Origin of the sequence: Streptomyces radiopugnans (assembly GCF_900110735.1) — a bacterium.
Classification (GTDB): Bacteria; Actinomycetota; Actinomycetes; order Streptomycetales; family Streptomycetaceae; genus Streptomyces; species Streptomyces radiopugnans.
Map to the genome: position 1 here is coordinate 114,379 of NZ_FOET01000006.1, position 112,012 is coordinate 226,390.

Genomic DNA, 112,012 nt, shown 5'->3' on the forward strand with positions numbered 1-112,012 from the left:
CCGGCAGGCGGCGCAGCAGCAGGACTCCCAGGACCAGCAGGACGCAGCGCCACCAGCCCAGTTCGCCCCACTCGCGCCACGGGATCATGGCACCGAGCACGACGAACAGCGGCAGGACGAGGAAGCGGTTGACCGCCTCGTCGTTCTTGTCCTCGTCCGCGCGCTCGCTGACCGAGCTCGTCGCGTTGAAGGCCAGTCCGCTGACGAAGACGGCGAGGACGCCGTCCAGGCGCATCAGCCCGGCCGCCCCGAGGACGAGGAGGGCCAGCAGCAGGGTGTAGACGAGCAGGGGGCCGGACTGGACGGTCCGGTGCTCCTCCGCGCTGCGCAGCGCCCTGCCCCCCAGCACGCCCGCCACCGTTCCGAAGGCGACCGCGCCCAGCACCTGCCACAGGGATTCCAGCAGCGCGTCGGTGCCGCTCAGGGTTCCGGCGATCGCCACCGCGGCCAGCACCAGGGGCAGGGCGAGACCGTCGTTGGCGCCCGACTCCAGGGAGAGCACCTGCCGGGTGCGGGCGGTGATCGCCTTCTCGGCCGGTTCGCCGGTGACCACGCTGGAGGCGAGCACCGGGTCGGTGGGGCACAGGGCAGCGCCCAGCAGCGCCGCCGCGCCGAGGCCGACCCCGAGGACGGCGGCCGACAGCGCCGTGGTGATCAGCGCCATCCCCAGCATGGCGGCCACCAGCAGCACGGTCACCGGTTTCACCCTGGAGCGCACGTCGCGGAACGGGTAGCGCAGGGCGATCGCCATCACCGACACCGCCAGGAGCAGCCGGGAGAACTCGTGCAGTTCCCTGTGCCCCTCCACCACGGTGGGCAGGTCGAGGACGCCCAGCACCTCGGGCCCGAAGGCGATCCCGGCCAGCAGCGCCAGCATCGGCCCGCTCAGCGGGGCGCGCTGGATGCGCACGGAGAACACCGCGAACATCAGGGCGAGGGCGGCGGTGACGGTCAGGAGTCTGTCCAGCATGTCCCTGCGGCTGCCCTGCTCCGTTCTTGTCATGCACCGGTAGCCACACCGGCCCTCCGGTGGGCGAGGGCGTCCGGGTGAGCGGGCGGCCGGAGCGCCCGGGCGGGCCGCGGAAGCACCGGACGGGGCACCGGGCCGGACGTTCAGGGCGGAAACGGTCGCCTCGCCGTCCCGGGGGCGCCCTGCGGGTGCCGTGGACGTCCTACAAGTGTTCGCCTCCGGTACGGAGGAGCAGCGCCGTCTCACCCGAAGGGGTGGTGTCGGGCGTTCTCCGTCGAAGCCCGGCTTTCTGACGGTCCGTCAGCGGAAACCCGGTCCGTCAGGAAGCCGCGACGGCGGGTCGCACTGAGGAGAGGAGAAACCCTTGAGGGCAGCCGACTCGAGTGATCGCGCCGCTCATCGGGGCCGCCGCATCCCACGGCAGCGGCGGGGCCCCGGCGGACCCCGCACGGCCGTCTGCCCGCTCCGGCGGGAGCGGGCACGCCACCGGGAAGGCCGGCTCCTGCCCCGGCGGGCCGAGATGTAGGAGGTTCCCGGCACACCAGAACACCACTGCGAGCGACACGCCTCCCCCCGAGGACGCGGGCGGGGCCCGGTGACCGGGCCCCGCCCGCACATGCGCCCGCGCACGCCCGCCCACGCGCCCGGCGGGCCGTCACTTCCAGGGGATGGTGCGCCAGGGGCCGGCCGGATCGGTGGTCAGGACCCGGTGGGCGGCCAGCATCTCCTGGTACCAGTCGCCGAACTCCTCCTCGTCGAAGTGCAGGCAGCGGCCGAGGACGTAGCCGGCCGAGAAGGACTCCCAGGAGTCGTAGGCGACCTGGCTGACCCGGCCCGCCCGCACCACGGCCTGCTCGGCCTCGGCCACGTCGCAGAAGCGGGCGCCCAGGCCCCAGCGGGCCATCTTCGAGGCCCGGCCGTAGTCCCAGGCGAGGACGGAGGTGACGTACCCGTTCCCGGCCAGCAGTCCGTCCGCGCGGAAGCGGGCCTCGTAGCGCACGATGCGGCCGATGAGCCGCTGGAGCCTGCGGGTCTCCGCCTCCGGGTCGGGGCGGTCGGCGCCGGGGGCGGCCGCCGCCTGTCCGGCGCGTGCGCGCACGAAGCGGTCGACGATCCGGCGCCAGTGGTCGATCCCGACCGGTCCGCCGTACTCGCGGGCGATCGCCCGGCGGACCTCCAGCACGAACTCCCAGGCCGGGTCGCTCGCCTCGCCCCGCAGAAGCCGCTGCTGGGCCGACGCCCACTCCTCGCGGGTGGTGATGCCCCACCAGTCGGCCAGCCGCTCCCGTTCGCCGGCGTAGCCCGTACCGTGCCACCCCATGGCGTTCCACAGGGAGCCGTTGGACACGCACAGCAGGGCGCCGCAGGCCAGGCCGCGTGCCACGGGCCCCTGGCGCACCCCGCCGACCCGCAGGGTGCGCAGCGTGCCCCTCCCCGCGTTCCGGGGGACCCTCGCCGCGTGCTCCGCCCATGTCCGCCGGTGCTCGGGAGTGGCGGCGAAGTACGCCTCGCAGGGGCTTCCCGGGTTGACCGCCAGCCACCGGCCGGAGTCCGGCCACCACTCGGCGTACCCCTTCAGCGGACGCTCCAGGAACACCGGGTCCGGTGCCGGGCAGGGCAGCATCCCCTCCGTCAGGACCGCCACGCAGTGCCTGCGAGCCCTGGGGTCCCAGTAGGGGAAGAAGGTGAAGAACCCCGGATTGGCGTCCGCCCACGACCGGGGTACGGCGTGGAAGAGCCTGGCCCCGGCCAGGACCTCGAGGTAGGCGCTCCAGTCGCCGCGCGTCCTCGCCTCGTACAGCCGCTGCTCGACGTCGGTGGGCGGCTGCCACGGTATGTGCGCCGGTCCGCCCCGTATCTCCCCCGCCGCCGTCTTCCCGGCGGCCGTTCCGCTCCACGTGTCCATCGCGGAATCACTCTACAGAGTGATCCGGTTACCTTCGGGTACAGGGCGGCGCGGCCGGTCGCACCGCCCTGAGCGGTACGCCTAGTCCGCCGCGCACAGCGGTCCCTGGTCCTGGCTCTTCACGCCTCCCTCGTAGGCCCCGCACACCCCCACGACCACCGGCCCGCCGTCCGTCTGCCTCAGCAGCACCAGCGTCTTGTCCGCCGGCGGCCTGTTCGGGGACAGGGGCCGGTGGACGTAGCCGGTGGCGCCCTCGAAGGAGACGCCGCCGCGCAGCACGGCGAGGACCGCGCTGCGGTGGACGTCCCGGCCCGAACGGGCGCCGTCCACCGCCTGGGAGAGCATGTGGAAGGCGTCGTAGGACACCGCGGAGTGCCCGTCGTGGCGCCAGGGGTCCGCCTTCGACGGCCCGCCGACGAGCGCGTCGTACTCCCGGGCGAACCGCTGCGTCCTCCAGCTCGCCCGCTTGTCGGTGGTGGGCAGTCGGTGGGCGGAGTGGTACAGGCGCAGCCACGCCTTGTCGGCGTACTCGCCGGTCAGCGCGACGTTCGTCAGCTCGTTGCCGCCCAGCACCGTCAGGCCGTCCTTCACGCAGGTGCCCTGCTTGTCGAAGGCGTTGACGAAGGCGGTGAAGTCCCTGGCCCGCGCCGACCAGTAGACGATCGGGTCCCCGCCCGCCGAGCCGAGCATCTCGCAGACGGTGCCGGCCAGTTGTGCCGCAGTGGTCACGTTGGGACTGCCGGGCGGGGCGGTCCCGAACGCGCCCTCCTGGGAGAAGTTGACCAGTTGCTCGTCGCCCGGGAACCACTTCGTGAACTTGCCCGCCAGACTGGCGCTGTACAGGTCGTCGGAGTTCTGGACCACGACGGCGTGCCGGGCCGGGACGCAGCCGTCCGCCCCCTCCGGCCTCGCCACGATGTTCGACGTCGTGGCGAACTCCGCCGCCATCCGCGCTTCGTCGCTGTTGAGCGGGGTGAAGGGCCAGTAGGTCTGGCTGACCAGCATCTCGTCCGCGGTGGCGGTGGTGCCCACCACGGGGATGTCCGCCGACTCCAGGATGTCCAGCGCGTCCCTGGTGGCCTCCTTGCTCTGCGCGAACCCCAGGACCCCGACGACCGTCTCGTGGTTCCGGACGCCCCGCCGGTCGGCCTCCCTCACCTCCTCGACCAGTTCGCGGGCCTCGGCGGCCGCGTCCTTGAAACCCTTCCCGGTGGTGCGGACGTCCACGACCAGGGGCACGAGCGACTCGTCGGCGCCCGCCTCGCGCAGTATCTGGCCCTGCCACATGGCGATGCCGCGCAGCTCGGGGATGGTTCCGTCGAACAGGGTGTCTGTGCGGTCCGTCGGCTCGTCCGAACCGAAGTGGACCACCGTGCGGACGGTGCGGTCCTCCTCCTCGGCGAACCGCACGGCCCTGGCGTTCTGCCGGTCGATCACCTCGCGCATCTCGTCGTACCACTTCTTGGGCTCGACGGGGACCGGCTCGGCCAGTTCGGCCACCGCGGCGGTGCCGCCGCCGGCGCACCCGGTGTCCCGCTCCGGGCCGGAGAGCAGTTCGACGCCGCCGACGCCCAGCAGGGAGACGGCCAGCGCCGTGCTCCCGGCCAGCACCGACGTCTGGGTGCGCCAGCTGAGCCGGAAGCGCCTCGGGGAGACCCTGCGCACGGGCAGCCCGGCGCGGGAGAAGGGCTCCTCCCGCAGGCCGACCCACACCGGGCGGTGGGCGTCCTCGTGCAGGAGCAGACCGGCCTGGGAGAGGTTGCACTCCTCCGGGTCCAGCTCCGCCCGGAGCGTCCCGGAGATCCGGCCGACCGCGACGACCAGCGGTCCGGGGCCGCCGACCGTGGCGCCCGCCTGCCGGAAGGAGCGCAGGAAGCGTTCGGCCGCCTGGGCCCCGTCCGCCGCGTCCCTGGGCATCTCCAGCAGGATCACCGGGCGCGCCCTGCGCCGTCGGCGCTTGGGCAGGACGCGGCCGACCGAGGGTCTGCCCAGGTCCTCCAGGAGTGCGCGCAGCAGGAGCCGGTCGACGGCCTGGAGCGCCTCCGCGTGGCGCGGGTGGTCCGCGGGGAGCGCCAGCCGCGGCGCCTGGCGGGCCGCCACCGCGTCCATCACCCCGAAGAGGTCCTCGCCGCTGCGGCGGACGTTCAGCTCCGTGCCGAGCCAGCGGGAGCGGCGGTTGAGGGAGAGGCGCCCGGGTCTGACCAGCCGTGCCGTCTTGCGCCGGGCCCACAGCCACCGGGGCAGCGTCCTGGTCAGACTCAGCCACCACGTCCTCAGCAGCCAGCCCCGCAGACCCGTGGCAGGCGGGGCCTCCTTCCCGCCGAGCGACCACAGCAGGCCGGGCAGCCCGCCGCGTTCGGCCCGCCTGCGGTACGCGTGGTCCCGGAGTTCCTTCGCGGCGGGGGCCGTCCAGTCCCCGGGGTGCTCGCGGACGTAGGCGACGGTGTCCCGCAGCAGCTCGAAGTCGGGGAAGCGGTCGGGGGTCATGTTCCCGGGGATGCCGAACGTGAGCTGCTTGCCCGCCTCCCCGGCCAGCAGGTCGCCGTCGGAACCCGCCTGCAGGATGGCGTAGGGAACCAGTTTGCCGCCGTCGCTCAGCGGGTCCACCAGTGCGTTGATGACCCTGCGGACGCGGATCTCGTACTCCTCCCCGTGCCCCGGCACGTGGAGGACGAGCAGCGGCGGCCTGGTGGTCAGGTAGCCCGGTGCGTCGGGCACCACGGCGGTGGGGTACTCGCGGACGAATATGTCCGCTCCGGTGTCGTCCGGAAAGCGGTTGGGTGCAGGCGTCGCCATCAAGGGCCCCCGGTTTTCGCGTGTCTCCCCCCGGTCCGGGGTGTGAGAAGTTACCGACTGTGCTCCGCCCGTCACAAGCGCTTTGCCGCAAGCGGTCCGGCCGGTTCCCCCGTCGGCCCGGGCCCGGGGCCGGGGGACGAGGCAGGGTGCGGGGCGGTGTGCTGGACGGAGGGCGTTCGACCGGCGGAAGCGGCGCGAGTGCGCGGCCGCGCAGGGGGAAGGGCTGCGGTGTGCCTGCTCTGCCTTCCCGTCCGTCCTCCCGTCCCCGTTCCGAACGCGAGCGGCTCGCCCAGGAGCTGCTGGACCGCGCGACTCCGGTGATGAGCGCGCTGGGCGTGCTGTTCCTGCTGCTCGTGCTGGGCGAGCGGCTGGCCCGGCCCGGAAGTGCGCTGAGCACTGTCATGGCCGTGGCCGGCTGGCTGCTGTGGGCGGTGTTCGCCGCGGAGTTCCTCGCCCGGCTGCTCATCGCTCCCGACACCAGGGCCTTCTGGCGCCGCAACTGGTGGCAGCTGCTCTTCCTGGTGCTGCCCTTCCTGAGGGTGCTGCGGCTGGCGCACTCGGTTCGGATGCTGCGCACCGGCCGGGTGCTCTCCTCGGTGGTGCGCTCCTCCCGCTCGGCGCGCCGGGTGCTCGGCGACCGGATCGGCTGGCTGGCGGCCGTCTCGGCGATCACCGTCCTGGGCAGCGGCGAGTTGCTGTACGAGTTCGGCTCCTACCGGTCCCTGGGCGAGGCGCTGCACGCCACCGCGCTGGCCACCGTCACCGGAGAGCCGCTGGACCGGCCCGGCACCTTCCCCAAGGTTCTGGAGATCGTGCTGGCGGTCTACTCCGTCGCCGTCTTCGCCACCCTCGCGGGCAGCCTGGGGGCCTACTTCCTGGAGTCGCGCACCACCGGTGGTCACCCGGTGAGGGTGGGCAGCGGAGGGGGCGAGGACTCCTGATCGTAGGTGGGCGTCTGCGCGGGGACCTGCATGGACAGCGAGCCGGCGTCCTCGAAGTGGAGGGTCACCCACACGAAGTCGCCGCCCCGGATCCGCTGCCGCACATCGCGCAGCACCAGATAGGTCCCGCCCTCCTCCAGACCGACCGACTTGTCCGGGCTCAGCTCCACCCCGCCCTCGACCACCTCGCCGCCCTGGGCGACGATCTCGACGGACTCCGCCGCCGGCGACTCGGCCGCGACCAGCCGGTCGGCCGGCGGCTCCCGGTCGTACAGCTGCGCGTACAGGGGCACGTCGCTGCCGACCTGCCACGGCCCGTCCGTCGGCTCGGCCAGATGGGCGTAGCGCACCAGGACCGAGCCGATCGCCGCGTTGGCCCCCGGCGAGTCCACCTCGCCCGGACCCGCGATCCCGCCCGGCTCATCGCCCTCTCCTCCCCCGCACCCCGCGGCCGTGAACGCGAGGACGGCCGCCAACAGCGGGGCCAGCACACGGCGCAGAGCGCGCGGGGTCCGGGACGGCACTCCGTTCACCTGGCCTCCTCCGGGCTCATGCGGCGTGCCCGGAACAGCAGCAGCATGCTCACCAGGGCCAGCACCACGAGCACGATGCCCATGACGACCTCGTTGGCCTGGGCCGCCCGGGGGGTGTTCTCCGGGCCGCCGTAGTCGACCAGGGCGGGTGCGACCAGCAGCCACAGGCCCAGGAGCAGGACGATCAGATCCGACAGCCACCCGCGCGGGCGTACGATCCGGGCGGATGCGGTGAGCAGCAGCACGATGCCGACGCCGGTCTCGTTGCGCTGGGCGTCGACGGCGGCGTCGCTGAAGGGGTACCTGAGGAACCACGAGGCCAGGACCAGCCAGATGCCGGCCAGCATCATCAGGCCGGTCACGAGCTGGTCCCGCACGCCGGTGGGGCCGGGCGCGGGTGCGGCGCCCCGGGCGGCTGCCGGTCCGCGTGGGGAGGAATGACGAGCCATGGGAACTCCTTACGGGATCTTCCAGACCATCTTGGTGCCGTTCGCGGCGATTCGCCCGGTGCGCGCACCCGCCCCGGCTCCGTTCGGCGGCTTCCTTTCCGGGATCACCCTGCCGTCCGTGTCCCGGCCGCTTCCCCGACGTCCGACAGGGAGCTGCCCGAGCCGGCCTGGGAGCGGGTGATCACACTGAACTTGCCGTCGGTCTCCAGCACCACCGCGGCGACCTCCTCGACCGAGCCGATCCCCTGGGAGCGGATCGCCTGGAGCACCTCGCTCTCGGTGACGCGCTGCCGGGCCATCGCCTCGTCGAGCATGCGTCCGTCACTCAGCAGCAGGGTCGGTTCGGCCTTGACCAGCCGCCGGAAGCGGCGGGAGCGCACCGCCGTCCAGGCGCTGACGAACTGGAGGGCCACCAGCAGGGCCAGGGCAAGCGCCCCCTCGGCGAGGGAGACGGTCGCGTTGAGCAGGATGGTGGCCAGCGTCGAGCCCAGGGCCACGGTGACCACCAGGTCGAACGCGTTCATCTTCGCCAGCGTGCGTTTGCCCGAGAGCCGCACCGCCGCGATCAGGGCCGCGTAGGAGCACGCGGCCATGACGGCCACACGCAGCAGGTCGTATTCGGTGTCGAAGAACATCGGGCACGACTACCCCGCGGTTCCGTTCCGCAACGTGTCTGCGCCGCCCTGTGACCGAGCCGGTATCCGCGAGGTCAGCCTGGCTGCGAGGCGCGCAGACCGGCGGTGACCAGCTTGCGGACGGCGATCACGGCGGCGGCCGCCGCGATGGTGCTCCAGTCCGGGTCGCCGGCCAGCCGCAGCAGTCCCGCCGCGGTCAGGAAGTCGAGGAGGACGGCCAGCGCCGGCACGAGCCGCCTCGCCGACGCGAGCACCACCGCGGCGGCCACCAGCCCGAAGGCGGTGGTGGCCAGCGCCGCCAGGTCCAGGACGGTGGTCATACCGGTTCCGCGGGGGCGCGGGAGCCGTCCGTCTCCTTGCGGCGCTCGCGTTCGATCTCGGCGCGCTCGGCCGCGATCTCCCGGCTGAGGAAGAAGTTCAGGGCGGTGCGGATCGCCGCGATCGCGGCGAGCTGCCCGATCTCGGTGAAGCTCGGGGCGACGGCCGTGCGCAGGACGTCTCCGGCGAGCTGGAACTCCAGGCCGAGCGCCAGGAAACGCCCCAGGGTGAGCCGGATCCTGTTGAACCTGCGGTCCGGGCCGGCTCCGCGCACCATGGTGAGAAGGAAGCGTCCGAACGCCCAGACGGCGCCCACGAAGATGATCAGGGCGCCCGCCGCCTCCACCAGCCTCACCAGGAGGTCGACCGCTTCTCTCAGCGCGGACTCGGGCAGCAGCTCGGCGGTTGTGTCCATGATCCGCGAGTACCCGCACCGGTCCGCTCATTCCACGGGCGGCCGATGTGACGCACATCATCGGATTTGATCCGGATTCGCTCACTCCGGCGCGGAATGTCCGCGGTGTTCGGCCGGTTGTACTCGTCGCGGGTGCCGGAGGGCGGGACAGTGTCCCCGGGCCTCACCCACCGCCTGCGAGGACGATCGTCCGGCTGAAGCCTCGCAGTGCCATTCGCCGCGAAGGCGACCGCCGTCCCCGGCGCCCGCACCTCAGACCGGCGCCGGCCAGGTTCCCCCCCGTCCTGGCCGGCGCCTTCCCATACCCGCCCGCCCCCGTACAGGCGCGGGCGGGCGGCACCGTCGGGCGGATGTTTACCGGGTGCGCGGCGGCGGGTTACCGTCACCCCCATGACCGCCGATCCCGTCCGCGCCCGGGTGCGCCTGAGCGCCGAGGACCGGCGCGGGCAGCTGATCGGCATCGGGCTGAGACTGCTGGCCGACCGCCCCGTCCACGAACTGTCGGTCCACGAGGTGGCCGCCGAGGCGGGCATCTCGCGCGGCCTGCTCTTCCACTACTTCCCGACCAAGCGCGACTACTACGCCGCGGTGGTCCGGGCCGCCGGGCAGCGGCTGCTGCGGCACGCGCGCCTGCCGGAGGAGGGCGGGCCCGAGGAGCGGGTGCGCGCCGTGGTCGGGGGTTTCACCGGCTTCGTGCGGCGCCGCCGCGCCAACTACGTGGCCCTGGTGCGCGCCGGAGCCGGTGGGGACGATCTGGTGGTGGAGGTGTTCGAGGACATCCGCGCCACACTGGCCGAGCGGATCCTGACGGCGCTGGGCGATCCCTCCCCCGACCCGCTGGTGCGGCTCGCGGTGCGCGGCTGGCTGGCGATGGCGGAGGAGATGGCGATCGGGGCCGGGGAGGAGGTGGCGGCCGAGGAACTGGTGGGCTTCCTCGTGGACGGCCTCGGCCGGCTGCTCGCACCACTGGGTGCGCCGCTCGTCCAGCCCCGCTGACCGTCCCCACCCGCCGGGCGCGGGACGGAAGGTGATCCGGGCCACCCCGCGCCACCGCTATTGAGTACTGCTCAGTATGTTGGCTACGCTCGCCGTCGCAACGACACCGCCCCGGACGCCCCGGGCACCCTTCAGCAAGGAGCCGGCCGTGGACTTCGCCCACTCGCCGCGGGCTCGGGAGTACGTCGAGCGCGTCGCCGGGTTCGTCGACACCGAGATCATCCCCCGCGAACGCGAGTACCTCGGCGCCCTGCGCGGCCGGGCCGACCGGTGGGCGGTCCCGCCGCTGGTCGGGGAGCTCAAGGCCAGGGCCCGCGAGCAGGGCCTGTGGAACCTCTTCCTGCCCGACACGCGCCACGGCGCCGGGCTGGGCGTGGTGGAGTACGCGCCGGTGGCCGAGGTGATGGGCCGCTCCCTCATCGCGCCCGAGGTGTTCAACTGCAACGCCCCCGACACCGGCAACGCCGAGGTCCTGCTGCACCACGGCAGCGACGAGCAGCGCGAGCGGTGGCTGGAGCCCCTGCTGGACGGGCGCATCCGCTCGGCGTTCTGCATGACCGAGCCGGAGGTAGCCTCCTCGGACGCCTCCAACATGGAGGCGACCGCCGTCCTGGACGGGGACGAGGTGGTGCTCGACGGGCGCAAGTGGTGGAGCACCGGAATCGGGCACCCCGACTGCCGCTTCGTGATCTTCATGGGGCTGACGGACCCCGGCGCCCACCGCCACCGTCGGCACTCGATGGTGCTGGTGCCCCTGGACACCCCCGGGGTGCGGATCGAGCGGATGCTGCCGGTGCTCGGCTATCTGGACGAGCCCTACGGCCACGGCGAGGTGTCCTTCACCGGTGTGCGCCTGCCGAGCAGCGCGATCATCGGCGGGCCGGGCCGCGGCTTCGAGATCGCCCAGGGCAGGCTGGGCCCCGGCCGCATCCACCACTGCATGCGTCTGATCGGAATGGCCGAGCGCGCCCTGGAGCTGGCCTGCCGCCGTGCCGTCTCCCGCACCGCGTTCGGCAAGCCGCTGGCCAACCTCGGCGGCAACCGGGAGCGCATCGCCCGGGCCCGCATCGCGATCGACCGGGCACGCCTGCAGGTGCTCCACGCCGCGTGGCTGCTGGACACCGCCGGGCCACTCGGGGCCCTCGGGCAGCTCTCCCAGGTCAAGGCGGCCGTGCCCGCCATGGCGCAGGAGGTCGTCGACATGGCCGTCCAGCTGCACGGCGGGGCGGGACTGTCCGACGACACCCCGCTGGCCGGCTTCCTGGCCGCCGCCCGCGCGCTGCGCCTGGCCGACGGGCCCGACGAGGTGCACCTGGGCGTCGTCGCGAAGCTGGAGCTCTCCCGCCACCGGGAGCGGCCGTGAGCGGGGAGGCGACACCGGCCCGGCCCGCCGCCGCCGCGAAGGGCGCCGGGGGCAGGGCGGGGAACACGACGGAAGACACACAGGAGCACACGGCATGAGCACCCGCAAGAACATCCTCATCACCGGGGCCAGCGCCGGGCTGGGCGAGCAGATGGCCCGCGAGTTCGCCGCCAGGGGGCGCGACCTCGCCCTGTGCGCCCGCCGCACCGACCGCCTGGAGCGGCTGCGCGAGGAGCTGCTGGCCGCCCACCCCGGCATCACCGTCTCGGTACGCGCGCTGGACGTCAACGACCACGGCGCCGTCTTCGAGGTCTTCCGCGCCTTCCGCGCCGACCTGGGCTCCCTGGACCGGGTCGTGGTCAACGCCGGTCTGGGCAAGGGCCAACCGATCGGCACCGGGCGCTTCGACGCCAACCTCCAGACCGCGCAGACCAACTTCACCGCCGCGCTCGCCCAGTGCGAAGCCGCCGTGGAGGTCTTCCGCGACCAGGGGGCCGGCCATCTGGTCGTCGTCTCCTCGATGAGCGCCATGCGCGGCCTGCCCCGCAACCTCACCACGTACGCGGCCAGCAAGGCCGGCGTCGCGGCCCTCGCCGAGGGCATCCGCGCCGAGCTGCTGCGCACCCCGATCAAGGTCACCACCCTCTTCCCCGGCTACATCGCCTCCGAGATGAGCGGGTCGGCGGGCCGGACGCCGCTGATGGTCTCCACCGAGAAGGGGGTGCGCGCCATGGTGAAGGCCATCGAGGCCGAACGCGCCCAGGCGAAGGTGCCCGCCTGGCCCTGGGTGCCCATGGGCTTCGCCATGCGCCGGCTGCCCCTGGGCGTCGTGGCGAGGATGAGCTGAGATGAGCCGCTCCCCCGCCTCCCCCGAACCCCCCGGCCCGCCCGCCTCCCGGTCCGGCCGGCGTGCCGTACGCGCCGAGGACGCCTTCGACGTCGCCCGGGTGGACGCCTGGCTCAAGGAGCGGCTGGACGGCCTCACCGGCACCCCGGAGGTCACCCAGTTCTCCGGCGGCGCCTCCAACCTCACCTACCTGCTGCGCTATCCGGGCGCCGAGCTGGTGCTGCGCCGCCCGCCGGCCGGGCGCAAGGCCTCCTCGGCGCACGACATGGCCCGCGAGTACCGCGTGCAGGAGCGGTTGCGGCCGGTCTTCCCGTACGTGCCGGCCGTGCGCGCCCTGTGCCGGGATCCGGAGGTCATCGGCGGCGACTTCTACGTCATGGACCGCGTGCCCGGTCTGATCCTGCGCGGCCGCCTCCCCGAGGGCCTGACGCTGGACCGTGCGCGGGCGCGCCGGCTCTCGGAGACCTTCGTCGACACCCTCGCCGACCTCCACCGCGTGGACGCCCGGGCCGCCGGCCTGGGCGACCTGGGCAGGGGGACGGGGTACGTCCGGCGCCAGGTGGAGGGCTGGACCCGCCGCTACGCCCAGGCCCGCACCTGGAACACCCCGCGCTTCGGCAGGGTGACGTCCTGGCTCGCCGACAACCGGCCCGACGACGTGGCCACCTGTGTGATCCACAACGACTGGCGGCTGGACAACATCGTCCTGGACCCCGGGGACCTGCGTGTGACCGGTGTCCTGGACTGGGAGATGGCCACCCTCGGCGACCCGCTGATGGACCTGGGCAGCGCGCTCGCCTACTGGGTACAGGCCGACGACGACCGGATCGCGCGGGCCACCCGGCGCCAGCCCAGCCACCTGCCCGGCATGCTCACCCGCGCCGAGATCGTCGAGCGCTACCGCGAGCGCACCGGGCTGCCGGTCGGCGACTGGACCTTCTACGAGGTCTTCGGCCTGTTCCGGCTGGCCGCGATCGCCCAGCAGATCTACTACCGCTACCACCACGGGCAGACCCGCAACCCGGCGTTCCGGAACCTGTGGCTGGCGGTGCACTACCTCGACCGGCGCTGCCGCCGCGCCATCGCCCGGGCGGGCCGCTGAGCGGCGGCCGCGGGTCCCGGCAGCACGGCGAGCAGTTCGACGGCACTTCGACGGCAGGAGGGCAGCGATGCCGGTCATCCATCTGGTCCGCCACGGCCAGGCCACGTTCGGCGCCGACACGGCCGAGGGGTACGACGTGCTGTCGGACCTCGGGCGCAGGCAGGCGGAGGTCGCCGGGGCCGAGCTGGCCCGGCGCGCGCCGCGCGATCCGGTCGTGGTCTGCGGCACCCTGGCCCGGCAGCGCGACACGGCGGAGATCATCGTGAGGACCGCCGGGCTGCGCGGGGCGCCGCGCACCGATCCGCGGTGGAACGAGTACGACCACATCGACCTCGTCGGACGCTACGGCGGCTCCGTCCCGCAGGGCCTGTCCGCCGACACCTCCACCGAAGCATCCACCGACGTCCCCGCCGGCTCGCGCGCCGCCTCGCGCGGTGGTTCGCGAGGCGTGCAGGCGGTCCTCGACCGGGCCCTCGAAGCGTGGATGGCGGACACGGGCGAGGGCGGCTGGCAGCGGTTCGCCTCCGGCGCCGCCGGCGCGCTGCGGGAGCTGGCCGCCGGACTCGGGCCCGGGCGCGACGCGGTGGTGGTCACCTCCGGCGGGGTGCTGGCGGCCCTGTGCGGGGGGCTGCTGTCCGCGCCGCCCGCCGGGGTCGTGGCGCTGAACCGGGTCGCCGTCAACGCGGCGATCACCACCCTCGCGGCAGGCTCCTCCGGCATCAGCCTGCTGGCCTTCAACGACCATGCGCACTTCACCGGGGACCGGCGCGCGCTGCTCACCTACCGCTGACCCGCCGCTCCCCGATCGTCCGCTCTCCCGGAAGGAATCCCCGTCCCCATGCGCGCAGTACAGGTGGTGTCCCTGGACGGCCCCGGCGCCGTACGGGTCGCCGACACCGGCGACCCGCGGCCGGCTCCGGGCCAGGTGCTCGTCGACGTCCACGCCGCGGGCGTCACCTACCCGGACGTCCTGCTGACCCGCGGGCAGTACCAGCTCAGGCCCGAGCCGCCGTTCGTGCCCGGCTCGGAGGTGGCCGGCACCGTCCGCAGCGCCCCCGAGGGCAGCGGCCTGGCGCCGGGCGACCGGGTGGCCGCCTTCCCCGGTTTCGGGGGTTTCGCGGAACGGGTGGCGGCCGACCCGTCGGTCGTCTTCCCGCTGCCGGAGCGGCTGTCGTTCACGGCCGGCGCCGGGGTGCCGATGAACTACCTGACGGTCCACTTCGCGCTGGCCCGCCGGGGGCGGCTGCGCGCGGGCGAGACGGTGCTGGTGCACGGGGCCGCGGGCGGCGTGGGCACGGCGGCGGTGCAGCTGGCGCGCGCCCTGGGGGCGCGGGTGATCGCGGTGGTCTCCACCGAGGCCAAGGCGGAGGTCGCCCGCCGGGCCGGGGCCCACGAGACGGTGCTCGCCGAGGGATTCCGGCAGTCGGTGGCGGAGCTGACCGGAGGGCGGGGCGCCGACGTCGTCCTCGACCCGGTCGGCGGGGACCGCTTCACCGACTCGCTGCGCAGCCTCGCCCCGGAGGGACGCCTGCTGGTGGTCGGCTTCACGGGCGGGGAGATCCCCACCGTGAAGGTCAACCGGCTGCTGCTGAACAACATCGAGGTCGTCGGGGTGGGCTGGGGCGCCTTCTGGCTGCCCCGGCCGGAGTACCTGCGCGAGCAGTGGGAGGAGATCCTGCCCCATCTGGAGAGCGGTGCGCTCGACCCGCTGGTCGGCTCCGTCCACCCCCTGGAGGGGGCCGCGGACGCGCTGCGCGAGCTCGACGGGCGCGGCGCGGCGGGCAAGGTCGTCCTGCGGGTGCGGGAGGACTGAGCGCACGGACGGAGTGAGCGCACGGGCGGGCCGGGCGTACCGGCGGCGCCCGCCGGGCTCACGCCCCCGGGGGATACGGAAGGCCGCCCCGGCCGGACGAGGAGTCCGGCCGGGGCGGCGTCACGGGAAGGGCGCGGGTGCGGAGGAACAGCCCCCGCGCCCGCCGTGTCAGGCCAGGCTCGCCAGGGCCCGGTTGAAGGTCTCCGACGGGCGCATCACGGCCGAGGCCTTGTCGTCGTCGGGCCGGTAGTAGCCGCCGATGTCGGCCGGGGAGCCCTGGACGGCCACCAGCTCGCCGACGATCGTCTGCTCCTGCTCGGTCAGCTCCTGCGCCAGCGGGCCGAAGGCCTGCGCGAGCTCGGCGTCGTCGGTCTGCTTCGCCAGCTCCTGCGCCCAGTACAGCGCCAGGTAGAAGTGGCTGCCGCGGTTGTCGATGCCGCCGATGCGGCGGGTGGGCGACTTGTCCTCGTTGAGGAAGGTGGCCGTGGCCCGGTCGAGGGTGTCGGCCAGCACCTGTGCCTTGGCGTTGCCCGTGGTCTGCGCGAGGTGCTCGAAGCTGACCGCCAGGGCCAGGAACTCGCCCAGGCTGTCCCAGCGCAGGTAGTTCTCCTTGACCAGCTGCTGGACGTGCTTGGGCGCGGAGCCGCCGGCGCCGGTCTCGAACAGGCCGCCGCCGTTCATCAGCGGGACGACGGAGAGCATCTTGGCGCTCGTACCCAGCTCGAGGATCGGGAACAGGTCGGTGAGGTAGTCGCGCAGCACGTTGCCGGTGACCGAGATGGTGTCCTCGCCGCGGCGGATGCGCTCCAGGGAGAACTTCGTGGCCTCCACCGGCGCCATGATCTCGATCTGCAGACCCTCGGTGTCGTGCTCGGCCAGGTAGGTGCGGACCTTCTCGATCAGCATGGCGTCGTGGGCGCGGGTCTCGTCCAGCCAGAACACCGCCGGGGCGCCGGTGGCGCGGGCGCGGGTGACGGCCAGCTTGACCCAGTCCCTGATCGGGGCGTCCTTGGTCTGGCACATGCGGAAGATGTCGCCGGCACCGACCGTCTGCTCCAGCACGACGTTGCCGTCGCCGTCGGTCACCCGGACGGTGCCGGTGGCGGGGATCTCGAAGGTCTTGTCGTGGCTGCCGTACTCCTCGGCCTTCTGCGCCATCAGGCCGACGTTGGGCACCGAGCCCATGGTGGCCGGGTCGAAGGCGCCGTTGGCGCGGCAGTCGTCGATGACGGCCTGGTAGACGCCGGAGTAGGAGCTGTCGGGCAGGACCGCGAGGGTGTCGTGCTCCTGGCCGTCGGGGCCCCACATGTGGCCGGAGGTGCGGATCATGGCCGGCATGGAGGCGTCGACGATGACGTCGCTGGGGACGTGCAGGTTGGTGATGCCGCGGTCGGAGTCGACCATGGCCAGCTCGGGGCCCTCGGCCAGCTCGGCCTCGAAGGACTCCTTGATCTTCGCGCCCTCGGGCAGCGACTCCAGGCCCTTGAGGATGCCGCCGAGGCCGTCGTTCGGGGTGAGGCCGGCGGCGGCGAGGGTCTGGCCGTACTCGGCGAAGGTCTTCGGGAAGAAGGCCCGCACCACGTGGCCGAAGATGATCGGGTCGGAGACCTTCATCATGGTGGCCTTCAGGTGCACCGAGAACAGCACGCCCTCGGCCTTGGCGCGGGCGACCTGCTCCTTGAGGAACTCGCGCAGCGCGGCCACCCGCATGACGGCCGCGTCCACGACCTCGCCGGCGAGCACGGGTACGGACTCGCGCAGCACGGTGGTGGAGCCGTCGTCGCCCACCAGCTCGATGCGGAGGGCGTCGTCCTTGGCGAGGACCGCGGACTTCTCGGTGGAGCGGAAGTCGTCCACGCCCATGGTCGCGACGTTCGTCTTGGACTCGGGGGTCCAGGCGCCCATGCGGTGCGGGTGGGTCTTGGCGTAGTTCTTCACCGAGGCGGGGGCGCGGCGGTCGGAGTTGCCCTCGCGCAGCACCGGGTTGACGGCGCTGCCCTTGACCTTGTCGTAGCGGGCGCGGATCTCCCGCTCCTCGTCGGTCTTGGGGTCGTCGGGGTAGTCCGGCAGCGCGTAGCCCTTCTCCTGGAGCTCGGCGATGGCGGCCTTGAGCTGCGGGATGGAGGCCGAGATGTTCGGCAGCTTGATGATGTTGGCCTGGGGGGTCTTGGCCAGCTCGCCGAGCTCGGTGAGCGCGTCGCCGATGCGCTGCTCCTCCTTGAGGTACTCGGGGAAGACCGCGATGATCCGCCCCGCCAGGGAGATGTCGCGGCTCTCCACGGCGACACCCGCCTTGGCGGCGTAGGCCCTGACCACCGGCAGGAAAGAGTACGTCGCCAGGGCCGGGGCCTCGTCGGTCTGTGTGTAGATGATGGTCGAGTCAGTCACCGGGTGCTCCGCTCCACGTCTGCAACATTGCTCGACATCAAGATATCCCGTGGAGGCCCTCCCCTTGAAAGGGCCCTGCCCCTTGTGGCGGCGCGTTCGCGCCGCCACAAGGGGCAGGGATGCGGGGGGCGGGGGCGCCGGGCCCGCGGGCCCGGCCGTCTCAGTAGGGTCCGTTGACGTTGTCGATCGAGCCGTAGCGGTCGGCCGCGTAGTTGCAGGCGGCGACGATGTTGGCGACCGGGTCGTACTGGCTGTTCGCCGTGCCCGGGACGTGGTAGGCGTCGAAGGTCGGCTTGATGACCTGGAGCAGGCCGATCGAGGGGGTGCCGCGCTGGGCGTTGATGTCCCAGTTGTTGATCGCGTTCGGGTTGCCGCCGGACTCGCGCATGATGTTGCGGTGGATGCCCTCGTAGGTGCCGGGGATGCCGTTGGCCCGCATGATGTCCAGGGCCTCGCGGATCCAGCCGTCGAGGTTGTCCGCGTAGGCCTTCGGCGAGGCCTGGGGCGCGGTCTTCTGGGCGGCCGGGCGGGCCTGTGTCCGGTTCGCGCGCTCGGGGGCGCGCTCCTGTCCCCCGCCGGAGGACCGGGCGGACAGGGCCAGTTCCTGGCCGGGGAAGATCAGGTGCGGATTGCCGCCGACGGTCTCGCGGTTGGCGTCGTAGACGGCCTGCCAGCCGCCCTCGACACCGTGGCTGGTGGCGATCGAGTGGAGGGTGTCGCCGGAGGCGACGGTGTGGGAGCCGGCGGTGGATCTGCGCTCCCCCTGGGACTTCGCCCCGGACTTCGCCGCGGACTCCGTCCCGGCTCCCACCTTGGACTCGCCGCGCGTCTGGGTGGCGGTGCCGCCGGCCGGGGTGCCGGAGTCCCGGCCCAGCCCGGCAGCGGGCCCGCAGGTGGGCCAGGCTCCCGGCCCCTGGAGGGCGAGCAGCTTCTCGCCGGCGGCGATCTGCTCCTCCTTGGTGGCCAGGTCGGCGCGCGGCGCGTACTCGGTGCCGCCGGCGGCCTCCCAGCTGGACTGGGAGAACTGCAGTCCGCCGAAGTAGCCGTTGCCGGTGTTGATGGACCAGTTGCCGCTGGACTCGCACTCGGCGACCTTCTCCCACACCTCGGTGGAGGCCGCGTTCGCGCTGCCGGCGGCGACCATCGGCGCGGCGATGCCCGCGCCGCCGGCGGTGAGCGCGAGGGAGACACGCGAGAACTGACGGGACATCAGGGGTGTGCGGGGGCGGCGGTGACGACCACGGGACATGGGTGTGCTTCCTCTCCCACGCCTGCGAGGTTAGCTGTCGGATTCGGGCTGGAGTTGCCCGGCCGTTCCCTTCGCGCCAGAGGGCGTCGGGAATCGGCTTCACCCCAAGCCGGGCCGCCGAAGGCGCGGCACGGCGCGTATGTGGTTTCCCCGCTCCTGCCATGGTCAGCTGCTGCCTCTCCCCGGCCGGGCGGCAGGACTCGGCGTCCCGGCGGTGGAGCCCCCACCATGGGCGGCGAAGGCCAGGCCACATAAACACAGGGAATTCGCGGAAGACAAGGTGCCGGAAATCCGACGACCCCTCACTTTGTCACCGATCCGACAAACACGGCCGCCGTGCGTGTCCGGCAACCGGCCGGACACCGGAGCGCGGAGGGCGGCACACGCGTCAAAACGCTTTCCGGCCAGGAATTTCGGCCGTCGGCAATTAAGGATCTCGGCGGCGGGCACACGGGGAGCACGGAGGTGTGATTCCCGGCACACTCCCCCAACAGCCCGGCCGTTATGGGGCGTTGTTCACGACAACAGCCCTTGGCGAACATAGCGGCCATAAATGCTCGTCCGGGGTTTTTGGCATGAATGGCCGGTTGGGTATTCCGTAGGCGTTTTGCCGTCTTTCCGGCGCGGTCGCGGGGCGGAGGCGGACAGCGGAAGCGGCTCCTCGCACGAGGACGCGCGAGGAGCCGCTTTCGTTGCGCGGCCCGTTCAGGCCGCCGCCTCAGGACTTGTTGCCCGGTTCGTGGCGCCGGGTCTCGAACTCGGTGTGTCCGTTGGGACAGCGGGGAATCTCCTCCCCCTGCTCGGCATGGACCTTCTCCGAGCACTGGGCGCAGTAGAAGTCGCCGGTCTTCTGTGCCTTCTCTCCCGCGTGCGCCGCCATCGCGCTCACCTCCTCTCCGTCTCTCCGGTTCCCGCGGTGGTGGCCGCGCCGGTACCGGCCGCCTCACCGAGGCCGGGGGCGACCGAGCCGCGGCCGTCCACGCCGAGGGCCACCTTCGTCCAGCCCGACTCCCGGCGGTCGAACGTCCGGTACGCCTCGACCGCGTCCGCGACCTCGGCCCAGCGGGTCAGCAGCGGGGTGGGGTCCAGTTCGCCGGAGGCGACCATGGACACCAGGCGGGGCAGGTAGCGGCGGTGGTTGCAGTTGCCCATCCGCAGGGTGAGGTTCTTCATGAACGCCTCGCCGAACGGATAGTGCTCCACCTGCGGCGGATAGACCCCGATGGTGCCGACGGTGCCGGCCTTGGCCGCCATCCGCACCGCCCAGCGGGCCGCCAGCGACGGCGCGTCGCCGGGGACCCAGGTGTCGCCGTCGGGCCGCTGCTCGGGGGCGACCTCGTCGCGCTCGCGGTCGAACTCCTCCGCCTGCCCGGCCAGGGCCTCGGCGGCCGGGCCGCGGGCGGGGCGCTGCGCGTCGACGCCGACCGCGTCGACCACCCGGTCCACGCCGATGCCGCCGGTCAGGTCCAGGACCGCCTCGACGGGTTCCTCGGCGTTGAAGTCGACCGTCTCGGCGTGCTGGTCGCGGGCCAGGTCCAGGCGGTCGGCAACGCCGTCCACCACGATGATCCGCCCGGCGCCCTGCAGCCGGGCGCAGGCGATCGCGGACTGGCCCACGGGACCGGCACCGAGGATCGCGACCGTGTCGCCGGAGCCGATCTCGGCCAGCCGCGCGCCGAACCACGCCGTGGGGTAGATGTCGGACAGCAGGATCGCCTGGGCGTCGTCGACGGTGTCCGGCAGCGGCACCAGCCCGACGTGGGCGTACGGGATCCGGGCGTACTCCGCCTGCAGTCCGTCCAGGCCGCCGGCGGCCTCGGGGCCGCCGAAGAACACCGTGCCCGCCCGCTTCCCGCCGGGGTTGGCGTTGTCGCACTGGGCGTAGTAGCCGGCCCGGCAGTAGCTGCACGTCCCGCAGGCGACCGTGGAGGGCACCACCACCCGGTCGCCCGGGCGGAAGTTCCGCACGCCCGCGCCGACCTCCTCCACGATCCCGACGGCCTCGTGGCCCAGGATTCGCCCCTCCTTCATGCCCGGCATCGTGCCGCGCACGAAGTGCAGGTCGGTCCCGCAGATCGCCGACGAGGTGATCCGCACGATCGCGTCGTACGGTTCGTGGATCTTCGGTTCCGGTACGTCGTCCACGCGGATGTCGCCCACACCGTGCCACACGACGGCCTTCATCAGCACGCACCCCTTCGCAGGTCGGTCGCGTTCGTCCGAACGGGTCGCGGGTGCCCGGGGCCCGCCACCGGAAACAGCGGACACCCCTTCCGCAAACCGCACGCCGCGCGCCGCGGGAGGGGTGTTACGCCGCCCGCCCCGGGGTACCGCGGACCGGGCACCGGCAGCCGGGCGGGCCGGGGCCCGCCCGCAGGCACCCGCGCGACCAGGGAGAGCACGGCGATGGCAGTCACCGGGGGTTCGGCCGACGGCACGGCGGCGCGAGAGGGCCGGCAGGCGCAGGAGGTGCGGGAGGTGCGGGAGATACGCGGTGAAGCCCTGCCGCTGACCGGCCCGCGCTCCCTCGACCCCCTGCTGGAGCGGATCGGCGACGCCCGCTACGTGGCCGTCGGCGAGGCCTCCCACGGCACCGCGGAGTTCTACCGGTGGCGGGCGGAGCTGACCCGCCGGCTGATCGCGGAGAAGGGCTTCTCGCTGGTGGCCGTGGAGGGCGACTGGCCCGACTGCCAGTCCCTGCACCACTGCGTCACCGGCGCCCCCGGCACCCCGGAGGATCCCGGGGAGGTGCTGGACGGCTTCGGTCGCTGGCCGCGGTGGATGTGGGCCAACACCGAGGTGCTGGAGTTCGCCCGGTGGCTGCGCGGGCACAACCTCGCCCTGCCCGCCGGGGAGCGCGTCGGCTTCTTCGGACTCGACGTCTACAGCCTGTGGGAGTCGCTGCACGCCGTGCTGGACCACGTGCGCGAGCACGACCCCGACCGGATGGAGCAGGCCCTCGCCGCCTGCCGCTGCTTCGAGCCGTACGCCCGGGATCCGCAGTCGTACGCGCTGGCCACCCAGGTGGTGCCCGCCGGGTGCCAGGCGGAGGTGGTCTCCCTGCTGGCCGGACTGCGGGAGCGGGCCGGCCGGAGGCAGGCCGCCGGCGCCGACGGCGGCCTGGCGGCGGAGTTCACCATCCGGCAGAACGCCGAGGTCCTGGCGGGCGCGGAGCGCTACTACCGGGCGATGGTGCGCGGCGGCCCGGAGTCGTGGAACATCCGCGGCCACCACATGGCCGACACCCTCGACCGGCTCGTGGCCCACCACGGCCCGGGGACCAAGGCGGTGGTCTGGGAGCACAACACCCACGTCGGGGACGCCCGGGCCACCGACATGGCCGACGCGGGCATGGTCAACGTCGGGCAGTTGCTGCGCGAACGGCACGCGGCCGAGGGCGTGGTGCTGGTCGGCTTCGGCTCCTACGAGGGAACGGTGGTCGCCGCACAGCAGTGGGGGATGCCACCGGAGACGATGGAGGTGCCGCCCGCCCGGGACGGCAGCGTGGAGGGCCTGCTGCACCGGGCGCTGCCCGGGGGCTCGGCCCTGTTCGTCTGGGGCGACGGGGACGGTGCCGGGGGCGGGGACGGTGCCGGAGGCGGGCGGGAGGGCGCCGGCGCCCCCGCGCCGGCCTGGCGCCGCGAGGAGCGCGACCACCGCGCCATCGGGGTCGTCTACCGGCCGCAGGCCGAACGCTGGGGCAACTACGTCCCCACCGTGCTCACCGACCGCTACGACGCCTTCCTCCACCTGGACCGCACCCGGGCGCTGGACCCCCTCCACCGCTACGAACACGGCACGGGCGAGGAGGAGACGTACCCCACCGGGCTGTGAGCGCCCCGGGCCCGCTCCCGTCCGTAGCCCTCGCCGCCGGCCCGGGCTACGGACGGGAGCGGGCGGCGAGGCGGGACAGGACGCGGGCGGCGTCGCGGCCGGCCCCGCGCAGCGTCTTGGAGGAGAAGCAGCGCTGGAACTCCAGGCCGACGAAGCCGAGTCCGGGCACGGTGGTGGCCACGCCGCCGCGGTGGAGGGGGCGGCCGCCGGTGTCCAGGGCGCCGGTGCCGGTCAGATAGGGGAAGGCGGGCCGGTAACCGGTGGCCGCCAGGACGGTGTCGACCGCCTCCTCGGTGCCGTCGGCCCACACCACGCCCTCGGGCGTGAGGCGGGTGAACATCTCCCGCCGGTCCACACCGCGCTCCTGCAGCAGGGCGCGGTGGCGGCCGTCGTCGAGCACCGGGACCGGGACCCGGTGCAGCAGCCTGCCGACCGGGGCGGCGTCCAGCCCGGTGTGCTTCAGCCACCAGTGCAGGTCCTTCCCGAGCCGGCGCTGCGGCGTCCAGCCGATGGGGCGGCGGGTGGCCAGGGTGACGTCGGCGACGGCGCCGAGTTCGGCGGCGATCTGGACGGCGGAGTTGCCGCCGCCGACCACCACGATCCGCCGGCCGGCGAAACCGCCGGGGTTGCGGTAGTCGGCGGCGTGCAGCACGCGGCCGCCGTACTCCGCCCGCCCCGGCAGGTCCGGCATACGGGGGTTGCCGTAGTCGCCGGTCGCGGCGACGACCGCCCGCGCGGTGAAGCGGCGGCCGTCCCCGGCCCGCACCGCCCAGGCGCCCTGCTCGCGGGCGGCGGAGACGACGGTGGTGGAGGTGTGTATCCGGGCGGGCAGGCGGCGGGCGTAGGCACGCAGATAGGCCACCACCTCGTCCCGGCTCGGGTACCGGTCCGGATCGCCGGGGAAGTCCGCGCCGGGGAGCGCGCTGTAGCGGGCCGGGGAGAAGAGGGTGAGGCTGTCGTAGTAGCGCGGCCAGGCCCCGCCCGCCCGGTCCGCGGCCTCCAGTACCAGGGTGCGGGTGAAGCCGCGGCGCGGGGCGAGTGCGGCGGTTGCCAGGCCGGACTGCCCGGCGCCGATGACGATCAGGTCGGCGTCTTCCATCGGGATGCGAGCCCTTCGGGTCGTCGTGCCGTTCCGGGGAGCGCCGAGGAGCCGGGCGGCGGGCGGGCACGGCCGCACGGCCACTGATTCGACGTATGTCTATCTTGACGTTTGTCGATGCAGCGTGGCAAGCTCCAGGACATCGACAGCGATCGAAGCGGTGTTCCGGGCGGAGCGCCCTTCCCCGCGGAGACCGCGGCCACCACCTCCGCCGATCCGCCTCGCACCTCCGGCCCCAGCCACCCGCACCAGGGAGAGAAAGCCATGAGCGTCCAGCAGTACCCGGTCGTCGTCATCGGAGCCGGCCCCGTCGGCCTGGCCGCGGCCGCCCATCTGACCGAGCGCGGCCTGGACCCCCTGGTCCTGGAGGCCGGGCCCTCGGCAGGCAGCGCGGTGCGGCAGTGGTCGCACGTGCGGCTGTTCTCCACCTGGGGCGAGGTCGTCGACCCGGCCGCCGAGAAGCTGCTCGCCCCCACCGGCTGGACCAGGCCCGACGCCTCGGCCTACCCCTCCGGCGGCGACTGGGCCGAGCACTACCTCCAGCCGCTGGCCGACGCCCTCGGCGAGCGCGTGCGCTACGGCGCCACCGTCACCGGCGTCTCCCGCGCCGGGCGCGACCGCGTCGTGGACGCCGACCGCGAGAGCCGGCCCTTCACCGTGCACGTCCGGTACGCCGACGGCCGCGAGGAACGCCTCCTGGCCCGCGCCGTCATCGACGCGTCCGGCACCTGGACCACCCCCGGCCCGGCCGGCGGCGACGGCCTGCCCGCGCTCGGCGAGCGCGCCGCGGCCGACCGCATCGCCTACCGCGTCCCCGACCTCGCCGACCCGGCCGTCCGCGCCCGCTACGCCGGCCGCCGCACCGCCGTCGTCGGCTCCGGCGCCTCCGCCTTCACCGCGCTCGCCTACCTGGCCGACCTCGCCCGCTCCGAGGACGGCGAGGGCACCCACGCCACCTGGATCCTGCGCCGGGGCATCTCCGGCTCCACCTTCGGCGGCGGCGAGGCCGACCAGCTCCCCGCCCGCGGCGCGCTGGGCCTGGCCGCCAAGGCCGCCGTGGACGACGGCTACGCCGACGCGGTCACCGGCTTCCGCACCCAGGCCGTCGAGCACGACGGCGACGGACGCCTGGTGCTGGTCGGCGAGGACGGTCGGCGCACCGAGCCGGTGGACCAGATCATCGTCCTCACCGGCTTCCGCCCCGACCTGTCCTTCCTGTCCGAGCTGCGCCTGGGCCTGGACGAGCGCCTCCAGGCGCCGGTGGAGCTGGCGCCGCTGATCGACCCCAACGTCCACTCCTGCGGCACCGTCTACCCCCACGGCCACCGCGAGCTGTCCCACCCCGAGCAGGGCGTCTACCTGGTGGGCACGAAGTCCTACGGCCGCGCCCCGACCTTCCTGGCCATGACCGGCTACGAGCAGGTCCGCTCGGTCGTCGCCGCCCTCGCCGGGGACATCGAGTCGGCCGACCGGGTGGAGCTGACCCTGCCGGAGACCGGAGTGTGCGGCGGCGCCGGACTCTTCGACGCCCCCGAGGCGGCCGAGGCCGACGGCGGGGGCTGCTGCGGAGCCCCCGCACCGGGACTCGTCCAGCTCACCGCCACCGCAACCGCAACCGCCACGGCTCCGGCCGGCCAGACCGAGCAGAGCCCGGCGGGCGGCTGCTGCGGCGCGTGACCGCCCCTCACAGCAGCGGGGCCGCGACCGGATCGGGGGACCGGTCGCGGCCCCGCGCCGCCTTCACGCTCCGGCGGCCTTGCCGGCCACATAGACGGTGTTGGCCGCCGCCCCCGGCTGGTAGGGGTTGTCGAAGCGGACGACATGGGCTTCGGCGGTGGCGAAGACCCGCGCCAGTACGGCGGTGAAGTCCTCGTCCGGCGGGTCGTTGGACCACAGGGCGAAGACGCCGCCGGGGTGGAGGTGCCCGGACAGGGCGCGCAGCCCGGCCTCCCCGTAGAACGGGGCGTGGCTCGGGTGCAGCACATGGCGCGGCGAATGGTCGACGTCCAGCAGGATCGCGTGGAGCCGGCGGCCCGGCCGCTGCGGGTCCAGCCCTTCGGTTCCCGCGGCAAGCGCGAAGAAGTCCCCCCGGACGAGCCGGCAGCGCCGGTCCGACACCAGTGCCTCGCCCAGTGGCACCAGCTTCTCCTCGTGCCAGCGGATGACGTCGGGGAGGGCGTCGACGACGACCAGCGAACGCACCCTCGGGTCCTCCAGCACGGCCCGCGCGGTGTAGCCGAGGCCGAGCCCGCCCACGGCGACGTCCAGCCCGGCGCCAGTGCCTGTGCCGTTGCCTGTGCCGCTGTCGGCGCCCCCGTCCGGGAGCGCGCCCAGGCCGAGCCGGGCCAGCTCGATCTCCCCGGCCGTGAAGAGGCTGGACATGAGGAACTCGTCGCCGAGCTTGACCTCGTACACCTCCTGACCGGTCAACGGATCCCGGCGGCGGCGCAGGCTGATGTCGCCCATCGGGGTGGGGCGCCAGTCGATCTCCTCGAAGCGCGGGCTCATGCGGTCGCCTTCCGGTACGGGCTGGACGGACGGGTGGAAAGCGGCAGGGCGGGCCGGCCCGGTCAGGCGTCGATGACGACGGGAATGATCATCGGCTTGCGGCGGTAGGTGCGGAAGGCCCAGGAGGCCACGGAGCGGGCGATGAGCTGCTCGAGCTGCTGCGCGTCCCCCACCCCCTCCTCGGCCGCCGAGGCGAGGGTCTTCTCGATCACGGGGACGGCCGACTCGAACGTCTCCTCGTCGTGGACGAAGCCGCGGGCCAGGAAGTCCGGGGGCTCGGCCAGTGCCCCGGTGTCGGCGTCGACGATGGCGACGACCGTCACCACGCCCTCGGCGGCGAGGGTGAGCCGGTCCTTCAGGGATGCCTCGGTGGCGCCGCCGACCTCCATGCCGTCGACGTAGACGTTGCCCGCGGGCACCTTGCCGGTGATGGAGGCGCGCCCGTCGACGAGGTCGACGACGACGCCGTCCTCGGCGATGACGACCCGGTCGGGGTCGACGCCGGTGCGCACGGCCAGGTCGGCGTTGGCCTTGAGGTGCTTGAACTCGCCGTGCACCGGCATCACGTTGCGGGGCCTGACGATGTTGTAGCAGTAGACGAGCTCGCCGGCGCTGGCGTGGCCGGAGACGTGGACCTTGGCGTTGCCCTTGTGGACGACGTTGGCGCCCCACCGGGTCAGCCCGTTGATCACCCGGTAGATGGCGCTCTCGTTGCCGGGGATGAGGGAGCTGGCCATCAGCACGGTGTCGCCCTTGCCGATGCGGATCATGTGGTCGCGGTTGGCCATGCGGGACAGCGCCGCCATCGGCTCGCCCTGCGACCCGGTGCACACCAGCGTGACCTTGTGGTCGGGCAGCTTCTCCAGTTCCTTCATGCCGACCACCAGGCCGGCCGGGACCTTCAGATAGCCCAGCTCACGGGCGATGCCCATGTTGCGGACCATCGAGCGGCCCACGAAGGCGACCTTGCGGCCGTGGCTGTGGGCGGCGTCCAGCACCTGCTGGATGCGGTGCACATGGCTGGCGAAGCTGGAGACGATGACCCGCCGGGGCGCGGTGCGCATCACCTGCTCGATCGCGGGGTTCAGATCGGCCTCGGCGGTGGTGAAGCCGGGGACCTCGGCGTTGGTGGAGTCGGTGAGGAAGAGGTCGACGCCCTCCTCGCCGAGCCGGGCGAAGGCGCGCAGGTCGGTGATGCGGCCGTCCAGCGGGAACTGGTCCATCTTGAAGTCGCCGGTGTGCAGCACCAGACCCGCGCCGGTGCGGATGGCGACGGCCAGGCTGTCGGGGATGGAGTGGTTGACCGCGACGAACTCGCAGTCGAAGGGGCCGAAGCCCCGCCGGTCGCCCTCGCGCACCCGCACCGTGCGCGGCTTGATGCCGTGCTCCTTGAGCTTGGCCTCCAGGAAGGCCAGCGTCAGCCTGGAGCCGACGACGGGGATGTCCGCCCGCTCGCGCAACAGGTAGGGCACGCCGCCGATGTGGTCCTCGTGGCCGTGGGTGAGCACCACGGCCACCACGTCCTCCAGGCGGTCGCGGATGGAGGTGAAGTCCGGCAGGATCACGTCCACGCCGGGCTGGTGCTCCTCGGGGAACAGCACTCCGCAGTCGACGATCAGCAGCTTGCCGCCGTACTCGAAGACGGTCATGTTGCGGCCGATCTCCCCCAGGCCGCCCAGGGCGACGACCCTCAGCCCTCCCTCGGGCAGTTCGGGGGCGGGCTTCAGCTCAGGGTGTGGATGACTCATACCCTGACGCTACCGGAGGGTCGCGGAGCCGCTCCACCGCCCCTCCCTGCAGGTCACCTCCCCCACCTGCCGGTTCGCGCCGCGGGCGGGGCGGCAGGCGGGGCGTACGGGCGGCGCTGCCGGCTCAGTTCCGCGGGTCGAGTCTGCGGCGGAGGGTGGCGGCGAAGTCCTCGGCGGCCATGAGCTGGGCGCGCAGGGTCTCGCAGCGGGCATCGGCGATCTTGCGGTAGGCGTCCAGGCGTTCGCGCAGCCGCTCGCGTTCGGCGTCCGGCAGCGGCCGGTCGGAGGCGAGCCGGTCGGTGATGGACAGCAGGTCCCGCATCTCCTCCAGGGAGAAGTCCAGCGGCTTCATCCGGCGGATGACCATCAGGCGGTCGACGTCGGCGGCGGTGTAGAGCCGGAAGCCGCCCTTGGTGCGGGCGGAGGGGACGACGAGGCCGACCTCCTCGTAGTGCCGGATGGTGCGCAGCGACAGGCCCGTCCGGTCGGCCACCTCACCGATCTGCATCCGCTGCTCGTCCGCCACTGCCCATTCCCCTCTGATGCCCGAACACTTTTCGGATTCGTAAATCCCAACCCTACCGCGTGAGGAGGATCACAAGATCCCACACGGGAATCACCTGCGATTTAAAGGATCAAGGGTCGCGGTCATCCCTCACGTCAGGGTAGAGTTTGTTTCCGGGCGGAACACCGCCCTCCCCCGATCCCGTCGGGCAATGATGCCCGACCGGCGGCCCCTCGCGGCCCGCCGATCCCCGGTTGCGCCCCCGTCACCGACGACGGCCGCGGCCGACCGGCCCCTCCCGCTCCCACCCGGAGCCGCGCACGCTGCGCGCGCACGCCCTCACGCCTGCGCGCCCGATACGGAAACGGATGCATGTCCGCTGACACCTCCGCAGCCCGGCGGCTGCGCCCCTCCCGCCCCGACTGGCTCGCCTCGCCCAAGGTCTTCCGCACCGAGGTGCTCGCCGGCCTGGTCGTCGCCCTGGCCCTGATCCCCGAGGCGATCTCCTTCTCCATCATCGCCGGAGTGGACCCGGCCGTCGGCCTGTTCGCCTCCTTCACCATGGCCGTGGTCATCTCCATCGTGGGCGGCCGCAAGGCGATGATCTCCGCCGCCACCGGCGCCATCGCCCTGGTCATCGCCCCCCTCAACCACGAGTACGGCCTGGGCTACCTGGTCGCCGCCGTCATCCTGGGCGGCCTGATGCAGATCGCCCTCGGCGCGCTCGGAGTGGCCAAGCTGATGCGCTTCGTCCCCCGCAGCGTGATGGTCGGCTTCGTCAACGCCCTCGCCATCCTGATCTTCATGGCCCAGGTGCCGGAGATCACCGACGTGCCCTGGGCGGTCTACCCGCTGGTGGCCGGCGGCCTGGCCCTGATGGTGCTCTTCCCCAAGGTCACCACGGTGGTGCCCGCCCCGCTGGTGTCCATCGTCATCCTGACCGCCATCACCATCGCCGCCGGCATCGCGGTGCCCACCGTCGGCGACAAGGGCGAGCTGCCCTCGGCCCTGCCCGCCCCCGGCCTGCCCGACATCCCCTTCACCACCGACACCCTGATCACCATCGCCCCCTACGCCCTCGCCCTCGCCCTGGTGGGGCTGATGGAGTCGCTGATGACGGCCAAGCTGGTCGACGACATCACCGACACCCACTCGGGCAAGACCCGCGAGTCCATCGGCCAGGGCATCGCCAACGTCGTCACCGGCCTCTTCGGCGGCATGGGCGGCTGCGCGATGATCGGCCAGACCATGATCAACGTCAAGACCTCCGGCGCCCGCACCCGCCTGTCGACCTTCCTCGCCGGCGTCTTCCTCCTCATCCTGGTGGTCACCTTCGGCCCCGTGGTCTCCACCATCCCGATGGCCGCCCTGGTCGCGGTGATGATCCTGGTCTCCTTCGCCACCTTCGACTGGCACTCCATCCAGCCGAAGACCCTCAAGCGGATGCCCGTCGGCGAGACCGCAGTGATGGTTGTCACCGTCGCCGTGGTCGTGGCCACCCACAACCTCGCCATCGGCGTCGTCGTCGGCGTCATCACCGCCATGGTGATCTTCGCCCGCCGCGTCGCCCACCTGGCCGAGGTCTCCGGCGTCGTCGACCCCGACGGCACCAGCGTCGTCTACGCGGTCACCGGCGAGCTGTTCTTCGCCTCCTCCAACGACCTGGTCTACCAGTTCGACTACGCCGGCGACCCCGACACCGTCGTCATCGACCTGTCCGACGCCCACATCTGGGACGCCTCCTCCGTCGCCGCCCTGGACGCGATCGAGACCAAGTACGCCGCCCGCGGCAAGAAGGTCACCATCATCGGCCTGAACAAGGCCAGCGCCGCCATCCACGGCAAACTCGCCGGACAACTCGTCGACAGCCACTGACCCGCAGGGAACACGCCCCCCTCGCCCCGAGATCCACCGGCCGCCCGGGCCCCGCGCCGACCCGTGCGGCCGGCGGATCGCCGCCTACAGCACCCCGGCGATGGCGACGACCACGCCGGACCGGACCACCGGCGTCCCGGTCAGACCCGCTCCAGCTCCGCCGCTCCGAACGAGACGTCGAAGCGGTCGCACCAGATGCTCACGCTGGTGAACGCGTCCGGATCGACCCCGGCGGGCAGCGCGTAGTTCTGGTCGCCCCTGTTGCCCTTCAGCTTGCCGAGGCTGACGTACTCCCCGTCGTCGAAGACTCCCCAGCCGGCCCGGCCTTCCTTGACCGGCGCGTCGGTCAGCCAGACGTGCAGGTCGGGGCCGTTGCTGGTGTCGAGGTCCTCCAGGCGTACGACGTGGGAGCCGTCGGCCAGTTGGACCAGCCGCACCTTCCCCGACGTCGCGTGCTCGTGGGAGATCAGGTCGCCGCCGGCCAGCGTCCGCGGTCCCGCCTGCGCGGACGGCTCGGAGGCGGTGTCCGGGCCGGCCGCCGACGGGGAGGGCGCGCTCGATGCCGCGGGCAGAGCCTCCCGCACGGTCTCGTCCTGCCACAGCTTCCACGGCTGGAACCAGTACAGCCCCACACCGGCGGCCACCACGGCCACCACCGCGGCCACCGCCACCAACGGCCTGCCCACCACAGCGCGCAACACGCCCACCCCCGTTCACTCGAAGGGCCCGCCCCCATTCAACTCCGGCAGCGGCTCCGGCGCACCGTCCGGGACATGACGGAACACTCACCGTCCGCCCGGCGGCGGGTGCCGGTGAAACCGGGGTGCTCCGGCGGGCGCCGGCCGGGTAGCGTGCGGGCCATGTCGAGTCCTGAGTCGGACAGGGTGGGGGCTTTCGGTCACGCCGTCAGCCCCCTGCACCACTGAGTCCGCAGCTCCCCGCCGTCCCGCCGCGCTCCGCGGCCGGGCGCGCGTGCCCTCCAGGGGGCCGACCGCGGTGACGAGATGACCTCCCCTCGCTCTTCTCCTCACCTCGGAGCCACTCGATGCCTCTCGCGCTGTATCTGCTCGCCCTGGCCGTCTTCGCCATGGGCACCTCCGAATTCATGCTCGCCGGCCTCCTGCCGGACATCGCCGGCGATCTCGGCGTCACGGTCGGGGCGGCGGGCACGCTCACCTCGGCCTTCGCGGTCGGCATGGTCGTCGGCGCACCCCTGATGGCCGCACTGGCCCGCTCCTGGCCCCGGCGCGCCGCCCTGCTCGGGTTCACCCTCACCTTCGCGGCGGCCCACGCCGTGGGCGCCGTCACCTCCAGCTTCCCGGTGCTGTTCGCCACCCGGGTCGTCTCCGCGCTTGCGAACGCCGGGTTCCTGGCCGTCGCCCTGACGGCCGCCGCCGCACTGGTCCCGCCCGGCCGGAAGGGACGCGCGCTGGCCGTGCTGCTGTCCGGCACCACGCTGGCCACGATCGCCGGCGTCCCCGGCGGGTCTGTGCTGGGCACGCTGCTGGGCTGGCGGGCCGCCTTCTGGGCCGTCGCCGCGCTCTGCCTGCCCGCGGCCCTCGGCATCCTGACGGGCGTCCCGGCCGGACGCGTGCGGCAGGAGACGGCCGGCGGACCGGCCCTGCGGGCGGAGTTCGCCCAGCTCACCAGGGCGCCGCTGCTGCGGGCGATGCTGCTGGGCGCGCTGGTCAACGCCGCCACGTTCGCCGGTTTCACCTTCCTCGCCCCGGTGGTGACCGGCCCCGCCGGACTGGGCGCCTGGTGGGTCCCGGTCGCCCTGGTGCTCTTCGGCGCCGGATCCTTCGCCGGGGTCACCGTCGCCGGCCGGCTGGCCGACCGGCGCCCCGGCCTGGTCGTCGCGGTCGGCGGCCCGTTGCTGCTGACCGGCTGGCCGGCCCTGGCGCTGCTGGCCGAGAAGCCGGCCGCCCTGCTCGCCCTGGTGTTCGTGCAGGGTGCGCTGTCGTTCGCGCTGGGCGCCACCTTGATCACCCGGGTCCTGTACGAGGCCGCCGCAGCGCCCACCCTGGCCGGGGCGTACGCCACCGCCGCCCTCAACACCGGCGCCGTCGTCGGCCCCCTGATCGCCGCGGCCACCCTCACCACCGCCACCGGGGTCCTCGGGCCGCTGTGGGCGAGCGGGATCCTGGTCGCGGTCGCACTGCTCGTCGCCCTCCCCTCCCGTACCGCGACCACGCCCGGCCCGAGCACCGAAGCGGTCCGGTGAGGCAAGCGCACCCCCTTCGCCGAAGGACCGGGAAGTCGGGGGCGCGGTCAGCGGTGGGCCGTTGCGGTCAGCCGCCCGAGCGCGGCATGGCCGGGCGGGCCCCAGGTGGGTTTGCCGCCGGGGCGGCCGTGAACGCCGGCGTCTGCGATGAGGATGCAGGTGAGGGCCTTCGACACCGCCCAGCCCCGGGCACGGCGCAGGGTGGCCGCGTCCGGGGCCGGCTGGTACGCGGCGTGGAAGCGATCGGCGGCGCCGTCCGGCAGCAGCAGCCACGCGGCGGCGAGGTCGCAGGCGGGATCGCCCGCGCACAGGTCGCCGAAGTCGATCACACCGCAGAAAGTGCCGCCCCTGATGAGGACGTTGGCCGGATGCAGGTCGCCGTGGAGCCACAGCGGCGGGCCCGCCCAGCCGGGCGCGGCGGCGGCGTCCTCCCAGACGGCGCGGACGGCGTCCGGGTCGGGCACCAGCCCCGCCTCCGTGGCCGCGGCGAGCTGCCCAGCGAATCCCTCGGCACGGTCGGCCAGTGATCCCCCGTGGTAACGGCCGGCGGGAGCCCCGGCGGGAGCGGGCCGGTGGAGAGCGGTGAGGAAGGCGGCCAGGGTGTCGGCCGCCTCCGCGGCGCGCGTGACGGGGGCCCGGTCGGCGGGCTCGCCAGGAACCCAGGTGGTGACGATCCAGGGCCGCGGAAACCGCTCGGAGGGCTCACCCAGGCGGTGCGGTACGGGGACCGGCAGCGGCAGGCGCGGGGCGAGTACGGGCAGCCACGTGTACTCCTTGCGCAGCAGCTCGTCCGCGGACCGCGTCGCCCAGGGCAGTCGTACGGCGAGGTCGTCGCCGAGTCGCCACAGCTGGTTGTCCCAACCACGCGCGCCGAGCTTCAACGGGCAGTCGGCCAGGTCGGGATGCTGGTCGCGCAACAGGTCCCGGACCAGCTCCGCGGTGATCTCGATCTCGGTATGGGTCACGCGAAGGCACGCTAGCCGCACGGGGATCCGGTGTCGGCTTCGCGCGGCCGGTGACCTTCTGGGCACCGGCACCGCATCCGAACGCCTGCACGGCGCGCTGCCCGCCCTGGCCGTCGTGACGGCCGCCGCGGGACTCGGCCGGATCAGCGGCGCCCTGGCCTCCTACGCCGACGGGCGGATCACCCCGCGGCTGACGACCGAGGCGGACATCGCGCTGGTGGCCGCCGTATGCCGCGTGGAGGCCTCCGCGTACGGCGAGGACGGGTTCGCCGACCGGCAGGAGGCCGCCGAGGTCGGAGTCACCCGTACCCGGCTGATGGTGCAGGACGGCCAGCGGTTCATGGCCGCCCTCATCCGCATGACCGCCGCCGGCGGCGTCATCACCGCCCTGCACCCGATGATGCTGCCCCTGCTCCTGCTGGCCGTGATCCCCGCCGGCGTCGGCGCCGTGCTGTCCGCCCGCGTCGACTACGAGACCCACTACCTCAACGTCGGCGACCGCAACGTGCGCTCCATGATGCGCTGGTGGGCCAGCTACTCCCGCTACGGCTACGAGGTCCGCGCCAACGGCATGACCGGCTACCTCGTCCACTGGTACCGCGCCCTGTCGGACCGGATCGACCAGCGCACCCTGACCGCCGCGCCCCGCATGCTGCGCATCACCCTGGCCACCAGCGCCCTGGGCGGCGCGTTCCTGCTGGGCACCTGGGCCACCCTCGCCTGGCCGGCCACCACCGGACGGGTGGCCCTGCCCGTCGCCGCCACCGCGGTCGTCGCCGTCCAGACCACCCTGGCCGCGCTCTCCCAGTTCGTCATCCACGGCGCCGCGATGTTCCACACCTCGCTCTACCTGGCCGACATGCACTCCTTCCTCGACCTGGCCGCCGACCGCGCACCCCGGCGCGGCCAGACGGCCATCCCCGACCGGGTGGAGGAGATCCGGTTGGAGGAGGTCCGCTACCAGTACCCCGGAAAGGACGAGCCGGCCGTCGCCGGCGTCTCCCTCACCCTGCGCCGCGGCGAGATCCTGGCCATCGTCGGCGAGAACGGCTCGGGCAAGTCCACCCTGGCCAAGCTCATCACCGGCATCCTCCTGCCCGACAAGGGCCGCGTCCTGTGGGACGGCACCGACCTCGCCGCCGCCGACCCCGACGCGGTGTGGAAGCGCACCGCCCTCGTCCCGCAGAACTTCGCCTGCTGGCCCCTGCGCACCCGCGAGAACATCACCCTCGGCCAGCCGAGGGCATACGACGACGCCCCCGTGTGGGGAGGCCGTCGACGCCGTCGGCATGCGCGAGACGGTCGAGAAACTGCCCCGGCAACTCGACACCCTCCTGGCCAAGGAGCTGTGGGGCGGCACCGAACTGTCCGGCGGCCAGTGGCAGCGCCTGGCCTGCGGCAGGGCGCTGTACCGGCAGACCCCCCTGCTGATCCTGGACGAACCGACCTCCCAGATGGACGCGCGCGGCGAACACCAGATCTTCCTGGAGATCAAACGCATCGCCGCCGAGCGCATGACCATCGTCGTCACCCACCAACTGGAGAACACCCGCCTGGCCGACCGCATCATCGTCATGAGCGAGGGACGCGTGATCGAGCAGGGCGGATACGAGGAACTGGCCGACGCGGGCGGCCTGTTCGCCGAACTCGTCGCCCTGTCCAAGGACCGGTGAGGAACGCGGCGACCCCAACCTGGCCTCCGCCGGACCACCGCGGCCAGGGAAGCAGACGCCACCGCTGCCCTGGCCGCAGCCACGAGAGAAGGTCCTCCGGTTCCGGGTGCCCGGCGCCGGGTGCGGCGGCCGCGCGCCCGCCCCGCGGCATGGCGGGCGCGCGCACCGCGGAGCGCGGAACTGTGGTGTCCCACCACATACGCCCGCGACCTGCGCTTTCCTACGGTGTGGCGGCACGTTCCGTCCCATCCAGCTGCCCGGAAGTGGTGCCCATGGCCTCCCCTCCCCCGACCCCGGCGACTCCCGGCTCCCTCAAGCGCGTCGTCACAGCGTCCCTGATCGGCACCACCATCGAGTGGTACGACTTCTTCCTCTACGGATCCGCCGCCGCGCTCGTCTTCGACAAGCTGTTCTTCCCCGAGTCCGACCCGCTGGTCGGTACGCTGCTGGCCTTCCTGACGTATGCGGTCGGCTTCGTCGCCCGCCCCGTCGGCGCGCTGGTCTTCGGCCACTACGGCGACCGGCTCGGCCGCAAGAAGCTGCTGGTGATCAGCCTGCTGATGATGGGCGGCGCGACCTTCGCGATCGGGCTGCTGCCCACCCACGCCCAGCTCGGCTCCACGGCGGCCGTCCTGCTGACCTTGCTGCGGCTGGTGCAGGGCTTCGCGCTCGGCGGCGAGTGGGGCGGTGCGGTGCTGCTGGTGTCGGAGCACGGCGACGCGCGCCGGCGCGGCTTCTGGGCGTCCTGGCCGCAGACCGGCGCTCCGGCGGGCCAGTTGCTGGCCACCGCCGTACTGGCGGTGCTGACGGCGGTGCTGACGGAGGAGGCGTTCGTCTCCTGGGGCTGGCGCGTGCCGTTCCTGCTCTCCGGGGCGCTGGTGCTGGTCGGCCTGTGGATCCGGCTGTCGGTCGACGAGTCGCCGGTCTTCAAGGCCGCGCTGGCGAAGGCCGAGGCGCGCAGGACCGCCGGGAACGCCGGGGCCGCGGCGGCGAAGGCGGAGGCCATGCCGCTGCTGGCCGTGCTGCGCCACCACTGGCGCGACGTGCTGATCGCGATGGGCGCCAGGATGGCGGAGAACATCAGCTACTACGTCATCACCGCCTTCGTCCTGGTCTACGGCACCAAGCACCTGGACATGGACAAGCAGACCGTGCTCAACGCGGTGCTGGTCGCCTCCGCCGTCCACTTCGCGGCGATCCCGGTGTGGGGCGCGCTGTCGGACCGGTGGGGCCGCAAGCCCGTCTATCTGCTGGGCGCCGCCGGGGTGGGGCTGTGGGCGTTCCCGTTCTTCTGGCTGATCGACACCGAGTCCTTCGGCGCGGTGCTGCTGGCGGTGACGGTCGGGCTCGTCCTCCACGGCGCGATGTACGCACCGCAGGCGGCGTTCTTCTCCGAGTTGTTCGCGACCCGGGTGCGCTACTCCGGGGCCTCGATCGGCGCACAGTTCTCGTCGGTCGCCGCCGGCGCCCCGGCCCCGCTGATCGCCACCGCCCTGCTGGCGGACTTCGGCGGCTCGACGCCGGTGGCGCTGTACGTGATCGCCGCCGCGCTGCTCACACTGCTCGCGGTCGGGGTGGCCAAGGAGACCCGGATGCGGGATCTGGAGCGGATCGGCGAGCCCGAGGAACCGGGGAAGCCCGAGGAGCCGGGGAGTTCCGGCATCGCCGCGGCCCCACGCGGCGTCTCCTCCGTGGACGGCCGCTGACGGCCGCTGAGCGCCGTCGCCCGCCGACCGCCCCTCCCCCGGGCGGTCAGCGGGCGACGGCGGCGGACATCCGGTGCAGCCGCAGTGCGAGTTGCACCTCCAGGGCCCTCTCCGGGCACTGCCAGTCGCTTCCCAGCAGCCGTCCGACCCGCTCCAGCCGCTGGGCCACGGTGTTGACGTGGACGTGGAGCACGTCCTTGGTCCGGGCCGGGCTGGAGCCGGAGGCGAAGTAAGCCTCCAGGGTGCCCACCAGATCCGTGCCGCGGCGCTCGTCGTACTCCAGGAGCGGGCCGAGGGTGCGGCGGACGAAGCCTTCGATGTCCCGGCCGTCGGCCAGCAGCAGCCCGAGGAAGCCCAGGTCCCCGGCCGCCGCGCCCTCGCCGAGGCGGCCCAGCAGCCGCAGGGTGTCCAGGCAGCGGCGGGCCTCGTCGCAGGCGGCGGCTACCGCCGCCGGATCGGCTGCGGGCGCGGGTACCGGCGGGGAGGCCCCGACGGTGACGGGGGCGTGGACGGCCGCGCCGAGTTGGGCGGCGACCTGCCGGGCCGTGCCTCCGGGATCCCCCGGCTCCCTGGGGTCCCCTGGGGCCGCGCACCCTCCGGAGGCCTCCCCGCCGGCCAGCGGCAGCAGCAGGACGGTGCCGCCCTCGCGGGCGGCGGCCAGTCCGTGCCGGGTGGCGGCCAGGTGGGAGGCGGCCGACCACAGCCGCTGCCGGTCGGTGGTCTCCCTCCGTCCCGTGCCGCCGTCGGTGTCCAGCCGGGCGGCCAGGACGACGTGCGGGACGTCGAGGTCGGCTCCGAGCCGGGCGGCGCGCTCGCGCAGCAGCCGGGGGTCGCGGTCGGCGGCGTCCAGCAGGTCGTCCAGGAGTTCGCCGCGCACCCTCTGCTCGGCCTCGCCCGCCGAGCGGCGGGCGAGCAGCAGCAGCGAGGTGACCATGGCGGCGCGTTCGAGGGTGCGCTGGTCCGTGGGGTCGAGTTCGCGGTGGCCGCGCAGCACCAGCGCGCCCAGCAGTTCGCCGCCCGCGGAGACGGCCGCCACCCAGGCGTCGCCGTCGCGCACCGCGTGGCCGTCGCGGCGGGAGCGCTCGACGGCCCGGGCGGGCGCGCTCCCGCCCCCTTCGGAGATCTCCGCGAACTCCACACCGCCGTCGAGGACTTCGGAGACGGCGGCGGCCACGTCGCCCACGCCTCCGCCGCGCAGGACCAGTTCGGTGAGCCGGTCGTGGACTTCCGAGGAGCGTTCGATGGCGGCGCTCCGGTCGCGGATGATGGCGTTGGCGGCCTCCAGTTCGGCCATCGCCTCGCGGGTCTCGGCCAGCAGCCGGGCGGTGTCGATGGCGACGGCCGCGTGGGCGGCGAAGGAGGCCAGCAACGCGACCTGCTCGCGGTCGAAGACGCGGGGGCGGCGGTCGGCCGCGAAGAGCACGCCGATCACCTCGCGGCCGAGCATCAGCGGCACCCCGAGGATCGCCACCAGGCCCTCGTCGCTGACTCCGGAGTCGATGTTGCGGGTGTGCAGGAAGCGCTCGTCGCGCATGTAGTCGTCGGTGACGTAGGGGCGGGCGGTCTGGGCGACCAGTCCGCCCAGCCCCTCCCCCATGCCCAGGCGGAGCTGCTGGAAGCGTGCGGAGACCGATCCCTCGGTGACGCGCATGTAGGTGTCGCCGGCCTCGGGGTCGTTGATGGTCATGTAGGCGACCTCGGTTCCCAGCAGGGAGCGGGCGCGCTGGACGATGGCGCGCAGCACGTCGTCCAGCTCCCGCACCCCCGCCAGGTCGTGCGCGGTGGCGAACAGCGCCGTCAGCTCCGCCTCGCGCCTGCGGCGCCCCTCCAGTTCGGAGCGCACCCGCAGGGCGAGCAGCCGGGCGCGGTCCGCCGCGGGGGAGCCGTCCGGCCGACCGAGCCGCTCGTACTCCTCGGCGGGCGCACCGCGGGCGAGGAGTTCCAGGAACGCCAGGGGCACGGATTCGGCGGCCGGTCGGGCGGCGGGCTCGGCGGCGGGTCGGGCTGCGGGCTCGGCGGTGGGCTCGGCGGCGTGGTGCTCGGACATGGGCACAGGGATACCTGCCGGTGGTACGGGCGCGCCAGGGTCGGTGCGCGGGCGTGTGCGCCGGGCGCGCCGGGAGTGCGGGTCGGTTGCGCCAGGGGTGCGCCGGGCGTGCGGGTCAGTGCGCCGTCCAGCCGCCGTCCATCACCAGGGACGCGCCGGTGACGAAGGACGCCTGCGGGCCGCAGAGGTAGGCGACGGCCTCGGCGACCTCCTCCGGTTCGATCAGCCGCTTGACGGCGGCGTCGGCGAGCATGACCTCGGAGACCACGCGGTCGGCGGGTATGCCGTGCGCCTCGGACTGATCGGCGATCTGCCGCTCCACCAGCGGGGTGCGCACATAGGCGGGGTTGACGCAGTTGGACGTGACGCCGTGCGCGGCCCCCTCCAGGGCGACGACCTTGGACAGCCCCTCCAGCCCGTGCTTGGCGCTGACGTACGCGGACTTGTAGGCGGAGGCGCGCAGCCCGTGGACCGAGGAGATGTTGACGATCCGTCCCCAGCCCCGGCCGTACATGTGCGGCAGGGCGCCGCGCACCAGCCGGAAGGGTGCCTCCAGCATCACCGTCAGCACGGTGCGGAAGACGTCCGGCGGGAAGTCCTGTATGGGGCGGACCAGTTGGAGGCCGGCGTTGTTGACCAGCACATCGGTTCCGGTGGCGGCCCGCTCGGCGGCGTCGAGGTCGGTGAGGTCGAGGTGGACCTGCTTCAGGGCGCCGGGCAGACCCTCCGCCCGCTCGGCCAGCCTCCGCAGTCCCTCGGCGTCCCGGTCCACCGCGCGGACCTCGGCGCCCGCGGCGGCCAGCCGCAGGGCGCAGGCCCTGCCGATGCCTCCGGCCGCGCCGGTGACCAGGGCGGTGCGCCCGGCGAGGTCGAGCGGCACGGCCGTGGCGCTCGGAGCCGGGCCGGAGGCGGGGGCGGAGGACGGGGGGACGGTACGCGGGGTTCGCGGCGCGGTCATGGCCAGCACCCTAGGCAGCGGCCGCTTCCCCACCGATGTGCGTCGCACCCATACTTCACTCCCCCGTGGTGGTCTGGAACCACGTGGGTCCGTCGCTCCCCGCCCGCTCGATGCGCGTCAGCGCGAACTCCTCCAGCGGGGGCAGCTCGTCCGGGCCGAACCACCCCACCTCCAGGGACTCCTCGTCGTTGACCCGCGCCCGGCCGCCCACCGCGCGGCAGCGGAAGGACATGTCCACGAACTGGCAGACGTCGCCGTTGGGGTAGCGGACCGGGGCCAGCGTCTGCACCAGCACCAGCCGCTCGGGCACGGCCCGCACCGCGGTCTCCTCGTACACCTCGCGCACCACGGCGTCGGCGGGCTGCTCGCCGGGCTCGGGGATGCCTCCGATGATCGACCAGTGGCCGGTGTCGGCCCGCCGTACGAGCAGGACGCGGCCCTCGTCGTCGAAGACGACGGCGCTGGTGCCGGGCAGGAAGAGCAGTTGCCGCCCCACGCCGGTGCGCAGCTCGCGGATGAAGTCGGGAGTCGCCATACCGCGAGCGTACGGACCCCTCGCCGCCGGCCGCGGGCGGCCTCGCGGGTACGGGCGGACCCGTTGCCGCCGGAACGTATCCCGGTGTCGGCCCCAGGGGCTACGGTGTCCCCCACGTCACGGCCCGCGGCGGGCGCCCGGAAGACCTCCGGGCCCGGCGCGGCGGCCGTATGTCTCGGGGGGTCGCAGACGATGGCTTCACCGGCGCTCGGATCACTGTCCGCCGCACCGGAGCGAAGCGGCGTGCCGGATGTCGCCGGTGCCGCGGTGCTGGGCTGCTGCGCCGGCTGGGTGCTGCTGTGCGCGGCCGGGCGGGACGCCCGGCCGGAGGGGGTGCTGCTGGCGGTGCTGGCGGTCGCCGCCGGGTACGCCTGCGGGCGGATCGGGGGTTCCCTGCTTCCGGTCGCCGCGCCCGCCGGGGCGGCTCTGGCCGGGCTGGTCTCGCTTCTGCTCTCCCCCGTCTTCCCGCTGCCGGATCCGTCGGCCACCGTGCCGGCCGGCCGGGCGGGCGCCGAGGCGGCGCTGGCGGTGCTCACGGCGGGCGCGGCGTGCTGCGCCGCGTGGGCGGCCGGGAGCGCGCGGGCGCGGCGGCTGCTGCACACACTGGTCCTGGCGGCCGCGGCGGCGGCGCTGGCGACCGGCTCGCCCGCCGGGTGCGCCGCGGCGCTCGGGGTGCTGCTGTGCTCGCTGGCCGCGGGCCGGACACGCCGCAGACTGCCGGCGCTGGCCGTTCTGGCGGCGGCCGCCGCGGCCGTGGCGGGCGCCGTCTGGGCGGTGGCCGGCGGCTCGCTGCCGGCGGCGCTGGAGAGGCCGCTCCAGGAGCCGCTCACCTCGCAGCGGATCGTGCTGTGGCGGGAGGCCCTGGCGCTCGCGGCGGAGCATCCGGTGCGCGGCGCGGGGCCCGACCGGTTCGGCGCGCTGAACCGGGCCGCCGAGCAGGGTGCCGCCCCGGACGGCAAGCCGCACTCGGCGCCGCTGCAGGCCGCGGCCGAGCAGGGGGTGCCCGGTGTGCTGCTGCTGGGGGCCGCCTTCGGCTGGGTACTGCTCGCGCTGTACCGGTCGCCGCGCCCGACGCCGGTGGTGCTGGCGGCGGGCGCGGCGCTCACGGGGCTGGCCGCGGTGGCGAGCGTGGGCAACGCGCTGAGCTTCAACCAGATCACCATGGGCGCGGGGCTGCTGGTGGGGCTGGCGACCGCCGGGGAGGGCGGGGAGGTCCCGTAGCGGACCGCGGGGGCGAACGGAGCGCGGCGGGCCCGGCGGGGACGCGGGCGCTCGGCCTGTCCGCTCGGCCTGTCCGGCTCAGCCGGTCCGTACGGCGCGGTCCGCCACCAGCAGCCGCCCCTCGGCGTAACCGCGTGCGGGGCCGGGCAGTTCGGTGGGCCTGCCGCTGTGGAGGACGGTCAGACCGCCGGTGGGGGGCGCCGTCGGGTCCGGTTCCGCGCCGATGCGCCGCAGCGCCTGGGCGGCGACCGCGGCGGCCGAGCCGTACAGCACCGGATCGGGGGCCGGCGGGGAGCCGACGGCGGCGCGGATGCGCTCGGCGACCAGTTCGTAGTGGGTGCAGCCCAGCACCACCGACCGCACCGCGCGCGGGGTGAGGGCGGCGGCCGCGGCGACGGCGGCGTCGACGGCGGCCTCGTCCCCCTTCTCCACGGCGTCGGCCAGCCCGTGGCAGGGCACCTCGGTGATCTCGGCCCCGTTGCCGAACCGGGCGATGAGGCGGCGCTGGTAGGGGCTGCCGGTGGTGGCGGGGGTGGCCCAGACGGCCAGGGGCCCGCCCGCGGCGGCGGCCGGCTTGACGGCGGGCACCGTGCCGACCACCGGCACCGCGGGCTCGAGCTCGGCGCGCAACACCTCCAGGGCGTGCACGGAGGCGGTGTTGCAGGCGACGATCAGTGCGTCGGGCCCGTACGCGGCGGCCGCCCGCGCGCAGTCCAGGGCGCGGGCGGTGATGTCCTCGGCGGTCCGCGGCCCCCAGGGCATGCTGTCGGGGGCGGACGACAGGACGAGGTCGGCGTCGGGTCTCGCACGCCGCACCGCGGCCGCGGCGGCCAGCAACCCGATCCCGGAGTCCAGAAGCGCGATTCTCACGGACCACAGCGTACGGGCACGGGCGGGCGCGGCGCCCATCGGACGGCCCGGCCGGCGCCGTGCGCGCGGCCACCCGGGGGAGGTCACTTGCGGCCGGGCGTCCACTGCATGCCCCAGCCGTAGGCCTGGTCCACCGTCCGCTGCGGGCTCACCCCGCGTTCGGGCACCAGGAAGCGCGACTCGCGCTGGACGACGAGGTCGCCTCCCTGGTTGGTGATCAGCGCCAGGCCGCAGACGGTGGAGGGAAGGGTGCACTCGTCGAGGGAGAAGTCGACGGGCGCGCCGTGCTGCGGGGTGAGCGTCACCGTGGCGTGGAGTCCGGCGAAGCTGCGGGCGCCCTCGTAGATCGTGACGAAGATCAGGACACGCCGGAACCTCTCCTTGTGGTCGAGGTTGACCGTGAGGTTCTCGCCGGTCTCCACGGCGCCGGTGCGGTCGTCGCCGTCGAGGTGGATGTACGGCGGACGGTGCAGTGCCCCGAAGGCGTTGCCGAGGGCCTGGACGACCCCCTTGCTGCCGTCGGTGAGCTCGTACAGGGCGCACAGGTCCAGGTCGAGGTCCGCGTGCATCGCCATGGCCCGGCCCAGCTTGCTCCCCCAGCCCCTGGACTGCTTGCGCGTCTGCCAGTTGAGGTTGACCCGCATCGTGCCGGAGGTGCCGCCCTGCTTGGCGAGGGAGACGGTGGGGGCCTCCTTGGTCAGGGTGACCTTGCTCAGCCGCACCGGCTGCGGCGCGGGCCGCGGCGGCGCGGCGGCGACGGGGGCCGCCGGCACGGGGGCCGCGGGGGCGGAGCGGGACGGCGGCGCCTGCGGCTCGTCGACGGTGATCCCGAAGTCGGTGGCGAGGCCGGCCAGTCCGCTGTCGTAGCCCTGCCCGACGGCCCGGAACTTCCAGGCGCCCTGCCTGCGGTAGAGCTCGCCGAGGACGAAGGCGGTCTCGACGGTGGCGTCCCGGCTGTCGAACCGGGCGAGTTCGGCCCCGCTGCCGGCGTCGAGCACCCGTATGCACAGCCCCGGCACCCGGCCGAAGTCCCCGCCGTCCGCGGAGGCGGCGACGACGACCTTCTCGACGGCGGGCTCGAGGCGGGCGAGGTCCACGGCGAGGGTGTCGGTCACGGCACCGCCCGCGGGGCGCTTGCCCTCGTGGCGCACGGCGCCCGAGGCGTGCCGCGCCTGGTTGTAGAAGACGAGGTCGCCGTCCGAGCGGACCCTGCCCGAGGAGGCCAGCAGCAGTGCCGAGGCGTCCACGTCCGGCACCCCCGGCCCGGTGCGCCATCCCACCTCGACCCGGACCGAGTCCGCGGGAACCGGGACGTTGGCGCCTTTGAGCATGGTCATGCTTCCCCCTCCGTGCCGGGCCGTCCGCGCCCTCCGCGTTCCGCCGGGCCACCAAACCTATTGCAGCGGGCCGCCTGCCGGGACGTGCGGGAACCGGTTTTCCCCCGCCGGGCATCCCCGTCGGCCTCCGCCGGCCCGCTCCCCGGTCCTCTCACCCCCGGGCAGGCGGGATGACCGTTTTCTTCTCCTTTGGCCACAGCCGCGGCCGATGACCGCGGAGAACCCGTCAAATGACCTTCTTTTCGCTCTCCCCAACCAGCACATCGTGGGCTTAACTTATGAGTATGACGTCCCCCCGCAGCACCTACGGCGGTGGCTACTACAGCGCGCCGTCCTTCGCTGACACCCCGATCTACGACAGCCTGGTCGCCGAGCGGGGCACCCCTCAGATCGCACCCATACGCGTTCCGGCCTCCCCGTACGAGACCTCGGACCATCTGCCCGCCCTCCCGGCCGCGCTGCCCGCGCTGCCCTCGGGGCCCTCCTACCAGTCGCAGCCGGCCCGGGGCTACCCGGCCCCGGCCTACCCGCAGCCCGCGCCGGTCCAGCAGCCCGCGCCGCTGCAGCAGGCGCCCGCGCCGTACATCCCGCAGCAGGCCACCGCGCCGCGCGGCGGGTACGGCTACCCGCAGCAGCCGCAGCCGCAGCAGATGCGTCCGGTCGCCGCCCGCCCGGCGCCCGCCCAGAGCCCGTACCCCGGCTCGTACGAGGAGCCCTACGGCCACTCGTACCAGGGGCGCGGTTACTGACCCGCCGACTGTCCGACCCGGGTGGCAGGATGGGCGCATGACCACGTCCACACTGGCCGCGCTCAACGTCTACCCGGTGAAGTCGTTCGCGGGCGCCGGCACCGCCCGTGCCGTCGTGGAGCCATGGGGACTGTCGGGGGACCGGCGCTGGATGGCGGCCGGTCCCGACGGCGCACCGCTCACCCAGCGCGGGCACCCGCGCCTCGCACTGGCCGCCGCCGAGCCACTGCCCGGCGGCGGCCTGCGGCTGTCCGCTCCCGGAATGCCTCCGCTGACCGTCGAGGTGCCGGATCCGGCCTCGGGCACCGAGGTGTTCGAGGTGTGGCGCACCAAGGTGGAGGCGGTGCCCGCGTCCGGTGAGGCGCACGGCTGGCTGACGGAGTATCTGGGGACGGACGCGCGGCTGGTCCACATGGACGCGCCCGAGCACCGGCGTCCGGTCACCTCCTCGCACGGCCGCCCCGGCGAAACGGTGAGCCTCGCCGACTCGTTCCCGGTGCTGCTCACCACGGTGTCGTCGCTGGACGCCCTCAATCTGCTGATAGAGCAGGGGGATCACCCGGACGAGGGTCCGCTGCCGATGGACCGCTTCCGGCCCAACGTGGTCGTCGAGGGCACCGCGCCCTGGTCCGAGGACGGCTGGCGCCGCATCCGGATCGGCGAGGTGTCCTTCCGGGTGGCCAAGCCCTGCGGCCGCTGCGTGGTGACCACGACCGACCAGGCCACGGCCGAGCGGGGCAAGGAGCCGCTGCGCACCCTGGCCAGGCACCGCCGCTCCGGCGACCGGCTGCTGTTCGGGCAGCTCCTCGTTCCCGAGAACACCGGCACCCTGCGCACGGGAGACCTCTTGGAGGTCCTGGACTGACGGGCTCGGGTGGCACGGCGGGGCCGGATGAGGCCCCGCACGCGCGGGGTCCCCACCGGGCGCCGTTCGTCCTGCTCGCCGTCAAGCAGGTCGTGCGGCCCCGCCGTGCCACCTGGCGGTCCGGGAGAGGAGCGCCGCTCCACGCCCCGCTCCCGGGTGCGCACCGCCCGATCGGGCGGCCCCTCCCGGCGCCGGCGGCCACGGGGCGATCGGCCCGGGCAGGGCCCGGGCGCCGCCGGGCGGCCGGGAGCCTTTCCGAGGGCGTCCCCATGGAACGGAACACGGAGGCTGCGCCGCACCGGCTCGCCCATGGGCGGCCGGACGGCGAAGGCGCACCGCCACGTTAGGCAACGGGAGGTTGCGGGAACGTTGCGCCCCGGCTGCGCGGGGCGCCCGCCCCCCGCGGGCGTCCGATCCCGTACGCGTCGCGCAGGGCTTCCAGCCGTGCGCCGGGCACCGCCCCGGCCTCCGGGGGCAGCGCGCCGACCAGGGCCTCCCATGCCTGGAGGTCGTCCTCCCCCCAGGGGGTGCGCACCCAGGTGTCCAGCAGTTCCGGATCCCGGCGGGCGAGCAGCGCCCGCCGCAGCCTGTCCTCCAGCTGCCGCCGCATCCGCACCACCCCGGGCGCCTCGGACAGCGGCAGCAGCGGACCGCGGTAGGCGGCCAGCGCGGTGGACGGGTCGCCGGCGTCCAGGGCCTCGGCGACCGTGTCGCGGTCGGTGCGCACCCGGGCGGTCAGACGGTACGGGCGGGAGGCCAGCAGCGGGCCCAGCACCCCGCGCAGCCGGGACAGTTCGGCGCGCAGGGTGACGGGGCTGACGTCGCGTTCGCCGTACAGCTCCAGGGCGAGCCGGCCGCCGGAGAGCCCCTCGGGGTGGGAGGCGAGCAGCAGCACGATCTCGCTGTGCCGCGCCCCCAGCCGTACCGGCGCCTCGGACCGGCCGGTGTGGAGCAGGGCGCCGTCGCGGCCCAGGACCTCCAGGAGGCGGACCGGGGCGGCGGCCGGGAACAGGGCGGCGAGCTGGGCCTCGGCAGCCCGGGCGGTGGCCTGGACGAGGGCGAGGCTGTGCGGTGAGGCGAGGTGGTCGCCGCCGGTGATGTCCACGACGCCCAGCACCCGGCGGGTGCGCGGATCGCGGACGGGGGCCGCGGCGCAGGTCCAGGGCTGGGCGGGACGGCAGTAGTGCTCGGCGGCGAAGATCTGCACCGGGTGTCCGAGGGCGAGCGCGGTGCCGGGGGCGTTGGTCCCGGCGTGGGACTCGGACCAGCGGGCGCCGGGGACGAAGTTCACCCGCTCCGCGCGCCGCCTGACCTCCGCGTGGCCCTCCACCCACAGAATCCGGCCCTGCTCGTCGCAGACCGACAGCAGGTGGGCGCCCTCCTCGGCGATGCCTCCCAGCAGCTCCCGGAACAGCGGCATGACCCGGCCCAGGAGGTGCTCCCGGCGGTGGGCGTCGAGGTCGTCGTCGACGAGGTCCACGGGGGCCACCTGGTCCGCTCCGACCGACGCCCTGGCCGAGCGCTGCCAGGAGTCGGCTATCAGTCGGCGCACGGGCGCGCCGACCGCTCCCCCGGCCAGGAACGCCTCGTGGGCGCGGCGCACCGCCCCGGACCGTTCGGCCGGGTCCGCACCCGCCTCCAGCGCCAGCCATTGTCTGAACACGCCGCCATCGTGCTGCCGGGGAGGGCGCCGCGGCAACCGGACGGCGGACGCGGAGTGTCGCGCGGGCGCCCGTCACGGCGCGCGGCCTGCGCCCGGGCGGTGCGCACGGGTGTGGCCGACCGCGCGGAGGGGACACGGGGCACAGGCGCCGCGTGTCCCGGAGGGCCCCGAAGCCTCCGAGGGCCGGCCGGGCGGCGGCCCGAGTGACAGCCCGAGCCACGACCGAGCCACGACCGGAGGTTCCATGCAGACGCACCCCCCTCTCACCGACCGCGAGTGCGCCGAGCTGGACGCGCACTGGCGTGCCCTGAACTACCTGGCCGCTGGCCAGCTCTACCTCCGGGGCAATCCGCTGCTGCGCGAGGAGTTGCGGCCCGAACACATCAAGCCGCGGCTGCTGGGCCACTGGGGCACCTGTCCGGGCCTGGGGCTGGTCTACACCCACCTGAACCGGGTGATCGACGCCCGCGACCTTGACGTGCTGTGCGTGTGGGGACCGGGCCACGGCGCGCCCGCGGTGCTGGCGGGGAGCTGGCTGGAGGGCACCTTCGGGGAGTTCTGGCCCGGCATGGGACGCGACGAGGCGGGGATGGCGCGGCTGTTCGAACGGTTCTCCTCCCCCGGCGGGCTGCCCAGTCACACCTCCCCGGTGGTGCCCGGCTCGATCCAGGAGGGCGGGGAACTGGGCCACTCCCTGTCCCACGCCTACGGGGCCGCCCTGGACAACCCGGACCTGGTGGCCGTCTGCGTCGTCGGGGACGGCGAGGCGGAGACGGGGCCGCTGGCCGCCTCCTGGCACTCGAACAAGTTCCTGGACCCGGTGCACGACGGCGCGGTGCTCCCCGTCCTGCACCTCAACGGCTACAAGATCGCCAACCCGACCGTCCTGTCCCGCATCCCCCACGAGGAGCTGGACGCCCTGCTGCGCGGCTACGGCCACGAGCCGCTGTACGTGACGGCCGCACCGGACACCCCGCCCGCCGAGGTCCACCGCGCCCTGGCCGCCGCCATGGACACGGCGCTGGAGGAGATCGCCGCGATCCGGCGGGCGGCACGCGAGGAGGGGGCGACCGGGCGGCCCCGCTGGCCGGCGATCGTGCTGCGCACCCCCAAGGGCTGGACCGGTCCGCGGGAGGTGGACGGCGACCCGGTGGAGGACACCTGGCGCTCCCACCAGATCCCGGTGAAGGACGTGCGCGACGATCCCGGCCGGCTGCGCGCGCTGGAGCGGTGGCTGCGCTCGTACCGGCCCGAGGAGCTGTTCGACGGCTCCGGCCGCCCCCTGCCCGGGGTACTGGCGCACGTACCGCGCGGGGAGCGGCGGCTGGGGGCCTCGAAGCACGCCGACGGCGGCAGGCTGCGGCGGCCGCTGCCGCTGCGCGGCCCGGAGGCCTTCGCGGTGCCGGTGGACCGGCCCGGCGCCTCCTCGCACGAGCCGACCCGGGTGCTGGGCGGGATGCTGCGGCGGATCTTCGAGGACACCGCGCAGCGGCGCGACTTCCGGCTGACGGCCCCGGACGAGGCCGAGTCCAACCACCTCCAGGACGTCCTGGAGGCCACATCCCGCGCCTGGCAGGGCGCCTCGCTGGAGACGGACCGGAACCTCGGCGGCGGCGGCCGGGTGATGGAGGTGCTCTCCGAGCACCTGTGCCAGGGCTGGCTGGAGGGCTACACCCTCACCGGGCGGCACGGGCTGTTCACCTCCTACGAGGGGTTCTCCACCATCGTGGCGAGCATGGTCACCCAGCACGCCAAGTGGCTGCAGAGCGCCCGCGAGGTGCCCTGGCGGGCTCCCGTCCCGAGCCTGAACTACCTGCTGACCTCGCATGTGTGGCGCCAGGACCACAACGGCTTCTCCCACCAGGACCCCGGCTTCGTCGACCACGTCCTCACCAAGAGTCCCGAGGTGGTGCGCGCCTACTTCCCCCCGGACGCCAACACCCTGCTGTGCGTGGCCGACCACGTGCTGCGGACGACGGACACGGTGAACGTGGTCGTCGCCGGCAAGCAGCCCTGCTTCGACTGGCTCACGCCGGAGCAGGCCCGCGACCACTGCGAGCGCGGCGCCGGGGTGTGGGAGTGGGCCGGGACCGAGCGGCCGGGACGGGAGCCGGACGTGGTGCTGGCCTGTGCCGGGGACGTGCCCACCCAGGAGGCGCTGGCCGCGGCCTCGCTGCTGCGCGAGCACCTGCCCGAGCTGGCGCTGCGGGTGGTGAACGTCGTGGACATCGCCCGGCTGATGCCCGCCTCGCGGCATCCGCACGGTCTGCCGGACGCGGAGTTCGAAGCGGTGTTCACCCGTGACCGGCCGGTGGTGTTCGCCTACCACGGCTATCCGTGGCTGGTCCACCGGATCGCCCACCGGCCGGGCCTCCACGACCGGCTGCACGTGCGCGGCTACCGGGAGAGCGGGGCGACCACCACCCCGTTCGACATGGTGGTCCGCAACGACCTGGACCGCTACCGGCTGGTCATGGACGTGATCGACCGGGCGCCGGGGTTCGCGGAGCGGGCCGGGGGGCTGCGCGGGTCGGCGCGGGACGCGCGTGAGCGGCACCACGGCTGGATCCGCGAGCACGGCACCGACCTGCCCGAGGTCGCCGACTGGCGCTGGCCGGGCTGACGGGCCGGGCCGGACGGGCCGGTCGGTCGGGTGGCGGTCAGGCCGCGGTCAGGCGGCGGTGGGGACGAGCACCACGGGGCAGTGGGCGTGGTGCAGCACCGCGTGGGTGACCGGGCCCAGGCGCATGCCGAAGAGGCGGTGGCGACGGTGCGCGGCCAGGACGACCAGATCGGCGGCGGAGCTGGCCTCGACCAGCGCGTGGCCGGGCCCGGCGTACACCGTTTCGACCCGGGCGTCGACGTTCGGGTACGCCTCGCGCAGCCCGGCGACGGCGTCCAGCGGCACGCTCTCCTCGTAGCGGGCCTGCTCCTCGGCGATCTCCTCCAGCATCCGGGTCGGCGGCGGCACCATGACACCGGGGTAGACCGGCAGCTCCCAGGCGTGCAGGACGAGCAGTGCCGCCGCCCGCCGCTCGGCCTCCTCGAAGCCGTAGCGCGCCGCGTCGGTGTCCGTCCCGTACTCCACGCCGACGACCACGGCGTGCCGGGGGCGCTCGTTGTCGCCGCGCACGACCATCAGGGGTCCCTCGATGTGCGCCGCCACCCGCAGGCTCACCGAGCCCAGCAGCAGCCCGGTGAAACCGCCGTGGCCGCGGGTGCCGACCACGGTCAGCGCGGCCCGGCGCCCGGCACGCACCAGCGCGGCGACGGCGTTCTCGTCCACCGCCGACGGCATCACCTCCAGCCCCGGGGCGCTCTCCCGGGCCCGTTCCGCGGCCGCCTCGGCGATGTGCCGGGACTGCCGGGCCAGCGCCCGCCGGTGCTCCTCGTCGGCCGGGCGGGCCCTCGCGGACGCGTCCGTGCCCTCGGCCGCACCCCCGGCCGCATCGGTCCCCTCGTCCTCCCGGGCGGCGCCGGGCGCGAGCCGGTGGGTGGGCGCGCCGCACAGGACCTGCAGGGGCGCGCCCCGCAGCACGGCCTCCTCCACCGCCCGGTCCAGGGCGCGCAGGGAGTGGCGCGAGCCGTCGACGCCGACCACGACGGGGAGCTGGGCGGAGCGGTTCACTGTCCTCACGTCTCCGTGGGCGGGCGGTCCTCGCGGACCGCGGCGGGCGGGTGTGCAGACCCAGTCCCCCGCCACGGGCGGATCAGACCCGCCGTGTGCCCCGGAGGACGCCGTGCCGGACCGGGGGCGCCCGGGTCTCCTTCCCGCCCCCTCCGTTCACCCCTTCCGGGCCCGTTGAGCGGCTGTGCAGTGCGCTCCGGTGCCGATAAGCTCGGTCGTGGAAGAGAAACGGCGTCACCGGGTTTCCCGGCCTTCGACCTGCCCGGAGCCGTGCCGTCGTCCTCTCCCCGTCCACCCGCTCCCGTGCGAGACCGGGCAGGCGGCGACCGGCGACGGCAAGGGGGGTGAGCGATCGTGCGAGCGATCGCCGGGCTGTGGCGGTGGCGGGGCAACCCGCTGTGCCGGACCACCGACCGTGTGGAGGGCTGGCTGGCGCTGGCCGCCGTCCTGCTGATGACCCTGGCCACCCCCGCCGTCGCGCTGTGGGGCACCCGGACCGCGCACGAGACGCTGATGGGCGTCGTACGCGAGCAGCAGCGGCAGCGGCACCAGGTGTGGGCGACGGTGGCCCAGAGCACTCCGCCCGTGGCCGACAGCCCCGAGGCCGAGTCCGGTCACCGGGTGAACGCCACCTGGACGGCGGCCGACGGCCGCACCCACTCGGGCACGGTCGTCACCGGCCGCCCGACCGAGCCCGGTGACCGGCTGCGCGTGTGGGTGGATGCCCGCGGGGAGATCGCCGCACGTCCGATGGACGCCGCCGCCGCGTCCTCGCACGCCGCCCTGGCCGGATTCGGTACGGCGGTGGCCGCGGCCGGTCTGGTGGAGACCGTACGGCGGCTGCTGGTACGGCGGTTGATGGCCCGGCGCTACGCGCGCTGGGAGGAGGAGTGGGCCCGGGTGGGCCCCGACTGGGGGCGCGCCGGACGGTCGAACTGACCCTGATCCGGCCCGAATCCGGCCCGAATCCGGCCAGGACAGACACGCGGAGGCCCCGCCTCCGCCGTGGCGGGCGGACCGGTCATCCCATCGGTCCGGCACACGCTACGGTGGTGCATCCGGATGCGCGCGGCAGCGCGATCGAGGTTCGCACGAGGTTTGGGGCAAGGCGGTCCATGGCACAGGGCTTGGTCCAGGTGACGCACACCAGCTCGTCGCGGTGGCGGCGCCGCACGGGAGACTACGCCACCATCTCCGCCGCCCTCTCCGCCGCCGGCGACGGCGACGTGCTGACCGTCGCCCCCGGCACCTACCGCGAGAACCTGGTGATCGAACGCGCCGTCACCCTGCGCGGCCCCGAGCGCTCCGACGGCGGCTCGGTGCGTCTGGCCCCCGCCGACGGGGTGGCGCTGACCGTACGCGCCGCCGCGGTCGTGCGCGACCTGCAGATCGAGGGCCAGGACGCCGCGGCGCCCGCGCTGCTGATCGAGGACTGCGTCGCCGAGTTGTCCGGGCTGCGGGTGGTGACGCGGTCGGCCTCCGGCATCGAGGTGCGCTCCGGGGCCAGGCCGACCCTGCGCCGCTGCACGGTGGACAACCCGGCCGGGGTGGGCATCGGCGTCGGCGGGGGCGCGGGCGGGCTGTTCGAGGAGTGCGAGGTGGTCGCGGCGGGGCAGTCGGGCATCGCGGTGCACGAGGGCGCCCACCCCCGGCTGGAGCGCTGCCGGGTTCACCACGCCTCGGGCGCGGGACTCTCGCTGTCCGGGGAGGGCAGCGCGGTGGACGCCGTGGGCTGCGAGGTGTACGAGATCAAGGGCGCGGGGGTGCGGGTCGCCTCCCGGGCGGTCGGGAACCTCACCGAGTGCCGGGTGCACCGCACCTCCGCCGACGGCGTCACCCTGGACACCGACGCGGTGCTCACCCTCGCCGACTGCGAGATCCACGACATCCCGGAGAACGCGGTCGACCTGCGCTCGCGCTCGGTGCTGACGCTGACCCGCTCCACGGTGCGCCGCTTCGGCCGCAACGGCCTGTCGGTGTGGGATCCGGGCACCCGTGTGGACGCCAACGGGTGCGAGATCCAGGAGAGCACGGGCGACTACCCGGCGGTGTGGGTCAGCGACGGCGCCTCGGCGCTGCTGGACTCCTGCCGGGTCCACGACGTGCCGGACGCGTTGTTCGTCCTGGACCGGGGCTCGCGGGCAGACGTCCTCGACAGCGATCTGGCGCAGGTGCGCAACACGGCGGTGTCGGTGAGCGACGGCGGGACGGTCCAGCTGGACGACTGCCGTATCCGGGAGGCCGCCACCGGCGCCTGGTTCCGCGACCACGGCAGTGGCGGCACCCTGGCCAACTGCACGGTCGACGCCGTCGGGACGGGTGTGATCGTCACCAAGGGCGCCGATCCGGAGATCGACCGCTGCACCGTGACCGATCCGGCGGAGGCGGGTTTCTACGTCTCCGCCGAGGGCCGCGGCACCTTCTCGAACTGCCGGGTGGCCGGCTCCCGCGGCTACGGCTTCCACGTGATCGACGGCTGCCGCACCACGCTGCGCCGCTGCCGCACCGAGCGCTGCGCGCGCGGGGGCTACGAGTTCGCCGACGGAGGGCCCCTCGTCGAGGACTGCACCAGCGACCAGAGTTCCGCGCCGGTCGCCTCCGAGCCCGGGCCGCCGCTCCCCCCGGTCCCCCCGGCCGTCCAGACCGCGGGCCTGCTGGGCGGCATACCCCAGCAGTCGGCGGCCGCGGCGCCTGCCGCCTCGCCCGCCCCCTCGTCCCCGCACGGCGGGGTCTCCTCCGGTGAGGCCTCCGGCGGACCGGCGAAGGAGGCACGGCCGGCGAAGGAGGTGCTGGGCGAACTCGACGCGCTGGTGGGCCTGGAGAGCGTCAAGCGGGAGGTGCGGGCCCTCATCGACATGATCGAGGTGGGCCGCAGACGCCGCGAGGCCGGTCTCAAGGCGGCCTCCGCACGCAGGCATCTGGTGTTCACCGGGTCCCCCGGCACCGGCAAGACCACGGTCGCCCGGCTCTACGGGGAGATCCTGCACTCCCTCGGGGTGCTGGAGCGCGGCCACCTGGTGGAGGTCTCCCGGGTGGACCTGGTCGGCGAGCACATCGGCTCGACGGCGATCCGCACCCAGGAGGCGTTCGACCGGGCGCGCGGCGGCGTGCTGTTCATCGACGAGGCGTACGCCCTCTCACCCGAGGACTCGGGCCGGGACTTCGGCCGGGAGGCGATCGACACCCTGGTGAAGCTGATGGAGGACCACCGCGACGAGGTGGTCGTCATCGTCGCCGGCTACACCGCGGAGATGAAGCGCTTCCTGGAGGTCAACCCCGGTGTCGCCTCCCGCTTCTCACGGACCATCACCTTCGGCGACTACACGCCCGAGGAACTGCTGCGGATCGTGGGGCAGCAGGCCGAGGAGCACGAGTACCAGCTCGCCGAGGGCACGGCCGACGCGCTGCTGGGGTACTTCGCCGAGCTGCCCAAGGGGCCGACGTTCGGCAACGGCCGCACCGCGCGGCAGACCTTCGAGGCCATGGTCGAGCGGCACGCGGGCCGGGTCGCCCAGCTCGACGACCCGGACACCGACGACCTGACGCTGCTCCACCCCGAGGACCTGCCGCAGGGGCCGCGGCACTGAACCGGCCCGCCCGGCCCGGCGGCCGTACCGCGGGGGTGTCCCGGTGCTCGGGTCACCGTTCGGGCCGCCGTTCGGGCTGGGCCGGTACGCAGGGCGCCTCGCGCCCCTCGGCCAGCCGGTCCAGCCGGTCCAGCAGCGCCGCGCGTTCGGCGTCGAAGGCGGGGTCGGCCTGGTAGTCGCCGTGCCCCAGGATCGGCGCGGGCAGCGGGTGTTCGGGGGTGCGGCCGTAGTGCAGCGGGTCCCTCAGCGGGCCGCGGTCCACTTCCTGTCCGCCCTCCTCCCCGGCCATCACCGGGCCGCCGATCGGGTCGGTGAGGCGCCACAGGTTCCGCCAGCAGTCCACCTCCTCGCTCAGCGCACGCAGCGGAGCGGGGCCGAAGCAGGACGGGAACCAGCGTCCGTAGAGCCGCTCCAGCGGGGAGCCGTAGGTGAGCAGCGCGACCCGTCCGCGGGTGTCGGGGTCGAGCTGCCAGACGGCGGCGGCGGCCAGCACGCTGCCCTGGGAGTGTCCGGAGATCACCAGCCGGCCGCCGGTGCGCGCGGTCCAGGTGCACATCCGCCAGGTGAGGTCCGGCACCGCGCGCTCGGCGTAGCAGGGCGGCGCGAAGGGGTGGGCGGCGCGCGGCCAGAAGGTGCCCACGTCCCACAGGATGCCGACGGTGCGGCGGGCTGCCGCGTCGCGGTAGGCGCGGCGGCCCATCGCCACCAGCAGCACCACCATCGCGCCCATCAGCCAGGAGCCGAGCGCCTGGACGGTCTGGGCCACGGCGGGCAGCGGGCCGGGCCAGGAGGCCGCGGCCGGTCCCGGTGGGAGGCCGGTGCGGGCCGCGCCCGCCAGGGCTCCGGCGCCCAGCAGCACGGTGGCGACGGTGACGGAGGCGATCAGGACCGGCGCGGAGTCGGTCAGCCGCGCCCAGGCGACGACACGGGCGATCTGGCGGCTGCGGGACTCCAGCTCGCGGGGCTCGCCCTCGTAGGAGTCGACGATCCCGGGGGTCAGCCGCCTGCGCGCCCGCCCCGCCCGTACCGCCGCGACCAGCGCGAAGGCCACCACGACCAGCAGCAGGACGGGGATCACCGCGGCCTGCCAGCTCAGCAGCACCGGCGGCCCCGCTATGGCGCCGCCGGCCACGCCCGGGGTGCCTTCCTTGTCCAGCCAGTCCGCCACCCGCTGGGCCACGCCGCCGGTGAGCACTCCGCCGAGGGCGCAGGCCAGTAAGGCGACCGCGGCGCCGCCCAGTCCGCCCATGGCGCACCGCCCGGCGCACGAGCCCGGCGGCGCCGCCCGGTGCAGGACGTACGCGGTGACGGCGATGGCGGCGGCCAGCGCGCCCTGGAGGAGCGCGAGCCAGGCGAACACGCCGGTGCCCGGCAGCTGGGCGGAGGGGGCCCAGTCCGGACGCGGCCAGGCGGCGTGGACGGCGGTCAGCGCCAGTGCGCCCAGCGCGGCGCCCGGCAGGACCTTCGACGCCCACCGGTCGATCCGCTCGTCCGGCTCGGACTCGGTGCGGCCCTTGCGGACCGCGACCAGCAAGGTCGCCGCCCAGCCCGCCGCGAGGACGGCGGTCAGCGCCCGTCCCAGGGCCTCCGGCACGGCGTCGCCGCCGGGGCGCAGATCGTGGGAGGCGGCCGCGGTCAGCAGGGTGGTGGCGACCGTGAGCAGTCCGGCCGCGGTGTGGGCGGCGCGCAGCCGGGAGACCAGGCGGCGGCCGTACCAGAAGCCCGGCAGGGAGAGCGCGGGCCGCTCCCCGCCGGGCAGCGGCCGGGTCGGGCCCGGCGGGCGCGGGGGCGGCGAGGCGGACTCATAGGCGCTCCAGGTGCGGTGCGACAGCCACCACAGCAGGGCGGTCAGCGCAGCGGGCACCAGCGCGGCCAGGACCAGGCGGCGGCCGGGCGAGGCCCACCAGCCCCCGGTGAGCGGCCCGAGCCAGGACTTGCCGCGCGCGCAGCGCTCGGAGGCGGCGCACTGCCAGGCCACCAGGTCGAGTGCGACCTCGCAGGCCGCGGCGGTGAGCAGCACGGTCAGGGAGAGCGCCACCAGCCGCACCAGGACGTCGTAGACGCGCTGGCCGCGGTGGTGTGCGGGAGCGGCCGGACGCATCCAGTGGGCGAGGTTGGCGACCATGAACGGCAGCAGGAGCAGCCACAGGGCGCGGGCGCTGTTGCCGGAGGTGAGGTTGGACCAGCAGTACGCCTCGGGGATCGGCCGCTGCCGGGCGCGGTCGGCCGACGGCTCGGCGAGGGGGTCGGCCGACCGGTCGGCGGTCAGGCCGCCGGAGTACCCCCCGAAGCGGCTCTCGGCGTCCGCGTCGTCGGCGCGGCGGTGGATGCCGGCGGTGTCGTCACCGGTGACCCGCACCGTGCGCGGATCGCCGAGCATCTCCTGCGGTGTGGTGCCGCCGACTCCGTGCACCAGGAGTTCCAGCGCCGGTTCCCCCTGGCCGCGGCGCTGTCCCGCCGGCGTCGCCGGCCGGTTGTCGGGCATGCTGCGCTCCCCCCGATCCGGTGTGCGTCCCCGTTTCCCGCGGCGTCCCCGCGGCGGCATCCAGGATGGCGGCTGCGGGGCCCTGCGCGCAGCCCGACCGGCCGGACCGGGCGTCACGATCGCGCTTCGGAGCGCGCCGCGGCCGCGTGGAAGGATGGGGCCGAACAGATGCCCGTATCCGCGCACACGGCCGCGCCCGCGATCACGCGTGCGGCCGCCGGTGGACCAGAAGGGACGGACCAGCAGGTGGGTGACAACCAGAACCTCCTGGCGGAGCAGCGGCGCGCGCTCATCCTGGAGGAGGTCAGGCGCCGCGGCGGGGCGCGGGTCAACGAGCTGACCCGCAGGCTCAACGTCTCGGACATGACCGTGCGCCGCGATCTGGACGCGCTGGCGCGGCAGGGCGTGCTGGAGAAGGTGCACGGCGGTGCGGTGCCGGTGTCGGGGGCGAGCACGCACGAGCCGGGGTTCGAGGCGAAGTCGTCGCTGGAGCAGGACGCCAAGGAGGACATCGCGCGGGCCGCGGCGGCGATGGCGGCACCGGGCGGCGCGATCGCGCTCTCCGGGGGGACAACGACGTACGCGCTGGCCCGGTGCCTGCTGGACGTGCCGGATCTGACGGTGGTCACCAACTCGCTGCGGGTGGCGGACGTCTTCCACACCGCGCAGCGCGCGGACGCCTCGCGGAGCGGCCGTCCGGGGGCGGCGACGGTGGTGCTCACCGGCGGGGTGCGCACCCCGTCGGACTCCCTGGTGGGGCCGGTGGCGGACGCGGCGATCGGCTCGCTCCACTTCGACGTGCTCTTCCTCGGGGTGCACGGCATATCCGCCGAGGCCGGACTGTCCACGCCCAATCTGGCCGAGGCGGAGACCAACCGCCGTCTGATGCGCTCCGCGCGGCGGGTGGTGGTCGTCGCCGACCACACCAAGTGGGGGACGGTGGGCCTGAGTTCGTTCGCCTCCCTGGCGGAGGTGGACACGCTGGTGACCGACGGCGGCATGCCGGAGCGAACGCGCGCGGAGATCCGCGAGGCGCTGCCGGAACTGGACCTGGTGGTGGCGGAGGGAGGGCCCGTCGAGCAGGGCCTGAGCCTCGGCGAGGAGCGGCAGGGGACCGGCCCCTGAGGCGCCGGCCGGGGCGCGCGGGACGGTGCCGGGCCCGGAGGTGGTGTTCCCGGGGCGCGCGCGCCGCCGGGCGCGTGCCGCGGTGCGCGTAGTGGGGTACGCGCACCCTGGCGCGTCGGCCCCGGCGGGTGCAGACTTCATGACAGGGCAGGACAGGACAGGACGGACAGGGCAGCACCCGGTGGGGGTGGCGCCGGTGACGGCCCGGCCGTGAGGCGGGCCGGCGGTGACGAGGTGGGAGGCGTTGCGCTGTGGCGGAGCCCGAGTTCAGTGCCACCGGAGTGCGGATAGCCCGGTGGCTGCGGTCCCTCACCCGGGCCGGGCAGGTCGTCGTCCGCGACGGGCGGCTGGTGCTGCTGACCAGTTACGGCCGTGAGATCGACAGCGCGCCGGTGGAGCAGGTCCGCGTCAGCGAGCCGTGGTACGCCGCGCGCGGACGGGCCCTGGCGGCCGTCAACGGCACCTGGTACGCGCTGCGCCTGAAGGGGCAGACGAGCGACGGTCTGGTGGCCGCGCTGCGCGGTGCCCGCGCCCGGGCGAGCGGGGCGCCGGGGAGGTCCGGGGCGGCGAAGGTCGCGGCGAAGCGGCGCGCGGCCCCGGCCGACGGCTGAGGCGCCCGGGACCCGGGGCCGGAGCCCGGTCCGGGGCCCGGTGGGCGCCCACCGGGGTGCGCCTGCCGTGGTGCGCCCACCCGGAAAGGTCGCCTGATTTGCACCTTTTCATCACCTGAATCACGCTGATGTCTATGCCGTAGCGGCCGTCAGAGTGCCCGACGCCCTCCTTCCGCGGTCCGGACACCTCCAACTCTCACCAGGGAGCCGCAGTCGTGATCAGTCACCCCAGCGCGTCCGGCCGGCAGCGGACGGTGGAGTTCCAGGCGCTGCCCTCTCGAACCGGTCAGATCCGCCGCATCGTGTCGGCCCAACTGCGTTACTGGAAGCTGGAGGCGCTCGTCGGCCCGGCCGCCGACGGCGTCACCGAACTGCTGGCGGGAGCCCTCCGGCAGACGGGCCCGAACGGGCGCTGCACCGTGGAGATCGCGCTGCTCCTCGACCGGTTGACGATCTCCGTGCGCGACCACGCGCCGCAGCTCTCCCCCGCCCATGCCATGGGGGCGCTCCTCGCGGGCGAACGCTCGCCGGCCCGGAGCGGCGGTACCGGCCGGGCCGCGCGGATCACCCTGCCGGTGCCGGCGCCCGCCTCGCCGGGCCCTGCGGCCCGGCCCGAACCACTGCCGCGCGCCTGACGGGCCCGGGGCCGGAGCCGGAAGCGGCCCCCGGTCCGTGGGGCCCGGTCGGCCCCGGTCAGCCCCGGTCAGCCCCGCGCCACCGTCATGGGATCGTCCAGGACCGGCTGCCAGGCGAGTTCGGCGGCGCCCACCAGGCCGCTGTAGTCCAGTGCGCAGGCGAGCACCGGCACCCCGCCGTCACGCCCCCACAGACTGCGCTCGGCGATGACGTTCTGCAGCCGCTCGGCGTCCGCCTCCAGCAGGGCGCGGTGCAGCCCGCCGAGGATGATCCGGTCCGGGTCGAGGATGTTGACCAGACCGGCCAGGCCCAGGCCGAGCCGGTCGATGAGCAGGTGCGCGGCGTCGCGCACGGCCGGGTCGGTGGCGTACTCCGTGCGCAGCAGCTCCAGGGCGCGCTTGAGCAGGCCGGTCTCCGGGCCGGGCTCGCGGCCGGCGGCCTCCAGGAAGGCCAGCGGGTCGGTCTCCACGTCCAGGCAGCCGCGTCCGCCGCAGTGGCAGGACCTGCCGTCCGGGTCCACGGTCAGATGGCCGACCTCCAGGGCCAGGCCCGAACTGCCGGTGTGCAGACGGCCGTCGAGGACGAGCGCGCCGCCGACGCCGCGGTGCCCGGTGGCCACGCACAGCAGGTCGCGGGCGCCGCGGCCCGCGCCGTGCCGGTGCTCGGCCAGGGCCACGAGGTTGACGTCGTTGGCGGCGAAACCGGTCGCGGGCGCGTCGCCGGACGGCCCGGTGACGCCTGCCTCGGCCAGGCAGCGGGTGAAGATCTCCCGCACCGGCGCCCCCGGGGGCCAGGCCAGGTGCAGCGGGTTGAGGGCGGTGCCCTCCGGCTCGGCGACGGCGGAGGGCACCGCCAGACCGGCGCCCAGACAGCGCCGCCCGGTCTCGCGCAGCAGCCCGGCCCCGGCGCCGACGACCTCGGTGAGGACCTGGGCCGGATCGGCCTCCACGGTCACGGCGCCGGGCACGGTGGCGACGATCCGGCCGCCGAGCCCGACGAGGGCGGCACGGAACCCGTCGGCGTGCACCTGGGCCGCCAGGACGACCGGGCCCTCGGGGTCGACCGACAGCCGGTGGGAGGGACGGCCCTGGGAGCCGGCGGCGACGGCGGGCCTGGAGTCGACGGTGATCAGCCCGAGCGCCTCCAGCTCCGCGGCCACGGCTCCGGCGGTCGCCCGGGTCACGCCGAGTTCCGCGGTGAGCACGGCGCGCGTGGGCGCGCGTCCGGTGTGCACGAGTTCCAGCGCCGGGCCGAGGGCGCCGCGGCCTCTCTCCAGCTTTGTTGTACGCGTCGGGGTCACCGTCCCATTCTGGCTTTGTATCCACCGCGAACAAAGCGGGGTGGTCCGACCGCCGCGAACGGGCCGCGGCGCGCCCTGGCACACTGCCTTCGTGGACATCGACCGCTACCTCGAAATCCTCCGGGAGGAAGGCGAGTTACTGCTCGCCGCGGCTCTGCGCGCGGGATGGGACGCCGAGGTCCCCGCCTGCCCCGGCTGGCGCGTCCGCGATCTGGTGACCCACCAGGGGACGGTCCACCGCTGGGCGGGCCGCATCGTCTCCGAGGGGCGCACCCGCGACGTGCCCGCGCCGGAGGCGGACGTGCCGGACGAGCTGCTGCCGGACTGGTTCGCCCGGGGGCACCGAAGGCTGCTGGCCGCGCTGCGGGAGGCCCCTGCGGACCTGGAGTGCTGGACGTTCCTGCGCGGGGCGCGCTCCCCCCTCGCCTTCTGGGCGCGGCGCCAGGCCCATGAGACGGCCGTCCACCGCGTCGACGCAGAACTGGCCTCGGGCCCGGACCTCTCCCCCGTGGACCCGCTCTTCGCCGCCGACGGGATCGACGAGCTCCTGGTCGGCTTCCACACCCGCCCCACCAGCCGGGTGCGCTCCGCCCGCCCCCGGGTCCTGCGGGTGACGGCACGGGGGTTCGCTCCGTGGACCCTCCGCCTCTCCCCGGAGCCGCCGGTGGTGAGCCGGGAGGAGGACGCGGCGGCGGACTGCGCCGTCACCGGAGAGGCCGCCGACCTCTACCTCGCGCTGTGGAACCGGCGGCCGTACGGGGAACGGGTGTCCGTCGAGGGGGACGCGGGGCTCGCCCGCCTGTGGCACGCCGACTCCGCCGTCCGGTGGAGCGACCCGGCTCCGGAGCGCGTGGACTCCTGAGGGGGCGTGCGGCGCCGGCCGCGGTGACGCGGATCGCCGGCCTTCGCGGGAAGATCCACTGGAACGCCGTCCAGGACGTAGGCTCATTGGTGCGGCGAGGGAGGGCACATGGCTGAGGGTCTGCGATTCGAACTGCTCGGTCCGCTGCGAGCCTTGCGCGAGGGGGACGAGGTGCCGCTGGGGCCGCCCCGGCAGCAGGCGGTGCTCGCCGTCCTGCTGCTCCAGGAGGGGCGGCCGATGTCCTACGACGCGCTGGTGAGCGCGGTCTGGGGCTGCGAACCGCCCTCGCACGTGCGGAATCTGGCCCAGAAGTACGTCTCCGGTCTGCGCCGGGCCTTCGCGGCGGCGGGTGAGGGCTGCTCGTCCCCGGAACTGGTGTGGACCGGCAGCGGCTACCGGCTGGAGAACGCCGGGATCGACGATCTGGCGGAACGGCGGACACTGCTGCGCGAGGCGCTGTCCGCGCGCGAGTCGGGCGATCTGCACCGGGCGGGCGCACTGGCGAGGGAGGCGGAGGAGCTGTGGCGCGGCGAGTTCGCCGAGGGCCTGGCCGGCCCCTACCTGGACGGTGAGCGGCGCCGCTGGGCGGAGAAGCGGCTGATGGTGCTGGAGACCCGGCTGGAGGGCGACCTGGAGCTGGGCCGGTACCGCGAGTGCGTCCACGAGCTGGCGCGGCAGGTGGCCCGGCATCCGCTGCGCGAGCGGCTGGTGGGACTTCTGATGCTGGCGCTGTACCGCTGCGACCGTTCCGCGGACGCGCTGCTGGCCTACGAGGAAGCCCGGCGCCGGCTCCTGGAGGAGCGGGGCGCGGAGCCCGGTCCCGCGCTGCGGGAGCTGCACGCGCGGATCGTGCGCCAGGACCCCTCGCTGCTGCCGGAGTCGGCGCTGGCGTCCTGATCCCGGCCCGGCCCCGGGGAGGGAGCGGGAGCCCCGGCCGCCCGCGGCCAGGAGACCTCCTCGGAGCCGGTCAGTCCGACGGCGGCGGCCAGCCGGGTGACGGCGTGATCGAAGAACTCCTCGCGTGCGTCGACCAGTTGGTTGAACTGGCCGAACACCTCGAAGCCGATCAGGCCGAACAGCTGGGCCCAGGCCGCGATGAACCCCGCGGCCACGGGGGCGGGCAGGTCGGGGCCGAGCAGCTCCACGAGCCGGTCGGCGTCCTCGGCGGCGGGCCCGGGGACGGCCGGCGCGGACGCGCCGCCGGCGGGTTCGCGCAGGACTCCGGCCGCACGGGCGTCGCGGACGACGACGATCAGGGAGAGGCCGACCGGCACCCCGTCTTCCGGATCACCCGGGAGGGATGAACCGGTGACCGGGGTGCCGGGAAGCGGCGCTCGGCGCTCAGCGGTCCATTCTCTCCAGGGCCCGCTGGGCCAGGGGGTGGGTGCGGACGAGCTCTCCGAGGGTGGTCGTCCCCCGGGTGATCCGCGCGAAGGCGTTCCACGCCGGGCGGAAGCCGGTGAGCACCGCGTGCAGCAGCTTCGGGCGGCGGGCGAAGACGGCGTGCATCCGGCTTCCCACGCCCATCTCCACACCCAGCCCCGACTTCACGGCGAAGGCGTAGTTGAGGGCCTGGCGGCGGGCGTCCACCGCGTCGTGCGCCTCGGCGACCCGCACCGCCCACTCCCCCGCCAGCCGCCCGGAGCGCAGGGCGAAGGAGATGCCCTCGCGCGTCCAGGGCTCCAGCAGCCCGGCCGCGTCCCCGCAGACCAGGACCCGGCCCCGGGTCAGCGGGGAGTCCGCCGAGCGGCAGCGGGTGAGGTGGCCCGAGGAGATCGCGGGCTCGAAGCCGGAGAGCCCGAGGCGGGCGATGAAGTCCTCCAGGTAGCGCTTGGTGGCCGCGCCCTCGCCGCGGGCGGAGATCACTCCCACCGTGAGCGTGTCGCCCTTGGGGAAGACCCATCCGTAACTGCCGGGCAGCGGACCCCAGTCGATGAGGACGCGGCCCGCCCAGTCCTCGGCCACCGTCGGCGGCACCGGGATCTCGGCCTCCAGCCCCAGGTCCACCTGGTCGAGCTTCACCCCGACATGGGCTCCTATCCGGCTGGCGCTGCCGTCCGCGCCGACCACGGCGCGGGCCAGGACGGTGCGGCCGTCGGAGAGGACCACGGCCACGGTGCGCCGGTCGGGGACGGCCGGGCCGTGCTGCTCGACGCGGGTGACGGTGGCGCCCGTCCACAGCTCCGCGCCGGCCTTCTGCGCGGACTCCACCAGCGCGTGGTCGAACTCGGGCCGGTTGACCAGCCCGAACAGCATGTTCCGGGAGCGCCGGGTGCGGGCGAACCTGCCGTCCAGCGAGAAGGTCACCGCGTACACCCGGTCGCGCAGGGGCAGTTCGAAACCGGGCGGCAGGGCGTCCCTGGAAGGCCCGATGATGCCTCCGCCGCAGGTCTTGTAACGGGGGAGTTCCGCCTTCTCCAGGAGCAGGACCCGGCGCCCGGTGACGGCCGCGGCGTACGCCGCGGAGGCCCCGGCCGGCCCCGCTCCCACCACCACCACATCCCACACCGGGTTCTGCCGGTCCGTGTCCTCGGCGCCCTCGACGCTTTCCCTGCTCACGTGTGTTACCGCTCCCGCTCGGCCGCTTCCGGTTACCGCCGCATCCTAGTGTCGCGGCCGCCCGGATCCCCCTGTGGGAGTATCGGCACCACACACCCGCCTGTACGCACGGTGATCCCGCCCACAGGCGCACAACGCAGCACCACGAAGGAGCGTTCCCATGGCGCACGACGCCTTGGCAGCCACCGTAGCCTCGCTGATGCCCCGGGCCCGTACCGAACTCGGCGAGCTGGTGGCCTTCAAATCGGTCGCCGACCCGGCGCAGTTCCCGCCCGAGGAGTGCGCGGGGGCGGCTCGGTGGGTGGCGGACGCGCTGCGCGCCGAGGGCTTCACCGACGTGGCCCTGCTGGACACCCCGGACGGCACGCAGTCGGTCTACGGCTTCCTGCCCGGCCCGGCCGGCGCCCCCACCGTGCTGCTGTACGCCCACTACGACGTGCAGCCGCCGCTGGACGAGGCGGCCTGGCTCTCCCCGCCGTTCACGCTGACCGAGCGCGACGGGCGGTGGTACGGGCGCGGTGCCGCCGACTGCAAGGGCGGCTTCATCATGCACCTGCTCGCACTGCGCGCCCTGAAGGCGAACGGCGGGGTGCCGGTGAACGTCAAGGTGATCGCCGAGGGCTCCGAGGAGATGGGCATGGGGGGCCTGGAGCTCTACGCCGAGGCGCATCCGGAGCTGCTGGCCGCCGACAGCATCGTCATCGGGGACTCCGGCAACTTCCGTGCCGGTCTGCCGACCGTCACCGCGACGCTGCGCGGGATGACCATGCTGAAGGTCCGGGTGGACACCCTGGAGGGCAACCTGCACTCCGGCCAGTTCGGCGGCGCCGCCCCGGACGCGCTCGCCGCGCTCATCCGGATGCTGGACTCGCTGCGCGCCGAGGACGGCTCGACGACCGTCGACGGGCTGGCCTCTGACTCCGTCTGGGAGGGCCTGCAGTACCCGGAGGAGGACTTCCGCAGGGACGCCAGGGTGCTCGACGGAGTCGAGCTGATCGGCTCGGGCACCGTCGCCGACCGCATCTGGGCCCGCCCCGCCGTCACCGTCCTCGGCATCGACTGCCCGCCCGTCGTCGGCGCCACCCCGTCGGTGCAGGCGAGCGCCCGGGCGCTGATCAGCCTGCGGGTGCCGCCGGGCACGGACGCCGCCGAGGCCACCAGGCTGCTCACCGCCCATCTGGAGTCCCACATCCCCTGGGGCGCGCGGCTGGCCGTGGAGCAGGTGGGCCAGGGCCAGCCGTTCAGCGCGGACACCACCAGCCCGGCGTACACCGCGATGGCCGAGGCGATGCGCGAGGCGTACGACGGCGCCGAGATGGCCACCGCGGGCATGGGCGGCTCGATCCCGCTGTGCGACACCCTGGGCAGGCTCTACCCCAAGGCGGAGATCCTGCTGATCGGCCTGAGCGAGCCGGAGGCGCAGATCCACGCGGTCAACGAGAGCGTCTCCCCGGACGAGCTGCGGCGGCTGTCGGTGGTCGAGGCGCTGTTCCTGCGCAAGTACGCCGAGACCGTGCGCGGCTGACCGGCCGTCGGCGCGCGGCGCCGGGTCCGCGCACCGGGCGGGTCCCGGCCGTCACGCGCCGACCGGCGTGCCCGCCTCCAGGTTGAGCGTGACGCCCCGTTCGCGCGCCCGCAGCGCCCAGCGCAGCCGCTCCATCCGCACCGGGGGCAGCATCGCGGCGGCCTCCCGTTCGGTGGCGAAGCGCCAGCCGCGCAGCTCCGCGCCGGGCAGCAGCAGGTCGCGGGCGGCCGTGGTGGTCAGCCGGCCGCCGTCGAAGAGCAGCCGCAGACCGCCGTAGCCGGGCGGTCGGGGCGGCTCCCAGTCCACGACGAGCAGCCGGAGCGCGGTGTCCAGCCGCAGCCCCAGTTCCTCGGCCACCTCGCGCAGCCCGGCGCGGGCGGGCGGCTCACCGGGTTCGACCACTCCGCCGGGGAACTCCCAGCCGGGCTTGTAGGTCGGGTCGACCAGCAGCACCCGGTCAGCCTCGTCGAAGAGGAGGACCCCGGCCGCCACGGTCTCCGCGGTCGGTTCCGGGGTCTGCACGATGTCGCAGGCGCCTCTTCCGGCGCGTATCGCCTCCGCCACCTTCTCGGCGGTCTGCCGGGGGGTGAGGAGGGTGGCGTCGACGGTGTGCGCGTCGGCCCGGAGCCAGTCCGGCACCCGGCGGTGGGCCGGGGGGCGCCGGACCGGTTCCGCGCACCGGCCGCGTACCGCTGTGCCGGCCCCGCCGTCCCCGGGCGCCTCCCCGCGCCGGGCGGCCCGCTCGCGGAGGATCGTTTCCTCGACGTCCAGGAGCACATGCCGCACGGGGATGCGGCGGGCCGCGAGCCCGCCGAAGACCTCGTCGCGGTACTCCTGCCGCAGCAGCGTCATCGGCACCACCAGGGTGCCGCCCACCTCGCCGTGGACGGCTGCGGCAGTGTCCACCACGAGCCGCCGCCAGGCGGGCAGGTCCTGGCAGTCCGGCACCTCGTCCAGACGCTTGCGCGGCAGGAGCGCGCGCAGTCCCGCGCCGATCAGGCCGGGGTCGAAGAGGTTGCCGTCCGGAAGCAGCTCGACCAGCTCACGGGCCGCTGCGGTCTTGCCCGCGCCGAAGGCGCCGTTCAGCCAGACGATCACGGTTCCCCCCATTCCGTCGTCCCCGGTTCACTGCCCGCTCCACCCCGCCCCGGAAACGCGCCCCGCGCCCCGTCCCACGCGCCGTCCCGCAGGTTCCGCCCGGCGCGCTCCCGTCCGCGCGCCGGGACCCTCACACCAGCCGGCCCAGCGCCTCGCGGCAGGCCGCCGCGGCTCCGACGAGACCGGCCCCGGTGCCCGTTCCCGCAGGGACGACCTCCAGCCCCCGGACGAAGGAGAGCGTGGCGTACTCCCCCAGTGCCCGGCGCAGCGGCGCGAACAGCACCTCGCCGGCCTGGGCCACTCCCCCTCCGATCACCGCGATCTCGATCTCGGCCAGGGTCGCGGTCGCGGCGATCCCGGCCGCCAGGGCCCGCGCGGCGCGTTCGAAGGAGGCCGCGGCCACCGGATCCCCGGCCCGCGCGGCGGCGGCCACCCCTCGGGCGCTGGCGTCTCCGTCCGGCCCTGGCCGCCAGCCGTTCGCCAGGGCCCGGCGGGCGATGTTGGGCCCGCTGGCCAGGCCTTCCACACAGCCGCGCGCTCCGCACGGGCAGGGGTCGCCGTCGAGGTCCACACTGATGTGCCCGATGTGGCCGGCGTTGCCCGTCGGCCCGGGGTGCAGCCTGCCGTCCAGGACCAGCCCGCCGCCCACCCCGGTGGAGACGACCATGCACAGGGCGTTGTCACGGCCTCGCGCCGCGCCCTGCCAGTGCTCGGCGGCGGTGATCGCCACGCCGTCGCCCACCAGTGTCACGGGCATCCCCCCGACGAGGGCGCGCACCCCGTCCACCAGCGGGTAGTCCCGCCAGCCGGGGATGTTGACCGGGCTCACCGTGCCCCGCCGGGCGTTCACCGGACCGGCGCTGCCGATGCCCAGGGCCGCCACGCGCGACCACTGGGCCGCCGCCCTCAGTTCGCCGAGCACCTCGGCCACCGTCCGCATCACGCCGTCGCCCGGCTCCCGCGCCGGGGTCGGCCGCTGGGTCCGCAGCAGCAGCCGCCCGCGGTCGTCCACCAGCGCGCCTGCGATCTTGGTTCCGCCGATATCGAGGGCCGCGAGAAGATCCTGGTCCATGGGCGGAGAGTCTCACCTATTTCTGACAACGTTGTCCACTCCATTGACCGGCTCTATGCTCTGAGGCCATCGACGCACGAGGACGTGCCGCGTGCGACCGTGTGTCACCGCCCGCCGACGACAGGACGAAACCGCAGTGGCCGACACCGCCCGCCCCGCCCGCACCTCCCAGCGCCGCTACGGGCTGCGGCCGACGATGAAGGACGTGGCCGCCCGTGCCGGAGTCGGCCTCAAGACCGTGTCCCGGGTCGTCAACGGCGAACCCGGCGTCACCCCCGACACCGAGCGCAGGGTGCAGGAGGCCATCACCGCCCTCGGCTTCCGCCGCAACGACAGCGCCCGCATCCTGCGCAAGGGCCGTACCGCGAGCATCGGGCTGGTTCTGGAGGACCTCGCCGACCCCTTCTACGCCCCCCTCAGCCGCGCCGTCGAGGAGGTCGCCCGGGCGCACGGCGCGCTGCTGATCAACGGCTCCAGCGCCGAGGACGGCGAGCGCGAGAGGGAGCTGGTGCTCGCCCTGTGCGCCCGGCGCGTGGACGGACTGGTGATCATTCCGGCCGGTGACGACCACCGCTATCTGGAACCGGAGATCTCCGCCGGGATCGCCACCGTCTTCGTGGACCGCCCCGCCGCCCGCATCGAGGCCGACGCGGTGCTCTCCGACAGCTTCACGGGCGCGCGCGAGGGCGTCGCCCACCTCATCGCCCACGGCCACCGCCGGATCGGCTTCATCGGCGACCTGCCGCGCATCCACACCGCCGCCGAGCGGCTGCGCGGCTACCGGGCCGCGATGGAGGAGGCCGGGCTGCCGGTGGACGGCTCATGGGTCGCGCTCGGACCCACCGACCCCGCACGCGTACGGGCCGACGCCGAGCGCATGCTGGCGGGGCGGGGGTCGGCCGGGGGCCCGGTCACCGCGCTGCTGACGGGCAACAACCGGGTGACCGTCACCGCGGTACGGGTACTGGCGGGCCTGGAGCGGCGCGTGGCGCTGGTGGGCTTCGACGACTTCGAACTGGCCGACCTGCTGACCCCGCCGGTCACCGTCATCGCGCAGGAACCCGCTCTGCTGGGCCGCAGGGCCGGCGAGCTGCTCTTCCGCCGGCTGGAGGGCGCCGGCGAAGCGCCGCGGCGCGTGGTGCTGCCCACCCGGCTGATCCCGCGCGGCTCGGGGGAGATCCCCCCGTACTCCTGAACCCGTCCGGAGGCCCGGCCGCCCGGAGGGAGCGGGCCTTCGGGCCGCGGCCGTGCGGACGCGGACGCGGCCGGGGCCGCGCGGCTCCACACCGACCGCGCGGCCCCGGCCGCTGTCCGCCTTCCGCGGAGGGTGTCAGCCCTTGCGGGCCTTGACCTCCTCGGTGAGCTTCGGGAGGACCTCGAAGAGGTCGCCGACCACGCCGTAGTCGACCAGGTCGAAGATCGGGGCCTCCTCGTCCTTGTTGACGGCCACGATGGTCTTCGAGGTCTGCATGCCGGCCCGGTGCTGGATGGCGCCGGAGATGCCCGCCGCGATGTAGAGCTGCGGCGAGACGGACTTGCCGGTCTGGCCGACCTGGTGGGTGTGCGGGTACCAGCCCGCGTCCACCGCGGCGCGCGAGGCGCCGACGGCCGCGCCGAGGGCGTCGGCGAGGTTCTCGATGACCGAGAAGTTCTCGGCGCCGTTGACACCGCGGCCGCCGGAGACCACGATCGCGGCCTCGGTCAGCTCCGGTCGGCCGGTCGACTCGCGCGGGGTGCGGGAGACGACCTTGGTGCCGGTGGACTTCTCGCCGAAGGTCACCGGGAGCTGCTCGACCTGGCCGGCGGCCGGGGCGGCCTCGGGGGCGGCGGAGTTGGGCTTGACGGTGATGACCGGGGTGCCCTTGGTGACGCGGGACCTGGTGGTGAAGGCCGCGGCGAAGACCGACTGGGTCGCCACCGGGCCGGAGTCGCCGGCCTCCAGGTCGACGGCGTCGGTGATGATGCCCGCGCCGATGCGCAGCGCCAGGCGGGCCGCGATCTCCTTGCCCTCCGCGGAGGAGGGGACCAGGACGGCGGCCGGGGAGACGGCCTCGTAGGCGGCCTGGAGCGCGTCCACCTTCGGCACGACGAGGTAGTCGGCGAACTCGGGGGCGTCGGCGGCGAGGACCTTCACCGCGCCGTACTCGGCCAGCGTGGCGGCGGCGCTGTCGGCGCCGGCGCCCAGGTGCACGGCGACCGGGTCGCCGATGCGGCGGGCCAGGGTCAGCAGTTCGAGGGTGGGCTTGCGGACGGCGCCGTCCACGTGGTCGACGTAGACAAGGACTTCAGCCATGGGAGTTGCTCTCCTGCGAGGATTGCGAGGGCGGTAGAGGAGTGAGGGGTGCGACGGGCCTTGGGGCTCAGATGAACTTCTGGCCCGCGAGGAACTCGGCGAGCTGCTTGGCGCCCTCGCCCTCGTCCTTGACGATCGTGCCCGCGGTGCGGGCCGGACGCTCGGCGGCGTCGTCGACCTTGGTCCAGGAGCCCCCGAGGCCGACCTCGTCGGCGTCGATGTCCAGGTCGTCCAGGTCCAGGGACTGAACCGGCTTCTTCTTGGCGGCCATGATGCCCTTGAAGGAGGGGTAGCGCGCCTCGCCGGACTGGTCGGTCACGGAGACGACGGCCGGGAGCGCGGCCTCGAGCTGCTCGGTCGCGGCGTCGCCGTCCCGGCGGCCGGTGACCTTGCCGTCCTCCACGGAGACCTCGGAGAGCAGGGTGACCTGCGGTACGCCCAGGCGCTCGGACAGCAGCGCGGGCAGCACGCCCATGGTGCCGTCGGTGGAGGCCATGCCGCAGACGACCAGGTCGTAGCCGGTCTTCTCGACGGCCTTGGCCAGCACCAGGGAGGTGCCGATCACGTCGGTGCCGTGCAGGTCGTCGTCCTCCACGTGCACGGCCTTGTCGGCGCCCATGGACAGCGCCTTGCGCAGCGCGTCCTTGGCGTCCTCGGGGCCGACGGTCAGCACGGTGACCTCGGCGTCGTCCCCACCCTGTCGGCGGCCTTCGGCGATCTGCAGGGCCTGCTCGACGGCGTACTCGTCGAGCTCCGACAGCAGGCCGTCCACGTCCTCGCGGTCGACGGTCAGGTCATCGGCGAAGTGCCGGTCGCCGGTGGCGTCGGGCACGTACTTCACACAGACAACGATCCTCAAGCTCACGCCGGCTCTCCTACATGCGTCGTCATTACTGGCTGCCTTGTCTCACAGGCAGCATAGGCGCCTGATCGGGCGGAATCCGGTCCGGTGGGGCCGGCTCTCCATCCAGGATATTACTCGTCAGTACACCCAGGCCCTTACCCGGAGGCAAGGCCGGTGAACTGTGACCTTTCCAACGGCTCAGGAGGGCACTGTGCCCTCGCGCAGCGCGTTGTAACGCCCCGCGTGGTACAGCAGCGGACGGCCCGTGCCGGAGGAGTCCCCGGCCACCACCTCCGCCAGGACCACCCGGTGGTCGCCGGTCGGCACCCGGGCCACCACCCCGCACACCGTCCAGGCGAGCACGCCCTCCAGCACCGGCACCCCGCGCGGCCCCCGGCGCCACCGGGTGGGCGGCGCGAAGCGGTCCGCCCCGGGGCGGGCGAAGGTGGCGGCCAGCTCGCGCTGGTGCTCGCCCAGGATGTGCACTCCCACGTGCTCCGCCTCGGCGACCACCGGCCACACCGAGGAGGCCGTGGCGATGTTGAAGGAGATCAGCGGCGGCTCGGCGGCGACGGAGGCCAGGGAGGTCGCGGTGAACCCGGCGGGGCGGCCGTGCCCGTGGGCGGTGATCACGGCGACCCCGGCGGCGTGCCGCCGGAAGACGGCGCGCAGCAGGGCGGGGCCGGCTTCGGCCGCCTCCGGTGCCCGCTGGATGCCGTTCGGTGCGCTCATATGAGATCCCCTGCCCACAGCAGGCCAGGCTGTCCACCGCGAACGGTCCGCGTCAAGTTCGCCCCCGTGGATGGGACCAGGGTCACGCGGCCGGCGCCCCTCCCGGCCGCCGCGGACCTCCCGGGCCTCACACCGCCTCCCCGATCGCGGCGATGACGTCGGCCTTGCGCGGCAGGCCGCTCGCCCGCCGCACGATCCGGCCGCGCGCGTCCAGCACCAGGACGGTGGGGGTGCGCATGATCCGCAGCCGCCGCACCAGATCCAGCCGGGACTCGGCGTCCACCTCCACGTGGACGACGCCCTCCACCAGCTCCGAGACCTCGGCCAGGATCCGCCGGGTGGCCCGGCAGGGCTGGCAGAAGGCGCTGGAGAACTGCACCAGCGTGGCCCGCTCCCCCAGCCGCCCGGCGCCCACCTCCTCGGCGGTCAGCCTCTCCTCCGCATCCCGTCCGCGCACCGTCATCCTTCCGTTCCGCCTGCTGTGCACCATCCCGAAGGCGCCGGCCAGCGCCAGCACCGCCAGGCACACGATCAGTCCCGTCATCCCTGCCATCCCGCCCATCCCCCCATACCCCGCGTCCGCCGTCCCGCCGCCCCGTCGCTTCCCGCATCGTCTCCCACAGCGCCCGGGCCCGTGCCGCCGATTCCCGCATCCGGCCGCCACCGCCGCCCCGGGTGCGGAATGCTGTCGCCATGAGGGTCGACATACGGGGAACGAGATTCGCCGCCGCCGTGACCACCGCGGTCCTGGCCGCCGTGCTGGTCAGCGGGAGTTTCCCGCTGCTGGCCGCGCAGGCGCTGGTGTTCGCCGCCGGGGCGGCGCTCGGCGTGGCGCGTTCGCCGTACGGACTCCTCTTCCGCCATCTGGTCCGGCCACGGCTGGGGCCCCCGGCCGGGACGGAGGACGCGGCGCCACCCCGTTTCGCCCAGGGTGTGGGCCTGGTCTTCGCCCTGGTGGGTCTGGTGGGGTACGGCGCGGGACCCCTGTGGCTGGGCATGGCCGCGACCGCCTGCGCGCTCGCGGCGGCCTTCCTCAACGCCGCGTTCGGCTACTGCCTGGGCTGCGAGGTGTACCTGGCGCTGCGCCGGATCGCGGGGTGAGGCACCGGACGGCGCCCGAACGTGACGAGGATCTCCTGCCCCCGGAATTGGCCAGGGAAGTTACGGCAGCGTAGGTTCGGGTAGATCCGCCGGGAGAACCCTCCCCAGGCAGCCTCCCAGAAGGGTCCTCCACAGATGGCAGAACTGGTGTATCCACCCGTGATCGGCGCGGCCCGCACCCTGTTCAGGGCGCTCGACCTGCGTTTCGACATCGACGGCACCGAGCACGTCCCCCGGCGCGGCGGCGCCGTGCTGGTCAGCAACCACATCGGCTACCTCGACTTCGTCTTCGCCGGACTGGCCGCCCGGCCCGCCAAGCGGCTGGTGCGCTTCATGGCCAAGGAGTCGGTCTTCCGGCACAAGGTCTCCGGACCGCTGATGCGGGCGATGAAGCACATACCGGTGGACCGCTCGCAGGGCGAGCACGCCTACCGCCACGCGCTGAAGGCGCTGCGCTCGGGCGAGATCATCGGCGTCTTCCCCGAGGCGACGATCTCGCAGTCGTTCACCCTGAAGACCTTCAAGACGGGTGCGGCCCGGATGGCGCAGGAGGCGGGCGTACCGCTGCTGCCGGTCGCGCTGTGGGGCACGCAGCGGCTGTGGACCAAGGGCCACAAGCGGGACTTCGGCCGCAACCACTTCCCGATCACCATCCGGGTGGGCGAGCCGATGCGGCCCGCCGAGGGCGAGTCGGCGGCCGGGCTCACCGAGCGGCTGCGCGACCGTGTGCAGGAGCTGCTGGAGGCGGCCCAGCGGGCGTACCCGGTGCGGCCCAAGGGGCCGGAGGACACCTGGTGGATCCCCGCGCACCTGGGCGGCACCGCCCCGACCCCGGCCGAGGCGGGCTCGCTGTAGGGCCGGACGAGGGGCGTCAGAGCCTCTCGGGGAGCAGCCGCTCCAGCTGTGCGCGGTCACCGGCCCGCTTCAGGGCGGTCAGGACGGGCTCGGGCGGGGCCGCGTAGAGCTCGGGTATGTCGTACTCCCCCGCGTCCGGGTCCGGTGTGAAGGCGAGCCGCTCTCCGTCGAGCGAGAAGCGCGCGTCCACGCCGGGCCTGTTGCCGCGCGGGTCCTGGCGCGCCCAGGGGCGGCCGGGCAGCTTGAGCGCGATCAGGCCGTGGACGACGTTCAGCTTCTGGTAGCACAGGGCGGCCGGGATGCCCTCGTGGCGCAGCAGCGCCGCCAGCGCGTGCGACTTGGCGTGGCAGATGCCGTTGCGGGTGGCGAGGACGTCGGAGGCGCGCCAGGCCACCCGCTGGTCGCCGCTGTCGAAGGAGTGCGGGATGGTGTCGCGGACGAAGTCGAAGGCGGCCTCGGCGTAGCGCACGAGGCCGCCTTCGCCGTCGGTGCGCCCGCCGGTCCGCTCCCGCAGCCGCGAGGCCGTCCGGGCGACCAGGGGATGCCGGTGGTCGACGGCCTCGCAGGCGGCGAGGTAGGCGGACGGGTCCGGGTCCCGCCGGATCAGCTCCATGTCCCGGAAGCCTAGGAGGGGAGGGGGCGGCCCGCCTCCCTTTTTCCGGTCCGGCGGGCCTCCCCCGCGGTCAGCGGGCCATCTCCTCCCGCAGCGCGGCGACGAAGTCGTCGACGTCCTCCTCGGTGGTGTCGAAGGAGCACATCCAGCGCACGTCGCCGGCGGCCTCGTCCCAGAAGTAGAAGCGGTGGCGCTTGCGCAGCCGCTCGCTCACGTCGTGCGGGAGCCGGGCGAAGACGGCGTTGGCCTGGACGGGGTGGAGGATCTCCACGCCGTCGACGGTGCGCGCGCCCTCGGCCAGCCGCCCGGCCATGGCGTTGGCGTGGGACGCGCTGCGCAGCCACAGGTCGCCGGCGAGCAGCGCCTCGAACTGCACGGAGACGAACCGCATCTTGGACGCCAGCTGCATCGACAGCTTCCGCAGGTGCTTCATCGCCCGCACCGCGCCGGGGTTCAGCACGACGACGGCCTCGCCGAAGAGCATGCCGTTCTTGGTGCCGCCGAAGGAGAGCACGTCCACGCCCGCGTCCGTGGTGAACGCCCGCAGCGGCACGCCCAGCGCGGCCGCCGCGTTGGCGATGCGGGCTCCGTCGAGGTGGACGGTCATGCCGCGCTCGTGGGCCGTCTCGCAGATCGCCCGGATCTCCTCGGGCGTGTAGACGGTGCCCAGTTCGGTGTTCTGGGTGATCGAGACCACCTGCGGCATCGCCCGGTGCTCGTCGTCGAAGCCGTACGCCTCGCGCTCGACCAGCTCGGGGGTGAGCTTGCCGTGCTCGGTGGGCACGGTCAGCAGCTTCAGCCCGCCGACCCGTTCGGGCGCGCCGCACTCGTCCACGTTGATGTGGGCGCTCTCGGCGCAGACGACCGCGCCCCAGCGGTCGGTGAGGGCCTGGAGGGCGACGACGTTGGCGCCGGTGCCGTTGAAGACCGGGAAGACCTCGGCCGCCGGCCCGAGGTGGGCGCGGAAGACCTCCTGGAGGTGGGCGGTGTACTCGTCCTCGCCGTAGGCGGTCTGGTGACCGCCGTTGGCCAGGGCGAGCGCCGCCAGGATCTCCGGGTGCGCGCCCGCGTAGTTGTCGCTGGCGAAGCCGCGCACCCGCGGGTCGTGGCGGCGCCGGGCGTCCGTCACGGGGGGCGCCGGGGGTGCCTCGGTCGGGTGGGCCTCTACGGTTGCGGGGTCAGCCACAGGCGGTGTCCGTTCACTTCCTCGGCGGGCTTGTCCCAGACACCGGCGATGGCCTCGGCCAGCTCCCCGACGTCGGTGAAGCCCGCGAACTTGGCGTTCGGGCGCTCGGCGCGCATCGCGTCGTTGACCAGCGCCTTGACCACCAGGATGGCAGCCGCGGCAGGCGGCCCCGCATCCGCCCCCTTGCCCGCCTTGCGGAAGGCGTCGGCCAGGGCCAGGGTCCAGGCCTCGGCCGCGGCCTTGGCGGCCGCGTAGGCGGCGTTGCCGGCGGTGGGGCGGGAGGCGCCGGCTGCGCTGATCAGGACGTAGCGGCCGTTTCCGCTGCGGCGCAGGGCTCCCTCGAAGGCCAGCGAGGTGTGCTGCACGGTGCGCACCAGCAGCTTCTCCAGCAGGTCCCAGTGGGACAGGTCGGTCTCGGCGAAGGCCGCCGAGCCGCGCCAGCCGCCGACAAGGTGCACCAGCCCGTCGACGCGGCCGTACTCCTTCTCGGTGCGGGTGGCCCACTCACGGGTGGCCTCCAGGTCGAGCAGGTCCACGGTGTCGCCGGTGACGGCGGCGCCGCCGTGCGCGAAGCGGGCCCTGTCGACGGCCTGGGCCAGCCGCTCGGCGTCCGCGTCGGCGGCGACGACGGTGGCGCCCCGTTCGGCCAGGCTCAGCAGCGCGGCCTGGCCGGCGGGACCCGCCGCGCCGGCGACGGCGACGACGGCGCCGTCCAGGGGGCCGCCGTTGCCGTTGGGTGTGCTGGTCATGGTGATCGCCTCTCTGTGACGTCCGGTGGTCACGCCGCGACCGGTACGGCGGACTCGGCGGTGATGCCCTTGGTCGATGCGATCACGTTGCGCAGCTTCTTGGCGAGCGCTTCGTAGAACATGCTCAGCGGGAACTCGTCGGGGAGCACCTCGTCCACCAGCTTGCGCGGCGGCAGGCTCAGGTCCAGGGCGTCGGGGCCCTTGGCCCAGGTCGAGCCGGGGTGCGGGGCGAGGTAGGTGGAGACCAGCTCGTAGGCCTTGAACCAGTGGACCAGCTTCGGGCGGTCGATGCCCTCGCGGTAGAGGGTCTCGATCTCCTCGCGCAGGTGCACGGTCACCTCGCGGGCCCGCTGCCAGTCGATGCTGAGCTTGTTGTCCGTCCAGCGCAGGGCGTCGTGCTTGTGGAGGTAGGCGAACAGCAGCTGGCCGCCCAGCCCGTCGTAGTTGCGGCTGCGCTCGCCGGTGACGGGGAAGCGGAACAGGCGCTCCAGCAGCACGGCGTACTGCACGTCGCGGCCCTGCTCGAAGCCGTCGGCCTCCAGCTTCACGGCCTCGTGGAAGGCGGTGAGGTCGCAGCGCAGCTCCTCCAGGCCGTACATCCAGAACGGCTGGCGCTGCTTGATCATGAACGGGTCGAAGGGCAGGTCGCCGTGGCTGTGGGTGCGGTCGTGGACCATGTCCCACAACACGAAGGTCTGCTGGGCGCGCTTCTGGTCGGTGAGCAGTCCCCGGGCGTCCTCGGGCAGCTCCAGCTTGGTGACCTCGCAGGCGGCGTCGACGACGCGGCGGAAGCGGGCGGCCTCGCGGTCGCAGAAGATCCCTCCCCAGGAGAACCGCTCGGGCGCCTCGCGCACGGCGACGGTCTCGGGGAAGAGGACCGCGGAGTGGGTGTCGTAGCCGCTGGTGAAGTCCTCGAAGGTGATGCCGAGGAAGAGCGGGTTGTCGTAGCGGGTGCGCTCCAGCTCGGCCAGCCAGTCCGGCCAGACCACGCGCAGGACGACGGCCTCCAGGTTGCGGTCGGGGTTGCCGTTCTGCGTGTACATGGGGAAGACGACCAGGTGCTGGATCCCGTCGGCACGCTGGGAGGCGGGCTGGAAGGCCAGCAGGGAGTCCAGGAAGTCGGGGACGCCGAAGCCGCTCTCGGCCCAGCGGCGCAGGTCGGCCACCAGGGCGCGGTGGTACGCCTCGTTGTGCGGAAGCAGCGGCGCGAGCTCCTCGACACAGGCCACGATCCGCTCGATGTGCCGCTCGACCTCGGCCCGCGCGGGGGCGCCCTCGGCGCCGAAGTCGATGGAGCCGTCCTTGGACTGGGCGGGGCGGACGGCCTCGACGGCCTCCTTGAGCACCGCCCAGGCGGGGTGCTCCACCACACGGCCGGCGAACGGGCCGTCGGCGGTCGGAGCGCCACCCGTCGTCACCGCGGGCGAAAGGATTTCCGTCATCACTACCCCTCCACAGAAGAAACTCTCGTACCAGCACCGTAGCTGCGCAGACTTCCCCGATCAACCTGAGGGTGAGGAAATTCTTCTGCCAGCCACCCGCAACGCGGATGTTTTTCCCGTGAACAGCCCCTGAAACGGAAGAGATGGCCATATGTGCGGCGAAGGCGCGGGGCCGGCACGCTCCGTGGCCCGGCCGCCGGGACCACGGGCGCCCCGCGGCCCCGGCGGTGATCGTCCGCGGCTACCCTTGCCGCGCGTACGCACCGCCGCCCCGAACACCGCAGGAAAGCGAGAACGCGCCGTGCCACTGCTGACCGTCGGCCACCGCGGGGTGATGGGCGTCGAGCCCGAGAACACCCTGCGCTCCTTCGTCCGGGCCGACCGCGAGGGCTTCGACGTCATCGAACTGGACCTCCACCTGAGCCGGGACGGCGCGCTGGTGGTGATGCACGACGCCGACGTGGACCGCACCACCGACGGCTCCGGTCCGGTCGCGGAGAAGACCCTCGCCGAGCTGCGCGAGCTGGACGCCGGCCTCGGCGAGCGCGTCCCGGTCTTCGAGGAGGTCGTGGAGGCGGTCTCCGCACCGCTCCAGGCCGAGATCAAGGACCGCGCCGCGGCCCGGGTACTGGCGGAGGCCGTCGAGCGGCTCGGCCTTCACCGGCGGGTCACGGTGATCTCCTTCCACGACGACGCCCTGCGCGAGACCCGCAAGCTGCTGCCGGACATCCCCATCGCGCTGGTCACCGGCAGGTCGACGCCCACCGCCCCCGAGCGCGCCGTGGAGCTGGGGGCTCCGATGGTCTCCTGCGAGCTGCGCCGGCTGGACGCGGAGGTCGTCGGGCGCTGCCGCGCCGCGGGTCTGAAGGTGATCTCCTGGACGGTCAACACCGACCAGGACCTGGCCCGCGTCCGCGAGCTGGGCCTGGACGGCGTGGTCACCGACCTGCCCGCCGTCAGGAGGGCGGCAGGCGAAGCGGCTTGACCAGCAGCTCGAACTCCAGGTCGTCGCGGAGCGGGACGCCGAACCGCTCGTCGCCGTACGGGAAGGGGCTGGTGCGCCCGGTGCGGACGTAGCCGCGGCGCTCGTACCAGGCGATCAGGTCCGCCCGGGCGGTGATCACCGTCATGTGCATCTCGCCGGCGCCCCAGCGTTCCCGCGCCACCCGCTCGGCCTCCGCCAGGACCGCCCTGCCCAGCCCGCCGCCCTGGAGGACCGGCCGGACGGCGAACATCCCGAAGTACGCGACGGGCTGCCCCGCCCCGCCCTCGCGGCGCTCCAGCTGGCAGCAGGCGATCGGCTTCCCGTCCCGCTCGGCGACCAGCATCAGGCTGCCGGGGGCGCGGATGACGCCGGCGACGCCCTCGGGGTCGGTGCGCTGCCCGTCCAGCAGGTCCGCCTCGGTGGTCCAGCCCGCCCGGCTGGCCTCGCCCCGGTACGCCGACTCCACCAGGGCGACCAGCGCGGGGACGTCGCCCTCGCCCGCGGTCCTGAAGCTCAGGGCGGAGGCGGCCGCGGGAGCGGTCTCGGGGGCGGTGGAACCGGCGGAACCGGGGGTGTTCAAGGCGTTCGGGACGTTCATGGGGCCGAGCCTAACCGTCCGCCCGCGCGGCCCGGCCGCTCGGCCCGTACACCGGACGGCGCCCCGGCGGCCTAGGCTCGGTGCCATGGTTCACGTACTGAGCAGCCGGGTCCTGCTGCGCCCCACCGACCCGGAGCGTTCGCGGGCCTTCTACGGCGGTGCCCTGGGGCTGGCCGTGTACCGGGAGTTCGGCACCGGGCCGGAGCGCGGGACCGTCTACTTCCTGGGCGGCGGTTTCCTGGAGGTATCCGGCCGGTCCGAGACCCCGCCCGCGCCCGGCCTCCGGCTGTGGCTCCAGGTGGCCGACGCGGCCGGGGCCCACCGGGAGCTCACCGCACGCGGTGTGGAGGTGCTGAGGGAGCCCAGGCGCGAGCCGTGGGGGCTGGTGGAGATGTGGATCAGTGATCCGGACGGGGTGCGGATCGCCCTCGTCGAGGTCCCCGAGGACCATCCGCTGCGCTACCGGCCCGGCATCTGACGTTCTGGCGCTTTCCACGCGGGCCTCGGGCCGGTGCCCCGGCATCCGGGGCGCGCGCTCCGGCCGCGCTCCCCACTGCCCCCGCGCGCTCCCGTACACGCGTCCGGCGCCGGGCATCCTCCCCGCGGAACCGGCCGGGGAAGCCGGTCGGGAAAGCGGTCGGGAGGCGGGGTGCACGGACCGGAACCGGTCGGCTGGATGCTGGCGGCCCTGTGCGGCGGTGTGGGCGCGTACTGTCTGCGGCGGATGCGCGGCGGCACGCCCGGGCAGCGGCGGGAGGCCGCCGGCGAGGCGGTGATGGCCCTGGGCATGGCCGTGATGGCGCTGCCCGCCTCGGCGGTGGAGCCTCCGCCGGCCGCGGTCTTCGCCGCCCTCTTCGGCGCCGCCGCGGTGTACGGGCTGGCTCTGGTCCTGTTCGACGGGGAACACCGGTTCCACCATCTGCACCACACCGTCGGCGCCCTGGCCATGTTCCACATGGCAATCGCCATGGCCGCCGCCCCCGCCCACGGGGCGCATGCGGCACCGCCCGCCGCGCCCGCCCCCGCGGCGGCGCTGACCGGGGCGCTGCTGGTCTACTTCGCGCTGTACGCACTGCTCGCGGGGGCCCGGCTGGTGCCCGCGCCGGGTTCCCTCCGCCTCCCGGCCGGCGCCGCGGACGGCGGCCGGGGCGGCGGGCCGCCCCGGGCGCCGGAGGTGGCCGCGGCCTGCCGACTGGCGATGGGCATGGGGATGTTCGCGATGCTGCTCACCCTGTGAGGTCCCGCGCGGACCGGTGGAGCACCGCGCCGGTGAGGCGTGCGTCACTTCCCGTTTCCCGCCTGCCGCGGGGCGGCCGCCGGCTCATAGGCTGTTCCTCATGATGGTCGCGCTCACACTGATCGTCCTGGGCGCACTGATCGCGGCGACGGCGCCGCGCGTGCTGGCCCGCGGCTCCTGGCCGGACCGCGAGCCGGTGCTGGCGCTGCTGGTGTGGCAGTGCGTGGTGGTCGCCGTGCTGCTGTGCTGCGTGCTCGCCATGGCCCTGTCCGGCGCGGCGGCCTGGCAGGCCGTGCGCGGCCACGTCTTCGCCCCGGCCCCGAGCCGGGTCGTCGAGGCGTACGGGCTCAGCGCGTTCGGCGAGTCCTGGCCCGCGGTGGTGGCGGTGGTGCTCGCCTGCGGCGGTGTGTGGACCGCCGCGATGCTCACCCGGGAGATCCGCCACGCTCGCGCCCGGCGGCGCGCCCGGCGCACCGAACTCCTCACGCGCGCCCCGCTGCTGCCCGGTGAGGAAGCGGCCCCCGGGGAGCGGCTGGTGGTCCTGGAGAGCGAGCGCCCGGACGCCTGGTGGCTGCCGGGCAGCACGCCCCGGCTCGTGGTCACCACCGCGGCGCTGCGCCGGCTCCGGGGGCGCAGGCTCGACGCCGTCCTCGCCCATGAGCGGGGCCATCTGCGGGCCCGTCACGACTGGCTGCTGCACTGCTCGTCCGCGCTCGCCGCCGGCTTCCCGCGGGTGCCGGTCTTCCGCGCGTTCCGGGACCAGGTGCACCGGTTGGTGGAGCTGGCGGCCGACGATGTGGCCTCGCGGCACTGCGGACGGCTGGAGGTCGCCCTGGCGCTGGTCGAACTCAACGAGGAGCGGGGGGTCTTCGACCCGTACGCCTCGCACCCCGGCGCACAGGTGCCGCAGCGGGTCGACCGGCTGCTGAGGGCCGCTCCCCGGCTTACGGTGGTCCGGCGGCTGCGGACGACCGCGCTGGCGGCCCTGGTGCCGCTGGTTCCGCTGCTGGTGGCCTTCGCCCCCGGACTCAGGGCGCTGGGCTGACATGCGCGCGCCGCTGCGCGCGCTCCCTCGACCGGCCAACCCGCCGACCGGACGGTTGGACCGCCCTCCAGTGGCGACCCTTTCCACCATGGCCCCATCCTCCCGGCACCCCTCCCAGCGCCCCTCTCCGCGCTCCCTCCCGCACCTCGCCGCCCCGCTGTGCACCGCCGTGGCCGCCGTGCTCACCGTGCTCGTCCTGGCGGGATGGGACCCGCTGCTGGAGCTCGACGCGCGCGTCACGGCCGAACTGCACCGCACGGCGGTCGCCGAGCCCGGCTGGACACGGCTCAACCGGGTGCTGACCGACTGGGTCTGGGATCCGTGGACGATGCGGGCCGTACTGCTGGTGACGGTCTCGTGGCTGGTGCTGCGCGGCGCGCGCCGGCCGGCGTTCTGGCTCCTGGCCGCCGCTATCGCCGGCACCGTCCTCCAGCAGGCGCTGAAGGCTCTGTTCGACCGCGACCGCCCCCGCTGGAGTGATCCGGTGGACTCCGCGGGCTTCGCGGCGCTGCCCTCCGGCCACGCCATGACGGCGGCGCTCACCTGCGGTCTGCTGCTGTGGCTGGCGCATCTGCACGAAGCGGGCCGCCCCGTGCGCCTGGCCGTCCTGTGGGTGGGCGCGGTGAGCGTGGCCGGGGTGGGCTTCACCCGGGTCTACCTGGGCGTGCACTGGCCCACCGACGTGGTCGTCGGCTGGCTGCTGGGCTTCGCCGTGGCCGCCGCCACGGCGGCGCTGTGGAGCGGACGCGGCGCCCGGGGTCCTCGCCCGGAGCGGCACGGACCGGAAGGGCGGGCTCCATGGTGACCCAAGGGCGTACTCTTCGGCTTCTCCGGCACACTGCCGCGCGTCGGGCCGACGGCGGAGCCGGGGAAGGGCGGCGCGCCGCCCTTCCCCGGCTCCGCATGAGGAGGGCCGATCTCGGGCGATCCCCCGCGTCGCCCGAGATCGGCGTCCGACCGGACACCGCCGTGACTCGCCGGCCGGCGTCCGGAGACCGCTGAGTATATTGGCTCTGAGCCAGTCAACGCAGGAGTTAACAGGATGTCCCCTCGCAGCGCATCGGTCAATGAGGAGTTGCGCCGGCGATCCCGCGAGCGGCTGCTGCAGGCGACGGTGGAACTCGTCGACGAGCGCGGATACGAGGCGACGACTCTAGGGGACATCGCGGACCGGGCCGGGTCCGCGCGGGGTCTGGTGTCGTACTACTTCCCGGGCAAACGGCAGCTGCTGCAGTCGGCCGTCCACCGGCTGATGCACCTCACCCTGGCCGAGGCGCTGGAGCGCGAGCCGCGGCCCGCGGGCCCGGACGCCGGGCGGGAGGCGCTGGCCCGGGCGATCGACGCGGTCCTGGGCCTCGCCCGCGACCGGCCGACGCTGATGCGCACTCACATGGCCGGGATCCTGCAGCACGAGGGTTTCGTCCAGTGCGACGAGCAGCAGCGGCTGGCCGGACTGCTGCGCGACACCGTCGTCCGCTACGGCTCGCGCGATCCGGACACCGACTACCCGCTGCTGCGCGCACTGCTCATGGGAGCGGTGGTGGCCGTGCTGCTGCCCGGGGCGCCGATGCCGGCGGCGAGACTGCGCGCCGAACTGTTCGCACGGTACGGGCTGGACTGGGAGCTGGGGTTCCCTCCCGACGCCCCCGCGAGGGAGCTGTCCGGGCAGGGATCGCTGCTGCCGCTGCCGGGCCCGCTCTGACGGACCCGGGCGGGCGAGGGGGAGCCAACACGGCCGGACCCCGGCGGCACGGCCGCCGGGGTCCGGTGTTCGGTGGTCGGGGTCCTTTCGGACCGGCTCAGACCGGCTCGGGCCGGCTCAGCGGTAGTCGGGCTGGGTCTGGGGGTTGAGCTCGTCCAGCCTGACGCGCTCGGCTCCGGCGGTGCGCCGGTCCCGGATCTGCAGGACGTCGAAGCCCATCTGGATGTCGTTCGAGTAGACGTGGCCGTTGTAGTAGTACGCCGACCACGAGCCGCCGATGGAGTCGGGGTCGGAGTACGGGCCGCGCTCGAAGTACCCGATCTCCCGGGGCTTGGTGGAGTCGGTGAAGTCCCAGAAGGAGACACCGCCCTGGTACCAGGCCTGCACCATGATGTCCCGGCCCTTGACCGGGATCAGCGAGCCGTTGTGGGCCACGCAGTTCTCGGTGTCGGCCTGGTGGCGGGGGATCTTGAAGTAGCTCTTGAACACCAGCTTGCGCTGGTCGCCCTTGCCGGTGATGTGGTAGATGCCGTTGGCGCCGCGCTTGTCGCCGACCTCCGCGTTGCAGGTGGCGCCGACGCCGCCGCCGAGCTCGTCGGTGAAGACGACCTTCCGGCCGTTCTCGTTGAAGGTCGCCGAGTGCCAGAACGCGAAGTTCTCGTTGTCCTGGACGCGGTCGATGACTCGGGGCGCGGCCGGGTCCGAGATGTCCATCAGGATGCCGTCGCCCATGCAGGCGCCCGCCGCGAGCTTCAGCTCGGGGAACGCGGTGATGTCGTGGCAGCCGGTGGTGGGCACCATGGCGACCGGGTTCTCCGGCGGGCCGGGGTTGCCGCCGTCCGGGAAGAGGACGGGGAAGTCGATCACCGACGCTTCCTCGGGAGCCTTGCGCGGCACCTTCACGATGGAGATCCCGTCGTGCGGCGGCTGGCAGTCGGGGAAGGTCTCGTCGGGGAAGTAGGACGAGACGTAGACGTAGACGTTCCCGCGGTCGGGCACCAGCGTGTGGGTGTGCGAGCCGCAGGCGGTCTCGACGGCCGCGACGTACCGCGGGTTCCGCTTGTCGCTGATGTCGAAGACCTTGATGCCCTCCCAGGAGCTCTTCTCCGTGGGCGACTGGGCGGTGCTGTTGCAGGAGTCGTCGCTGCGCGAGGCGTCGGTGGACAGGAAGAGCAGGTCCCCGGAGACGGAGATGTCGTTCTGACCGCCCGGGCACAGGACCTGGCTGACGACCTTGGGGGACTTCGGGCGGCTGATGTCGTAGACGGTGAAGCCGTCGTAGTTGCCGGCGAAGGCGTAGCGGCCCTGGAAGGCCAGATCCGTGTTGAGGCTCTTGAGCGCCCCCTTGGGCAGGTTGGTCAGATGGGAGACGTTCCTGCTGTGGACGACCTCGTCCACACCGGGTATCTCGCCGCTCTCGATGGCGGCCTCGGCTTCCGTGCGGTCCTGCTTCGACACCTTCCCTGACGTGGCCGGCGAGTCACCGGGGTCGGGAATTGCCGCCGCCGGTCCGGCGGCCAGGAGCGTGGACAGCAGGCCGATCACGGCCGCCGCCGCGCCGAGGTGTCTGCGCCGCGCACGGGGTCTGGGCAACGACGTCACTGCGTTCCTCCCTGTCGATCCGCTTGGCGCCGCCCCGAGTTGGGCGGCTCACGGACTCGGGCAGTATGACTCCTTACACCCCTCCTCCGACAGGGGAATACGAACACGGTGCCGCGTCCCTCCGTGTCAGGATTCGGTCGTGCCGGAGCGTCCCGTGTCAAGATCGGGGGAACCGGCGTACCCCGTGCCACAGGAGGAAAAGTGACAGAACGTCACAGATCCCGGTTCTCCGCCCGCGCGCTTCCGTCCGCGCTGGCGGCACTGGCCGCACTGACAGCGCTGACCGTGCTGACCGGCTGCGAGGACGGCTCCGGCGAGGCGGCCCCCGGCGGCGGCCCCTCCGTGATCGCGCCCGGCAGGCCGGGCGAGACCGCCGAGACGCTCTCCGCCGAAGAGGCGCGGAAGGCGGGCGAGAGGCGCGCGGAGAAGCCGAACGCGGCGGACTTCTCGTACGTCACAGGGATGATCGAGCACCATCGGCAGGCGCTGGTGATGACCGACCTGGCCGAGGAGCACGCCGGATCGGGCAAGGTGCGCCGGCTCGCCGACCGGATCTCCGCGGCCCAGGGGCCGGAGATCGCGGCGATGCGGTCCTGGCTCAAGCGCAACGGCCGCGGCGAGGGCGGGCACGGAGGAGGCCATGGCAGCCACGGGGACCACGGCGGCCACGGGGATCACGGGGATCACGGCGGCGAGCCAATGCCCGGCATGGCGACCGAGGAGCAGCTCGACGAGTTGCGGCAGGCCCGCGGCGAGGACTTCGACCGGCTCTTCCTGAAGCTGATGATCGCCCACCACCAGGGCGCCGTGACGATGGCCAAGGACGTGGCGACCGACGGTCGCGACGTCCAGGTCCAGGAGATGGCCGGGGACGTGGCCGCCCAGCAGACGGCCGAGATCAACCGGATGCGCTCGATGTCCTGACGGGCTGTGACGGGCTGTGACGGGCGGGGGTCACCACGGGGCGCGCGGACGCAGGTTCCGCGCGCCCCTTTCCGTTGCGCCGCGCACTCCCGGAATCCGCCCGCCCCCGGAACGCGGCAGGGCGGCGCTCAGCCGCCCCGCCGCTCCTCCTGCCGGGCCGCCGCGGCGAGCACGCTGTCCAGCAGTCCGGGGAACAGCCGCTCCAGTTCGTCACGGCGCAGGGCGTTCATCTTCGCGGTGCCCCGGTAGTTCTGGCTGATCAGGCCGCTCTCGCGCAGCACCCGGAAGTGGTGGGTGGTCGTCGACTTGCTGACCGGCAGGTCGAAGAGCGAGCACGCCATCTCCTCCCCGCTCGCCGCCAGGGCGCGGACGATCCGCAGGCGCACGGGGTCGGCGAGTGCGTGCAGGACCTCTTCCAGCCGGATCTCCCGCGCGGCCGGATGCTCCAGCTCTCGGGCGGCGTTCGGGGTCTGGGCTCGGGGTGTCACGGCTCCATACTACGAGAGGCATCGTAGTTTGACATCCGCCGTACTACGATGCCTACCGTATGAGCCCGGCGGGCCGGGTCGCCCCGCGTCCGGGCCCCGGCCCGTTCCGAACCGGTCCCGAACCGACCCCGAATCCACGAGGAGCCTTCTGTGAGCGCTCTGTTCGAGCCGTACACCCTGCGTTCGCTGACCGTGCCCAACCGCGTCTGGATGTCGCCGATGTGCCAGTACTGCGCCGAGCCCACCGGGCCGGACGCGGGCACCGCGGGCGACTGGCACCTGGCCCACTACGGGGTCCGGGCGGCCGGCGGCACCGGGCTGGTCATGGTGGAGGCCACGGCCGTCTCCCCCGAGGGCCGGATCACCCCCGGCGACCTGGGGCTGTGGAACGACCGGCAGGTCCGGGCGCTGCGGCGGATCACGGGCTTCGTGAAGGAGCGGGGCGCCGTGGCCGGTGTCCAGCTCGCCCACGCGGGTCGCAAGGCGTCCACCGACGCCCCCTGGCGCGGTGGCGCCCCGCTGGACGCGGGTCACGGCGGCTGGCGGCCCGCCGCCCCCAGCGCGCTGCCCTTCGCCGAGGGCCACCCCGTACCCCGGGAGATGACCCTGGAGGAGATCGACGACCTGGTCGGCCGGTTCGCCGACGCGGCACGGCGGGCGCTGGCGGCCGGGTTCGAGGTCGTCGAGGTCCACGGCGCGCACGGTTATCTGATCCACGAGTTCCTCTCCCCGCTCTCCAACCGGCGCACGGACGCCTACGGCGGGAGCTTCGAGAACCGCACGCGCCTGGCCCTGCGGATCGTGGACGCGGTGCGGGAGGTGTGGCCCGCGGACCTGCCCCTGTTCTTCCGGGTCTCGGCGACCGACTGGACGGAGGGCGGCTGGAGCCCCGAGGAGACCGTGCGCCTGGCCGCACTGCTGCGCGAGCGCGGCGTGGACCTGCTCGACGTCTCCAGCGGAGGTGCCGTGCCGGGGGCGCGCATCCCCGTCGGCCCCGGCTACCAGGTCCCGCTGGCCGCCCGCGTCAGGGCCGAGGCGGGGCTGCCGGTGGCGGCGGTGGGCCTGATCACCGAACCGGAGCAGGCCGAGAAGACCGTCGCGAACGGCGAGGCGGACGCGGTGTTCCTCGGCCGGGAGCTGCTGCGCGACCCGCACTGGGCGCTGCGCGCGGCACGGGTGCTCGGCGCCGGGTCCATTCGCCTGCCCGACCAGTACGCCTGGGCTCTGTGACGCCCCGGCACGGTGGGGGCCCGCTCGGCCGACGGCCAACGGCCGTTGGCCGTCGGCCGTGATCGGCTGAGAGGCGGCGGGCCGAACCAGTAGAGTGACCGCCCGTGGCAGCACGACCGTTGAACGAGATCGTCGAACCGGGCTGGGCCAAGGCGCTGGAGCCGGTGGCCGGACGCATCGCCGCGATGGGCGACTTCCTGCGCGCGGAGATCGCCGCGGGGCGCACCTATCTGCCCGCCGGGCCGAACGTGCTGCGCGCCTTCCAGCAGCCCTTCGACGACGTGAGGGTCCTCATCGTGGGCCAGGACCCCTACCCCACACCGGGTCACGCCGTCGGGCTGAGCTTCTCCGTCGCCCCCGACGTGCGCCCGCTGCCCGGCAGCCTGGAGAACATCTTCCGCGAAATGCACAGCGACCTCGGCACGCCCCGGCCCTCCAGCGGCGACCTCACCCCCTGGACGAAGCAGGGCGTCCTGCTCCTCAACAGGGCGCTGACCACCGCTCCGCGCCGGCCCGCGGCGCACCGCGGCAAGGGCTGGGAGGAGGTCACCGAGCAGGCGATCAGGGCGCTGGCGGCGCGCGGCAAGCCGCTGGTGGCCATCCTGTGGGGCCGGGACGCGCGGAACCTGCGGCCGCTGCTGGAGGCGTACCCGGCGGTGGAGTCGGCCCACCCCTCCCCCATGTCGGCGGACCGCGGCTTCTTCGGTTCGCGCCCGTTCAGCCGGGCCAACGAGCTGCTGGTGCGGCAGGGCGGGGAGCCGGTCGACTGGCGCCTGCCGTGACGGGCCGCCCGTCCCCCTGGGTCCTGGGGGTCGACTCGGGCGGATCAGGGCTGCGCGTCGCCCTGGCCCGGGCCGGCGACGGCCGCGCGGCGGCGCCGGTCCCGGTGGGCACCGCCTCGTCGAACCGTCCGGTGCGCACCGGCCCGGCGGGCATCGACGCGGCCCATCTGCTGGAACTGGTGCTGCCCCGGGCCCGTTCCCTGCTGGCCGCCGCCGAGCCGGACTCCGCCGCCGGGGCCGGCTCCTCCCGCCCCCGGATCGACACCGTGTGCGTGGGGGCGGCGGGCATGGCGACGCTCGGCGGCGAACTGCGCGCCGTGCTGCCGGGGGCGCTCGCCCGGGAGCTGGGCGCCCGGCACGTGGCGCTGGCCGCCGACGCCGTGACCGCGTACGCCGGCGCGCTGGGCGAGCGGCCGGGCGCCGTGGTCGCCGCCGGGACCGGGATGATCGCGACGGGCACGGACCTGCGCTCCTGGCGGCGTGCCGACGGCTGGGGCCACCTGCTGGGCGACTGCGGCGGCGGCGCCTGGATCGGCCGGGCCGGCCTGGAGGCGGCGATGCGCGCCCACGACGGCCGGCCGGGCGGTTCGGCCGCGCTGCTCGCCCGCGCCGAGGCCGTCTTCGGCCCGGCGGCCTCCCTGCCGGGGAAGCTGTACCCGCGTACCGACCGCCCGGCGGTGCTCGCCTCGTTCGCCCCGGAGGTGGCCGGATGCGCCGACCGGGACCCGGTGGCGGCGCGCGTCGTCGAGGAGGCGGCCGCCCACATCGCCGGGAGCGCAGCCGCCGTCTGTCCCGCCGCCGAGGGCAGCCTCGTCGCCCTGACCGGCGGGCTCCTCGGGATCGGCGAGCCGCTCCTCGCCCCCCTCCGCCGGGAGCTGGCCGTGCGGCTGCCGCACGCCCGGACCGTCCCGGCGGCGGGAGACCCGCTGGCCGGAGCCCTGCTCGTGGCCGGCCGGCTGGCCCGGGACGCGCTGCGGCTGCCGCAGGACCCGGCACTCCTCCACGTCCGGTGAGGCGGGTGCGGGAGCGGGCACCCCGGGCGGCACGGCCCGGTAACACAGCGGAACGGGGCCGTCACCACGACGCGCGGGATGAAAGGGGACAGACCGGCACTCCTCCGCCCCGCCCGAACAGCCAAACCCGTCAAGGCATTAGCATGCGGCGCCATGAGCACCCCCACTGGGCCCGCAAACGGCCTGCCCGTACGAATGCCGCGTCCCCGACAGCCCGGACGGCACCGCCGGCCTCAGCCGGCCATAGCGCCTGAGGGTGCGCCCGCTCTGGTGCTGGCCGTCCCCGGGGTGCCCTCCGGCACCTCCCGAAGCCTCGCCGAGGAGATCCTGAGCATCGCCCGCTCCGAGCTGCCGGGGCTCGACGCCCGGGTCGGTTTCGTGGACGGCGACGACGGTGAGTTCCCCGCCCTCCAGAGCGTGCTGACGCAGGCCGCGGCCGACCGCACCTCCCGTGCCGCCGCGGCGACGGCCGCCATCGAGGCCGCGGCCGCCGAGGCCGTGGAGGCGGGCGCGGAGGCCGCCGAGGTGGAGGCCGAGGCCGAGGCCGCCCGCCGCAGGATCGAGGAGGCCCCGCTCGCGGTGGTCGTCCCCCTGCTGGCCGGGCCCGACGGCGCGCAGATGCGCCGGATACGCCAGGCCGTGCTCGAGAGCGGCTCCGGCGCCGAGCTGACCGACGTGCTCGGCCCGCACCCGCTGCTGGCCGAGGCCGTCCACGTCAGGCTCTCGGAGGCGGGGCTGGCCCGGGCGGACCGCGCCCGGCTGTTCACCGTGGCGACCGCCGCCGACGGCATCATCCTGGCCGCCATGGGCGGCGAGGAGGCCGTGCAGGCCGCCGGGATCACCGGAATGCTGCTGGCCGCCCGCCTGGCGGTGCCGGTGCTGTCCGCCGGGCTGGACGAGGAGGGCGCCGTCACCCGCGCCGCCGAGCAGCTGCGCGAGGCCGGTTCCCGGCAGCTCGCCCTGGCGCCCTGCCTGATCGGCCCCGAGATCCCCGAGGGCCTGCTGGAGTCCGCGGTGCGGGAGGCCGACTGCCAGGCGTCCGAACCGCTGGGCTCCTACACGGCGGTGGGCAGGCTGGTGGCCTCCACCTATGCCGCCAAGCTCGGCATCGCCCAGCGGTCGCCGCAGGGGGCGCAGGCCCACTGACCCGGGCCCTTCCCCCCTGCGGCCCGCCGGGTCGCGGGCCGCACGGCGACCGGACGGCGGGCCCGCCCCTCAGCCGAGGGCGACGCAGGTGGCGGCCGGAGCCTGGATCGAGCCCGCCCGGTGCGGCACCCCGGTGTCCGGGTCGAGGTCGAACCAGGTCACGTCGCCCGACCGCTCGTTGGCGGCGTAGAGCCTGCGCCCGGCCGGGTCGAGGGCCAGGTCGCGCGGCCAGTGCCCGCCGCAGGGGACGGTGGTGACCAGCTCCATACCCTCGCCGTACGGCTCCAGGGCCAGTACGGCGATGCTGTCGTGTCCGCGATTGGCCGCCCAGGCCCAGCGGCCGTCGGCGGAGACCACCAGTTCCGAGGGGTGGTTCTCCCCCTCGGCCCCGGAACCCGCCGGCAGCGTGCCGACCTCCCCCGCGGGCTCCAGCACGCCGCTCGCCCGGTCCCAGCGGCAGCAGACCACGGTCGAGACCAGTTCGTTGACGACGTACGCCCGGTCGCCGCGCGGGTGGAAGGCCAGGTGGCGCGGTCCGCTGCCGGGCCGCATCGGCGTCCGCCCGTGCGGGCGGAGCGCGGCCGCGGCGTGGTCGAGCCGGTAGACCCACACCGAGTCGGCGCCGAGATCGACCGCCAGCAGCCAGCGCCACGAGGCGTCGGCGACCACGGCGTGGGCGTGCGGCCCCTCCTGTCGCCCGCGCACCGGTCCGCGGCCGCTGTGGGGCAGTACGGCCGGCTGCGCGCCGAGGGTCCCGTCGGGCCGCAGCGGCAGCGAACTGACGCTCCCGGAAGTGTAGTTGGCGGTGATCAGCTGCCCGGCCGCGCAGGTCAGATGGGCGGGCCCGGCGCCTTCGACGGGCACCGGCGCCCCGGCGGGGCTCGGCCGGTCGGGGTCGGCCAGGGAGAGCGCGGCGGCGTGGCCGTCCTCGGTCTCGCTCACCGCGTAGAGCATCCCCCCGCCCGGTCCCGGCACGAGGTAGGAGGGGTCGGGCACCGCGTCCGTGTGGTGCAGCACCGTCAGCGCCCCGGTGTCCGGGTCGACGGCGGCCGTGGTGATGCCGCGTCCGCCCGCCGAGGTGTAGGACCCGATGTACGCCCGCCGTCCGCCGCCCGCACCGTCCACTGTGCCGCCCCTCTTCCGCTCGATCCCGCTCGGTCCTGCTCGAAGCGCTGCCCCCGTTCCGGGCACCGGGGGCGACCGTAGCATTGGCCTGGACCAGACTGGGAGGGCTCCCAGGTCTTCCCCGGCCCGGCCCTGCGACCGGGGCGGTGGGGACGGCTAGCCCAGGAAGGACAGGCGCACCCGCCGGTCGGGGTTGTCGCCGTTGGTGTCCACCAGGCAGACCGACTGCCAGGTGCCCAGCTCCAGCCGTCCGCCGATCACCGGCAGGGTGGCGTGCGGCGGGACGAAGGCCGGCAGGACGTGGTCGCGGCCGTGACCGGGACTGCCGTGCCGGTGGCGCCAGCGGCCGTCGGCGGGCAGCAGGTCGCGCAGCGCGGCGAGCAGGTCGTCGTCGCTGCCCGCTCCGGTCTCGATGATCGCGATGCCGGCCGTGGCGTGGGGGACGAAGACGTTGAGCAGTCCGTCGCGGCCGCCGGCCACCTCCGCGAGGAAGCCCTCGCATTCGCGGGTGAGGTCGGCGACGGTCTCGTCCGAGCCGGTGGTGATCTGGAGGGTACGGGTGGTGAAGCGATCGCTCATGACTCCATCTTGGGGCCTGTCCCCGCTCCGGGAAGCATCCGGCCCCGCCCGCGGTTGGCCGGGTATGGAGTTCTCGGAGGCGGAGGTCGTGGTCGTGGGCGCCGGGCAGGCGGGCCTGTCGAGCGCCTACCACCTGCGGCGCGCCGGGTACGAGCCGGGCCGGGGCTTCGTCGTGCTGGACCACTCCCCGCGCCCCGGCGGGGCCTGGCAGTTCCGCTGGCCCACCCTGACGTACGACCGGGTGCACGGGATGCACTCCCTGCCCGGCATGGAGCTGACCGGCGCCGACCCCCACCGCCCCTCCTCCGAGGTGGTCGGCGGGTACTTCGCCGACTACGAGCGCGCCTTCGACCTGCGGGTGCGGCGGCCGGTGCATGTGCGCGCGGTGCGCGAGGCCGGGGACGGACGGCTGCTGGTGGAGACCGACTCCGGGGTGTGGGCCGCCCGGGCGCTGATCAACGCCACCGGGACCTGGGACCGCCCCTTCCGGCCCCGGGTGCGCGGTCAGGAGTCCTTCGCCGGCCGCCAGTTCCACACCTCCCGCTACCCCGGCCCGAGCACCTTCGCGGGCGAGCGCGTGGTGGTCGTGGGCGGCGGCACCTCCGCCGTGCAGCATCTGCTGGAGATCTCACGGGTCGCCGCCGCCACGGCCTGGGTGACCCGGCGCGAGCCGGTCTTCACCGAGGAGCCGTTCGACGCCGAGCGCGGACGCGCGGCGGTCGCCCTGGTGGAGGAGCGTGTGCGCGACGGGCTGCCGCCGCGCAGCGTGGTCTCCGTGACGGGGCTTCCCATGACCGAGGAGATGCGCCGCGCCCGGGAGAGCGGGGTGCTGCGGCGCCTGCCGATGTTCGACCGGATCACCCCCGGTGCGGTGGAGTGGGACGACGGGCGCTCGATCGCGGCGGACAGCATCGTGTGGGCCACCGGCTTCCGTCCCGCGATCGGCCATCTGGCGCCGCTGCGGCTGCGCGAGCCGGGGGGCGGCATCCGCATGGACGGCACCCGTGTGGTGCGCGATCCGCGGATCCACCTGGTCGGCTACGGCCCCTCGGCGAGCACCGTCGGAGCCAACCGCGCGGGCCGGGCCGCGGTCCGCGCGATCCGGGACCTCCTCGGCCACTCCTCCGAAGACGAACAGGCACTCGGGGAATCGCCCGTACGCGTGGCGATGGGGGAAACGGCCGCGCGGTGGCCACGGGACACGTGATGCTCACGTTGTGCGAGTGGCGCGCCGCGGAGCGTCACCGCCCCTCCGGCCCGGGGTCCCACCGGGAGGCGGAGGACCTGTCCCGACACGCACAAGGAGAGAGTTCCCGATGAACCTCATCACCAGCCTGCTCGCCGGCATCGTCCACTTCATCGGCCGGCTCGTCTGACCGAACGGCGGGCGACGACCCGGCGGCGCCGGGGACGGCGGTGCGCGTCAGTGGCGCGGCGCGGAGATGCTGGAGTCGCGGACGACCAGTTCGGGCTGGAGCACGATCCGCTGGTGCCGGTGCTCCGCGGCCGCCTCCCCGGTCTCCTCGATGAGCAGATCGGCGGCCGTGCGCCCCATCCGGAAGGCGGGCTGCCGCACCGAGGTCAGGGGGACGGCCGCCGCCGCGGCGAACTCGATGTCGTCGTAACCGACCAGGGCGATGTCCCCCGGCACCGAGACGCCCGCCGCGAACAGCGCCTGGAGCACCCCCAGTGCGAGCAGGTCGTTGGCGCAGAACACCGCCGTCGGCCTGGGCGCCATCCCCAGCAGCCTGGCGCCCGCGTCCCGCCCCGCCGCCACGTCCAGCCGTTCGCCCTCGATCCGCCGCAGCGCGTCCTGGGGCAGCCCCGCCTCCCGGAGGGCCGCCAGCGCGCCGGTGTGCCGGTCGCGGCACTGCGACAGATGCATCGGCCCGCTCACGTAGACCAGTTCCCGGTGGCCCTGGGCCAGCAGGTGCCGGGCGGCCAGCGAGCCGCCCGTGATGTCGTCGACGGAGACCGAGCAGCCCTCGTCGGCGCTGGCCAGCACCCGGTCCACCACGACGTAGGGGATGTCGTGGCGGCGGAAGTCGGCCAGGTTCCGGCCGGAGGTGTCGGCCGGGGTGACCAGGACGCCGCGCACCCGCTGCTCGGCGAAGAGGGAGAGGTAGTCGGCCTCCTCCGCGGGGCTCTGCGCACTGTTGCACAGCATCACACCGAGCCCCTCCTCCCGCGCCGCCCGCTCGGCGCCGGAGGCGACGTCGGCGAAGAAGGGGTTGGCCATGTCCAGGACGAGCAGGGCGATGATCCGGCTGCGGCCCGCCCGCAGGTGCCGTGCCGACTCGCTGCGCACATAGCCGAGTTGCGCTATCACCGCCTGCACGCGGGTCCTGGTCTCCTCGGCGACCATCTCCGGCCGGTTGATGACGTTGGAGACGGTGCCCACCGACACCCCCGCCTGACGTGCGACGTCCTTGATCCCCACCATGCGCGCCACGAGCCCGACCGTCTCCCGTTTCCTGCTCTCCGCGGCGCCTGGCCCGGGGCCGCGCGCCCATGCTACGCACCCGCTCCCCGGCCGGGGGCACACCGGAGCGCGCGGGGCGCCCCTCCGCCCGGAGGGCCGCTGCCGCCCTTCCGTGCCGCGGCCCCGCCGCGCGGGTCAGTCGAGGTGGAAGACCTCGGTGAGGGGGCGCATGGCCTCGTCCGGCCGCGCGCCGTCCAGGGACTCGAAGAAGCCGGCCATCTCCGCCTGCCAGCGGGCGTTGACGTCGGTGGCCTCCATGGCGGCCCTGGCCGCGTCGAAGTCCTCGGTCTCCAGGTAGCCGACGAGCAGTCCGTCCTCGCGCAGGAAGAGCGAGTAGTTGCGCCAGCCGCTCTCGCTCAGGGCGCGGAGCATCTCCGGCCAGACGGCGGCGTGCCGCTCGCGGTACTCCGCCAGCCGGTCGGCGCGGACCTTCAGCAGAAAGCAGACGCGCTGCACGCGCTCCTCCTCGTCAAAAGCCGTGGACGGCCGTGAACGCTCTCATGAAAGGATTCACGGAAGTCGCACGGACGGTAGGGGCATCACCCGGCCTCCGTCAATGGGCCGCGGGCGGAAAAGTCCGAATGTCCAGGAAGTGCCGAGGCCCCGGCCTCCACCCGGCCCCCGCCCCTTGACACCCTCATCGGACCCCCATAGCTTTCCGGCGATGAAACGATTCATGAAGCCGTCCGGACCTCGGGAGCTCTGACGCATGACCGCCGTGTCCGCCGTGAAGGCGGCCCTCAGGAAACAGGCCATCGAGACGCCCTCGTGGGCCTACGGCAACTCCGGAACGCGTTTCAAGGTCTTCGCGCAGCCCGGCGTCCCGCGCACCCCCCGGGAGAAGCTCGACGACGCGGCCCGGGTGCACGCGCACACCGGCGTCGCGCCGACCGTGGCCCTGCACATCCCCTGGGACCGGGTCGACGACTACGCCGCGCTGGCGGAGTACGCCGAGGAGCGCGGACTGTACCTCGGCGCGATCAACTCCAACGTCTTCCAGGACGACGACTACCGGCTCGGCAGCGTCTGCCACCCCGACGCGGCCGTGCGGCGCAAGGCGCTGGACCACCTGCTGGAGTGCGTCGACATCATGGACGCCACCGGCTCGCGCGATCTGAAGCTGTGGTTCGCCGACGGCACCAACTACCCGGGCCAGGACGACGTCCGCGCCCGCCAGGACCGCCTGGCCGAGGCGCTGGCGGCGGTGTACGAGCGGCTGGGCGAGGGGCAGCGGATGCTGCTGGAGTACAAGTTCTTCGAGCCCTCCTTCTACACCACCGACGTCCCCGACTGGGGCACCGCCTACGCCCACTGCCTGAAGCTGGGCGAGAAGGCGCAGGTGGTGGTGGACACCGGCCACCACGCGCCGGGCACCAACATCGAGTTCATCGTGGCCGTGCTGCTGCGCGAGGGGAAGCTGGGCGGTTTCGACTTCAACTCCCGCTTCTACGCCGACGACGACCTGATGGTCGGCGCCGCCGACCCCTTCCAGCTCTTCCGGATCATGTACGAGGTGGTGCGCGGCGGCGGGTACGGGCCGCAGACCGCCTTCATGCTCGACCAGTGCCACAACATCGAGGCGAAGATCCCCGCGATCATCCGCTCGGTGATGAACGTCCAGGAGGCCACCGCCAAGGCCCTGCTGGTCGACCGCGAGGCGCTGTCCGCCGCCCAGGCAGACGGCGACGTGCTGGCCGCCAACGCCGTGCTGATGGACGCCTACAACACCGACGTACGGCCGCTGCTGGCCGAGGTCCGCGAGGAGATGGGCCTGGACCCGGACCCGGTCGCGGCCTACCACCGCTCGGGATGGGCCGAGCGGATCACCGAGGAGCGCAAGGACGGCCGCCAGGCCGGCTGGGGGGCGTGAGGGACATGGACGGCGACCGTACGACGGACCGGGAGACGGTCGAGGCGCTGCTGACGCGCTCGCACCGGCTGGGCTCCGATCCGCGCAACACCAACTACGCGGGCGGCAACACCTCCGCCAAGGGCACCGGCACCGACCCCGTGACCGGCGGCGAGACCGAACTGCTGTGGGTCAAGGGCTCCGGCGGGAACCTGGGCACGCTGACCGCGGACGGGCTGGCGGTCCTGCGCCTGGACCGGCTGCGCGCGCTGAAGGACGTGTACCCGGGGGTGGAGCGCGAGGACGAGATGGTCGCCGCGTTCGACCACTGCCTGCACGGCCGGGGCGGCGCGGCCCCCTCCATCGACACCGCGATGCACGGCCTGGTGGACGCCGCCCACGTCGACCACCTCCACCCCGACTCCGGCATCGCGCTCGCCTGCGCCGCCGACGGTGAGAGGCTGACGGCCGAGTGCTTCGGCGACACCGTCGTCTGGGTCCCGTGGCGGCGGCCCGGCTTCCAGCTCGGGCTGGACATCGCCGCGGTCAAGGAGGCCAACCCGCGGGCGATCGGCTGCGTCCTGGGCGGGCACGGCATCACCGCGTGGGGCGACACCTCCGAGGAGTGCGAGCGCAACTCGCTGCACATCATCCGCACCGCCGAGGAGTTCCTCGCCGAGCGCGGCCGGCCCGAGCCGTTCGGCCCGGTCCTGGAGGGCTACGGGCCGCTGGAGGAGGACGAGCGCCGGGCGCGCGCCGCCGCGCTGGCGCCGTACGTGCGCGCCGTCGCCTCGGCCGACCGGCCGCAGGTGGGGCACTTCACCGACACCGGCGCCGTGCTGGACTTCCTCTCCCGCGCCGAGCACCCGCGCCTGGCGGCCCTGGGCACCTCCTGCCCGGACCACTTCCTGCGCACCAAGGTCCGCCCCCTGGTCCTGGACCTGCCGGCGACCGCGCCGCTGGAGGAGGCCGTCGCCCGGCTGAAGGAGCTGCACGCCGAGTACCGCGCGGAGTACCGGGCGTACTACGAGCGGCACGCGGCCCCGGACTCCCCCGCGATGCGCGGGGCGGACCCGGCGATCGTCCTGGTGCCGGGCGTGGGGATGTTCTCCTTCGGCAAGGACAAGCAGACCGCGCGGGTGGCGGGCGAGTTCTACGTCAACGCGATCAACGTGATGCGCGGGGCCGAGGCCGTCTCCTCGTACTCCCCCATCGAGGAGAGCGAGAAGTTCCGCATCGAGTACTGGGAGCTGGAGGAGGCCAAGCTGCGGCGGATGCCGAGGCCGAAGGCCCTGGCCACCCGGATCGCACTGGTCACCGGCGCCGGGTCCGGCATCGGGCGGGCCATCGCGCACCGGCTGGCCGCCGAGGGCGCGTGCGTGGTGGTCGCCGACCTGAACGCGGAGAACGCCCGCGCCGTCGCCGAGGAGCTGGGCGGCCCCGACAAGGCGGTGGCGGTGACGGTGGACGTCACCAGCGAGGAGCAGATCGCCGAGGCGTTCGGGGCGGCCGTCCTGGCCTTCGGCGGCGTGGACCTGGTGGTCAACAACGCGGGCATCTCCATCTCCAAGCCCCTGCTGGAGACCACCGCCGGGGACTGGGACCTCCAGCACGCCATCATGGCCCGCGGCTCCTTCCTGGTCTCCCGCGAGGCCGCCCGGGTGATGGCCGCCCAGGGCATGGGCGGCGACATCGTCTACATCGCCTCCAAGAACGGCGTCTTCGCCGGCCCCAACAACATCGCCTACGGCGCCACCAAGGCCGACCAGGCGCACCAGGTGCGGCTGCTGGCCGCCGAACTGGGCGAGCTGGGCATCCGCGTCAACGGCGTCAACCCCGACGGGGTGGTGCGCGGCTCCGGCATCTTCGCCGGCGGCTGGGGCGCCCGGCGCGCGGCGGTGTACGGGGTGCCGGAGGAGAAGCTCGGCGAGTTCTACGCCCAGCGCACCCTCCTCAAGCGCGAGGTGCTGCCCGAGCACGTGGCGAACGCGGTGTTCGCGCTGACCGGCGGCGAGCTGAGCCACACCACCGGGCTGCACATCCCCGTCGACGCGGGCGTGGCCGCCGCCTTCCTGCGCTGACGTCCCTCCCAGATCCCCTGCCCGGCCACCGTGCGGACCCTGTCGTGCCACCGCGGTGGCCGGGCAGGTCCAATCCCGTTCCCCCGCGAGGTCCCGCCGTGTCCCCTGCCCCACCGCCACGCACCCCCCTGTCCTTCGCCGCCGTCGACCTGGGCGCCTCCAGCGGGCGCGTCATGGTGGGCACGGCCGGGCCGGGCGTCCTGGAACTGCGCGAGGCGCACCGCTTCCCCAACCGTCCCGTCCGCGCCGGCGGCACCCTGTACTGGGACGTCCTCGGCCTGTACCGGGGGGTGCTGGACGGGTTGCGGAAGGCGGGCCGCGCCGCGCCGCGGGGGCGTCTGGCCTCGGTCGGTGTCGACTCCTGGGCCGTGGACCACGGGCTGCTGGACGCCTCGGGCGCGCTGCTGGGCAATCCGGTGCACTACCGCGACGGCCGTACGGCGGGGGCCGCCGAGCGGGCCGCGGCCGTGCTGCCGCCCGAGGAGCTGTACGCCGCCACGGGCCTGCAGTACCAGCCGTTCAACACCCTCCACCAACTGGTGGCGGCCCGCGGTACGCCCGCGCTGGAGGCCGCCCGGCGCCTGCTGCTGATCCCGGACCTGATCTCGTACTGGCTGACGGGCGAGGCGGGCACCGAGCTGACCAACGCCTCCACCACCCAGCTGGTCGACCCGCGCACCGGCGACTGGGCGCGGCCGGTGGCCAAGGCGTTCGGCGTCGATCTGTCGCTGTTCCCGCCGCTGCGGCGGCCGGGGGATCCGGCGGGCGAGCTGCTGGGCGAGGTACTGGAGGAGTGCGGGCTGGACGGACCGGTTCCGGTGACGGCCGTCGGCTCGCACGACACGGCCTCGGCCGTGGCGGGGGTTCCGGCGGAGAGCGGGCGGGCGTTCGCGTACATCGCCACGGGCACCTGGTCGCTGGCCGGTGTGGAGCTGGAGGCGCCGGTGCTCACCGAGGAGTCGCGCGCCGCGAACTTCACCAACGAGCTGGGCGTGGACGGCACGGTCCGCTATCTGCGCAACATCATGGGCCTGTGGCTCCTCCAGGAGTGTCTGCGCTCCTGGGAGGCCGAGGGGCTCGCGCCGGAGCTGGAGGCACTGCTGCGCGAGGCGGCGAAGGCGCCCGCGCTGCGCTCGGTGGTGGACGCCGGCGATCCGGCCTTCCTGGCGCCGGGCCGGATGCCCGCGCGGATCGCCGAGGCGTGCCGGCGCACCGGTCAGCCGGTCCCCCGCGATCCGGCCGAGACCGTCCGCTGCGTGCTGGACTCCCTGGCCCTGGCCCACCGCCGGGCGGTCGCCGACGCACAGCGGCTGTCGGGGCGGGAGGTGGAGGTGGTGCACATCGTCGGCGGCGGGGCGCGCAACGAGCTGCTGTGCCGGCTGACGGCCGACGCCTGCGGGCTGCCGGTGGTGGCGGGCCCGGCCGAGGCGGCGGCCTTCGGCAACGTGCTGGTCCAGGCGCGCGCGGCCGGCGCCGTGCGCGGCGACCTGGCGGCGCTGCGCTCCCTGCTGCGCGCCACCCGGCCGCTGCGGCACCATGAGCCCATGGGTGACCAGGCGGCCTGGCGTCGGGCGGAGGCCGCGGTATGCGGGTAGCGCTGTTCGTGACGTGTGTGACCGACACGCTCTACCCGGGCACCGGTCGGGCCGCTCTCGCGGTGCTGGAGCGGCTGGGGGTGGAGGTGGACTTCCCCCTCACACAGAGCTGCTGCGGGCAGCCCCAGTTCAACACCGGCTACCGGCGCGAGACCGAGCCGCTGGTGCGCCGTTTCGCCGAGGTCTTCCGCGGCTACGACCACGTCGTCACCCCGTCCGGCTCGTGCGCGGCGATGGTGCGCGAGAACCATCCGCGGATCGCCGCCCGGGCCTTCGGCGGCGGGGCGGCGGGGACGGCGGCCGAGGCGGCCGGGGTGGCCTCCAGGACGTACGAGCTGAGCGAGTTCCTGGTGGACGTGCTGGGGGTGACGGACGTGGGCGCGTACTACCCGCACACCGTGACCTACCACCCCACCTGCCACGGCCTGCGGACGCTGGGGCTGGGCGACCGGCCCCGGCGGCTGCTGGAGAACGTGCGCGGCCTGGAGCTGGTGGAGCTGCCCGGCGCACAGGAGTGCTGCGGTTTCGGCGGGACGTTCGCGGTGAAGAACGCGGCGGTGTCGGCGGCGATGGGCTCGGACAAGGCGCGCGGCATCGAGAGCACGGGCGCTCAGGCGGTGTGCGCGGTGGACAACTCCTGTCTGATGCACATCGGCGGCATCCTGGCCCGGCGTGGTTCCGCCGTCCGGCCCGTCCACCTCGCCGAGATCCTGGCCTCGACCGACGCCGGCACGGTGGTGGACGGCACGGCGGCGGAAGGCACGCCGGCGAACGGTACGGAGGAGGAGGCGCGATGAGCGGTGGGACGTTCCTGGGCATGCCCCCCTTCCCCGAGGCCGCCGCCGCGGCCGTCCGCGACACGCGGCTGCGCGGCAACCTGCGCCACGCCACCGGCACCATCCGCGCCAAGCGCGCGCAGGCCGTCGCCGAACTGCCCGACTGGGCACGGCTGCGGGCCGCCGGTGCGGCGATCAAGGACCGCACCCTGCGCCACCTCGACCACTATCTGGAGCGGCTGGAGGAGGCCGTGACCGCCGCGGGCGGCACCGTCCACTGGGCGGCCGACGCCGCCGAGGCCAACCGGATCGTCACGGAGCTGGTCCGCGCCACCGGCGAGAGCGAGGTGGTCAAGGTCAAGTCGATGGCCACCCAGGAGATCGGCCTGAACGCGGCCCTGGAGGCGGCCGGGATCCGTGCCTACGAGACCGACCTGGCCGAGCTGATCGTCCAGCTCGGCGACGACCTGCCCTCGCACATCCTCGTCCCCGCCATCCACCGCAACCGCGGTGAGATCCGCGACATCTTCCGCTCGGAGATGGGGAGTTGGGGACGCCCGGCACCGGACGGCCTGAGCGACGAACCGGCCGAGCTGGCCGAGGCCGCCCGGCTGCACCTGCGGGAGAAGTTCCTGCGGGCCAGGGTCGGGATCTCGGGCGCCAACTTCATGGTGGCCGAGACCGGCACGCTGGTGGTGGTCGAGTCCGAGGGCAACGGGCGGATGTGCCTGACCCTGCCCGAGACGCTGATCTCGGTGGTCGGCATCGAGAAGGTGGTGCCCACCTGGCGCGATCTGGAGGTCTTCCTCCAGCTCCTGCCCCGCTCCTCCACCGCCGAGCGGATGAACCCCTACACCTCGATGTGGACGGGCGCCGCGGACGCCGAAGGCGCCGACGGCCCGCGCGACTTCCATCTGGTGCTGCTGGACAACGGCCGCACCGACGCGCTGGCCGACACCGTGGGCCGCCAGGCGCTGCGCTGCATCCGCTGCTCGGCCTGCCTGAACGTCTGCCCGGTCTACGAGCGGGCGGGCGGACACGCCTACGGTTCGGCCTATCCGGGTCCGATCGGCGCGATCCTCACCCCCCAGCTGCGCGGCACGGCGAGCGGGCTGGACGCCTCGCTGCCGTACGCGTCCTCGCTGTGCGGGGCCTGCTACGAGGTCTGCCCGGTGGCCATCGACATCCCCCAGGTCCTGGTCCATCTGCGCGAGCGCGTCGTGGAGGGCGGCGAGGCGACGGTGCGCGGACGGCGCACGACCGTCCGTCCCGCCCGCGGGCACGCCGCCGAGCGCGCGGCGATGCGGGCGGCCCGCTGGGTCTTCGAGCACCCGGCGGCGCTGCGGGCCGGCCAGCGGCTGGCCTCCCGCACCAGGCGGCTGCACCCGCGCCGTCTGCCGGGGCCGGGCCGGGCCTGGACGGCGAGCCGCGAACTGCCCGAAGTGCCCGCCGAGTCCTTCCGCGACTGGTGGCGGCGCGAGCGGGGGGACGACGGCGGGGGACGGGAAGCCCGGGGGGAACGGGAAGCCCGGGGAGAACGGGGAGGCGACCGATGAGCGGCCGCGATGTGGTGCTGGGCCGGATCCGCCGCGCACTGCGGGACGTACCGCGCTCCGAGGCGCCGGACGACGTCCCCGTGCCCCGTGACTACGCGCGCGCCCACCTCCCGTCCGGGGCCGGGGCGGGCGGTGCGCTCGCCGGGCTGCTGGCGGAGAACCTGGCGGACTACCGCGCCGTGGTGCACCGCACCGGTGACGAGGGCCTGGCCCCGCTGCTGTGCCGTCTGCTGGCGGCGCGCGGCAGCGCCACGGTGCTGGTGCCGCCCGGTCTGCCGCCTCACTGGCTGAAGGCCGCCGACCCCGTCCGCGTCCACGACCGCGCCGCCGCCACCGCCCGCGAACTGGACTCGGTGGACAGCGTGGTGACCGGGTGCGCGGTGGCGATCGCGGAGACCGGCACGATCGTGCTGGACGGCGGCCCCGGTCAGGGGCGCCGCCGCATCACCCTGATCCCCGACCACCACATCTGCGTGGTGCGCGTCCCGGAGCAGGTGGTGGCGTCGGTGCCCGAGGCGCTGGAACGGCTGGATCCGGCCCGTCCGCTGACCTGGATCTCCGGCCCGTCGGCCACCAGCGACATCGAGCTGGACCGGGTGGAGGGCGTCCACGGTCCGCGCACCCTGGAGGTGGTCCTCGTCGAGGAGTGAGCCGGGGCACGGGCCGCCGGGCGGGCGCAACCGGGGCTGCTCCGTCGGGGCGCCGCCATTGCTCTGTACCTCTGCCACCGTGCGTGGCCCCTTGTCGCTCAGCGCGCCCGCGGCTAGCTTCCCCGCATGCCTTCCCGCCGATCACTCCTCGCCGGCGGCGCGGCAGCCGCGCTGGCCGCCCCGCTCCTGCCCTCCGCCTCCGCCACCGCCGCGCCCGGCGGCCGCTCCGGCGGCCAAGGCGTCGTTCCCGGCGCCGACGTCGCGGCCGCCCGCGGCTGGTCCATGCTGCGCGGCCGCAAGGTCGGTGTGATCAGCAACCCGACCGGCGTGCTGCGCGACACCGGGCACATCGTGGACTCCATGGCCGCGCGCAGTGAACTGGAGATCGTCGGGGTCTTCGGCCCCGAGCACGGTTTCCGGGGCAGTGCGCAGGCGGGCTCCTCCGAGCCGGAGTTCACCGACCCGCGCACCGGCCTGACGGTGTACGACGCGTACGGCGCGGGCGCGGCGAAGATGGCCGAACTGTTCACCAAGGCCGGGGCGGACACGATCGTCTTCGACATCCAGGACGTCGGCGTCCGCTTCTACACCTACATCTGGACCATGTACAGCGCGATGGTCGCCGCACGCTCCACCGGCGCCCGCTTCGTGGTGCTGGACCGCCCGAACCCGATCGGGCGGCGGGCCGACGGCCCGCTGATGACCGAGGAGTTCACCTCGGGCGTCGGCGCCGAAGTGATCATCCAGCAGCACGGGATGACGGTGGGCGAGCTGGCCCGCTACTTCAACGGCGAGCTGCTGCCGAAGGAGGGCGGGGGCGGGAAGGTGGCGGAGCTGGAGGTCGTGCCGGTGCGCGGCTGGGACCCGTACTCCACCGCGCACGACAGCGGCCTGCCCTGGGTGCCGCCCTCCCCGAACATGCCGACCGCGGACACCGCCGTGGTCTACGCCGGGACCGGCTACTTCGAGGGCACCAACCTCTCGGAGGGGCGCGGCACCACCCGCCCGTTCGAGTTCGTCGGCGCGCCGTACCTGGACCACCGCTACAGCGACCGGCTGAACGCCCGGAAGCTGCCGGGGGTCCGGTTCCGCGAGGGCTACTTCGTGCCGACGTTCGGCAAGCACACCGGCACCACCTGCGCGGGCGTGCAGATCCACGTCACCGATCCGCGCCGCTACGAGCCGATCCCCACCGCGGTGGCGATGCTGGTGGAGGCGCGCCGCCACGAGGACTTCGCCTGGCGCCAGGACTCCTGGGACACCAGGCGCCCGTTCTGGATCGACAAGCTCTCCGGCTCCCCCAGGCTGCGGGAGATGATCGACGCGGGCAAGGAGGTGGAGGAGATCACGGCGGCCTGGCAGGCGGAGGTGCGCGCCTTCGAGCGGGCGCGGCGCCCGTACCTGCTCTACACCTGAGACTCCCCGCGGGACGGGAGGCGGCCGGTCCGGTGCCCCGGCACCGGGCCGGCCGTTCAGCGCAGCTGCCCGGCGAACGCCTGGTAGGCCCGCTCGTCGAAGAGGACGAACCGGACCTCCTCGACCGCCGTCCGCGCTGCCCGGACCGTCCCCACCGAGATGCGCGCGGCGTCCTCCAGCGGCCAGCCGTAGACGCCCGTCGAGACGGCCGGGAACGCGACCGTCCGCGCCCCGAGTTCGTCCGCGACCCGCAGGGACTCCCGGTGGCAGGAGGCGAGCAGTTCCGAGCGGTCCTCGTCCGGGGTGAACACCGGTCCCACCGTGTGGATCACCCAGCGCGCGGGCAGCCGGCCGGCCGTGGTGGCCACCGCCCGGCCTGTCGGCAGGCCCCTGCCGTAGCGGGAGGCGCGCAGGGCCCGGCACTCGGCGAGGATCTCCGGGCCTCCCCTGCGGTGGATCGCCCCGTCGACGCCTCCGCCGCCCAGCAGGGAGGAGTTGGCGGCGTTGACCACCGCGTCGACGGTCTGCTCGGTGATGTCGCCCCGAACCGGTCGGATCCGTGTCATGCGGCCCTCCTCTCAACGGCGGGCGTCCCTGCCGGCGCGTACTCGCGGTGAGTCCGGGGTGGGACCGGGGGCGCGCTCGGGGCCGTGGGCTCACCGGTCGGCGTCGGCGAGTAAACCCATGCGGTAAGCGGTTCTCGCGGCCATGGTCCGGTTGGAGCAGTTCAGCTTGGACAGTATACGGCTGACGTGCCGCTTCGCGCCGTGCTCGGTGATGTCCAGCTTGAGGCCGATCTCCTTGTTGCTGAGCCCCATCGCCAGCAGCACCAGGGTCTCGCGCTCCCGCGGCGAGAGCGCGGGCGGCTGCATGGGGAGCAGCGGTTCGCGCAGCGCGGAGAGAGCGATGCGCCCCAGTACCGGAGGGAAGGGCATCTCGCCCCGGGAGAGGGCCTCCAGAGCCCTGCTCAGCGAGTCCTCGCTGAGTTCCTCGGTCATCATGAAGCCGTCGGCGGGGTAACGGGCGGCCCGTTCCAGAAACGTCGGGTCGGAGTCGCCGAGGACGACGAGGGAGGCGGCGCCCTCGGCACGGATCGCGCAGAGCGCCTCCTCCGTCGCGTCGTCGGGGCCGCGGCAGACGAGGACGACGAGTTCGGCGGAGCGTCTGCGCACCTCCGCGGCGGCGCTCATGCCGTCCGGGACGGACACGACCTCCGCGACGTCGTCCGTCTCGGTCAGGAGCGCCTCGATGCCTCTGCGCAGTACCTTCGGCCCGCCGGCCACCAGTACGTGCAGAGATGTCACCGGGCACAGGGAACACACTGCTGTAGATCTCATCCGACCCCCATATACACAGATGGAGCAGACGCCCACGGCCGGCGGAGCGCTGGGCGCCGGCCGTGGGCGACATGGGACGCGGCGGCGCCGTCCGGCCGTCCGGTGACGGCGCGGCCCACGGTCAGGTCAGCGGATGCGAGGGCGGCGACAGCGGCGGCCCTTCGTGTTCCCTCCGGTGCCTGCGGCTTCTGTGCATCGGGAACTCCCCCGTTCGCCAGGTCTTGGGACCGGCACAGGTTCGTACCTGCGTCGGTCGGTAACGGTCTAACTTGTTACCCGAACGCGGAGGATCGAACAATAATCTTGCTGCGGTCCGCCCCAGGCGTGTCGGAGGCGGCCAGCCCCCGCAGCGGAGCGCGCAGCTTCACCAGCATCTCCTCGTACTCGGCGGCCGGGTCCGAGTCGAGGACGACGGCCCCTCCCGCGCCGACGCCCAGGGCACCGCCGTGCGCCACGGCGGTGCGGATGACGATGTTCAGATCGGCTGCCCCGGTGAGACCGATGAAACCGAGGGCCCCGGAGTACACACCGCGCGGGCGGTCCTCGAGACGGCCGATGATCTCCATGGTCCGGAGCTTGGGTGCGCCTGTCATGGACCCCCCGGGGAAGCAGGCGCGGACGGCTCCCACCGGACCGACGCCGGGCAGGAGTCGTCCCCGCACGGTGGTGACGAGCTGGTGCACGGTGGTGTAGGACTCCACGTTCATGAAGGAGGGCACGTCCACACTGCCGATTCCGCAGACCCGCCCCAGGTCGTTGCGGAGCAGGTCCACGATCATCAGGTTCTCCGCGCGGGTCTTGGGCGAGGAGGCGAGCTCGTCCCTGGCCCGGACGTCCTCGGCCGGGTCACGGTGGCGCGGTGCGGTGCCCTTTATCGGCCTCGCCTCCGCCACGCCGTCCTCGCCGATCTTCAGGAAGCGCTCGGGGGACGAGCACAGCACGCGGGTCTCGCCGGCCTGGAGGTAGGCGGCGTACGGCGCGGGGTTGAGTGCTCGCTGGCGCAGGTAGAGGGCGAACGCGTCGCCGCGGAAGGGGATCCTCGCCTCGGTGGTCAGGCAGATCTCGTAGCTCTCGCCCGCGCGCAGCTCGTCCAGGCAGGCGCGGACACGTTCCAGGTACACCCCGCGGGGCGCCTCCAGCCACGCCTCGGGGTCCACCCCGTCCGCCGGCTCGGCCGGTTCGGCGCTCCGGTCGCCGCCCGGCCGGCGCCAGTCCGGTGCCCGTCGGGCGGCCTCGGCGAGCCACCGCCTCGCATCCGCGAGCCCCGCGGGCTCGTCGGGGCTCACGGCGACCAGCCAGGTGTGGTTCTCCTCGTGGTCGACGGCCAGGAACCGGGTGGCCGTCATCCACACCGCGTCCGGCGTGGACGAGGAACGGGCGTTGGGCGAACCGCAGTCGGCCTTCACCTCGTAGCCGAGGTAGCCGACGTAGCCGCCCTTGAGGTCGAAGGGGAGTTCGGGAGCGCGGGGAGCGGGGCGTTCGCGCGTCCGCCGGTCCAGGACGTCGAAGATGCCGCCGGGCAGCCGGCAACGGTGGCGCCCGTCCGCGTCGAGCACCTCCACGTGCCCGGTGCCCACGGCGTAGCGGAGCACCTCGCCCGACGGACCGTCCGGGTGGCCGGCGAAGGAGAAGCGGGCCGTCTCGGAGGAGGTCCGGCTGCTGTCGAGCCAGAAGGCGTACGGGCGGTCGGCGCACAGTTCCCGGAACGCCGTGCCGGCGTCGACGGCGTACGGCAGACGCACATGGTGCAGCGTCCACCGCGGGCGCCCGTCCGAGCGGATGCGGGGCTGTTCCGGGGCTCGGGCCGGAAGAGGCGACGGGGCCGGAAGAGGCGACGGGGCCCGGTGGGCCGCCGCCAGTTCCCGGAAGGTATCCAGCAGTTCGGCACCGTACTCGGTGGCTATGGACTCCGGGTGGAACTGCACTCCCCACCAGGGGCGGAGCCGGTGGTGGAAGCCCATGAGCACGCCGTCCTCGGCCCAGGCGTCGGCCTCGATGTCGCCGGGCAGGCCGGTGACGCACAGCGAGTGGTAGCGGACGGCCGTGAAACCCTGCGGAAGACCCGCGAACAGCCCCACTCCCCGGTGCTCCACCCGGGTCAGGTGCCCGTGCCGGGGACGGGGGGCGGGAATGACGCGGGCACCTGCCAGCCGGGCGAGTCCCTGGTGGCCCAGGCACACGCCGAGCGTCGGCAGGCCGCTCTCCCGCACCACGTCCAGGGCGCGCCCGGTGTCACGCGCACGCTGCGGGCGTCCCGGGCCCGGGGACACCGCGATCGCGTCGAAGCGGCCGGCGAGGGACGCCGTCAGCCGCGGATCGTCGTTGGCCAGTACGTGCGGCGGCGTGCCGTAAGTGCGGGCGAGAAGCTGGTAGAGGTTGAAGGTGTACGAGTCGTGGTTGTCTATGAGCAGTGTGCGCACAGGCCGCTTCCTCCGCTTCGGCACATGACGGTCACTCGGCCGGGCCCGGCCTGTTCCCCGCGGTCCGGCGCAGGACGAACCGGCGCAGCTTGCCGGTGGGGGTACGCGGCAGTTCGGGGACGAAGACCACGGACCGTGGCACCTTGTAGCGGGCCACCCGGCCGGTCAGCCGTCCGAGGAGTTCCTCCGTGCCGGGCGGCGGGACCGGTCCGTCCTCACGGGGGACGACGAAGGCCCGCAGCCTGGTCGCCCCGCGCTCGTCCGGGCACGCGGCCACCGCCGCCTCCAGGACTCCGGGGTGCTCCTGCAGTATCCGCTCGATCTCGTGCGGGGCCACGGTGATGCCGCCCACCATCTCGAGGTCGTCGGCACGCCCGCGGTGGACGTAGCTCCCGTCGGGCTCGCGGACCGCCAGGTCCCCCGTGTCCAGCCAGCCGTCCACGACCGTCTGCGCGGTCTGCCGCGGTTTGTTCAGGTAACCGGCCATCAGGGTCGGCCCCGCCACCCACAACCGCCCCTCGGCGCCCTCGGGAACGTCGCGCCCGTCCTTGTCGGCCAGGCGCAGCCGGTAGCCGTCGACGGGACGTCCGAGGGTGCCGACGCGGCCGGCCTCGACGGTGTTGGCGCAGAAGGCGTGCCCGGCCTCCGTCGAGCCGATCTGCTCCAGGACCGGGGCCCCCAGGAGCCCGCTCGCGCGTTCGGCCAGGGACGGGTTCAGTGACTCGCCGGCGGACACCGCTGCACGGACCGTCCGCAGGGACGCGGGGTCGCCCTCCGCGACCAGCTGGGCGTAGGAGGTGGGCACGCCGTACAGCAGCGTCACACCGTGGCGGGAACACGCCTCGCAGACATCGGCGGGGGTGGGCCGCCGGGGCAGGAGCACGGCGCTGCCGCCGGAGAAGAGCGGGAAGACGAAGGCGTTGCCGAAACCGTAGGCGAAGAAGAGCCTGGAGATCGACAGGGTGACGTCCCGCTCCCCGGCCCGCAGTGCCCCCCAACCGGTGGAGCGGTGGTAGTGGAAGGGGTCCCGGTGCCGGTGCACCGCCCCCTTGGGCTCGCCCGTCGTTCCCGAGGTGTACTGCACGTACAGGGGGGCGTCCGCCGGAAGGCGCGCGGGTTCCGTGCGGGGCGCCCGCGCCGCCTCGCGCAGCAGTTCCTCCCCGGTGAGGGCGGGGGCAGGGAAGCGGTCCGCGATTCCCCCGGGACAGAGGACGAGGGCGGGGTCGCTGTCGGCGGCCAGCCCGGCGTGCTCACCGGGGGCGAGGTCGGGGTTGACGAGCACGGCGACGGCTCCCAGCCGGGCGGCCCCCAGGAAGGCGACGATCCATGCGGAGCCGTCGTGCAGGGCGATCAGGACGCGGTCGCCGCGCCGCACCGAGTGGTGCGCCAGCACGGTCGCGGCGCGGGCGGCGGTGTCGTGGATCTCGCCGTGCGTCCAGGTCCGCCCGGGTTCGTGGAAGGCCGGGCGGAGCTGCCAACCCCGGCGTTCGGCAAGGTCGGCGAGTTCGGCGGCGAGATTCACAGCGGCCCTCCGGGGGACGGCCGGAGGGCTCCGGGCGTCCCGGTGACCCGCTCCGTGCCACCGCCCGGCCCCCACCGCGCCGGTGGGGAACCGAGGATCCGCGGGTCGTACCGGAACTGCGTCATGGCGAATCACCGATTCCTGCGTGATTGAAAATTGAAATGCACGGAACCCAGCAAGGACAACGGAACGGAAATTAGACATCCGGTCGCCCGCGGTCAAGTGCGCCTTCCGACTGCCCAACCGGCTACCGACCGGGGCGAAGAAACACCTCACACACCGCACCCACTTGAATACCCTTAGAATAAGAGCAGGTGAGAGCGGGTGAAATAACCATCCATGTACCCGTTCGGGTACCCCCGGACTAACCTTTCGGGTGCCTTCCCAGGGGACTTTCGCGCCGTATTGAAAGAGTCTTCTCGCCGTGCCAACGTAAATCGCATGCCGGACGGACTCCCCCTTGAAAAAGATGCGACGGAAACCCTGCACGGCAGCCGGTCCGATGTCCTGGAACTGGAACGGGCCGAAAATGCGGTGCGGACCTGCACGGAAACGGTCGGCGCCGTCTGCGCGCTGCGGACACACCACGGAGGCGGTCTCACTCTCCTGCTGGAGACCGGCCCCGGGCTCAGGGAGCGCGACTGGGCGGCGTGCGCACGTGACGTGGTCAGGACCATGGTGGCCGAGTGCGGGCTGGCGCCGGAGACCGTGGGTCTGGTCCGCGGAGGGGCACTCGCGGCGCCGGCCGGAGGGGAACCGGCGAACGCTTCCGCACGGCGGCGGGAGGTGCTGCGTCGCTACCGGTCCGGTGAGCTCGAACTGCTCCACCGCCACGACGCGGTGGGCCCCGCCCGGCCCTCCGGCTCCTCCTCCGCCGGCACCACCGACACCGCCGACATCGCCGGGCATCCCGTTCCCGCCGGGTCACCGGCCGCGCGGTCGGGCGGCCTGCCCGCACTGACCCTGGAGTCGATGCGCGAGGATGTCGCGCGCTCTGTGGGCGTCGCGCCTTCCGCCATCGGCGACGAGGACGACCTCGTCTACCACGGGCTGGACTCCATCCGGCTCATGCAGCTCGTCAACCAGTGGCAGCTCGACGCCCTGTCGCTGAAGTTCGCCGACTTCGCCGAGCGTCCCGTTCTCGCAGCCTGGTGGAAGCTGGTCACCGACCGGCGCGAACGGCCGGCCGGCGAGGAGGCCGGCCGGCCGGCGGACGGGCCGGCGGTCGACGAAAGCGAGCCCGTCGCCCTGACGCCCGTGCAGCACGCGTACTGGATCGGACGCCGCGACGACCAGGTGCTCGGTGGCGTGGCATGCCACTTCTACGTGGAGTTCGACGGCGACCCGCGCGCCCCGGTGGACCCCGGGCTCCTGGAGGGGTCCGTACGGGAGCTGATGCGCCGCCACGCGATGCTGCGGGCCAGGTTCCTGAACGACGGGACCCAGCAGGTGCTGGAGGATCCCGCCTGGCCCGGCCTCACGGTGCACGACCTGCGCGGAGCCGGCGAGGCCGAGGTGGAGCGCCATCTGGCCGAGGAGCGGGAGCGCCTCGCACACCGCCGTCTGGACGTGGACGGCGGTGTGGTGTTCGACGTTCGGCTGTCGCTGCTGCCCGAGGACCGCCACCGCATGCACGTCAACGTGGACCTGCTGGTGGCGGACGTGCTCAGCATCCAGATCCTCTTCCGCGACCTGTCGCGCATCTACCGGGCGGGCGGGGACGCCGACCGGGCCGGGCTGCCGGAACTCGGCTACGGGTTCCCCACCTACCTCGCCCGGGTGGAGGAGCGGCGCAGCGCCGACCGGGAACGGGCCCGGGAGCACTGGCACGCCCGCCTCCCCGACCTGCCCGGCGGCCCCCAGCTCCCGATTTCCGTCGAGCCCTCGTCGATCGCGGCTCCGCGCTTCCGGCGGCGCGACCACCGGTTGGACACACGGGAGCGGGCCGTGCTGGAGGAGCTCGCACGCCGACACGGGGCGACGGTCCCCGTACTGCTGGCGACGGCCTACGCCGAGGTCCTCGGCGCCTGGAGCACGGAACCACGCTTCCTGCTGAACGTCCCGCTGTTCGACCGCTCCGTGCTGGACCCCCACGTCGAGCACCTGGTGGCGGACTTCACCAACCTCGTACCGCTGGAGGTGGACCTGGGCTCCGAGACCGGGTTCGGGCAGCGGGCACTGGAACTGCAGGCCCGCCTGCGATCCGACATGGTCCATTCCGAGTACACCGGGGTGGAGGTCCTCCGCGACCTGGCGCGGTCACGCACGGACGGAGCCCCTCCCCCCTCGGTGGTGTTCACCAGCGCCGTCGGCATGGGCGATCTGGTCGGCCAGGAGACGCAGGAGGCGTTCGGCCGACTCGGCTGGATGCTCTCGCAGACGCCGCAGGTGTGGCTGGACCACCAGGTGATCGAGCAGGACGGCGGTCTGCTGCTGGTGTGGGACGCGGTCGAGGAACTCTTCCCG

Annotated in this window: 96 protein-coding genes, 2 pseudogenes and 1 riboswitch (1 of these 99 cut by a window edge); of the genes and pseudogenes, 48 read left to right on the forward strand and 50 right to left on the reverse strand. The window is 74.3% G+C overall.

All coding sequences use genetic code 11. The features are described from left to right. The 3 genes from BMY40_RS14300 to BMY40_RS14310 form a co-directional block, all read right to left on the reverse strand. Positions 1-970, reverse strand: partial view of a cation:proton antiporter domain-containing protein gene (locus BMY40_RS14300; protein ID WP_093659396.1) — the 5' portion only. The gene continues 254 nt to the left of window position 1, outside the view; only the first 970 of its 1,224 coding nucleotides appear in the window; its start codon is at positions 968-970; its stop codon lies off the left edge, out of view. Between the two features lie 655 nt (positions 971-1,625). After that, entirely contained in the window at positions 1,626-2,876 is a 1,251-nt protein-coding gene (locus BMY40_RS14305; protein WP_093659398.1) for a DUF1266 domain-containing protein, read from the reverse strand. A gap of 81 nt (positions 2,877-2,957) precedes the next feature. Beyond that, positions 2,958-5,672, reverse strand: coding sequence for an ABC transporter substrate-binding protein (locus BMY40_RS14310; RefSeq protein WP_093659400.1), 2,715 nt, complete (start codon positions 5,670-5,672; stop codon positions 2,958-2,960). Between the two features lie 230 nt (positions 5,673-5,902). Between BMY40_RS14310 and BMY40_RS14315 the strand changes: the two genes are divergently transcribed. Beyond that, positions 5,903-6,613 (forward strand): hypothetical protein, encoded by a 711-nt coding sequence (locus tag BMY40_RS14315; RefSeq protein ID WP_218158295.1) that lies wholly within the window; start codon positions 5,903-5,905, stop codon positions 6,611-6,613. Here the strand turns inward: BMY40_RS14315 and BMY40_RS14320 are convergent. The 5 genes from BMY40_RS14320 to BMY40_RS14340 form a co-directional block, all read right to left on the reverse strand. After that, positions 6,571-7,146, reverse strand: a complete 576-nt coding sequence (locus BMY40_RS14320) for a copper chaperone PCu(A)C domain-containing protein (RefSeq protein WP_245770086.1) — start codon at positions 7,144-7,146, stop codon at positions 6,571-6,573. The two genes, BMY40_RS14315 and BMY40_RS14320, sit on opposite strands and share 43 nt — an antisense overlap. After that, complete coding sequence (locus BMY40_RS14325) at positions 7,143-7,595, reverse strand: SPW repeat domain-containing protein (RefSeq protein ID WP_107436770.1); 453 nt, start codon at positions 7,593-7,595, stop codon at positions 7,143-7,145. Before BMY40_RS14325 ends, BMY40_RS14320 begins: the two co-directional genes overlap by 4 nt. A 104-nt stretch (positions 7,596-7,699) precedes the next feature. After that, the gene (locus tag BMY40_RS14330) at positions 7,700-8,230 is read right to left on the reverse strand and encodes a DUF421 domain-containing protein (RefSeq protein ID WP_093659406.1); all 531 of its coding nucleotides are present in this window, start codon (positions 8,228-8,230) and stop codon (positions 7,700-7,702) included. A gap of 74 nt (positions 8,231-8,304) precedes the next feature. Next, on the reverse strand, positions 8,305-8,550 hold the full coding sequence (locus BMY40_RS14335; RefSeq protein WP_093659408.1) for a hypothetical protein: 246 nt from the start codon (positions 8,548-8,550) through the stop codon (positions 8,305-8,307). Further along, positions 8,547-8,963, reverse strand: a complete 417-nt coding sequence (locus BMY40_RS14340; RefSeq protein WP_093659410.1) for a DUF1622 domain-containing protein — start codon at positions 8,961-8,963, stop codon at positions 8,547-8,549. Before BMY40_RS14340 ends, BMY40_RS14335 begins: the two co-directional genes overlap by 4 nt. A 390-nt stretch (positions 8,964-9,353) precedes the next feature. Here BMY40_RS14340 and BMY40_RS14345 point away from each other — a divergent pair, with 390 nt between their 5' ends. The 6 genes from BMY40_RS14345 to BMY40_RS14370 all read left to right on the forward strand — a co-directional run bounded on the left by BMY40_RS14345 (position 9,354) and on the right by BMY40_RS14370 (position 15,084). Next, a complete protein-coding gene (locus tag BMY40_RS14345; RefSeq protein ID WP_093659412.1) occupies positions 9,354-9,959 on the forward strand; it encodes a TetR/AcrR family transcriptional regulator in 606 nt (201 codons plus the stop codon). Positions 9,960-10,107: 148 nt separating this feature from the next. Further along, complete coding sequence (locus BMY40_RS14350) at positions 10,108-11,322, forward strand: acyl-CoA dehydrogenase family protein (RefSeq protein WP_093659414.1); 1,215 nt, start codon at positions 10,108-10,110, stop codon at positions 11,320-11,322. A gap of 94 nt (positions 11,323-11,416) precedes the next feature. Continuing rightward, positions 11,417-12,169, forward strand: a complete 753-nt coding sequence (locus tag BMY40_RS14355; RefSeq protein WP_093659416.1) for an SDR family oxidoreductase — start codon at positions 11,417-11,419, stop codon at positions 12,167-12,169. Between the two features lies 1 nt (position 12,170). Beyond that, positions 12,171-13,271: a phosphotransferase family protein gene (locus BMY40_RS14360; RefSeq protein WP_093659418.1), complete on the forward strand. Its 1,101-nt coding sequence runs from the start codon at positions 12,171-12,173 to the stop codon at positions 13,269-13,271. A gap of 67 nt (positions 13,272-13,338) precedes the next feature. Beyond that, a complete protein-coding gene (locus tag BMY40_RS14365) occupies positions 13,339-14,061 on the forward strand; it encodes a histidine phosphatase family protein (RefSeq protein ID WP_093659420.1) in 723 nt (240 codons plus the stop codon). A 48-nt stretch (positions 14,062-14,109) separates the two neighbouring features. Then, entirely contained in the window at positions 14,110-15,084 is a 975-nt protein-coding gene (locus BMY40_RS14370; RefSeq protein ID WP_093659422.1) for an NADPH:quinone oxidoreductase family protein, read from the forward strand. Between the two features lie 168 nt (positions 15,085-15,252). On the opposite strand, the gene BMY40_RS14375 is transcribed toward BMY40_RS14370, so the two are convergent. The 4 genes from BMY40_RS14375 to BMY40_RS14390 form a co-directional block, all read right to left on the reverse strand. After that, entirely contained in the window at positions 15,253-17,472 is a 2,220-nt protein-coding gene (locus BMY40_RS14375) for an NADP-dependent isocitrate dehydrogenase (protein ID WP_093659424.1), read from the reverse strand. Between the two features lie 160 nt (positions 17,473-17,632). Beyond that, positions 17,633-18,721, reverse strand: a complete 1,089-nt coding sequence (locus tag BMY40_RS29155; RefSeq protein WP_425443113.1) for a transglycosylase family protein — start codon at positions 18,719-18,721, stop codon at positions 17,633-17,635. Positions 18,722-18,725: 4 nt separating this feature from the next. After that, positions 18,726-18,902, reverse strand: a riboswitch (cyclic di-AMP (ydaO/yuaA leader). A gap of 537 nt (positions 18,903-19,439) precedes the next feature. Continuing rightward, positions 19,440-19,601, reverse strand: a complete 162-nt coding sequence (locus BMY40_RS14385; RefSeq protein WP_093659426.1) for a zinc ribbon-containing protein — start codon at positions 19,599-19,601, stop codon at positions 19,440-19,442. Between the two features lie 5 nt (positions 19,602-19,606). Continuing rightward, positions 19,607-20,905, reverse strand: a complete 1,299-nt coding sequence (locus BMY40_RS14390; RefSeq protein ID WP_093659575.1) for a zinc-dependent alcohol dehydrogenase — start codon at positions 20,903-20,905, stop codon at positions 19,607-19,609. A gap of 222 nt (positions 20,906-21,127) precedes the next feature. Between BMY40_RS14390 and BMY40_RS14395 the strand changes: the two genes are divergently transcribed. Then, positions 21,128-22,555 (forward strand): erythromycin esterase family protein, encoded by a 1,428-nt coding sequence (locus BMY40_RS14395; RefSeq protein ID WP_093659428.1) that lies wholly within the window; start codon positions 21,128-21,130, stop codon positions 22,553-22,555. A 46-nt stretch (positions 22,556-22,601) separates the two neighbouring features. Here BMY40_RS14395 and BMY40_RS14400 read toward each other — a convergent pair whose 3' ends face one another. Further along, complete coding sequence (locus BMY40_RS14400; RefSeq protein WP_093659430.1) at positions 22,602-23,654, reverse strand: flavin-containing monooxygenase; 1,053 nt, start codon at positions 23,652-23,654, stop codon at positions 22,602-22,604. A 264-nt stretch (positions 23,655-23,918) separates the two neighbouring features. Here BMY40_RS14400 and BMY40_RS14405 point away from each other — a divergent pair, with 264 nt between their 5' ends. Further along, positions 23,919-25,331 (forward strand): FAD-dependent oxidoreductase, encoded by a 1,413-nt coding sequence (locus BMY40_RS14405; protein ID WP_093659432.1) that lies wholly within the window; start codon positions 23,919-23,921, stop codon positions 25,329-25,331. Positions 25,332-25,394: 63 nt separating this feature from the next. Here the strand turns inward: BMY40_RS14405 and BMY40_RS14410 are convergent, their stop codons facing one another. From BMY40_RS14410 to BMY40_RS14420, 3 genes are all read right to left on the reverse strand, one after another. Further along, on the reverse strand, positions 25,395-26,162 hold the full coding sequence (locus tag BMY40_RS14410; RefSeq protein WP_093659434.1) for a spermidine synthase family protein: 768 nt from the start codon (positions 26,160-26,162) through the stop codon (positions 25,395-25,397). A 62-nt stretch (positions 26,163-26,224) separates the two neighbouring features. After that, positions 26,225-27,910: a ribonuclease J gene (locus BMY40_RS14415; RefSeq protein ID WP_093659436.1), complete on the reverse strand. Its 1,686-nt coding sequence runs from the start codon at positions 27,908-27,910 to the stop codon at positions 26,225-26,227. 124 nt (positions 27,911-28,034) lie between these two features. Next, positions 28,035-28,418: a MerR family transcriptional regulator gene (locus BMY40_RS14420; protein ID WP_093659577.1), complete on the reverse strand. Its 384-nt coding sequence runs from the start codon at positions 28,416-28,418 to the stop codon at positions 28,035-28,037. Positions 28,419-28,787: 369 nt separating this feature from the next. On the opposite strand from BMY40_RS14420, the gene BMY40_RS14425 reads away from it, so the two are divergent. Further along, on the forward strand, positions 28,788-30,290 hold the full coding sequence (locus tag BMY40_RS14425) for a SulP family inorganic anion transporter (RefSeq protein WP_093659438.1): 1,503 nt from the start codon (positions 28,788-28,790) through the stop codon (positions 30,288-30,290). Positions 30,291-30,430: 140 nt separating this feature from the next. Here the strand turns inward: BMY40_RS14425 and BMY40_RS14430 are convergent, their stop codons facing one another. Then, positions 30,431-30,997 (reverse strand): DM13 domain-containing protein, encoded by a 567-nt coding sequence (locus BMY40_RS14430; RefSeq protein ID WP_093659440.1) that lies wholly within the window; start codon positions 30,995-30,997, stop codon positions 30,431-30,433. Positions 30,998-31,335: 338 nt separating this feature from the next. On the opposite strand from BMY40_RS14430, the gene BMY40_RS14435 reads away from it, so the two are divergent. Next, complete coding sequence (locus BMY40_RS14435; protein ID WP_093659442.1) at positions 31,336-32,514, forward strand: Cmx/CmrA family chloramphenicol efflux MFS transporter; 1,179 nt, start codon at positions 31,336-31,338, stop codon at positions 32,512-32,514. A 47-nt stretch (positions 32,515-32,561) separates the two neighbouring features. Here BMY40_RS14435 and BMY40_RS14440 read toward each other — a convergent pair whose 3' ends face one another. After that, positions 32,562-33,479, reverse strand: coding sequence for an aminoglycoside phosphotransferase family protein (locus tag BMY40_RS14440; RefSeq protein ID WP_093659579.1), 918 nt, complete (start codon positions 33,477-33,479; stop codon positions 32,562-32,564). Between the two features lie 40 nt (positions 33,480-33,519). On the opposite strand from BMY40_RS14440, the pseudogene BMY40_RS14445 reads away from it, so the two are divergent. Together BMY40_RS14445 and BMY40_RS14450 are read left to right on the forward strand one after the other, a co-directional pair. Continuing rightward, positions 33,520-35,152 (forward strand): annotated as a pseudogene (locus BMY40_RS14445) (ATP-binding cassette domain-containing protein); the annotation flags it as partial. 272 nt (positions 35,153-35,424) lie between these two features. Beyond that, positions 35,425-36,858, forward strand: a complete 1,434-nt coding sequence (locus BMY40_RS14450) for an MFS transporter (RefSeq protein ID WP_093659444.1) — start codon at positions 35,425-35,427, stop codon at positions 36,856-36,858. Between the two features lie 46 nt (positions 36,859-36,904). Here BMY40_RS14450 and BMY40_RS14455 read toward each other — a convergent pair whose 3' ends face one another. The 3 genes from BMY40_RS14455 to BMY40_RS14465 form a co-directional block, all read right to left on the reverse strand. Further along, positions 36,905-38,905, reverse strand: coding sequence for a helix-turn-helix domain-containing protein (locus BMY40_RS14455; protein ID WP_093659446.1), 2,001 nt, complete (start codon positions 38,903-38,905; stop codon positions 36,905-36,907). Between the two features lie 115 nt (positions 38,906-39,020). After that, positions 39,021-39,863 carry a 3-hydroxybutyrate dehydrogenase gene (locus tag BMY40_RS14460; RefSeq protein WP_093659581.1) on the reverse strand — a complete coding sequence of 281 codons (843 nt, stop codon included), beginning with the start codon at positions 39,861-39,863 and terminating at the stop codon, positions 39,021-39,023. Between the two features lie 55 nt (positions 39,864-39,918). Beyond that, positions 39,919-40,398, reverse strand: a complete 480-nt coding sequence (locus BMY40_RS14465) for an NUDIX hydrolase (protein ID WP_093659448.1) — start codon at positions 40,396-40,398, stop codon at positions 39,919-39,921. 243 nt (positions 40,399-40,641) lie between these two features. On the opposite strand from BMY40_RS14465, the gene BMY40_RS14470 reads away from it, so the two are divergent. Continuing rightward, positions 40,642-41,619: an O-antigen ligase family protein gene (locus BMY40_RS14470; protein ID WP_245770087.1), complete on the forward strand. Its 978-nt coding sequence runs from the start codon at positions 40,642-40,644 to the stop codon at positions 41,617-41,619. Between the two features lie 78 nt (positions 41,620-41,697). On the opposite strand, the gene BMY40_RS14475 is transcribed toward BMY40_RS14470, so the two are convergent. Further along, positions 41,698-42,489 carry a glutamate racemase gene (locus BMY40_RS14475; RefSeq protein ID WP_177214008.1) on the reverse strand — a complete coding sequence of 264 codons (792 nt, stop codon included), beginning with the start codon at positions 42,487-42,489 and terminating at the stop codon, positions 41,698-41,700. 83 nt (positions 42,490-42,572) lie between these two features. Continuing rightward, positions 42,573-43,820, reverse strand: coding sequence for a TerD domain-containing protein (locus BMY40_RS14480; protein ID WP_093659585.1), 1,248 nt, complete (start codon positions 43,818-43,820; stop codon positions 42,573-42,575). A gap of 290 nt (positions 43,821-44,110) precedes the next feature. On the opposite strand from BMY40_RS14480, the gene BMY40_RS14485 reads away from it, so the two are divergent. Continuing rightward, the gene (locus BMY40_RS14485; RefSeq protein WP_093659452.1) at positions 44,111-44,575 is read left to right on the forward strand and encodes a DUF6643 family protein; all 465 of its coding nucleotides are present in this window, start codon (positions 44,111-44,113) and stop codon (positions 44,573-44,575) included. 37 nt (positions 44,576-44,612) lie between these two features. After that, the gene (locus BMY40_RS14490; RefSeq protein ID WP_093659454.1) at positions 44,613-45,440 is read left to right on the forward strand and encodes an MOSC domain-containing protein; all 828 of its coding nucleotides are present in this window, start codon (positions 44,613-44,615) and stop codon (positions 45,438-45,440) included. Between the two features lie 343 nt (positions 45,441-45,783). On the opposite strand, the gene BMY40_RS14495 is transcribed toward BMY40_RS14490, so the two are convergent. After that, the gene (locus tag BMY40_RS14495; protein WP_093659456.1) at positions 45,784-47,103 is read right to left on the reverse strand and encodes a GAF domain-containing protein; all 1,320 of its coding nucleotides are present in this window, start codon (positions 47,101-47,103) and stop codon (positions 45,784-45,786) included. Positions 47,104-47,347: 244 nt separating this feature from the next. Here BMY40_RS14495 and BMY40_RS14500 point away from each other — a divergent pair, with 244 nt between their 5' ends. Then, positions 47,348-49,726, forward strand: a complete 2,379-nt coding sequence (locus tag BMY40_RS14500; RefSeq protein ID WP_093659458.1) for a phosphoketolase family protein — start codon at positions 47,348-47,350, stop codon at positions 49,724-49,726. Between the two features lie 48 nt (positions 49,727-49,774). On the opposite strand, the gene BMY40_RS14505 is transcribed toward BMY40_RS14500, so the two are convergent. Further along, entirely contained in the window at positions 49,775-50,740 is a 966-nt protein-coding gene (locus BMY40_RS14505) for a universal stress protein (protein WP_093659460.1), read from the reverse strand. A 345-nt stretch (positions 50,741-51,085) separates the two neighbouring features. Between BMY40_RS14505 and BMY40_RS14510 the strand changes: the two genes are divergently transcribed. After that, positions 51,086-51,670 (forward strand): Rv1733c family protein, encoded by a 585-nt coding sequence (locus BMY40_RS14510; protein WP_093659462.1) that lies wholly within the window; start codon positions 51,086-51,088, stop codon positions 51,668-51,670. A 176-nt stretch (positions 51,671-51,846) separates the two neighbouring features. Next, positions 51,847-54,318, forward strand: a complete 2,472-nt coding sequence (locus BMY40_RS14515; protein ID WP_093659464.1) for a right-handed parallel beta-helix repeat-containing protein — start codon at positions 51,847-51,849, stop codon at positions 54,316-54,318. Between the two features lie 52 nt (positions 54,319-54,370). On the opposite strand, the gene BMY40_RS14520 is transcribed toward BMY40_RS14515, so the two are convergent. Next, positions 54,371-56,803, reverse strand: coding sequence for a hypothetical protein (locus BMY40_RS14520; RefSeq protein WP_177214010.1), 2,433 nt, complete (start codon positions 56,801-56,803; stop codon positions 54,371-54,373). Positions 56,804-57,049: 246 nt separating this feature from the next. Between BMY40_RS14520 and BMY40_RS14525 the strand changes: the two genes are divergently transcribed. The 3 genes from BMY40_RS14525 (at position 57,050) to BMY40_RS14535 (ending at position 59,174) form a co-directional block, all read left to right on the forward strand. Then, the gene (locus tag BMY40_RS14525; RefSeq protein ID WP_177214011.1) at positions 57,050-57,928 is read left to right on the forward strand and encodes a DeoR/GlpR family DNA-binding transcription regulator; all 879 of its coding nucleotides are present in this window, start codon (positions 57,050-57,052) and stop codon (positions 57,926-57,928) included. A gap of 251 nt (positions 57,929-58,179) precedes the next feature. Continuing rightward, on the forward strand, positions 58,180-58,539 hold the full coding sequence (locus BMY40_RS28625) for a hypothetical protein (RefSeq protein WP_245770088.1): 360 nt from the start codon (positions 58,180-58,182) through the stop codon (positions 58,537-58,539). A 215-nt stretch (positions 58,540-58,754) separates the two neighbouring features. After that, entirely contained in the window at positions 58,755-59,174 is a 420-nt protein-coding gene (locus BMY40_RS14535) for a hypothetical protein (protein ID WP_093659468.1), read from the forward strand. 68 nt (positions 59,175-59,242) lie between these two features. Here BMY40_RS14535 and BMY40_RS14540 read toward each other — a convergent pair whose 3' ends face one another. Next, positions 59,243-60,475 carry an ROK family protein gene (locus BMY40_RS14540; protein WP_245770089.1) on the reverse strand — a complete coding sequence of 411 codons (1,233 nt, stop codon included), beginning with the start codon at positions 60,473-60,475 and terminating at the stop codon, positions 59,243-59,245. Positions 60,476-60,566: 91 nt separating this feature from the next. On the opposite strand from BMY40_RS14540, the gene BMY40_RS14545 reads away from it, so the two are divergent. Together BMY40_RS14545 and BMY40_RS14550 are read left to right on the forward strand one after the other, a co-directional pair. Beyond that, positions 60,567-61,337 (forward strand): maleylpyruvate isomerase family mycothiol-dependent enzyme, encoded by a 771-nt coding sequence (locus BMY40_RS14545; protein WP_093659587.1) that lies wholly within the window; start codon positions 60,567-60,569, stop codon positions 61,335-61,337. A 108-nt stretch (positions 61,338-61,445) separates the two neighbouring features. After that, complete coding sequence (locus tag BMY40_RS14550) at positions 61,446-62,234, forward strand: AfsR/SARP family transcriptional regulator (protein WP_093659472.1); 789 nt, start codon at positions 61,446-61,448, stop codon at positions 62,232-62,234. Positions 62,235-62,335: 101 nt separating this feature from the next. Here the strand turns inward: BMY40_RS14550 and BMY40_RS28630 are convergent. Continuing rightward, positions 62,336-62,611 (reverse strand): annotated as a pseudogene (locus tag BMY40_RS28630) (WHG domain-containing protein); the annotation flags it as partial. 67 nt (positions 62,612-62,678) lie between these two features. Then, positions 62,679-63,845: a geranylgeranyl reductase family protein gene (locus tag BMY40_RS14555; RefSeq protein ID WP_093659589.1), complete on the reverse strand. Its 1,167-nt coding sequence runs from the start codon at positions 63,843-63,845 to the stop codon at positions 62,679-62,681. Between the two features lie 211 nt (positions 63,846-64,056). On the opposite strand from BMY40_RS14555, the gene BMY40_RS14560 reads away from it, so the two are divergent. Then, positions 64,057-65,421, forward strand: coding sequence for a dipeptidase (locus BMY40_RS14560; RefSeq protein ID WP_093659474.1), 1,365 nt, complete (start codon positions 64,057-64,059; stop codon positions 65,419-65,421). Positions 65,422-65,472: 51 nt separating this feature from the next. Here BMY40_RS14560 and BMY40_RS14565 read toward each other — a convergent pair whose 3' ends face one another. Together BMY40_RS14565 and BMY40_RS14570 are read right to left on the reverse strand one after the other, a co-directional pair. Beyond that, on the reverse strand, positions 65,473-66,519 hold the full coding sequence (locus tag BMY40_RS14565; protein WP_093659476.1) for an NUDIX hydrolase: 1,047 nt from the start codon (positions 66,517-66,519) through the stop codon (positions 65,473-65,475). Between the two features lie 130 nt (positions 66,520-66,649). Continuing rightward, positions 66,650-67,591 carry an ROK family protein gene (locus BMY40_RS14570; protein ID WP_093659478.1) on the reverse strand — a complete coding sequence of 314 codons (942 nt, stop codon included), beginning with the start codon at positions 67,589-67,591 and terminating at the stop codon, positions 66,650-66,652. Positions 67,592-67,787: 196 nt separating this feature from the next. Here BMY40_RS14570 and BMY40_RS14575 point away from each other — a divergent pair, with 196 nt between their 5' ends. Next, positions 67,788-68,786 (forward strand): LacI family DNA-binding transcriptional regulator, encoded by a 999-nt coding sequence (locus BMY40_RS14575; protein ID WP_177214015.1) that lies wholly within the window; start codon positions 67,788-67,790, stop codon positions 68,784-68,786. Positions 68,787-68,921: 135 nt separating this feature from the next. Here the strand turns inward: BMY40_RS14575 and BMY40_RS14580 are convergent, their stop codons facing one another. The 4 genes from BMY40_RS14580 to BMY40_RS14595 all read right to left on the reverse strand — a co-directional run bounded on the left by BMY40_RS14580 (position 68,922) and on the right by BMY40_RS14595 (position 72,004). Next, positions 68,922-69,884, reverse strand: a complete 963-nt coding sequence (locus tag BMY40_RS14580) for an electron transfer flavoprotein subunit alpha/FixB family protein (RefSeq protein ID WP_093659482.1) — start codon at positions 69,882-69,884, stop codon at positions 68,922-68,924. Between the two features lie 67 nt (positions 69,885-69,951). Then, complete coding sequence (locus tag BMY40_RS14585) at positions 69,952-70,749, reverse strand: electron transfer flavoprotein subunit beta/FixA family protein (RefSeq protein ID WP_093659484.1); 798 nt, start codon at positions 70,747-70,749, stop codon at positions 69,952-69,954. Positions 70,750-70,926: 177 nt separating this feature from the next. Further along, the gene (locus BMY40_RS14590; RefSeq protein WP_093659486.1) at positions 70,927-71,460 is read right to left on the reverse strand and encodes a flavin reductase family protein; all 534 of its coding nucleotides are present in this window, start codon (positions 71,458-71,460) and stop codon (positions 70,927-70,929) included. Positions 71,461-71,587: 127 nt separating this feature from the next. After that, the gene (locus BMY40_RS14595; protein WP_093659488.1) at positions 71,588-72,004 is read right to left on the reverse strand and encodes a thioredoxin family protein; all 417 of its coding nucleotides are present in this window, start codon (positions 72,002-72,004) and stop codon (positions 71,588-71,590) included. 149 nt (positions 72,005-72,153) lie between these two features. Between BMY40_RS14595 and BMY40_RS14600 the strand changes: the two genes are divergently transcribed. Next, positions 72,154-72,561 carry a DUF4395 domain-containing protein gene (locus BMY40_RS14600; RefSeq protein ID WP_093659490.1) on the forward strand — a complete coding sequence of 136 codons (408 nt, stop codon included), beginning with the start codon at positions 72,154-72,156 and terminating at the stop codon, positions 72,559-72,561. A 135-nt stretch (positions 72,562-72,696) separates the two neighbouring features. Next, complete coding sequence (locus BMY40_RS14605; protein ID WP_093659491.1) at positions 72,697-73,416, forward strand: lysophospholipid acyltransferase family protein; 720 nt, start codon at positions 72,697-72,699, stop codon at positions 73,414-73,416. Positions 73,417-73,432: 16 nt separating this feature from the next. Here the strand turns inward: BMY40_RS14605 and BMY40_RS14610 are convergent, their stop codons facing one another. The 4 genes from BMY40_RS14610 to BMY40_RS14625 all read right to left on the reverse strand — a co-directional run bounded on the left by BMY40_RS14610 (position 73,433) and on the right by BMY40_RS14625 (position 77,406). Continuing rightward, on the reverse strand, positions 73,433-74,029 hold the full coding sequence (locus tag BMY40_RS14610; RefSeq protein ID WP_093659493.1) for a transglutaminase-like domain-containing protein: 597 nt from the start codon (positions 74,027-74,029) through the stop codon (positions 73,433-73,435). Between the two features lie 70 nt (positions 74,030-74,099). After that, the gene (locus tag BMY40_RS14615) at positions 74,100-75,158 is read right to left on the reverse strand and encodes a threonine aldolase family protein (RefSeq protein ID WP_093659495.1); all 1,059 of its coding nucleotides are present in this window, start codon (positions 75,156-75,158) and stop codon (positions 74,100-74,102) included. Between the two features lie 35 nt (positions 75,159-75,193). Continuing rightward, complete coding sequence (locus tag BMY40_RS14620; RefSeq protein ID WP_093659497.1) at positions 75,194-75,964, reverse strand: SDR family NAD(P)-dependent oxidoreductase; 771 nt, start codon at positions 75,962-75,964, stop codon at positions 75,194-75,196. 29 nt (positions 75,965-75,993) lie between these two features. Then, positions 75,994-77,406, reverse strand: coding sequence for a DUF6421 family protein (locus BMY40_RS14625; protein WP_245770091.1), 1,413 nt, complete (start codon positions 77,404-77,406; stop codon positions 75,994-75,996). A 301-nt stretch (positions 77,407-77,707) separates the two neighbouring features. Between BMY40_RS14625 and BMY40_RS14630 the strand changes: the two genes are divergently transcribed. After that, entirely contained in the window at positions 77,708-78,391 is a 684-nt protein-coding gene (locus BMY40_RS14630; RefSeq protein WP_093659501.1) for a glycerophosphodiester phosphodiesterase, read from the forward strand. Here the strand turns inward: BMY40_RS14630 and BMY40_RS14635 are convergent. Beyond that, a complete protein-coding gene (locus BMY40_RS14635) occupies positions 78,363-78,989 on the reverse strand; it encodes a GNAT family N-acetyltransferase (RefSeq protein WP_093659503.1) in 627 nt (208 codons plus the stop codon). The genes BMY40_RS14630 and BMY40_RS14635 overlap by 29 nt on opposite strands. Positions 78,990-79,074: 85 nt before the next feature. Here BMY40_RS14635 and BMY40_RS14640 point away from each other — a divergent pair, with 85 nt between their 5' ends. From BMY40_RS14640 to BMY40_RS14660, 5 genes are all read left to right on the forward strand, one after another. Further along, a complete protein-coding gene (locus BMY40_RS14640) occupies positions 79,075-79,467 on the forward strand; it encodes a VOC family protein (protein ID WP_093659505.1) in 393 nt (130 codons plus the stop codon). Between the two features lie 171 nt (positions 79,468-79,638). Continuing rightward, entirely contained in the window at positions 79,639-80,226 is a 588-nt protein-coding gene (locus BMY40_RS14645) for a DUF5134 domain-containing protein (protein ID WP_093659507.1), read from the forward strand. A gap of 100 nt (positions 80,227-80,326) precedes the next feature. Beyond that, entirely contained in the window at positions 80,327-81,271 is a 945-nt protein-coding gene (locus tag BMY40_RS14650) for a M56 family metallopeptidase (RefSeq protein WP_093659509.1), read from the forward strand. Positions 81,272-81,359: 88 nt separating this feature from the next. Then, positions 81,360-82,076, forward strand: coding sequence for a phosphatase PAP2 family protein (locus tag BMY40_RS14655; RefSeq protein WP_093659511.1), 717 nt, complete (start codon positions 81,360-81,362; stop codon positions 82,074-82,076). Positions 82,077-82,313: 237 nt separating this feature from the next. Beyond that, positions 82,314-82,973, forward strand: a complete 660-nt coding sequence (locus BMY40_RS14660) for a TetR/AcrR family transcriptional regulator (RefSeq protein WP_093659513.1) — start codon at positions 82,314-82,316, stop codon at positions 82,971-82,973. Between the two features lie 117 nt (positions 82,974-83,090). Here BMY40_RS14660 and BMY40_RS14665 read toward each other — a convergent pair whose 3' ends face one another. Continuing rightward, positions 83,091-84,575 (reverse strand): LVIVD repeat-containing protein, encoded by a 1,485-nt coding sequence (locus BMY40_RS14665; RefSeq protein ID WP_093659515.1) that lies wholly within the window; start codon positions 84,573-84,575, stop codon positions 83,091-83,093. Between the two features lie 201 nt (positions 84,576-84,776). Between BMY40_RS14665 and BMY40_RS14670 the strand changes: the two genes are divergently transcribed. Then, a complete protein-coding gene (locus tag BMY40_RS14670; protein ID WP_093659517.1) occupies positions 84,777-85,499 on the forward strand; it encodes a DUF305 domain-containing protein in 723 nt (240 codons plus the stop codon). 128 nt (positions 85,500-85,627) lie between these two features. On the opposite strand, the gene BMY40_RS14675 is transcribed toward BMY40_RS14670, so the two are convergent. Continuing rightward, positions 85,628-85,987: an ArsR/SmtB family transcription factor gene (locus BMY40_RS14675; RefSeq protein ID WP_093659519.1), complete on the reverse strand. Its 360-nt coding sequence runs from the start codon at positions 85,985-85,987 to the stop codon at positions 85,628-85,630. A 150-nt stretch (positions 85,988-86,137) separates the two neighbouring features. Here BMY40_RS14675 and BMY40_RS14680 point away from each other — a divergent pair, with 150 nt between their 5' ends. From BMY40_RS14680 to BMY40_RS14695, 4 genes are all read left to right on the forward strand, one after another. Then, complete coding sequence (locus tag BMY40_RS14680) at positions 86,138-87,217, forward strand: NADH:flavin oxidoreductase/NADH oxidase (protein WP_093659521.1); 1,080 nt, start codon at positions 86,138-86,140, stop codon at positions 87,215-87,217. 104 nt (positions 87,218-87,321) lie between these two features. Beyond that, positions 87,322-87,999: a uracil-DNA glycosylase gene (locus BMY40_RS14685; RefSeq protein ID WP_093659523.1), complete on the forward strand. Its 678-nt coding sequence runs from the start codon at positions 87,322-87,324 to the stop codon at positions 87,997-87,999. After that, positions 87,996-89,012 (forward strand): N-acetylglucosamine kinase, encoded by a 1,017-nt coding sequence (locus BMY40_RS14690; protein WP_093659525.1) that lies wholly within the window; start codon positions 87,996-87,998, stop codon positions 89,010-89,012. The genes BMY40_RS14685 and BMY40_RS14690 overlap by 4 nt, the downstream gene beginning before the upstream one ends. A 153-nt stretch (positions 89,013-89,165) precedes the next feature. Then, positions 89,166-90,158, forward strand: coding sequence for a sirohydrochlorin chelatase (locus BMY40_RS14695; protein ID WP_177214013.1), 993 nt, complete (start codon positions 89,166-89,168; stop codon positions 90,156-90,158). 69 nt (positions 90,159-90,227) lie between these two features. Here the strand turns inward: BMY40_RS14695 and BMY40_RS14700 are convergent, their stop codons facing one another. After that, positions 90,228-91,283: a lactonase family protein gene (locus BMY40_RS14700; RefSeq protein WP_093659529.1), complete on the reverse strand. Its 1,056-nt coding sequence runs from the start codon at positions 91,281-91,283 to the stop codon at positions 90,228-90,230. A gap of 156 nt (positions 91,284-91,439) precedes the next feature. After that, positions 91,440-91,862 carry a secondary thiamine-phosphate synthase enzyme YjbQ gene (locus BMY40_RS14705; RefSeq protein WP_093659531.1) on the reverse strand — a complete coding sequence of 141 codons (423 nt, stop codon included), beginning with the start codon at positions 91,860-91,862 and terminating at the stop codon, positions 91,440-91,442. 64 nt (positions 91,863-91,926) lie between these two features. Between BMY40_RS14705 and BMY40_RS14710 the strand changes: the two genes are divergently transcribed. Continuing rightward, positions 91,927-93,069, forward strand: a complete 1,143-nt coding sequence (locus tag BMY40_RS14710) for an NAD(P)-binding domain-containing protein (protein ID WP_093659533.1) — start codon at positions 91,927-91,929, stop codon at positions 93,067-93,069. Positions 93,070-93,285: 216 nt separating this feature from the next. Here the strand turns inward: BMY40_RS14710 and BMY40_RS14715 are convergent, their stop codons facing one another. Then, a complete protein-coding gene (locus tag BMY40_RS14715; protein WP_093659535.1) occupies positions 93,286-94,305 on the reverse strand; it encodes a LacI family DNA-binding transcriptional regulator in 1,020 nt (339 codons plus the stop codon). A 174-nt stretch (positions 94,306-94,479) separates the two neighbouring features. Further along, positions 94,480-94,800 (reverse strand): L-rhamnose mutarotase, encoded by a 321-nt coding sequence (locus BMY40_RS14720; protein ID WP_093659537.1) that lies wholly within the window; start codon positions 94,798-94,800, stop codon positions 94,480-94,482. Between the two features lie 253 nt (positions 94,801-95,053). On the opposite strand from BMY40_RS14720, the gene rhaI reads away from it, so the two are divergent. The 7 genes from rhaI to BMY40_RS14755 all read left to right on the forward strand — a co-directional run bounded on the left by rhaI (position 95,054) and on the right by BMY40_RS14755 (position 104,267). Beyond that, the gene (rhaI, locus tag BMY40_RS14725; protein WP_093659539.1) at positions 95,054-96,214 is read left to right on the forward strand and encodes an L-rhamnose isomerase; all 1,161 of its coding nucleotides are present in this window, start codon (positions 95,054-95,056) and stop codon (positions 96,212-96,214) included. A gap of 5 nt (positions 96,215-96,219) precedes the next feature. Continuing rightward, entirely contained in the window at positions 96,220-98,274 is a 2,055-nt protein-coding gene (locus BMY40_RS14730; protein ID WP_093659591.1) for a bifunctional aldolase/short-chain dehydrogenase, read from the forward strand. A gap of 98 nt (positions 98,275-98,372) precedes the next feature. Next, positions 98,373-99,869, forward strand: coding sequence for a rhamnulokinase (locus BMY40_RS14735; RefSeq protein WP_281250780.1), 1,497 nt, complete (start codon positions 98,373-98,375; stop codon positions 99,867-99,869). Continuing rightward, positions 99,860-100,666, forward strand: coding sequence for a (Fe-S)-binding protein (locus tag BMY40_RS14740; RefSeq protein WP_093659541.1), 807 nt, complete (start codon positions 99,860-99,862; stop codon positions 100,664-100,666). Before BMY40_RS14735 ends, BMY40_RS14740 begins: the two co-directional genes overlap by 10 nt. Next, positions 100,663-102,201, forward strand: coding sequence for a lactate utilization protein B (locus tag BMY40_RS14745; RefSeq protein ID WP_093659543.1), 1,539 nt, complete (start codon positions 100,663-100,665; stop codon positions 102,199-102,201). The genes BMY40_RS14740 and BMY40_RS14745 overlap by 4 nt, the downstream gene beginning before the upstream one ends. Continuing rightward, entirely contained in the window at positions 102,198-102,851 is a 654-nt protein-coding gene (locus BMY40_RS14750; protein ID WP_093659545.1) for a LutC/YkgG family protein, read from the forward strand. The genes BMY40_RS14745 and BMY40_RS14750 overlap by 4 nt, the downstream gene beginning before the upstream one ends. 126 nt (positions 102,852-102,977) lie before the next feature. After that, positions 102,978-104,267, forward strand: coding sequence for an exo-beta-N-acetylmuramidase NamZ family protein (locus tag BMY40_RS14755; RefSeq protein WP_093659547.1), 1,290 nt, complete (start codon positions 102,978-102,980; stop codon positions 104,265-104,267). Between the two features lie 56 nt (positions 104,268-104,323). Here the strand turns inward: BMY40_RS14755 and BMY40_RS14760 are convergent, their stop codons facing one another. From BMY40_RS14760 to BMY40_RS14775, 4 genes are all read right to left on the reverse strand, one after another. Continuing rightward, positions 104,324-104,833 carry an O-acetyl-ADP-ribose deacetylase gene (locus BMY40_RS14760; RefSeq protein WP_093659549.1) on the reverse strand — a complete coding sequence of 170 codons (510 nt, stop codon included), beginning with the start codon at positions 104,831-104,833 and terminating at the stop codon, positions 104,324-104,326. Positions 104,834-104,923: 90 nt separating this feature from the next. Beyond that, positions 104,924-105,571 (reverse strand): LuxR C-terminal-related transcriptional regulator, encoded by a 648-nt coding sequence (locus tag BMY40_RS27535; RefSeq protein WP_107436772.1) that lies wholly within the window; start codon positions 105,569-105,571, stop codon positions 104,924-104,926. A 305-nt stretch (positions 105,572-105,876) separates the two neighbouring features. Then, entirely contained in the window at positions 105,877-108,024 is a 2,148-nt protein-coding gene (gene pabB, locus BMY40_RS14770) for an aminodeoxychorismate synthase component I (RefSeq protein WP_093659551.1), read from the reverse strand. 31 nt (positions 108,025-108,055) lie between these two features. Then, entirely contained in the window at positions 108,056-109,546 is a 1,491-nt protein-coding gene (locus BMY40_RS14775) for an AMP-binding protein (protein ID WP_245770092.1), read from the reverse strand. 441 nt (positions 109,547-109,987) lie between these two features. Between BMY40_RS14775 and BMY40_RS14780 the strand changes: the two genes are divergently transcribed. Continuing rightward, the coding region (locus BMY40_RS14780) for a condensation domain-containing protein (RefSeq protein WP_245770093.1) at positions 109,988-112,012 on the forward strand (2,025 nt) is incomplete at its 3' end.

What these genes read in the sequence shown, in the direction of transcription:
- BMY40_RS14305 (WP_093659398.1), bottom strand. Translation starts at nt 2,876, where the DNA reads ATGGACACGTGGAGCGGAACGGCCGCCGGGAAGACGGCGGCGGGGGAG.
- BMY40_RS14310 (WP_093659400.1), bottom strand. Translation starts at nt 5,672, where the DNA reads ATGGCGACGCCTGCACCCAACCGCTTTCCGGACGACACCGGAGCGGAC.
- BMY40_RS14325 (WP_107436770.1), bottom strand. Translation starts at nt 7,595, where the DNA reads ATGGCTCGTCATTCCTCCCCACGCGGACCGGCAGCCGCCCGGGGCGCC.
- BMY40_RS14330 (WP_093659406.1), bottom strand. Translation starts at nt 8,230, where the DNA reads ATGTTCTTCGACACCGAATACGACCTGCTGCGTGTGGCCGTCATGGCC.
- BMY40_RS14335 (WP_093659408.1), bottom strand. Translation starts at nt 8,550, where the DNA reads ATGACCACCGTCCTGGACCTGGCGGCGCTGGCCACCACCGCCTTCGGG.
- BMY40_RS14340 (WP_093659410.1), bottom strand. Translation starts at nt 8,963, where the DNA reads ATGGACACAACCGCCGAGCTGCTGCCCGAGTCCGCGCTGAGAGAAGCG.
- BMY40_RS14345 (WP_093659412.1), top strand. Translation starts at nt 9,354, where the DNA reads ATGACCGCCGATCCCGTCCGCGCCCGGGTGCGCCTGAGCGCCGAGGAC.
- BMY40_RS14355 (WP_093659416.1), top strand. Translation starts at nt 11,417, where the DNA reads ATGAGCACCCGCAAGAACATCCTCATCACCGGGGCCAGCGCCGGGCTG.
- BMY40_RS14360 (WP_093659418.1), top strand. Translation starts at nt 12,171, where the DNA reads ATGAGCCGCTCCCCCGCCTCCCCCGAACCCCCCGGCCCGCCCGCCTCC.
- BMY40_RS14365 (WP_093659420.1), top strand. Translation starts at nt 13,339, where the DNA reads ATGCCGGTCATCCATCTGGTCCGCCACGGCCAGGCCACGTTCGGCGCC.
- BMY40_RS14370 (WP_093659422.1), top strand. Translation starts at nt 14,110, where the DNA reads ATGCGCGCAGTACAGGTGGTGTCCCTGGACGGCCCCGGCGCCGTACGG.
- BMY40_RS29155 (WP_425443113.1), bottom strand. Translation starts at nt 18,721, where the DNA reads ATGTCCCGTGGTCGTCACCGCCGCCCCCGCACACCCCTGATGTCCCGT.
- BMY40_RS14385 (WP_093659426.1), bottom strand. Translation starts at nt 19,601, where the DNA reads ATGGCGGCGCACGCGGGAGAGAAGGCACAGAAGACCGGCGACTTCTAC.
- BMY40_RS14390 (WP_093659575.1), bottom strand. Translation starts at nt 20,905, where the DNA reads ATGAAGGCCGTCGTGTGGCACGGTGTGGGCGACATCCGCGTGGACGAC.
- BMY40_RS14395 (WP_093659428.1), top strand. Translation starts at nt 21,128, where the DNA reads ATGGCAGTCACCGGGGGTTCGGCCGACGGCACGGCGGCGCGAGAGGGC.
- BMY40_RS14400 (WP_093659430.1), bottom strand. Translation starts at nt 23,654, where the DNA reads ATGGAAGACGCCGACCTGATCGTCATCGGCGCCGGGCAGTCCGGCCTG.
- BMY40_RS14405 (WP_093659432.1), top strand. Translation starts at nt 23,919, where the DNA reads ATGAGCGTCCAGCAGTACCCGGTCGTCGTCATCGGAGCCGGCCCCGTC.
- BMY40_RS14410 (WP_093659434.1), bottom strand. Translation starts at nt 26,162, where the DNA reads ATGAGCCCGCGCTTCGAGGAGATCGACTGGCGCCCCACCCCGATGGGC.
- BMY40_RS14415 (WP_093659436.1), bottom strand. Translation starts at nt 27,910, where the DNA reads ATGAGTCATCCACACCCTGAGCTGAAGCCCGCCCCCGAACTGCCCGAG.
- BMY40_RS14420 (WP_093659577.1), bottom strand. Translation starts at nt 28,418, where the DNA reads ATGCAGATCGGTGAGGTGGCCGACCGGACGGGCCTGTCGCTGCGCACC.
- BMY40_RS14425 (WP_093659438.1), top strand. Translation starts at nt 28,788, where the DNA reads ATGTCCGCTGACACCTCCGCAGCCCGGCGGCTGCGCCCCTCCCGCCCC.
- BMY40_RS14435 (WP_093659442.1), top strand. Translation starts at nt 31,336, where the DNA reads ATGCCTCTCGCGCTGTATCTGCTCGCCCTGGCCGTCTTCGCCATGGGC.
- BMY40_RS14450 (WP_093659444.1), top strand. Translation starts at nt 35,425, where the DNA reads ATGGCCTCCCCTCCCCCGACCCCGGCGACTCCCGGCTCCCTCAAGCGC.
- BMY40_RS14455 (WP_093659446.1), bottom strand. Translation starts at nt 38,905, where the DNA reads ATGTCCGAGCACCACGCCGCCGAGCCCACCGCCGAGCCCGCAGCCCGA.
- BMY40_RS14460 (WP_093659581.1), bottom strand. Translation starts at nt 39,863, where the DNA reads ATGACCGCGCCGCGAACCCCGCGTACCGTCCCCCCGTCCTCCGCCCCC.
- BMY40_RS14465 (WP_093659448.1), bottom strand. Translation starts at nt 40,398, where the DNA reads ATGGCGACTCCCGACTTCATCCGCGAGCTGCGCACCGGCGTGGGGCGG.
- BMY40_RS14480 (WP_093659585.1), bottom strand. Translation starts at nt 43,820, where the DNA reads ATGCTCAAAGGCGCCAACGTCCCGGTTCCCGCGGACTCGGTCCGGGTC.
- BMY40_RS14485 (WP_093659452.1), top strand. Translation starts at nt 44,111, where the DNA reads ATGACGTCCCCCCGCAGCACCTACGGCGGTGGCTACTACAGCGCGCCG.
- BMY40_RS14490 (WP_093659454.1), top strand. Translation starts at nt 44,613, where the DNA reads ATGACCACGTCCACACTGGCCGCGCTCAACGTCTACCCGGTGAAGTCG.
- BMY40_RS14500 (WP_093659458.1), top strand. Translation starts at nt 47,348, where the DNA reads ATGCAGACGCACCCCCCTCTCACCGACCGCGAGTGCGCCGAGCTGGAC.
- BMY40_RS14515 (WP_093659464.1), top strand. Translation starts at nt 51,847, where the DNA reads ATGGCACAGGGCTTGGTCCAGGTGACGCACACCAGCTCGTCGCGGTGG.
- BMY40_RS14520 (WP_177214010.1), bottom strand. Translation starts at nt 56,803, where the DNA reads ATGCCCGACAACCGGCCGGCGACGCCGGCGGGACAGCGCCGCGGCCAG.
- BMY40_RS14550 (WP_093659472.1), top strand. Translation starts at nt 61,446, where the DNA reads ATGGCTGAGGGTCTGCGATTCGAACTGCTCGGTCCGCTGCGAGCCTTG.
- BMY40_RS14560 (WP_093659474.1), top strand. Translation starts at nt 64,057, where the DNA reads ATGGCGCACGACGCCTTGGCAGCCACCGTAGCCTCGCTGATGCCCCGG.
- BMY40_RS14570 (WP_093659478.1), bottom strand. Translation starts at nt 67,591, where the DNA reads ATGGACCAGGATCTTCTCGCGGCCCTCGATATCGGCGGAACCAAGATC.
- BMY40_RS14575 (WP_177214015.1), top strand. Translation starts at nt 67,788, where the DNA reads ATGAAGGACGTGGCCGCCCGTGCCGGAGTCGGCCTCAAGACCGTGTCC.
- BMY40_RS14580 (WP_093659482.1), bottom strand. Translation starts at nt 69,884, where the DNA reads ATGGCTGAAGTCCTTGTCTACGTCGACCACGTGGACGGCGCCGTCCGC.
- BMY40_RS14590 (WP_093659486.1), bottom strand. Translation starts at nt 71,460, where the DNA reads ATGAGCGCACCGAACGGCATCCAGCGGGCACCGGAGGCGGCCGAAGCC.
- BMY40_RS14595 (WP_093659488.1), bottom strand. Translation starts at nt 72,004, where the DNA reads ATGACGGGACTGATCGTGTGCCTGGCGGTGCTGGCGCTGGCCGGCGCC.
- BMY40_RS14600 (WP_093659490.1), top strand. Translation starts at nt 72,154, where the DNA reads ATGAGGGTCGACATACGGGGAACGAGATTCGCCGCCGCCGTGACCACC.
- BMY40_RS14605 (WP_093659491.1), top strand. Translation starts at nt 72,697, where the DNA reads ATGGCAGAACTGGTGTATCCACCCGTGATCGGCGCGGCCCGCACCCTG.
- BMY40_RS14610 (WP_093659493.1), bottom strand. Translation starts at nt 74,029, where the DNA reads ATGGAGCTGATCCGGCGGGACCCGGACCCGTCCGCCTACCTCGCCGCC.
- BMY40_RS14620 (WP_093659497.1), bottom strand. Translation starts at nt 75,964, where the DNA reads ATGACCAGCACACCCAACGGCAACGGCGGCCCCCTGGACGGCGCCGTC.
- BMY40_RS14625 (WP_245770091.1), bottom strand. Translation starts at nt 77,406, where the DNA reads ATGACGGAAATCCTTTCGCCCGCGGTGACGACGGGTGGCGCTCCGACC.
- BMY40_RS14635 (WP_093659503.1), bottom strand. Translation starts at nt 78,989, where the DNA reads ATGAACGTCCCGAACGCCTTGAACACCCCCGGTTCCGCCGGTTCCACC.
- BMY40_RS14640 (WP_093659505.1), top strand. Translation starts at nt 79,075, where the DNA reads ATGGTTCACGTACTGAGCAGCCGGGTCCTGCTGCGCCCCACCGACCCG.
- BMY40_RS14650 (WP_093659509.1), top strand. Translation starts at nt 80,327, where the DNA reads ATGATGGTCGCGCTCACACTGATCGTCCTGGGCGCACTGATCGCGGCG.
- BMY40_RS14655 (WP_093659511.1), top strand. Translation starts at nt 81,360, where the DNA reads ATGGCCCCATCCTCCCGGCACCCCTCCCAGCGCCCCTCTCCGCGCTCC.
- BMY40_RS14660 (WP_093659513.1), top strand. Translation starts at nt 82,314, where the DNA reads ATGTCCCCTCGCAGCGCATCGGTCAATGAGGAGTTGCGCCGGCGATCC.
- BMY40_RS14695 (WP_177214013.1), top strand. Translation starts at nt 89,166, where the DNA reads ATGAGCACCCCCACTGGGCCCGCAAACGGCCTGCCCGTACGAATGCCG.
- BMY40_RS14705 (WP_093659531.1), bottom strand. Translation starts at nt 91,862, where the DNA reads ATGAGCGATCGCTTCACCACCCGTACCCTCCAGATCACCACCGGCTCG.
- BMY40_RS14710 (WP_093659533.1), top strand. Translation starts at nt 91,927, where the DNA reads ATGGAGTTCTCGGAGGCGGAGGTCGTGGTCGTGGGCGCCGGGCAGGCG.
- BMY40_RS14715 (WP_093659535.1), bottom strand. Translation starts at nt 94,305, where the DNA reads ATGGTGGGGATCAAGGACGTCGCACGTCAGGCGGGGGTGTCGGTGGGC.
- rhaI (WP_093659539.1), top strand. Translation starts at nt 95,054, where the DNA reads ATGACCGCCGTGTCCGCCGTGAAGGCGGCCCTCAGGAAACAGGCCATC.
- BMY40_RS14730 (WP_093659591.1), top strand. Translation starts at nt 96,220, where the DNA reads ATGGACGGCGACCGTACGACGGACCGGGAGACGGTCGAGGCGCTGCTG.
- BMY40_RS14740 (WP_093659541.1), top strand. Translation starts at nt 99,860, where the DNA reads ATGCGGGTAGCGCTGTTCGTGACGTGTGTGACCGACACGCTCTACCCG.
- BMY40_RS14745 (WP_093659543.1), top strand. Translation starts at nt 100,663, where the DNA reads ATGAGCGGTGGGACGTTCCTGGGCATGCCCCCCTTCCCCGAGGCCGCC.
- BMY40_RS14750 (WP_093659545.1), top strand. Translation starts at nt 102,198, where the DNA reads ATGAGCGGCCGCGATGTGGTGCTGGGCCGGATCCGCCGCGCACTGCGG.
- BMY40_RS14755 (WP_093659547.1), top strand. Translation starts at nt 102,978, where the DNA reads ATGCCTTCCCGCCGATCACTCCTCGCCGGCGGCGCGGCAGCCGCGCTG.
- BMY40_RS14760 (WP_093659549.1), bottom strand. Translation starts at nt 104,833, where the DNA reads ATGACACGGATCCGACCGGTTCGGGGCGACATCACCGAGCAGACCGTC.